This window comes from Burkholderia sp. KL41, from assembly GCF_057005415.2.
The window spans coordinates 2,888,550-3,000,128 of record NZ_CM174446.1 but is presented as its reverse complement, the minus strand read 5'-3'; the positions used below and the strand labels follow the sequence as shown (position 1 = coordinate 3,000,128).

Below are 111,579 nucleotides of genomic sequence, written 5' to 3'. Positions count from 1 at the left end.
CCAGCGGTTTTCGCTCTCTACCCAGAACCGGCGGTTTTGCAGGTTCGGCAGGAAGCGGCGCTTCGTCTTGTTGTTGGCGTGGGAAACGTTGTTGCCGCTCATCGGCGCTTTCCCAGTTACTTGGCATACGCGTGCCATGAGAGCACTCCTAATACGCTAAATTCGGGGTTCGATCGCCGATGAAGGTTCCATCGTACCGCCACGTGATCCATGGCTGCACTCAGAACGCCGAAGCCCTTACAGACAAGGCCCTTCGATGGCTAGAACTGGTTGGAAAAAAGACAGACGGCGATTCTAGCAGAAAAAGTTCAGAAAAATCAAACCTAATTTCGCATCGCCGTTGCGGCGCCCTCAGGCGGGCCGCAATCGCACAGTCTACAGCCAACCGGCCCGTGCGAACGAAAAAGTATCACTGGTGCCGATGACGACGTGATCGAGCAGCTGAACGTCGACGAGCGCGAGCGCGTCGTGCAGCACGCGGGTCAGGCGCCGATCCTCCGCGCTCGGCTGCACCGCGCCCGACGGATGGTTGTGCGCGACGATCAGCGCGGCGGCGTTGTGCGCCATCGCGCTGCGCACGATCTCGCGCGGGTAGACGGCCATGCGCGTCAGCGAGCCGCGCGTGATTTCCTCGGTGTCGATCAGGCCGTGGCGCGCGTCGAGGTAGACCGCGGCGAACACTTCGTACGGGCGCGCGCCGATCTTCATCCGCAGATAGTCCTCGACCGCGCCGGGCGAATCGATCAGCCTCTTCTCGCGCGCTTTCTCCTTCAGTACGCGCCGCGCGATCTCGGTGACCGCAACCAGCCGCGCGGAGCGCGCGGGGCCGATGCCGGGGTGCGCCTCGAAATCGTCGGTGGTTGCCTCGAGCAGCCCGCGCAACGTCTTGAACTGCCCGACCAGCGCGCGGGCCGTGACGAACACGTCGTGCCCCGGCTGGCCGGTGCCGAGCAACAGGGCGATCAGTTCGTCGTTGGTCAGCGCGGCCGGCCCGCGCTCCAGCAATCGCTCGCGCGGCCGCTCGGGCCGCCAGTCGCGCGGGCGGCGCTTGCGCCGGCGGATCGGGAGGCCGCGGCCGGGCGGATCGGCCGGCAGATCGGTGGTGTCGCGGCATTCGACAGGCGGCAGGGTGAGGCAGGGTGACAGCATGCTCGAAACTCCATTGGCGGCGGGCGGTGTGCGCGACGTCGTCGCACTTTCCGCCTTGCGCGCTCAGGTGACTTACAATATTGGCTTTGCGCCGGGCCTTTCGGCCGTATCGGGCGCCGACCGAACGAGTAATTCATGAGCCTCATCGATCTATCCGAAGTGAAGCCCGGTTCCCACGTCACGTTGCATTACCGGCTGGCACTGGCCGACGGCGCCGACATCGTCAACACCTTCACCGACAAGCCGGCCACGCTGCTGCTCGGCGCGGGGCAACTGGCGCCGTCGCTGGAACAGATTCTGATCGGGCTCAGGGTCGGCGACCATTCGACTTTTCAGCTAACGCCCGAACAGGGGTTCGGTCCCCGCAATCCCGACATGCTCCAGCGCGTCACGCTGTCGACGCTGCGCGAGAACGGGATGGTCGGCGACGATTTCACGCCGGGCGAACTGATCGAGTTCAATGCGCCGGACGGCGGCCGGTACGCGGGGGTGCTGAAGGAAGTCAGCGAGACCTCGGCACTGTTCGACTTCAATCATCCGCTCGCGGGCCAAGCGCTCACGTTCGAAGTGAAAATCATCGGAATCCTGTAATCATGAGCACCACCGATACGCTGTCCGGGCAGACCGTCGCAGCCGACGCCGAAATCCTGCTGGCCCAGCCGCGCGGTTTCTGCGCGGGCGTCGATCGCGCGATCGAGATCGTCGAGCGCGCAATCGCGATGCACGGTGCGCCGATCTACGTTCGTCACGAGATCGTCCACAACAAGTACGTGGTCGAGGATCTGAAGAAGAAAGGCGCGATCTTCGTCGAGGAACTCGAGGAAGTGCCGGCCGGCAATACCGTGATCTTCAGCGCGCACGGCGTGTCGAAGGCCGTGCGCGACGAGGCCGACGTGCGCGGGTTGCGCATTTACGACGCAACCTGCCCGCTCGTCACGAAGGTGCACGTCGAAGTGGCGAAGATGCGCCAGGACGGCGTCGATATCGTGATGATCGGCCACAAGGGCCATCCGGAAGTCGAAGGCACGATGGGTCAGGTCGAGCGCGGCATGCATCTCGTCGAGAGCGTCGAGGACGTGCAGAAGCTCGAGCTCGCCGATCCCGAGCGCATCGCGCTCGTCACGCAGACGACGCTGTCCGTCGACGATGCAGCCGAGATCATCGGCGCGTTGAAGGCCAAGTATCCGAAAATCCGCGAGCCGAAGAAGCAGGACATCTGCTACGCGACGCAGAACCGCCAGGACGCAGTGAAGTTCATGGCGCCGCAATGCGATGTCGTGATCGTCGTCGGCAGCCCGAACAGCTCGAATTCGAGCCGCCTGCGCGAAGTGGCCGAGAAGCGCGGCGTGGACGCCTACATGGTCGATGCACCCGACCAGATCGACCCGGCATGGGTCGCGGGCAAGCGCCGCATCGGCGTGACGGCCGGCGCGTCGGCACCTGAAGTGCTCGCCCAGGCCGTGATCGCGCGCCTGCGCGAGCTCGGCGTGCGCAACGTCCGCGCGCTCGAAGGCATCGAGGAAAACGTGTCGTTTCCGCTGCCGCGCGGGTTGAACCTGCCGCCCGCCGCCTGATTGACGCAGCGCACCTGCGGACACACCGAAGCGCGCCTCCCGGCGCGCTTTTTTTTACTCGTCGGAATTGCAATCGCAACCATTCTTTGCATTCATGGTGCAACCGGGTTGCTCCCATCGTTTTCAAGCGTCTCTCAAAATTGGTTGCAATGCAGGAAAACCCCATCGAATCAGGATTATTGGCGTCCTATAAATGGAGTTACAATGCGCCCGTTTTCAGGCCTGAATGGCTTTGAAATCGGGTTTTGGCAAGGCGCGGGAGACCATTCGATGCATGTGAAGTTGGCTTACGCCGTGTCCGTCGCCGCACCGGTTGCAATGCATGCCGGCTGCAGCAAAAAGAGCGACGGCGGGGCGGGGAGGGAGGCTGCGGTGTTCGCGGCACCGCCGGCCAGCGGCGTGCGCGTCGCCGGAACCGGTCGTGCGGCACCGTTCGCGTGCCGCATCGCGCAATTGGGCAAGGACAAGGAAAACGGGGCACGTTTGGCGATCGAGGAAATCAACGCGCTTGGCCTGGCGAACGGTCAGGCAGCGGGCACGCAGGTTGCAGCGCAGCAAGCCGCCGGTCGTGGCGTGACAGCGACCGTGCGCGCCGATCGACGCAGGCCGGCCATGGTGCCCGGCGCTGCGGGCAGCGTGCCGATGTCGCCGGCCCCCTTTCATTTCGATTCGACGAAACAGCGTGTTGCCGCGAGCCATGGTGTCGCGGCGCGCGGTCTGGTTCGTACGATGGATTCCGACGCAGTCCTGACGAATGTCGGGCGCGGCGTTCGCGGTGCCTTGCGGGGCGGCGCGACACGGAATCCGATCTGCCCGGATGCGGGGCTCGCCTCGCACCGGACGGGAAAAGGCACGGATGCCGGGCAACCGGACGATGGCCGTCTCGGCACGCTGCCCTACGACTTCAAGGAGGCCACGAACACCGTCCTCGATGTCGTGACGATTTAGCGACGGGACTCATGACGGCACCGGAACAGTGCGGTGCCGTTTCTGTATCCGCTCCGGCGGCAGGTCCGGCCGTACAGGCCGGGCGGCGCGCGCCGGGACGATCCACCCTTACCGGTATCGACTAGTACCCGCAGTGTCGCCGAGAAGGCGCGATTCCTCGCTTACCCGCGGGGCGTACCGTCCTCCGGCAGCACGGGCCAAGGAGCTTTAAATGGATATTTTCGTCCAGCAGGTTCTCAACGGGCTGGTGCTCGGCAGTGTCTACGCCATCATCGCGTTGGGCTACACGATGGTGTACGGCATTCTCGGCATCATCAACTTCGCGCACGGCGACGTGCTGATGATCGGCGCGATGGTCGCCTTGTCGGCCATCACCGTGCTGCAGAACCATTTTCCCGGACTCGGCAACGTCGCGACGCTGACGATCGGCCTGGGCATCGCTGCAATCGTCTGTGCGTTCGTGGGCTTCACGATCGAGCGCGTCGCATACCGGCCGCTGCGCCGCGCACCGCGCCTCGCCCCGCTGATCACCGCGATCGGCGTGTCGATCCTGCTGCAGACCGCCGCGATGATCATCTGGTCGCGCAACCCGCTGCCGTTCCCGCAATTGCTGCCGACCGATCCGATCAACGTGATCAAGGCGACCGACACGACGCCCGGCGCCGTGATCTCGGTCACTGAAATCGTGATCATCGCGGTGGCGTTCCTCGTGATGGGCGGCCTGCTGCTGCTCGTGCACAAGACCAAGCTCGGCCGCGCGATGCGCGCGATCGCCGAAAGCCCGAACACCGCGAGCCTGATGGGCGTGAACCCGAACTTCGTGATCTCGGCGACGTTCATGATCGGCTCCGCGCTTGCCGCGCTTGCCGGCGTGATGATCGCGTCCGAATACGGCAACGTGCACTTCTACATGGGCTTCATCCCCGGCATGAAGGCATTCACGGCCGCGGTGCTGGGCGGGATCGGCAACCTCGGCGGCGCAATGGTCGGCGGCGTGCTGCTCGGCCTGATCGAGCAGCTCGGGGCCGGCTACATCGGCAACCTCACGGGCGGTGTGTTCGGCAGTAACTACCAGGACGTGTTCGCCTTCGTCGTGCTGATCATCGTGCTGGTGTTCCGTCCGTCCGGCCTGTTGGGCGAACGTGTCGCGGATCGCGCGTAACGGAAGGGAGCAAACAACATGACATCCATTCAACCGATTGAATCCTCGACGTCGCTCGTCGAAGAGCGCAACACCACCAAGACCGTCATCATCGGCATCCTGACCGCTGCGTTCGTGATCGCCGCGCCGATCATCATCGGCTCGGCCGGCGGCAACTACTGGGTCCGCGTGCTCGACTTCGCGATGCTGTACGTGATGCTCGCGCTGGGCCTGAACGTGGTGGTCGGCTTTGCCGGCCTGCTCGACCTCGGCTACATCGCGTTCTACGCGGTGGGCGCGTACACGGCGGCATTGCTGAGCTCGCCGCACCTGACCTCGCAGTTCGAGTGGATCGCGGCGCTCGCGCCGAACGGCCTGCACATCCCGTTCCTGATCATCGTGCCGATCGCGATGGCGCTGGCGGCGACCTTCGGGATCCTGCTCGGCGCGCCGACGCTGCGCCTGCGCGGCGACTACCTGGCGATCGTGACGCTGGGCTTCGGTGAAATCGTCCGGATCTTCATGAACAACCTCGACCGTCCGGTGAACATCACCAACGGCCCGAAGGGGATCACGGGCATCGATCCGGTGCACGTCGGCGGCTTCAACCTGTCGCAGACGCACTCGCTGTTCGGCCTGCAGCTGCCGTCGGTCTACATGTACTACTACCTGTTCGTGCTGTGCTCGCTGCTGGTGATCTGGGTGTGTACGCGCCTGCAGCACTCGCGTATCGGCCGTGCCTGGGCAGCCATCCGCGAAGACGAAATCGCGGCGAAGGCGATGGGCATCAACACCCGCAACGTGAAGCTGCTCGCGTTCGCGATGGGCGCGTCGTTCGGCGGCCTGTCGGGCGCGATGTTCGGTGCGTTCCAGGGCTTCGTGTCGCCCGAGTCGTTCACGTTCTGGGAATCGATCGTCGTGCTCGCCTGCGTGGTGCTCGGCGGCATGGGCCACATCCCGGGCGTGATCCTGGGCGCGGTGCTGCTCGCGATCTTCCCGGAATTCCTGCGCTCGACGATGAGCCCGCTGCAGCATGCGCTGTTCGGTCATGACGTCGTCGATACGGAAGTGATCCGTCAGGCGCTGTACGGCCTCGCGATGGTGGTCATCATGCTGTACCGCTCGGAAGGCCTGTGGCCCGCGCCGAAGCATGAGGACAAGATCGCGAAACTGGCGAAGCGCAACAGCAAGAAGCCGGTGCGCGCTTAACCTACGGACACAGGGGATATACACATGAGCGACAAGCAAATCCGACTGTCCGTCAAGGGCGTGAACAAGCGCTTCGGTGGCCTGCAGGCGCTGTCCGACGTCGGCCTCGAGATCAAGGAAGGCGAGATCTACGGGCTGATCGGCCCGAACGGTGCCGGCAAGACGACGTTCTTCAACGTGATCACGGGCCTCTACACGCCGGACTCCGGCGAGTTCAAGCTCGACGGCTCGGAATACAAGCCGACCGCGGTGCACCAGGTCGCGAAGACGGGCATCGCGCGCACGTTTCAGAACATCCGCCTGTTCGGCGGGATGACGGCCCTCGAGAACGTGATGGTGGGCCGCCACGTGCGCACCAAGCACGGGCTGCTCGGCGCGGTGTTCCAGACGCCGGCCGAACGCCAGGAAGAGCGCGAGATCAAGGAACGCGCGATCGAGCTGCTCGAATACGTCGGTGTGCTGCAGTACGCCGACTACACGTCGCGCAACCTCTCGTACGGCCACCAGCGCCGTCTCGAGATCGCGCGCGCGCTGGCGACCGACCCGAAGCTGCTCGCGCTCGACGAGCCGGCGGCCGGGATGAACGCGACCGAAAAGGTCGAACTCACGCGCCTGCTCGACAAGATCCGCTCGGACGGCCGCACGATTCTGCTGATCGAGCACGACGTGAAGCTCGTGATGGGGTTGTGCAACCGGATGACGGTGCTCGATTACGGCAAGGTGATCGCCGAGGGTCTGCCGCAGGACGTGCAGAAGAATCCGAAGGTGATTGAGGCATATCTCGGCGCAGGGGTGCACTGATGGCAGCGGCAATGTTGAAAATCAAGGGCTTGCAGGTCAACTACGGCGGCATCCAGGCCGTCAAGGGCGTTGACATGGAAGTCCGCCAGGGCGAGCTCGTGACGCTGATCGGCGCGAACGGCGCAGGCAAGACCACGACGATGAAGGCGATCACGGGTCTCAAGCCGTATTCGGCGGGCGACATCGAGTACGACGGCAAGTCGATCAAGGGCGTGCCGACTCACGAGCTGCTCAAGCGCGGCCTCGCGATGGTGCCGGAAGGCCGCGGGATCTTCGCGCGGATGTCGATCGTCGAGAACATGCAGATGGGCGCGTACCTGCGCAACGACACCGAGCAGATCAAGAAGGACGTCGACCGCATGTTCGGCTTCTTCCCGCGTCTGAAGGAGCGTGCGACGCAGCTCGCGGGCACGCTGTCGGGCGGCGAGCAGCAGATGCTGGCGATGTCGCGCGCGATCCTGTCGAAGCCGAAGCTGCTGCTGCTCGACGAGCCGTCGATGGGCCTGTCGCCGATCATGGTCGAGAAGATCTTCGAAGTGGTGCGCGAGATCTCGAAGGAGGGCATCACGGTGCTGCTCGTCGAGCAGAACGCACGCCTCGCGCTGCAGGCGGCCGACCGTGGCTACGTGATGGATTCGGGCACGGTCACGATGGAAGGCGATGCGAAGCAGATGCTCGACGATCCGAAGGTGCGTGCCGCGTATCTCGGTGAATGAGTGAGTGAATGAGCGGGCCTGATGGCGCGCGACGGCAGGTGCCGGGCGCGTCGCACACGGGCTTTCGAAAGGCTGTCACGGGATGCCGTGACAGCCTTTTTTTTCGTGTCATGCGATCCAGGGCGAACTTGTGCGTGCGGGCGCGACTCCATTCGACTGTTGCGCCGCGCACGAGACGCGGGAACGATGGGGCAGGGCCGCCCGGAGCCGGTCGCCCGAAGCCGGTCGCCCGCAGCCGGTCGCCCGAAGCCGGTCGCCTGCAAACCGACACACGGGCCGTGTAGCATCGACGGCCCATCGGGACACGGAGAGCACGCATGAGTCTGGACTACGGTTTCGTGAAGGCGAAGGTGACATCGGTGGCGAAGCTGAAGGGCTCGCCGCACGGCAGCGAGATCCAGTATCACATCCACCTGACGCTGGCGTTGCCGGGCGGCAACTGGGACGTCGCGATCAACGTCGGCACCAGCGACGCGGACGACTTGCTGAACTACAAGCTCGTCTACGATTTCCACCACCCGATCACGCAGACGCTCGCGGCCGCGGCCGAAGGTTATACCGACCTGACGGGGCAGGCCGCATTGCCCGCGCTCGACTACTTGCGCAGCGACATCCTGAACGAAACGGGGGCGTGGCGCGCGAGCGCCGTGATGGACGGCACCGAGAATCCGGAGCCGATCCCGTCGCTGCTGCGGCTCGTGAACGCCGCGCAGTCGCAGGGGCTCGACGTCGTCGTGTTCGGCCGCTCGTATGCCGAAGGCAACGGCATCCACGACACGCACATGAACCAGGGTTCGACCGGCTCGAACTACGTGCACCGTGCGGGCGACGACCACAACGACCACAACGACATCTGGCAGGACGGCGCGCTGATCGTGCGCGTGAGCGACACGCAGTGGGCCGCCTATTTCGCCGCGTTCGAGCAGCAGGTCGTGCCGACCGACGCGCTCGGCAATCCGCTGCCGGGCGCGGGGCCGATCACGCGCTGAGATCGCCGGCGGCCGGCTGTCGCGTCATGCGGCCGGCAGCGTCTTGCCGAACGAGATGCGCTCCTCGACGCGGTAGCCGAGCGCCGCGTAGAAGCGGCACGCGTCGTCGTTGCCCGGCAGCACCTGCAGGTTGATCTTCAGGCAGCCGCGCGCGGCGAGCGCGCGTTCCGCATGCGCGATCAGCGCGCGGCCGATGCCGAGCCGCCGCGCGTCGTTCGATACGCCGAACGAGTAGAGCCAGCCGCGATGTCCGTCGAAACCCGCCATCAGCGTGCCGACGACGCGTGCGCCGCTGGTCGCGACGAAAAACAGCTCCGGCTGCGTCGCGAGCTTCAGCTCGATCGATCGCATCGGATCGCGGTGCGGCGGCGCATCGGCTTCGTCGTACTGCGGGAACGCATCGCGCCATACCGCGAGCACGGCATCGGTGTCGGCGCGTTCGAACGGGCGGATTGCGACAGCATCGGCGGCGGCATCCATCGGCGGGCTCTCCTCAGAGCGTGTCGAGAACCGACCGCAGCATCGCCATCATCTGGTCGATCTCTTCGGTCGTCACGTTCAGTGCGGGCATGAAGCGCAGCAGGTTCGGCCGCGCGGCGTTCAGCAGCAGGCCGTCGGGCTGCATGTCGCGCGCCTTCTCGACGATCTGCGGGCCGATGTCCTTGCCGAGCAGCAGCGCGCGCAGCAGGCCTTCGCCGCGTTCGCCTTCGAAACCGCGCTCTTCCGACAGTTCGAGCAGCTTGCGCTTCAGGTATTCGCTGCGCGCGCGCACGCCTTCGAGGAAGCCGGGCGCGACGAGCTGCGAGATCACCGAATAGCCGACCGCCGTCATCAGCGGGTTGCCGTTGTACGTGCCGCCCTGGTCGCCGGCCTCGAACACCGCGACCTCGGCCTTCGACAGCAGCGCGCCCAGCGGGGCGCCGCCGCCGATGCCTTTCGCGAGCGTCATGACGTCCGGCTCGATGCCGGACAGCTCGTATGCGAACAGCGTGCCCGCACGGCCGCAGCCGCTTTGCACCTCGTCGACGATCAGCAGCAGGTTGTGCTGCTTCGTCAGCGCGCGCAGCGCCTGCATGAATTCGCGCGTCGCCGGAATCACGCCGCCTTCACCCTGGATCGGCTCGAGCATCACCGCGACGGTCTTGTCGGTGATCAGCCTCTCGACCGAGTTGATGTCGTTGAGCTCGGCCTTCGGGAAACCCGGCACCTGCGGTGCGTAGATCGTGTCCCAGCCCGGCTTGCCGCTGGCCGACATCGTCGCGAGCGTGCGGCCGTGGAAGCTGTGGTCGAACGTGATGATCTCGTAGGCGCCGTTCTTGAACTTGCGGCCCCACTTGCGCGCGAGCTTGATCGCGCCTTCGTTTGCCTCCGCGCCGCTGTTCGTGAAGAACACCTTGTCGAACACGCTGTGCTGCGTGAGCAGGCCCGCGAGCTTCGCCATCGGTTCGTTGTAGAACGCGGGCGACGGGTTCAGCAGCTTTTCCGCCTGCGTCTTCAGCGCCTCGACGATGCCGTCGTTGCAGTGGCCGAGGCTGTTGACGGCCCAGCCCTGGATGAAGTCCAGGTAGCGCTTGCCCGTGTGATCGTAGAGCCACGAACCCTTGCCGTGCGTAAACACGATGTCGGGGCGGTTCGTGATGTACATCAGCGAGTCGATCGGATAATCGTTCAGGGGCATGGCAGCAGACTCCAGCGGGCGTTGAAAGGGAAACAGGCAATAAAAAAGCCACGGAAGGCCGTGGCTGGTGGGTCGAACAGCTTGTGCGTAACCGGTGAAGCGGTGTGGGGGTTACGCGCGAGTCCGTGACGAGCCTGCGGCATCCGGGCGGAGCGGCGAGCGGCGACGTCGAAGGGCGGACAGGTAGCAGTTCATGTGCGCAAGCATAAGGCATCCCGCGCCTCACTGTAAACCGCCGCGATGCCACGGATGTGACATCGCGGTGCGCAACGCGGGACGCGGGTGGTCAGACCGGATGTGCGAGATCGGCGGCGCTCGTGAACGAGTCGGCATAGAACTCGTCGGCCGGCAGCGCGTGATGCTGCGTGAAGTCGCGTTGCGCGGATTCGACCATCACCGGCGCGCCGCACGCGTAGACCTGGTAGCCCGACAGGTCGGGCAGATCCTCGATCACCGCGCGATGGACGAAGCCGGTGCGGCCCGTCCACTGGTCGCCGGCGTCCGGCTCGGAGAGCACCGGCACGTACTTGAAGTTCGGGATCTCGCGTGCCCACTGCTCGGCGAGCTCGTCGAGGTAGATGTCCTTCTTGCGGCGCGCGCCCCAGTAGAGCGTCATCGGGCGCGTGATGCCCGTGTGCTTCACGTGCTCGATGATCGCCTTGATCGGTGCGAAGCCCGTGCCCGATGCGAGCAGCACGATCGGCTTGTCGGAATCCTCGCGCAGGAAGAACGTGCCGAGCGGGCCTTCGAAGCGCAGGATGTCGCGCTCCTTCATCGCGCCGAACACGTGGTCGGTGAACTTGCCGCCCGGCATGTGGCGGATGTGCAGCTCGATCGGGCCTTCCTCGTGCGGCGCGTTCGCCATCGAGTAGCTGCGGCGCGAGCCGTCCTTCAGGATGAACTCGACGTACTGGCCCGCGAGATACTGCAGGCGTTCGTTGGCGGGCAACTGCAGCTTCACGACCATCACGTCGTCGGCCTTGCGCTCGAGCGCGGCGATCCGGCACGGCAGCTTCTTGACCTGCACGCCGTCGACGCCGGCGATTTCGCGCACGTCGATTTCGAGATCGCACTGCGCCTTCGAGCAGCACAGCAGCGCGAGGCCGCGCGTGCGCTCGTCGTTGGACAGCGCCGACGCGGCGTGCGGGCCCTGTTCGATCTGGCCCGACACGATCTGGCCCTTGCAGGAGCCGCACGCGCCGTTCTTGCAGCCGTACGGCAGATGGACGTTCTGGCGCAGCGCAGCCGCCAGCACGGTTTCGTCCGACTCGACCTGGAATTGCCGGCCGCTTTGCTTGAGAGTGACGTTGAATGCCATAGAACCAAACTAGAACAAAATGTGGGGACCGTGCATGTCGAGCACGGCAGCTACAATGCAAGCCCGTTGCGCGTCGCGCAACGGTGGCTACTGATTTCGCAACCAACATGATCGCGACTCGAATCCTGCGCCGGCCGCGCGCACTGATCGTCGGCTGCGGCGACGTCGGCATGCGCTGCGTCGCGCAATGGCGCGACACGCACCGCAACCTGCGGATCTTCGCGCTGACGAGCCACCCGGCCCGCCGCGACGAACTGCGTGCCGCGGGCGCGACGCCGATCGTCGGCGACCTCGATCGCCGGGCGACGCTCGGCCGCCTCGCGGGCCTGGCCCGCACGATCCTGCATCTCGCGCCGCCGCAATCCGACGGCCGCGACGACCGGCGCACGCGTGCGCTGATCGCCGCAACGACCGTGCCCGCGCGTCGTCCATCGACTCCGCCGGCACCGGCGGTCGGCCGGCTCCGAACGCTGCGCACCGCTGCACGGCAGGCCGGCGCACCCGTTCGGGGAGCGCGTATTGTACCCGACGGCCTTCGCGCGCCGAGGCTCGTCTACGCGAGCACGACGGGCGTATACGGCGACTGCGGCGGCGCGCGCATCGACGAGACGCGGCCCTTGCGCCCCGCGAATCCGCGCGCGTTCCGACGCGTGTCGGCCGAGCGGCAACTGCGCGCGGCGACGGTGCGCGGCGTGCTGTCCGCGCGCATCGTGCGCATTCCGGGCATCTACGCGGCGAACCGCCTGCCGGTCGCACGGCTCGAGCGCGGCACGCCGGCACTCGAACCGGCCGACGACGTCTACACGAACCACATCCACGCGGACGATCTCGCGGCGATCCTGCGCCGCGCGGCCGAACGCGGCAAGCCGGCGCGCGCCGTGCACGCGTCGGACGACAGCGAACTGCGGATGGGGGAATATTTCGACCGGGTCGCGCAGGCGCTCGGCCTGCCGAGGCCGCCACGCGTCAGCCGCGCGGACGCCGAGCGTCAGCTCGAGCCGACCCTGCTGTCGTTCATGCGCGAGTCGCGGCGCCTGTCCAACGCACGGCTCAAGGCCGAATTGTGCGTGACGTTGCGGTATCCGACCGTAGACGATTTCCTTCAAACGCTCGCGCCGGGCAGCGCATCAGGTCAGCGCCGGTAATGCCTCGATCAGCAGGAAGCACAGCAGCGCGCCGATCAGCGCGCCAATCAGGTTCGGATGATATTTGTGCTTCAGGTGCATCGCGGCCAGCAGGCCGCCGATCACGATGACACCGATGACCGCGAACGCGATCATCATGTACGACAGTTCGAAAGTATGGTTGATGTTCATGATGTCTCCCCTGCATCGCTGCTCGTACAGCTTGTCATTTCAGTATAGCGGGGGAACATGCGGCCGGGACGCGGCCGGACGTCGAACGGTCGTGCGGATTTTCCCTTACAGGGTTTCGACGGAATTGCGCAGCGCTGAAAGGTCGGCGTCATCGAGCCAGCGCCACGCACCCGGTGCGAGATTGCCCGGCAGCGCGAAGCCGCCGATGCTTTCGCGATGCAGCGCTTCGACGCGATTGCTCGCCGCCGCGACCATGCGCTTGACCTGGTGATACTTGCCTTCGAGGACGGTCAGCGCGAGCGCGTGCGGTGCGCGCGCGTCGGCGGCGACCGCCGCGATCGGTTTCGGCTCGCCGTGCAGCTGCACGCCGGTGCGCAGCGCATTCAGCTGCGCATCGTCGAGCGGGTGGCGCACGGTCGCCACGTAGGTCTTCGGCACCTTGCGCTTCGGCGACGTGTACGCGTGCACGAACTGGCCGTCGTCCGACAGCAGCAGCAGGCCCGTCGTGTCCTGGTCGAGACGTCCGACGCACTGCACGCCGCGCGCGACGAGCGGCGCGGGCAGCAGGCTGAACACGCTCGCGTGGTGTTGCGGGTCGCGCGAACACTCGTAGCCGGCCGGCTTGTTGAGTGCGAGATATGCGCGCGCGTGGAACGGCCACGCCGTATCGTCGACCGAGAACACAAGGCCGTCGGTATCGAACGCGGCGTCGGGGTCGGTCGCGCGGGCGCCCGCCACGCTGACGCGGCCCGCTTCGATCAGGCCGCGGCACTGGCGGCGCGAGCCGAAGCCCTGGGTGTAGAGAATGCTTTCGAGATCCATAGCGCGCGCATTCTATCAAGCGACGGCGCGCGGCCGGCGTGAACCCGCATGCGCTGGTAAGCTGCCGGTACGCCGCGCGGGGCGCGGCACCCGTTCATTCTTCACGGAAAGTCCATGCCTTTCGCTTCGTTCCCGTTCGGCCGCAAGGCTGCCGCCGTCATCCTCGCCGCAACCGTCTCGTCGGTTGCGTTCGCGCACGCGCATCTCGCGAAGAGCGACCCGGCGGCAGGCGCGGCGGTGGCCGCCGCACCGGCTGCCGTCACGATCGACTTCACCGAGCCGCTGGAGCCGGCGTTCAGCTCGATCGTCGTCGTCGACGGCAACGGCAAGACGGTGTCGGACGGCCGTGCGCGCATCGACGCGTCGAACCGCAAGCGGATGACGGTGCCGCTCACGGCGGCCGGCACGGGCGCCTATACGGTGAAATGGGTGGCCGTCGCGACCGACGGGCACCGCACGCAGGGCGCGTACGGCTTCAGCGTGAAGTGACGTGACGCAACGGCGGCGGCAGGCCCGTGCCAGGGCTGCCGTCGCTTCCATTCGACAGGGAGTCCCGCATGAATCCGACGACGCTCGACGCACTCGCCGATTTTCCCCGTCAGCTCGAAGCTCATTTCGCGGCCGTCCCAGACGGCTACGCGCGCTGGACGCCCGACGACTGGGCCGGAATCCCGAGCGAGCACTTCTCGCCGCTCGGACAGCTCTGCCACGTGCGCGACATCGAGACCGACGGTTATCACGTGCGGCTGCGGCGGATGCTCGAGGAAGACCGGCCGCTGCTCGTGTCGATCGATGGCGACGCGCTCGCGGTCGAGCGCCGCTACAACGACGCGTATGCGTCCGACGTGCTCGCGGCGATCCGCGAAGCACGGCGCGAGACGCTGGACCTCGTGTCGCGCCTCACGCCCGAGCAGCTCGCACGCACCGGGGAGTTCGACGGTTACGGCTCGCTGACCGTGCGCGGGCTCGTCCACTACCTGTGCAGCCACGACCAGCAGCATCTGGCCGGCATGCAATGGCTGCTCGGCAAGATCGACGCGGCGCTGTACGCGCGCTGAGCCGGCCGGCATCCGCGGCATCGATCGGCGATTCCGGAAATCCTGTCGGTGCGGCAGGCCACATTGCCTTGCGGCGATTGGACGGATTTTCTGGATAATCCATCCAGCCGCGACCGGCTGACCGGTGCGTCGCGCGTGCCTACACTCCAGGATTCGTTCATCGAGAAAAGGAGTCCACCGTGGCAATTCATACGCTCGCAGACAAGGTCGTCCTGATCGCAGGCGGCGCAAAGAATCTCGGCGGCCTGATCGCCCGGGATTTGGCGAGCCACGGCGCGAAGGCAGTGGCGATTCACTACAACAGCGCCGCATCGCAGGCACAGGCCGAGGAGACGGCCGCCGCGGTGCGCGCGGCCGGCGCGGAGGCTGCCACGTTCCAGGGCGACCTGACGACGGCCGCCGCGGTCGAGAAGCTGTTCGACGACGCGAAACAGCGCTTCGGCAAGATCGACATCGCGATCAACACGGTCGGCAAGGTGCTGAAGAAGCCGTTCACCGAGATCAGCGAGGCCGAGTACGACGAGATGTTCGCGGTCAACAGCAAGTCGGCGTTCTTCTTCATCAAGGAAGCGGGGCGGCACCTCGAGGATCACGGCAAGCTCGTCACGCTCGTGACGTCGCTGCTCGGCGCGTTCACGCCGTTCTATGCGGCGTACGAAGGATCGAAGGCGCCGGTCGAGCATTTCACGCGTGCGGCGTCGAAGGAATACGGCGCGCGCGGGATCTCGGTGACGGCCGTCGGGCCGGGTCCGATGGACACGCCGTTCTTCTATCCGGCCGAGGGCGCCGATGCGGTCGCGTATCACAAGACGGCGGCCGCGCTGTCGCCGTTCAGCAAGACGGGCCTGACCGACATCGAGGACGTCGTGCCGTTCATTCGCCATCTCGTCACCGACGGCTGGTGGATCACGGGCCAGACGATCCTGATCAACGGCGGCTATACGACCAAATAAGCGACCAAATAAGCGACCAAGTAACCGGCCGGGCAACGCGCCGCTTCGGCGGATGTCGCGGGGTGCGGCGTGCACCGCAATGGCGCGTTTGCGTGGACAATGGACGGGCGCGCGGCCTCGCGGCTGCGCGCCCGTTTTTCTGTGCCGCCGAACCTTGCCGCGACGCGCGACAGCCGGCGGCGACGCGTTTCCGAACCTACGTTCCCTGCCGATGGACAAGCTGGATCAGGTCAGAATCTTCCTGCAGGTTGCCGAGATGGGCAGCTTCATCAAGGCCGCGCACGCGCTCGACGTGCCGCGCGCGACCGTGTCGGCGGCCGTCCAGCAGCTCGAGACGGGGCTCGGCACGCGCCTCCTGCATCGCACGACGCGCCAGGTGCAGCTGACGGCCGACGGCGCGTTGCTGCTCGAACGCGGCCGGCGCCTGCTCGCGGAAGCCGACGAACTCGACCGCCTGTTCCGCCGCCGCGATCGCGACGTGATCGGCCGGCTGAACGTCGACGTGCCGAGCCGGATCGCGCGCCGCGTGGTGGCGCCCGCGCTGCCGTCGCTGTTTCGCCGTTACCCGAAGCTGCAACTGTCGCTCGGCTCGACGGATCGGTCGATCGACCTGGTGCAGGAGGGTGTCGACTGCGCGATCCGCGTCGGGCGGCTCGCGGACAGCAGTCTCGTCGTGCGGCCGCTCGGGCAGTTCACGCTGATCAACTGCGCGAGCCCCGACTACCTGCGCGAATGCGGCGTGCCCGAGCATCCGGACGCGCTCGCGCACGGACACTGGGCGATCGGCTATGCGTCGCCGACGACCGGGCGTGAACTCGACTGGGAATACTGCTCGGACGGCCAGCGGTACACGCTCACGCTGCCGAGCCGCGTGATCGTCAACAACGCCGAAACCTATATCGCCAGCTGCATCGCCGGGATGGGGCTGATCCAGATTCCGCGCTTCGACGTCGAGCATCTGCTCGACAGCGGGGCGCTGGTCGACGTGATGCCCGGCCATCGGGCCGCGCCGATGGACGTGTCGGCCGTGTATCCGCATCGCCGGCACCGGTCGAGACGGCTCAACGCGTTCATCGAATGGTTCGCGGAGTTGATGGCGGATGCGCTGAACGGCACGGGCGCGACCGCGACCGGCGACTGAGGACCGGCGACCGAAAGGGGCGTCGCGCCCGCACGCGCCGACCGCGATCGGCGGGGGCGCGCCGGCGGCATTCGACATCCATTGCGACCGGCGCGCGTTCAGTCGGCGTGTGCGGAGAACTGCCGCGTGCGCCCGGTGGCCCGCACCGCGTCGATCAGCGCGGCGCCGGCGCCGTCGGGCTTCGACGCGAACGCGTAAAAGCGCGCGGCCGGCAACGCCGGCAGACCGTCTTGCGGCCCGCATTCGCGCAAGCCGTCGCGCAGCTGGCTGCGCGCCAGCGCGGTGACCGCGAAGCCGGCGAGCGCGGCCGACACGCAGCCGGCCATGCTGCCGCTCTCGAACAGCACGCGAAACGGGCGCAGCGCGGCGGCGAGTGCCGCGACGGCGGCTTCGCGATAAACGCACGGCTGCGGAAACAGCGCGAGCGGCACGTCGCCGCCGGCGTCGAGCGTGCGATCCGACGCGAACGCCCACACGAGCGGCTCTTCCCACAGCAGTTCGCCCGGCGTGTCGACCTGCCGGCACTGCTTGCCGAACACGACGTCGAGCCGGCCGAGCGTCTGCTCGCGCAGCAGCGACGCGGTGATGCCGACCTTCAGTTCGATCGACGTGCGCGGGTGGCGGTCGCGAAACGTGCGCAGCACATGCGGCAGCCACGCGCCCGCGAAATCCTCCGACGCGCCGACCCGCAGCGGCCCGTGCGCCGGCGCGCCGCGCAGCCTCGCGCGCACTTCGCGCTCCATGTCGACGATGTTGCGCGCGTACGCGTACAGCGTGTCGCCGGCCGGCGTGAGCGCGATGCGGCGAGTCGTGCGCGCGAGCAGCACCGTGCCGGCCGCCTGTTCGAGCCGCTTGATGTGGCCGCTGACGGCGGACGGTGTCAACGCAAGCCGTTCCGCGGCCGGCGCGAACCCGCGGCTGTCGACGACTTCGAGGAAGGTGCGCAGCAGTGTGATGTCGAGCGCGGTCGACGCGGGATCGGTCAGCGGTTCCATGGTTTGATTCAACACAATATGCGAAGAGTGAACAATGATACTCCGCGAATCGTAATGAACGACCGGCCTACCATCGTGCACTCGGATCGACCCAACGGAGTGCACGATGACGACCTACGCGCATGCGACGACCGCGTCGCTCGATATTGCCTATCTCGAATGGAACCCGCGCGGCGAACGCGTGGCGGTACTGCTGCACGGCTGGCCGGACAGCCCGATCGGCTGGGGCGCCGTGGCGGCGACGCTTGCCGCGCGCGGCTACCGCGTGCTCGCGCCTGCGCTGCGCGGCTTTGCGCCGACGCGCTTTCGTGACGCATCCGTGCCGCGCAGCGGCCAGCTCGCGGCGCTCGGACGAGATGTGCTCGACTTCGTCGATGCGCTCGGTCTCGAGCGGCCCGTGCTGGTCGGGCACGACTGGGGCGCCCGGGCGGCCGCGAACGCGTGCGGGCTGCGCGATGACGCCGCATCGCATCTCGTGATGCTGTCGGTCGGATACGGCACCAACGATCCCGGGCAGCCGCTGTCGCTGCAGCAGGCGCGCAATTACTGGTATCACTGGTTCATGGCGACACCGCGCGGCGAGCAGGCGTTGCGCGACGATCGCCGCGCGTTTGCCCGTTTGATGTGGGACACGTGGTCGCCACCGGGCTGGTATCGCGACGGCGATTTCGAGGCGGCGGCAGACGCATTCGACGGCCCCGACTGGATCGACGTCGTCCTGCATTCGTACCGGCATCGGTGGGGATTCGCGCCGGGTACGCCGGCCCATGCCGGTGACGACGCGCGCTTGAATCCCGCGCCGGTGCTGGCATTGCCGACGCTGGTGCTGCACGGCGGCGCGGATACCTGCAATCATCCGGACAGCTCGGCCGGGCGTGAGCGCTTCTTCACGGGCCGCTACGCGCGGCAGGTGCTGGACGGTGTCGGCCACTTTCCGCAGCGCGAGGCGCCGGTGGCGGTTGCGGAAGCGATCCTCGGGTTCTGCGAGCCGCGCTGATGCGCGCCGGCGTGCCCGGCACCCGGCGCGCACCGGATCAACTGCCGACGCGGGCGGCCAGCAGGTCGGCGAGGCCGATGTTCCTGAACATCTCGCGGCGCACGCGATCGCCGACGCGGAACACTTCCTCCGCGCCGTCCTGCGACGGATCGACGAATACGCGGTACGGGCGCTTGCCGGCGGGTGCGGCGACGATGTCGGCAATCGCCGTCGCGACGGTGCCGGCATCGGCGTCTGCCGGTTCGAGTGCGGCGAGGCCCTGCAGCGCCTGCCCGGCGACGCCTGCATAGGGGCCGTCGTCGTAGGCGGCCTGCACGGCCGCATCGGCCGGCTTGCCCGCGTGGGCGAAGTGATTCGTGCCCTGGGTGAAGGCGCCCGGCACGACGATCGACGTCTCGATACCCCAGCGGGCGAGTTCGGCGGCATAGGACACCGCGATCGAATCCATCGCGGCCTTCGCGGCGAAGTAAGGGGCGAGGAACGGTGGCGTACCGCCGCGCGCGGAGGACGACGACACCCAGACGAGCAGGCCGCGGCCCTGACGGCGCAGGTGCGGCAGCGCCGCGCGGTTGACGCGCTGGGTCGACACGACGTTGATGTCGTAGAGCAGGGCGATCTGCTCGGGCGTGAACGCTTCGGCCGGACCGAACACCATGTGGCCGGCATTGTGGACGATGACGTCCAGGCGGCCGTTGTCCGCGATCACGCGATCGATGGCGGCACCGACGGACGCGTCGTCGCCGACGTCGAGCTCGACGGTGCGCAGGTCGACCCCGTGCTCCTGCGCGTAGGCGGCAATGGCGGCGACGCGCGGCGCGTTGCGGCCGGTGCTTTCGCGCATCGACGCGTAGACGGTGTGGCCGGCGCGGGCGAGCGCCTGGGCCGTCAGCAGGCCGAAGCCGCTGGACGCGCCCGTGACGAGAATGACTTCCTTCATGATCGGTCTCCGGTAAGCGGGGGGCGAGGCAGGCGGCCCGTCAGCACATGCCGCCGTTGGCGCGCAGGATCTGGCCGTTGACCCACGCGCCGTCGGGGCCGGCGAGGAATGCGACGACGCGCGCGATGTCGTCGGGCTGGCCGAGCCGCTCGAGCGGGTTCAGCTTCGCGAGCCGATCGACGAGTTCGGGGCTCTTGCCCTGCAGGAACAACTCGGTCGCGACCGGTCCCGGCGCGACGGCGTTCACGCGGACGCCGCGCCCGCGCATTTCCTGCGCGAGCACCTGCGTCAGGCTTTCGACTGCCGCCTTGCTGGCGACGTACACGCCGTAAGTCGGCATGCGCATGCCGATCACGCTGGTCGACAGGTTGATGATGCGTCCCCCGTCGCGCACCCGCCTGGCCGCTTCGCGGCATACGTTGAAGGTGCCTTTCACGTTGATGGCGATCGTTTCGTCGAAGAGCGCATCGTCGCAGTCGGCAATGGTCGCCAGCTTCATCACGCCCGCGGAATTGACCACGACATCCACGCCGCCGAATGCATCTTGCGCGGCGTCGAACAGCGCGGCCACGGCCGCCGGGTCGGCGACGTTCGCCTGCACCGCGACGGCATGGCCGCCGTCGGCGACGATCGCGTCGACCACTTCGCGGGCCGGGCCGGCGCTCCCTGCATAGTTGACGATGACCCGGAAGCCGTCCCGGGCGAGCTGGCGCGCGATTTCCGCGCCGATGCCGCGCGACGAACCCGTGACGAGGGCGACCTGTTCCGATGTGCTCATGTCCTGCTCCTTGGTTTGTGAGTGCCGTGCGATCCGGCGACAGGACTAATGTAGGCTTCCTCGGTCAATAAAAATAATGAATAATCGGAAGATCATGAATGACTGAAAGTATGTCTTATGGCATTCGACAGCAGGCTTTTGAGCGGTATCGGCGTGCTCTCCGCGGTGATCGAGGCCGGCACCTTCGCGCGCGCCGGCGAAGCGATGGGATTGACGCAGCCGGCGGTGAGCCGTGCCGTCGCCCGGCTGGAAGAGCGCGTCGGCATCCGGATCTTCAACCGCACGGCGCGCGCGATCACGCTGACCGACGAGGGCCGGCGTTTCTATGAGGCGGTCGCGCCGCTGCTGGCCGGCATCGAGGAGGCGGCGATCGACGCCGGCCAGTCGAAGGCGCGTGTCAGGGGGCGGCTGCGCGTCAATGTCGACGCGACCTTCGGCCATTACGTGCTGGCGCCGAAGATGGCCGGGTTTCTCGACCGCTTCCCCGACCTGTCCGTCGAGATCAGCGTGCGCGACCGGATGGGCGACCTCGTCGCCGACGGGTTCGACGTGGCCGTGCGATTCGGCATTCCGGAGCCGTCGTCGTATCGTGCGCGGCTGCTGCTGGAAACGCGCGTGCTCACCTGCGCGTCGACAGCCTATGTCGCGCGTCATGGCGAACCGCGGCATCCGCGGGACCTCGCGGACGGGCACCGTTGCGTGCTGATCCGCGACCCGGTGACGGGGCGGCCATTCGAATGGGAATTCCATCGCGGCCAGGAAGTGGTGCCGTTCGATGCCGCCGGCCGGCTGATGGTCAACGATACGGGCATGCTGCTCGGTGCGTGCCTGGGCGGCGCGGGGATTGCGCAATTACTGGAACTCTATGCGCGAGACATCCTGGCTGAAGGGCGGCTGGTGCTGCTGTTGCCGGAATGGGCGGACGAGACGTTTCCGCTTTACGCGTATCACCACGCGTCAAACCTCGTCTCGGCGAAGGTGAGGGTGTTTCTCGACTTCGTTCGCGAACTGATGGCCTGAGCGCGAGGCACGGCCAGCGCTTCATTCGGTGCGATGCGGGATGTTGTCCGGGAACGGATACGGTGCGTGCGGGCCCGGCCAGTCAGGCACCGGCGGCGCGGTCAGGACGTCGCATCCGCCCAGCACGAGCACGAGCGCCACGGCGAGCACGCGGCGGCGGAGCGGGGAAGAAATCGTGCGCATGGACATGGCGTGCCTCCGTGCCGCGCATCCTCATGATGCTTGGACTGTTGCGCGGGGGCGCGCGTTGCGGCGCGTGCGGCAAAAACAAAAAACCCGCGAAGCGGCGAGCTTGCGCGGGTTTCGACAGATGCAGCGCACGACGCTGCGAAATACTGGTGCCAGGGCCGGAATGAAATAATTCTATGTGAGGCCCGTAGTGTAAGGGTGTTGCTTGTGGAGCGTTGCTGAGTTGCCCCCAGAGTTGCCCCCCACGCTTCGGGCAGCCGCAGAATTCATATCGATCTGCTGCGTGTGCCGTTCGGGCGCGGTCGCTCGGAAGATTCCAACAGGCGTATCGGCGTAGGCTCGATCAGTCGAAGGCCGGTGCCATGCGGAACGTTGCTGTGCCGCCGGAAGCAAAAATATCTGGAGATTTGGAGATAGACGGTTGTATCGGCCCGTAAGCCTTGTCTGGTAAGGCTGTGGTTATCTCCAAGTCTATCTCCAAAGTACACATTTTCTTGGAGATAAAGTTGGAGACAGACTGCTGAGCTATGGCGTCCGCACGACGACGTTGAGAGTTGCCCTGCCTTCTGGAACGCTGCGCGCAAAGAATGCCCCGCGCGCCCACACCCCCGAGCCGGCGTTACGCTAGAAAGTTACTTTGCAACCGTCGCATCACGTCAGTGATTGGCACGAGGAAGCGCGGCATAATCGCGACAAGATCGATTCGGGAACTGGCCATGACAAACGCCGCAGTGCTATCGGCAGTGCTTGCCGCGCTCGCGTCCGGCTTATTCGCCCTAGTTGGCGTGGTGATTACGTCGATACTTGCTCAAAAGCGCGAACACACGCATCCGATTGGCGGCAAGTGAAGATAGATCGATACCAGGAATACATTGCCGCGCTGTCTGCGATTGTCTCAGGCCGATCAACACCCCGCTGCGCAGGACCGCTACGCCGACGCGGTGAATGCTTCGACATTGGTCGCATCTCCGACTGTCGTGGATGCCGTCCAAGCGTTTTCAGCGCGAGATCTCTTACCGCAACGCTGAGCGAAGCGATGAGATGTGCATGTCCAGACCTGATCTCTCAGTCGGAGGCAGATCAGGTCGGAGATTGCCTGGACGTCACCTCATCAAGGGCCGTAATCGACCCACTCCAACTCTTCGACGCTACCTGAATCAACGGCAGCTTGCGAGGTACAACGTCTATTCCCGCCATCGTCCACACCGGCGAAAGTTGGCTCCTTACCTGCGGTTCACGCCTTCGTGATAATCATCCAACTTCCGAGCCGAAGCCCGAAGTGAGATGAGCGAAACTGACCGAAAGGAAACCCTTGGTTTGCGGGCACCTTGGAAGGCCGCCTGACAGCAGACCGGTTGAGAACCGCTTGAAGTTTTTTGTAGTCGCCAGATCTGTCTGGGGTCTACGCGTCAATCGCCCCGCCTCTTGATACCGCCGGTCAACAATGAGATCGCGGTACGCAGTAGATCGTCAATGTGATCGACATCCAGTCGAAGGCTGTCGGGGCGCCACATCAGGCTGAAAATGCCATTCATCATTGCCCACAGCGCAGTCGACGCGTGTTCCGGATCGACATCTGCATCCACCCACCCTTCGTCGATACCTCGGCTGATCAATGCGGCCAATTTGGCGTTTTGCTGTCTGATCAGGGCAGCAATGCGCGCGAGCGCCTCCGGCTCATTCGGTGGTTCGACAAGGATACGGAACTGGTGCGGGCGCTCCTTGGCGAACCGCGCGTAAGCAGCTGCCACACAACGTAGTTTCGTCTCCACATCGCCATCAGATGCATAGGCCGCGTCCATGTACTCGCGGTTTTCTTCCAACGCGCGCTCTGCCACGGCAATGAGCAGCGCGGAACGGCCACCGACACGGTTATAGAGCGTCTGCACTGCGACATCCGCCCGGGTCGCAACCGATTCAGGCGTGACCGCGGCTAGTCCGCCCTCCGTCAGCAAAGTCTCGGCGGCTTGCAGGATCGCCAGGCGGGTCGCGGCAGCCCGACGCTGAGTTCTCGATTCCATACGGGGGTTTACCTCACTGGATGGATCGCATTACAAAGTTAGAATGCGTTACAACATTGGATCGAAATCTATTCTCGCACACCTTGGGGGACACATGGCCGGGCGAAAAAATGTCGAGTTCGTAGCAGGCGGCCGCGGAGAACATTGCCGTGGCTGGCTGTACGAGCCTCGCGGGACGGGCCCGTTTCCTGTCATCGTGATGGCGCACGGGCTGGGTGGAATCAAGGAAATGCGGCTCGATGCCTATGCGCAACGCTTTTGCGCGGAGGGCTACGCGTGCCTCGTGTTCGACTATCGACATTTCGGAGCGAGCGACGGCTCCCCTCGTCAATTGCTCGATATCGATCGGCAACTGGAGGACTGGTCGGGTGCGATCGCTTTTGCACGCGGGAACCGCAATCTCCGGCCGGATCAGGTGGTCCTGTGGGGGACCTCCTTCGGCGGCGGTCATGTGATTCTCTCCGCAGCACGCGACCGAACTATTGCCGCTGCCATCGCGCAATGCCCGTTCACGGACGGGGTCGCGTCGTTGTTCGCGTTGAACTGGCGTAGCGCGCTCAAGGTTACCGCGCTCGCGCTATTGGATGTGCTGCTATCCCTCGTCGGCAGGGCGCCGGTGATGGTGCCGACGGCGGGTCCGCCCGGTTCCGGCGCGTTGATGACCGCACCGGATGCCCTGGATGGCTATCTCGCGCTCGTACCTGACGGTACTGCATTTCGCAATCAGGTCGCAGCACGCTTCGGCCTGAACATCGTTCGGTACCGCCCCGGTCGCAAGGCAGCCGACATTTCCTGCCCGATTCTATTTTGCATTTGCGAAGCCGACTCCGTCGCTCCGGCGGAGCCGACGAAACGGTATGCCAGCCGCGCACCCAAAGGCGAAGTGCGCGCGTATCGGGCAGGCCACTTCGACATCTATGTGGGCAAGGACTTCGAACAGGTGATCGCCGACCAGCTGGCGTTTCTCCGCCGTCACGTTCCAACGAAGCAAGGAGGCGCGCATGTCGACTTATAAGCTGGCGAACAAGGTGGTGGCCATTACCGGTTCCACCGGAGGCCTGGGATCGGCCTTGGCCGAAGCGCTGCACGCACGGGGTGCGCGCCTCGCACTTTTCGACCTGGAGGCAGACAGGCTCGCGGCGCAAACTCGCAGCTTCGGCCGCCCTTCTGACGTTCTTGGCTGGACTGCCGACGTCCGCGATTTCGAAAGCCTCGAAGCCGCAATGGCCAATGCGGCGCATCACTTCGGTCAGGTTGACGTCGTCATCGCCAACGCGGGCATCGACACCATGGCCCCCATGGCCACCCTCGACCCGGCCGCGTTTGATCGTGTCATCGACATCAACCTCAACGGCGTGTGGCGTACGTTCCGTGCCGGCTTGCCATTCGTCCAGCAACAGCGCGGGTACATGCTGGCGATTTCGTCAATGGCCGCGTTTGTACATTCGCCGCTACAGGCGTCCTATACGGCCAGCAAGGCGGGCGTGTGGGCGATGTGCGACAGCATCCGTCTGGAGCTTCGTCATCTGGGTATCGGGGTCGGCAGCGCGCATCCGACGTTCTTCCCGACGCCGCTGATGGACGATGTCGTCGCCGATCCGGCCGGCCGTGCATTGTGGGGAGGCAACGATCGAGGCTTCTGGAAGATGATCCCGCGCGAGCAGGTCGTGCGGGACATCGTGGCAGGCATCGAGCGCCGCGCGGACATGATCGTCGTACCCAAGATCAACACGATCGTGGCCAAGGCGCCCGGCTTCTTCAGGCGCTTCGTCGAACGCGCCGGCTTTCGCGGCGGGGACATTGAACGCGCCATCAGTCTGGCATCGGCAACTGGCTGGAACGATTCGGCCGCGAACGCTCCGGCGAAATGAATGGCAATCGGTGGCCGCGGGAACCGATCGGCTTCGCATGATCTGCGGAGCCGATGACCCGGCATCCATCGCCCCTTGTTTGCGCAGCAATGGAAAACCAATAGCAGAGGAGCAGTACAAAGTGGCTTACGATCTTCAGGAAAAAGTCGTGCTTATCACGGGTGCTGCAGGCGGCATTGGCGCTGCGACCGCGCGTGCGTTGCATGCATGTGGAACACGACTTGTTCTAACCGATGTGACGCAGGCTTCAGTGGACCGCCTCGCCGCGGAGTTTGACTCCGAGCGCACGCTCGCCTTGGCGCTCGATGTCACCGATGCTGCCGCCACCAAGGCGGTCGTGCAACGCGCCGTCGATAGATTCGGTCGCCTCGACATTGCGTTCGCCAATGCTGGCATCTCGTGGCACGATCTACCCGCCACCATGTACAGCTGCGATGAACAGGAGTTCGAGCGAATCGTCGAGGTCGATCTGCTCGGGGTTTGGCGCACGGTCAAGGCCGCATTGCCGGAGATTCTGCGCAATCGAGGCCAGGTCCTGGTCACCTCATCGGCCTACGCATTCGTGAACGGCATGGTGAATGCGCCTTACGCAGCGTCCAAAGCCGCAGTCGAGATGCTCGGGCGTTCACTGCGCGCCGAACTGGGCGGCACCGGGTCCACGGCGAGCGTGCTTTATCCGGGATGGGTGGCGACAGCCATTGCCAAGGTCGGCTTTGGCGGAAATGCGCTAGCGACGAAATTGATTGAAAAAGGGTTTCCTGCACCGTTGCGACGACCGATACAACCGGATGACGTCGCTAAGGCCGTCATAAAAGGGCTGCGAGCCCGCCAACCGCGCATCGTCGTCCCGTTCCGGTGGGCACCGTTTTCGTGGACGCGAGGGTTGTTCAACATCGTGACCGACTGGCATCTCGGGCGACAACATGAAATGCATCAGTTGATGCGTGAGCTCGAGCGCTGTCGAGACCGACAAAGCTAGGGCAAGTTCTGAGCGGTATGTAGAGGGCGCCGGCGATCGGCTTTCCGTTTGAAAGGACGGCTCCTGCGCGCTAGCGAAGGACTCCCGGCGACTGAGACGATCGGATCGCCATCCAAATGGCCGCTTGCAAGTGAGGAACGGACGTCCACGCGTCCGAGTGACTGTACCGGCGACTGACGCCTCATGGCCGAACTCGGCTGGCCGCCGCCCGGCGCAGATCGACCCAGGGCGGCCACTCGTGACTCCACGAAGCGGCCATTCGGCAGCCGGCCCGTATACGTTTTTCAGACGATTTACTTCGCAGAGGCGAGCCAGTAGATTGGTGGTCACAACAATAAGCAAACCACTCTGGGGGACCGCATGAGAGAAACCAAGTGGCCGCTTCGGCTGGCAGTCGTGATATCTGTAGTGTGGGCAGTTGTCGCATACGCCCTTTCCTACGGAGACAGCAGCTTTTCGGGCGCGGCCTTCGCGGTGCTGGGGCTAATTCCGCTGTGTGTCTTTTGGGGCATTGGTTGGGTTCTGGCGGGAGTGTTTCGGCAGCGGGCAGGGCGGGTAGAGGCCGCAACCCCGATCGCAGCCCCGACAGGTCCAGAGCCCGCTGGAGCAATCGCGATGACCGTGATGAAGGGTGCTCCGGACGAGTTGGCGCAGGATTGGGCGCCTTCGACGGTTGCGTCGCCGCTTGCAGGTCCATGGCGTCGGTTTTTTGCCCGTACGCTAGACCTGTACATCTGGTCACTAGTGGTGGGGTTCGTGGTCGGAATCCTGAACGCAAGATTCGGGTGGTCTCTGCTCGCGTTCGCAGACATGCCGTCGTCGTCTCAGGACATGCTCAGTGGAATCCTGATTATCCCGATTGCCATCGTGTGCGACGTTCTGGTCTACGCCGCTTTTGGCAACTCGATAGGCAAGGGCTTGCTTGGCGTTAAGGTGCAGATGCTCGATTGTGCTCCGCTGCCTGCGCGCACGTACGCCGCGCGCAGCGTCGACGTCTGGATTCGAGGCATCGGATTGGGTATCCCAATCGTGGCACTTTTCACCGAACTCGCGAGCTATCGGGCCCTATTGGGCGGCAAGCGCACCAGTTGGGACATTAAGTACGGTTGCCGTGTTTCTCGGGCGCCTCGCAAGTTTGGCCACTATCTCACCGCTTTAGCGTTGTTTTTGGCTTTCATTGCGGCGTTGGGCTACGGGAGGATGGAAGAGCAGCGCCAGAAAGACACTCAGAACCTCCCGCCAGTCAGTTGGCAGAATCCCCTGACCCGTCAAACGGCAACCATTTTGCCAGCAGGCTGGCGGCTGTTGCCTCAGAGCAGCAACCTCCCACCGAACACATGGCTGTATGCCGACGCGACGAATCAGGTGGTTGTTGGCGTAGGCTTTGAGGCTGCGAACGTCGGTCTGGATGAGTATGCCGACGCACTGCTGAAGGGAAATCCCACGCTCGCAGTAATCCGGAACGGCAGCGTCGTTGCGGATGACGCTGGTCAGGTCTGGACTGGAAGCGGCGCAGGTGTGGCGTCAGATTCCACGGAAGCCATAACCGTTCGCGCGCATGTTCTCGCGGCAAACGGAGGATTTTGGCGTGTCTTCGCCGCCGCACCAGCAAGCCACGAGAGCGACATTGCGCTGGAGCCGGGCGTATTCCGTGCAGTCACCCGGACGCTTACGCCCTAAAAGCAGACGAGCTCTGCAATCAGGCGAACGAAAAAGCGGGCGTGCGCTCGCGGAGGCCGAGCTCGAAAGGCTTGGGATATGCCGAGCGCAATCTGCGCAGCATTTCCCTTGTCTCCAGAGGCGTCCACCAGGGTATCGCCCTTGTCGGTGATGCGATCGTCGGCGATCTTGGTGTCCGTGTCGAATGGCGGGTTCTGGCCGAACCGAGCCAGACAACCCGACACTGTTTGCTTGGTCTGGTCCAGTCTTATACAGATGAGAGACATGACGCATCTCTGAGTGCTGCCATTTGGGCAATGCGGACCGATATCCAACCCGGAACCGCGCATGCACCGCCTCGCGCCCTATAAGCTGCTCGCTCCACCACCCAGTGAGCCGGGCTCTAGCAGGGCGTGAGTTGAACGGCGCGCGCCGCTTAGACTGCGTCGCGTACCCGCATGATCGTCTGGCGGCTCGTGCCAAATCGCCGAGCAAGCGCGGCCACGCTTGTCCCCGCGTCCAACTCGCGCAGCACGTCCGCCCGCTGCTCGTCCGACAGGGCGGACGGCCGCCCCATCGCCTTGCCTTCCGCCTTCGCGCGAGCGATACCAGCGTGCGTGCGCTCAATCAACAGATCCCGCTCGAATTCGGCCACCGCGTTCAATACCTGCATCGTCATCCGGCCGGCCGCGCTCGTCAGATCTACGCCGCCCAGGGCGAGACAATGAACCCGGATACCGCGTTCGGCCAATCCCTCGACCGTGGCCCGCACGTCCATCGCATTGCGGCCGAGTCGATCGAGCTTCGTCACGATCAACACGTCGCCTTCTTCCATCTTGACGAGCAACTGCGCAAACCCCGGCCGCTGATCGGCGCTTACGCTCCCCGAAATGCTTTCCGACACAACGCGGCGCTTGTCGACCGAGAAGCCGGCCGCCTCGATCTCTCGTAACTGGTTCGCGGGGGTCTGGTCGGACGTACTGACGCGGGCATAGGCAAAGGTTCGGGACATATCGGGCACTCAATCTGTACGAAATAGATGTCCGAATGTAAGGCAATGTCCAAAACATTTCAACCCTTATTTCCGGACAGGGCAAAATGCCCCTGTCCGCAAGGGATCGGTTTTGGACAGGCTCATTGGATTGGAGGTCGATTGCCTTCTGGTCGGTCGCAGGGATTGACAGGAAGGTGCCACTATTCAAACGACAACAACCGACTCGTTGCGGTTCTTCGAGGTGTGACACCCATCAGCCGCTTTGCAGCGATCGCGGTCGGGAACTTCTTCACTGGACTTCCGATGCTGGCCAATGACCTGCCGTTCGAGCCTTTTGTTCCAACGACCTCCAAGGAGAAAGTCGGTCACGAATGCCGAGGGTTGACGGTATTGGTCCGGCATAGTCCCCTTCGTGCACTGCATTCATGGGGTATCAACCCCTATTTCTGACGTACCAGATTTGCCCCTAATTTCACCATTGGCCGAGTCGCTCGGGCTAGCATCCGATTGACGGAAGTATTTTTTAAGAGCAGATTGAACCGATCGCACGAGACCGTGTCTGCGCGTATACTTGCAGCGCAACAACCGGGGATTGACATGACGAAGAAACCCGCCACCACAATGGCTGGCAACGGTGGCTCGCTAGCCTTTCAGTATGCACATACGCTCGTGGCGCAACGCTTGAGTGGTAGCAATCAAGCACAGTCGACACATGGAAAGCGAACCGCGACAAGCGGAACGAAGCAAGCCGTGGCTGCGCAAACGAAAAAGAGCAAGCCTTTGCGCTAAGGATTAACCGACGTAGGAAGCCAAGCTATCGCTTGGCTTTTTTTATGCGAAAAAAACTATACAGCGACGGGGACTATATGCGCCTGAGTGGCGCCAATGGTATGGATTCCGAGAGGGAGCACGGCTGGAGCCCCTTTAGGAAAGACTATGCCCGCTTACTCCATGCTCCGTCGTTCCGGCGACTCCAGGGCAAAACCCAGCTCTTCCCTGGAATGGAGTCGGACTTTTTCCGGAATCGTCTGACTCACTCCTTGGAAGTCGCGCAGATCGCATGTGGAATCGCTGCAACAATCAACGCCAAGTTTGCCAATGAACTCGGTGGCGAAAAAATAGATACCGATTTAGTGCAGTTTGCTGCGATAGCACACGATCTCGGGCATCCGCCGTTTGGGCACAACGGCGAAAAGGCGCTAGATGTCCTGATGCTGAAGCATGGAGGCTTCGAAGGAAACGCCCAAACGCTGAGGATCCTTACGTCTGTCGAGAGAAAGCTCGTGCGCACCCCGGAAGGATTCAGCTCGGAATTCGGGCTGGACATCACGAATCGGGCATTGGCCGCAGTCATTAAGTACGATCACCCGATCGAGGCCCAACGTCCGAAGAACGATGAATTGCAAAAGGGCTACTATTACACGGAAGGAGACATAGTCAGGCGTGTCAAAGGAGCTGTTGCTCCCGGCTACAAGGGCCGCGACTTCAAAACCGTCGAATGCTCGATCATGGATTTAGCCGACGATATCGCATATTCGACTTACGACTTGGAAGATTCGCTTCACGCGAGTTTTGTTTCGCCGTTCAGCTTGCAATATGCGCTTCGGACCAATAATGCTCTTCAAGCTGAAGTGCTCCGAAAGTGCAACAAAGCACTAGAAAAATCAGGGTACGAAGAACTGGATGGAGCTGCTGAAGCAATTTCGACGCTAGAGCACATCTTCGAAGACCTCGCTAACACTGACTTGGCAACAGCCCAATCTGAGCAGCGAGAACTGCATTTTTGGGCGGCAAACCGCATGCTCAACGAGAGTGGTTTGATGCGCACCAGATTCACTGCTGAAAGAATAGGAAAGCTTCTCGACTCGGTTGAGCTGGTTCTGAATCAGGAGTATCCGCAATTGTCCTCAGTGCGATTAACGCGAGACGGATTGATCAAGGTTGAAATTCTCAAGCACTTGAACTACGAGTTGGTTATTCGCTCCTCTCGTCTTGCGGTAGTGGAACATCGCGGCCGCGATCTCGTAACGGATATATTTAACGCCCTATGGAAATCCAAAGGTGCTCTCCTCCCAGATGATTGGAAAGAAAGGTACGATTCCGTCGGTTCCAGCAAGCCCAATCGCGCGCGCTTGATTTGCGACTATGTCGCGTGCATGACCGATGCATATGCTGCGGAAGTGCACGATCGTCTATTCGGTCGAGGAGCATCGATGTTCAAACCGCTTTAGCTGGCCACTGAAATGCGTTTCAGGGTGATGTGCGTGCCCAATAGATATCTCCGCCCCGAAACGCGTAATTCCCGCGCGCTGCAAGACACATTGGATCTCGTCCCCAAGGGCCGGAGAGCTAGGGCCGCCATCGTCTATGTCGACTGGGTTGGCGGCAAAGAAACACGATGTCGTAAAATTCCCTAAAACAACGAGTGGAAGCGCGCAAATGAACCTTGAGACCAATGTGCCGGAGGATTTGTGGGAAGCGGTAAGGGCCAATTACGAGAGAGGAAATTTTACTGGGTCGATTTTAGATGCCTTCTATTTTCTCAGTGAATTGCTTCGTCAAAAGTCGGGCGCAGAGGGGGACGGTGCGTCGCTGGTGGGGCAGGCTCTGGGTGGGGCAGCACCTAAAATCAAGCTCAACAGGTTGCAAAGCGAATCCGAATGGAATGTACAGAAGGGTGTAGAGCAACTACTTCGTGGTTTCTATCAAGCATTCCGTAATCCTCGCAGTCATGAAAAAATATCTGACACTGAGAACGATGCGCGTATTTTGATTCTTTTTACCGGATATCTTGTCCGGCAGATCGACAAAGCTAAGTCGCAATTTTCGAGGCATGATTTTATTCGACGCGTCCTAGATCCTGATTTCGTTCCAAATTCGCGATATGCAGAACTCTTGGTGGAAGATGTACCAGTTGGGCAGCGCCTTGAGGTGTTTTTGGATGCGTATAGAGAAAAGGAGACGGTCAAAGGGGATCATTTGCGTCATTTTTTTAATGCATTGTTGCCCACGCTTACTGTCGATGAGCGGATCCAGGTCGATCAGATTATCTCTGATGAACTAAAGACAACCGACGATGATGCGACGGTTCGTGCGGTGATTGGTTCTTTGGGCGGTGATATCTGGCCACGACTCGCGGAGGTATCGCGTCTGAGAATAGAGCATAAACTTGTGCGATCTGTTCGGGAGGGGCGTTTCGACTCGAAACAAAAGGTCTGTCGCAGCGGTGGTCTAGGTACTTGGGCGAGAAATTTGTTCCCTCATTTCACTCTCAAGCGCGAGATGCTCGGTGCGATCACGGATAAACTTCGCTCTGGAAATCGGGCGGAGGAAGATTATGTGTTTCAGTATTTGTTCCCGGCCATAGGAGATTTGCATAGTTCGATTCCAGCTACGCTCGATATTGTTTTTAAGACGAGAATTCGAAATGGAAGCGAAAGATTCCATGCGGCACTCACCGTATATTCTCCATGGGAAAAGGGGGGGTGGAGTAAGGATCTTAGTAAGGCTGTTGATGAATTTAAAGCCTCGCCTGACTTCGACGAGATGGATGACGATATTCCGTTCTAGCGATAGGTGATTTTTTTCCTTCGGGCGGAGGGCGAAATTTCATGCGCCGTCTCTTGTGGATCGGTGAGCGACATCCACGGAAATCGACGTACATTCCCAAAAAAGTCGCCTGCACCGAAGTGACCGGCGACTCAGTTCCTGGCACCCTGCAAATAGTCAGGCAGCGTGAGGTGTGCCGGCGTCTATCGGTTTAACGTTCGCTCCACTCTGCTGGTCGAGGAAGTCCCCCCACCATTGCATCATGTGATGCCGCTCCGGCAGATGCTGCGCATGGTTGTACGCTGCCTGGATGTTGTTTTGCTCGGTGTGTGCGAGTTGCTACGCCGTTTCTCGGGAGGAGAGCCGCCATTCGAACTGCGGGTTTTAAAGTGACTGAACGACTCTTAATGGCCGAACAGTGACACCATGTATTGCGGTCTTAGATAATCCGAAACAAATCTTTTATGGGGGCAGACCTTTCGATATAATTGAGGTACTTGTTGGCACCTAATCGAACACGGCTCTAGGAATCTGTGGGCGATGCAAGGAAAAAGGCGGGCAATGCTCAGTCGTTGAGCATATTTCGTCGCGCTGACGAGAGGGTGCCGGGGGTGTGCTACCAACACATCCCACCGGCGATTTTTTGGCTTGGCTGCCTGTTCCATAACTGGAGGAACCACAAGAGCCACCGCGCCTAGGAAACGCATAGCTCTTGTTAGGACGGATGATACCGCGCGCGCCGCGCCGTGCAAAGTAACTTTGCAAAGTTACTTTGTGCGTCTCCCGCGAACTTCATTGCGCCCGTACTTTGATAGTACGGCGCGGTTTATTGCTGCCGCTTTCCTCTTTTTTGCGGAACAGGCCATTTCTAAACAGAAAATGGCTCTTAAGATTCTTCGACTTATTGGTGTGCTGGATTGCGTCGGCGTCAAGAAAACAACGCTGTATCGCTGGATTCGTGAAGGCAAGTTTCCAGCGCCGGTCCAGTTGGGTGCCAGGAGCGTCGGCTGGCGCGCCGCAGACGTCCAGCAATGGGTCGAATCCCGTCAGTCCACACGGGGGCAGGCATGAGCGCGCATGCCCCGCTGATCAGTCGCGGCGGCCCGTATGGTCGCGCAATGGGCGCGGCCGTCACGGCCCGCGACGCCGCGTTCGTGCGTTGCCGCGACGCCCGACTCCGCAAGCTCGCCGGAATCCTCGATGACATCGAGGGCTGCTTCTGGAACCGTGGCGACGACGCCGGGAAGCTCGTTGCGATCGCCGTCACGCTTGCCTCGACGCTCGCGCTCGAAGCCCCGCGTCTGACGACAAAGCAACTTGGCACCGCCTGCGAGAAGTTCGTCCAGGCGATCGCTGCTGCTGAACAGGATTCGGCGAACTATCGTCGTCGGCAGTATCGACAGCTGCGGACAGCCTATCGTGCGCTTTATAACGACGTCGATGCGCAGTGCACGGACAGGACGCGCCGCTTGCAAGTTAGCGCCCTGCTTCGGGGCGTCGCGCTCGGCCAATCACTGGCGCAGGGCAGCTCGCGACTGGATATCGAACAGCTCAAGCTGGCGACCGCTGTGCTCAAGGGGGAGGCCGCCTGATGCTCCCCCAAAGTCGCTTTGCACTAGGCAATATACGGCGAGGGGCGTCGCGATTTGCGTCGCCCAGCATCGCGCGGTATCCTGTGCGCGTCGCTGAGACAACAGTGACCCGGTTTGGCGACCGGAGATGCTCCAAGGCGGACAACCGCCTTCGCGCGGTTTTTTTACGTCCGTACACCTTGCGCCTTCTATGGTCGGGCCTTGGTGGGGGTGCGTTCGCGCACGCCGGTTCCCTTGGACGCCGGTTCGCCAACCCTGCCTTGTGCCCGGCCACCCCATTTGGCGATGGGGCCGGGTTCGTCAACCCGTCCAAGGAGGTCGCATTTAATGCGCCAGTCCACGCACGCCCATACCGGGCAGCAATCCCACCTCATTCAATCCATCGTCCGCGCAGCCTTGCGCGACGCGGCAACCGCCAATACGTATCAAGACGCGCTCGATGCGACCGGCGCGGCATTGGCCGCAATCGCGGCGCTCGTCCGTGCGGAGGTGCGTCATGGCTGAGCTGCGCTGCAAGATTGGCGATCTGGCGATCGTCACGAAGTGCGATGCGCGCTCGCGTATCGGCATGCTGGTTGAGGTGGCATCGGCTCGTCCGACGCCCGATCACGATTGGCGCGTGCGGATCTTGGGCGGCCCCGTCTCGGGGCGTAGCGTCTGCGGTCGCCGGTCTGGCGACTTCATGCACGCGGCCGTCTACGACTGGAACCTCACGCCGATTCGCGGCGAAGCGGAGCTGGATTGCACGATCGATGTCGGGCAACTCCTCGCGTCGATTCTGGAGGTCCGCCATGTCTAAATACCGCCTGCCGAACGAAGTCAAGATGATTGCCATGTGCGCGGCCCATCAGTTCGCCCAGCTCGAAGCGCTGTTCGATGCTGTGCGTTCGCATCTTGCGGAGGGCACCTACGAGCGCGCGCTCGTCGACATGGGGCAAAGCGTTGCGAGCCGGTATTCGGCCGAAATGCGCCGTACTGCGCAGCCGGAGGTGTGCCATGACTGATCAACGCATCCGGACCGCGGTTATCAATGGCTTCGACAACGCACCGCCACTCGATACCGGCGCTCCGATCGAGCTGCAATTCGCCGTCGACCTGGGCGCGATCTGCGCCGACGCATGGCTCGACCTGAAAGGCGACGTGCGCCTGCACGACTACGCGGCCCATCAAGCCGCCGCGTTCGCGCGCGGCATGGAAGCCTCCATGCAGGATGCCGGCGACGTCGATGCGCACCGCGTGACGATCAGCCGGCAAGCGTTCGCGGCCGGCTTGATGGGCCGAGTGCAACAGCACCTGTTCGCGGCGCTCGGCCTCGTCACGCGCGAACCGCGCACGACGCACTGAGAGGCGGCCATGGCAAAGACGAACAAGAATGCCGTGCGACCGCTCGCGTCACACTTCGTGGCTGAGGTGAACCGCCCCGATCGCAACCGCATCGGCACGCGCATCAGTGACGCGATGGAGCTGCTGGACAGCCTGCATTGGGCGGCTGACAAGGCCATGTCCGATGACGACTACTGGCTTGTGCTGAGCCTGTTCCGCGCGTCCCTTCCGTCGATCGGCGCGGCGCTGGAGGCGGCCAACGACGCCCTTGGCGAGTCGCGGCTCGGCCGCTACGTCTACAGCAACGACGTCACGGCCGGCGGTGCCGTTCTGTCGGTGCCGCGCGCGGCCGGCTGACGTTCCGCCGCTAGGCATCGTCGCATCATTCAATTCTTCGCGCGTCGGGTAGCTGCTTGCCCGATATGGACTACTAATCGGAAGCCTGCCGACGCGCGTCCAGTGGGAACCTATGAGTAACGCACCCATGTCCGAATTCGAGCGGGCGAGAGTCGCGCTCGGCTACGTCCCGCCTGACGACCGCGACACGTGGAGTCAGGTGGGGATGGCGCTCAAGGCCGAGTTTGGCGAGGAGGGCTTCGCCCTCTGGAACGAATGGAGCCAAGGCGCGCAGAACTACAAAAGCAAGGACACGCGCGATGTGTGGAAGTCGTTCAAGGGCGGCAAGATCACCATCAACACGCTGTTTCACCTCGCCAAACAAGGCGGTTTCGATCCGCGCGCGCATCGGGCGAAGCCGGTCGATCCAGCGGAGCGCGAGCGGCAGAAAGCCGAGCGCGCGGCACGCGAAGCGGCCGAGCTGGCCGAACTGACCGAGAAGCAGCAAGCCGCGTCGGCGCTCGCCGAGTCGGTCTGGTCGGCGGCCGAGCCCGCGCCGGCCGATCACCCGTATCTCGTTCGCAAGCGCATCCCGGTCGACGCGCTGCGCGTCTATCGCGGCGGCTTGTGCATCGGCACGGCCGCATGCGACGGCGCCCTCGTCATTCCGGCGCGCGATGCGGACGGCAAGCTGTGGACGCTGGAGTTCGTCCTGACGGACGGCCAGAAACGCTATCTGCCGAACGGCCGCAAGGCAGGCTGCTTCTCGATGATCGGCGGCCCGCTATCTTCCGCGCCGTCGACGGTACTGATTGGCGAGGGTTACGCCACGTGCGCGACGCTCGCGGCCGCGACGGGCTATCCGGCCGCCGTCGCGTTCGACGCAGGCAACCTGCACGCGGTCGCGACGGCGCTGCGCGGCCAGTATCCGGACGCCCGCATCGTCGTCTGCGCCGATGACGACCACGCGACGAAGGGCAATCCGGGCGTGACGAAGGCTCGCGCGGCGGCCGAAGCCGTCGCCGGCATCGTGGCCGTGCCCGACTTCGGTCCGAACCGCCCGGCAGCCGGCACGGACTTCAACGACCTGGCTGCGCACCTCGGCCCGGATGCGGTGGCCGCCGCCGTGCGCGCTGCGCTCGCGCCGGCCGGCTCGGCGGATGCCGGCAAGGCCAAGGCAGCACCGCCCGCCGCGAAGCCCGCCAAGCGCCCGAAAACAGCCCGCGCGCAGGACGGCAAGTCGCGATTCGTCGTCGACGACAAGGGCGTGTGGTTTCACGGCTTCAACAATCAAGGCGATCCGCTGCCGCCGCATTGGGTCAGCACGCGTATCGACGTGATCGCGGAGACGCGAAACGAGATGAACAGCGAGTGGGGCTACCTGCTCGAATTCACCGATCGCGACGGCATCCTGAAACGGTGGGCGGTGCCGGCTGGCCTCTTTGCCGGCGACGGTACGGAGCTGCGCCGCATGCTGCTCGACATGGGCGTGAAGCTTGGCGTGACGCAGATCGCCCGCACGCAGATCGCCAACTATGTGCAGATGGCGCAGCCCGACGAGCGCGTGCGCTGCGTGCCGCGCGTCGGCTGGCATCACGGCGCGTTCGTGCTGCCTGATCGTGTCATCGGCACCGGCAAAGAGGCGCTGATCTATCAGGCCGACACGCCGATCCAGAGCCAGTTCAAAGAGCGCGGCACGCTGGACGACTGGCAACGCGAAGTCGCGGCCTACTGCGTCGGCAATAGCCGGCTGCTGTTCTGCGTCGCTACCGCCTTCGCTGGTCCGCTGCTGCACTTCTCGGGGCTTCAGTCGGGCGGTTTCCACCTGCTCGGCACGACGTCGAAAGGCAAGTCGACAGGCGGCGTCATCGCCGCGTCCGTGTTCGGCTCGCCGGACTACGTGCGGAGCTGGAAGGCGACCGACAACGCGCTCGAAGCCGTCGCCACGCAGCATAGCGACGCGCTGCTGATCCTCGACGAAATCGGGCAGGTCGAGCCGCGCCTGGTCGGCGACGTGATCTACATGCTCGCGAACGAGTCGGGCAAGGCTCGCGCCTCGCGTAGCGGCTCGGCCAAACCCGTGCTCACGTGGCGGCTGCTGTTCCTGTCGAACGGCGAAAAGAGCGTGTCCGCGCTGATGGCCGAGGGCAACAAACCCATGAAAGGCGGTATCGAGGTGCGCTTGCCTGCGATCCCGGCCGAGGTCGGCGAAATGGGCGTCGTGGAGAAGCTGCACGGCTTCCCGACGCCGGCCGCGCTGATCGAACACCTAGAGCGGCACGCCGGTAGGCACTACGGCACGGCGGGGCCGGCCTTCATCGAATGGGCATCGTCGCAGGCCGACGAGCTGGCCGAGCATCTGCGCATGCGTGTCGACGAGCTGGTCGGGCAATGGGTGCCGGACGGATCGCATTCGCAGGTCGCGCGCGTCGCCAAGCGGTTCTGCCTCGTTGCGGTGGCCGGCGAGCTGGCGACGGCGCACGGGCTGACTGGCTGGCCGCAAGGCGAAGCGGTCGAGGCTGCGCGTCGCTGCTTCGAAGGCTGGCTCGAACTGCGCGGCGGCACGGGCAATTCGGACGAAGCGGATGCGGTGCGACAGGTGCTGCACTTCCTCGTCGCACACGGCGATAACCGTTTCGTGTGGATGAACCGGGCGCAGGACGACCATCGGCCGAACGCGCCGCACCGTGCGGGCTGGAAACGACTCGTGAAACACGACAAGAGCAGCATCGCCATCGAGTCGGATCAAGCGTATTACGCTGAGTTCGGCGAGAAGATGAGCGCCGAAGACGCGGAAAGCGTCGAGACGGAATACCTGATCGAGTCAACCGTGTTTCGCAAGGAAGTATGCGCCGGCTACGATCATCGGATCGTCGAGAAGGCTTTGATGAAGCGGGGTGTGCTGATGCCGCGTAGCGATGGGCGTCCGTATCGACAAGAACATATCCCCGGCATGACAAAGAGACTCATGGTCTATCGCGTCCTGCCGTCCATCTTCTCACTCGAAATCTAAGCTGCACCGCCGCCGTCCGGGAGGGCGGTGGCGGGCATCCCTTTGCGCGGCATTTTTCGCCTGAGCGTCAAAGTTACTTTGAGCGATACGCTCCAGATGGAACCGGGCCGGCGATTGCCGCAATTCTTGCTGCCACCGTAACAATCCGGGCTGGTTTATCTCCAGTATCTCCAGCGTTCTCCAAATCGTTTGGAGACACACGAAGCCTTACCTCACAAGGCTTTGCGGCCGATTCCGCCGTTTATCTCCAACTCTCCAACTCGTTTTGCACTCAGCGGACAGGCGTCGACCGACTGCATCAACCTTGAAGCAAAGCGGGGCGCGGCTCTCCGGGATTCCAAGGGCATCGACGACGTGTTTTCGAGGGGGGTGTCCGAGATACGCCCCGATCGGGCATTGTTGCGCCGGCCGCAAGTGTCGGGGCGGCCGGAAAGCGGGGGACCCTGCGTCTAGGGCAAAGACGCGGGGGCTCACACCCGCGTCTTTTCTCTACTGACGGCAAACATAGGGGGGGCACATAATAATAAGGGGCCAAATCATCGGCTTGCCCTATGCCTAGGCCGCTTGCGTTTTACTGGTGGGAAACGCGCGGAAGGGGGTCATACGCCTGGCGGCACGGACCTACCTCGCCATCGCGATTGGGATGATTTCCGCCCCGGCTTTGATCTTGTCGAGGTAGTCCGCCCACTGTTGCATCATCGAGCGTCGTGCCTTGATGAACTTTGTTCGGTTGTACGCCCGCCCAAGGCTGTCAGGGACCGTATGCGCTAGTTGGTGCTCGATCACTTCCGGCTTTTCCTCCAACTCTTCATGCAGGATCGTCCGTGCCATTGCCCGGAAGCCGTGACCGGTAATCTCGGTGCGAGTGTCGTAGCCGAGCCGACGAAGGGCTGCATTGATAGCGGCCTCGCTCATCGGCCGATTTCGGTCGCGAGCACCAGGGAACACGTAGACGCCTTCGCCAGTCAGGGCGTGAAGCTCGCGCAAAATCGTGACAGCCTGCGCGGCCAGCGGAACAAGGTGATCCGTTTTCGTTTTGTTGACGAAATAGCGCCATTCGCCTTTGTCGAGGTCGAATTGCGCCCATTCTGCCTTCCGCAACTCGCCCGGCCTAACGAACAGCATGGGGGCTAGCTTGAGCGCGCAGAGAACCGGGAACGTGCCCGTGAAGCCGTCGAATGCGCGAAGCATCTCGCCCACTTTCTCCGGCTCAGTGATTGAGGCAAAGTGTGTTGTCTGCGCGGGCGGGATTGCATCTACCAGATCGCGGGCCGGATCGGCCTTGCAGTGCCCCTCTTTGATGCCGTAGCGGAATACCCGGCTAATCTCGCTGCGGATGCGATGGGCGGTAAATCTGGCTCCACGCCCGTCTACGCGCTTCAGCACGGCCAGTATCTCCGGGGCGTCGATTTCAGCGATAGGGCGCTTGCCGAGCCATGGGAATACATCGTTCTCCATGCGGGCGAGCGTCTTGGCATGCTGCGCTGGCTCCACGGTCGTCTTGCGCTCGGCCATCCAGCCACGGGCGACAACCTCAAACGAATGGGCGGCCGCGAGCAGGCTGGCCCTTTTTTCCGCCTTCTTCGCTTCACCCGGATCGATGCCGGCAGCGAGCTTTTCACGGGCTTCGTCGCGCTTCTTCCGTGCGGTCGCCAATGTAACTTCCGGGTAGACGCCGAGCGAGTAGCGCTTTTCCTTGCCCCCAAATCGGTATTTGAGGCGCCACCACTTGCCCCCGCTCGGGGCGACTTCCAGATAGAGGCCGCCTCCGTCGAACAGGCGCACGGGCTTGTCGGCTGGCTTGGCGTTCCGGATGGCTGTATCGGTTAATGGCACGGGGGCAACTCCTGACGGGTAAGGCAACTTCGGATCGGTTGCCCCCAATGTTGCCCCCGCTTGCCCCCGGCTGTCTACGCACTACACGGCACTTTGCCGGAATGAAAAAACCCGCGAAGCCTTGTGCTGTCGCGGGTTTTGGGACTTTCGGGAATTTCCCGGAACTATGTCATGGTGCCCAGGGCCGGAATCGAACCGGCACGCCTTGCGGCGGGGGATTTTGAGTCCCCTGCGTCTACCAATTTCACCACCTGGGCTTGATCCTGGCCGCGCATGCGATTGTGCGCGGCGAAACGCGGATTATGTCTGAAATCCCGACGCCGGGCAAGTTGCCCCGGTGCCGGTCGCGCACGTCACTGGCTCAGGTAGACGAACCGGCCCTGCTTGACGATCCCCATCACGCTCGCGCGCTGATCGAGCCCCACATGATCCTTGTCGCTGGTAACGACGACGCCGTTCGGCACGACGAGCTCGTGCGCGCGTTCCAGTTCGCGCCGCAGCGCCGCACGGAACGCGGGCGTGCCGGGCTGAGCGGCCTTCAGCGCGCGGCCGACCGCATCGGCAAGGCGCGGGTAGACGCCCGCCGCGTCGCCCGCGAACTGCGTGACCGTGCCGGCGCCGTATTTCGCCTCGTACGCGTCGACGAACGCGAGCGCGGCCTTGCGGGCCGGATGATCGGCCGGCAGCGTGCGCGCGACGACCACCGGCTGGGTCGGGAACAGCGTCCCGTCGACGTCCTTGCCGCCGAGCTTGATGAATTCCGGCGTCGCGATCCCGTGCGTCTGGTAGACCGGGCCCTTGTAGCCGCGCTCGATCAGCGTGCGCTGCGGCAGCACGGCCGGCGTGCCCGAGCCCGCGATCAGGATCGCGTCGGGTTTCGCCGCGATCAGCTTCAATGCCTGGCCCGTGACGCTCGCGTCGGTGCGGTTGTAGCGCTCGGTCGCGACGACGCGGATCTTGCGCAGGTCGGCGAAGCGCGTGAACTCGTTCAGCCAGCTGTCGCCGTAGCTGTCCGCGAAGCCGATGAAACCGACCGTCTTCACGCCGTGGTTCGCCATGTAGCGCGTCATCACGTCGGCCATCGCGCGGTCGCTCTGCGCCATCTTGAACGCCCAGGTCCGCGCGCCTTCCTGCGGCTCGACGATCGCGCCGGAGCCGACCAGCGTGATCATCGGCGTCTGCCCGGCCGCGACCGCGTCGAGCGCCGCGAGCGCGGCCGGCGTGATGTTCGGCCCGACCACGACGTCGACGTGATCCTCGTCGACCAGCTTGCGGATGTTGCGCACGGCGGTGCCCGGGTCGGACGCGTCGTCGAGCACCGTCACCTGCACCGGCTGCCCGGCGATCGTCTTCGGCCACATCAGGATGGCGTTCTTGCTCGTGATGCCGATCGCGGCGGCCGGGCCGGTCGACGACAGGTCGACGCCGACCTTCAGGTCGGCATGGGCGGCGGCACAGGCGAGCGCGAGCGCGCCGGCGGCGGCGCGGCGCAACAGGGCGGGAAGCGTCATGCGGGATTCTCCGTCGGGCAACGAAAAGGGGCGCGGTTCGGATTCGCGCCCCTGTGTTTATACAGGCCGGTCAAAGCTCGTACGATTCGGATTCGCCCTTGAGCGCCTGTTCGATCAGCTTGCGGTTCAGCGTCGGCGACAGCAGTTCGACGAGCGTATACACATAGCTGCGCAGGTAGGCGCCCTGCTTGAGCGCGACACGCGTCACGTTGCTGCCGAACAGGTGGCCGACCGGGATCAGCCGCAGGTTGCGGTCGCGCTCGGGATTGAACGCGATGTCGGCCATGATCCCGACGCCGAGGCCGAGTTCGACGTAGGTCTTGATCACGTCGGCGTCGATCGCCTCGAGCACGATGTCCGGCGACAGCCCGCGCAGCGCGAACGCATGGTTGATCTTCTTGCGGCCCGCGAACGCGTCGTCGTACGTGATCAGCGGGTACTGGGCGAGATCGTCGAGCGTGACCGGCTTGCGTTCGAGCAACGGGTGGTCGGCCGGCACGACGGCCGCGTGATGCCACTGGAAGCAGGGCAGCGACACGAGCTCCTTGTAGTCGGAGATCGCCTCGGTCGCGATCGCGAGATCGGCCTGGTCGTGGATCACCATCTCGGCCACCTGCGTCGGGCTGCCTTGCAGGATCGACAGGTGCACCTTCGGAAAGCGCTTCTTGAATTCGGCGATCGCGGCCGGCAGCGAGTAGCGGGCCTGCGTGTGGGTCGCGGCGATGGTCAGGTTGCCCTGATCCTGTGCTGCGTAATCTTTCCCGACCCTTTTAAGGCTTTCAACCTCCTGAAGAATCCGCTCGACCGACGCGAGGATGATCCTGCCCGGCTCGGTGAGCGAGCGCACGCGCTTGCCGTGCCGCGTGAAGATCTCCACGCCGAGCTCGTCCTCGAGCTCGATGATCGCCTTCGATACCCCCGGTTGCGACGTGTAGAGCGCCTTGGCGGCCTCAGTGAGGTTGAAATTCTGCCGGACGGCCTCGCGCACGAAGCGAAATTGGTGCAGGTTCATTTATAACCCTTCCGCATATCAACAGAATTTTTTAGTCGTTTGAAATATAAGGCGAGTTTATTACGATTCACCGGAGTTTTTCAAATATGGATATCTGTTTTCGTCATTAGCAATCCATCCGCCAGCGGATGGGGGCGGTGACGGCGGAACGGAGATTCGGGCGCGACGTGGCTAGGACGTCGCGCGGTCACCACGAAAACCCTGGGGTCCCCGAATGTATCAGTACGACCAATACGACCAGACGATCGTCGACGAGCGTGTCGCGCAGTACCGCGATCAGGTGCGCCGCCGGCTGTCGGGCGAGTTGAGCGAAGAAGAATTCCGTCCGCTGCGCCTGCAGAACGGCCTGTACATGCAGCGCCACGCGTACATGCACCGCATCGCGATTCCGTACGGCAACCTGCGCAGCGACCAGCTCCGGATGCTGGCGCGCATCGCCCGCGAACACGACCGCGGCTACGGCCACTTCTCGACCCGCTCGAACATCCAGTTCAACTGGATCCAGCTCGAGGAAACGCCCGAGATCCTCGCGAAGCTCGCGTCGGTGCAGATGCACGGCATCCAGACGTCGGGCAACTGCATCCGCAACATCACGGCCGACCAGTTCGCCGGCGTCGCCCAGGACGAAGAGATCGATCCGCGCCCGTGGTCGGAAATCCTGCGCCAGTGGTCGACGTTCCATCCCGAATTCGCGTGGCTGCCGCGCAAGTTCAAGATCGCGGTGTCGGGCTCGAAGGACGACCGCGCGGCCGTGCAGATTCACGACCTCGGCGTGTACCTGAAGAAGAACGCGCAGGGCGAAGTGGTCGCGAGCATCCTCGCGGGCGGCGGCCTCGGCCGTACGCCGATCATCGGCGCGGTGATCAAGGAAGACCTGCCGTGGCAGCACCTGCTGACCTACTGCGAAGCCGTGCTGCGCGTGTACAACCGCTACGGCCGCCGCGACAACCTGTACAAGGCGCGCATCAAGATCCTCGTGAAGGCGCTGTCGCCCGCGAAGTTCGCGCAGCAGGTCGAGGAAGAGTGGCAGCACCTGAAGGACGGCCCGTCGACGCTCACGCAGGCGGAAGTCGATCGCGTGTCGCAGTACTTCCAGCCGCCCGTCTACGAGAAGCTGGCCGACACCGATGCATCGTTCGAACAGCACCTGCTCGAGAACAAGGCGTTCGCGCGCTGGGTCGAGCGTAACGTCGCACCGCACAAGGTGGCCGGCTATGCAGCCGTCACGCTGTCGCTGAAGGATCACCGCATCGCGCCGGGCGATGCGACCGACCAGCAGATGGACCTGGTGGCCGACTGGGCCGACGCCTACTCGTTCGGCGAGCTGCGCGTGTCGCACGAGCAGAACCTGATTCTCGCGAACGTGAAGAAGCGCGACCTGTTCGAGGTCTGGGAAAAGGCGAAGGCGGCCGGTTTCGCGACGCCGAACATCGGCCTGCTGACCGACATCATCGCGTGCCCGGGCGGCGACTTCTGTTCGCTCGCGAACGCGAAGTCGATCCCGATCGCGCTGGCGATCCAGCAGCGTTTCGACGATCTGGACTACGTGTACGACCTCGGCGACCTGTCGCTGAACATTTCCGGTTGCATGAACTCGTGCGGTCACCACCACGTCGGCAACATCGGCATCCTCGGCGTCGACAAGGACGGCGCCGAGTGGTACCAGGTGTCGCTCGGCGGCGAGCAGGGCACGGGCCGGAACGGCGCGCGCCTCGGCCGCGTGATCGGGCCGTCGTTCTCGGCGGAGGAAGTGCCCGACGTGATCGCGAAGCTGATCGACACGTTCGTCGAATCGCGCGTCGACGGCGAGCGCTTCGTCGACACGTACGACCGCATCGGCATCGCGCCGTTCAAGGAGCGCGTGTATGCGGCGCGCCAGGCAGTGAACGCGTAACCAACCGGGTAGAAGGAATTAGCAGATGGCTTCGATTATCAAGAACCGCGCAGTGATCGACGATGCATGGCAGGTCGTGCGCGCGGCGGAAGACGGTGCACTGCCCGCGGTCGACGCGTTGCCGGCCGGCAAGGTGCTGGTGCCGTTCGCGTTGTGGCAGGCCGAGCGCGCGGCGCTCGTCGCCGCGAAGACGAAGGACGAGCTCGGCGTGTGGCTCGCCCCGGACAGCGAGCCGGCCGATCTCGTGGCCGACTTCGGCGCGATTTCGCTGGTCGCCGTCGACTTCCCGCGCTTCGCGGACGGCCGCGGCTACAGCATCGCGCGCCTGCTGCGCGAGCGCCACGGCTGGACGGGCGAACTGCGCGCGATCGGCGACGTGCTGCGCGACCAGTTGCTGTACATGTCGCGTTGCGGCTTCGACGCATTCGCGGTGCGCGCCGACAAGGACATCCACGACGCGCTGAACGCGTTCACGGAATTCACGCAGCGTTATCAGGGCGCGTTCGACCAGCCCGAACCGCTGTTCCGCCGCCGCGCCGCGGCGGCCGGCGTGGCGCAAGCGAAGGTGGGCGCATGAGCACCGCCGCCGCCACCGCGCTGAGCCCGGAACTCGCCGCGAAGGTCGAGCGCCTCGACGCGCTGCTCGCGCAGATCGGCGCGCGTCACGAGAAGGTGAAGTTCGCGAGCAGTCTCGCGGCGGAAGACATGCTGCTGACGCACGCGATCCTGTCGAAGGGCGTCCGGATCGGCATCTTCTCGCTGAACACGGGCCGCCTGCACGCGGAAACGCTCGGCATGATCGACCGCGTGCGCGAGCGCTACGGCTACGAGATCGAGCAGTTTCACCCGCAGCAGGACGCGGTCGACCAGTACGTCGCCGAGCACGGCCTGAACGCGTTCTACGAAAGCGTCGAGCTGCGCAAGTCGTGCTGCCACATCCGCAAGGTCGAGCCGCTGAATCGTGCGCTGGCCGACGTCGGGGCATGGGTCACGGGCCAGCGCCGCGAGCAGTCGGTCACGCGTGCCGAGCTGCACGAGGAAGAGCAGGACGAAGCGCGCGGGATCGCGAAGTACAACCCGCTCGCCGACTGGACGGAAAGCGACGTGTGGGCGTACCTTAACGCGTTTGACGTGCCGGTGAACCCGCTGCATGCGCGCGGCTATCCGAGCATCGGCTGCGAGCCCTGTACGCGGGCGATCCGCCCCGGCGAGGACAGCCGCGCGGGCCGCTGGTGGTGGGAGTCGCGCGACACGAAGGAATGCGGCCTGCACATCACGATCACGCCGATTCCCGCGGACGCCGTTGCCGGCGCCACGCACTGAAAGCCTGACAAGAAACTGAATATTGCGCCGCCCGCGACAGCGGGCGGCACGAACCCAGAAGAGAAGGACTGAAATCATGAGCACGACGCTCGAGCAATCCGCCTTTGCCCCGCCCGCCGGTGCCGACAACCGCATGGGCCACCTCGACTGGCTCGAAGCCGAGTCGATCCACATCCTGCGCGAACTGGTCGCCGAATGCAGCAAGCCGGCGCTGTTGTTCTCGGGCGGCAAGGATTCGGTCGTCGTGCTGCACCTGGCGCTGAAGGCGTTCGGCCTCGGCGCGAACCGCAAGACGACGCTGCCGTTCCCGCTCGTGCACATCGACACGGGCCACAACTACGAGGAAGTGATCGACTTCCGCGACCGCCGCGCGAAAGAACTCGGCGCCGAGCTGGTCGTCGGTCACGTCGAGGATTCGATCAAGCGCGGCACGGTCGTGCTGCGCCGCGAAACCGATTCGCGCAACGCCGCACAGGCCGTCACGCTGCTCGAGACGATCGAACAGCACGGCTATACGGCGCTGATCGGCGGTGCGCGCCGCGACGAAGAGAAGGCACGCGCGAAGGAGCGGATCTTCTCGTTCCGCGACGAATTCGGCCAGTGGGATCCGAAAGCGCAGCGCCCGGAACTGTGGAGCCTGTACAACGCCCGCCTGCACAACGGCGAGCACCTGCGCGTGTTCCCGATCTCGAACTGGACGGAACTCGACGTGTGGCAGTACATCGCGCGCGAGAACCTCGAACTGCCGTCGATCTACTACGCGCACCAGCGCGAGATCGTGCGCCGCAACGGCCTGCTCGTGCCGGTCACGCCGCTCACGCCGATGCGTGACGGCGAGACGAGCGAGCTCGCGCAGGTGCGCTTCCGTACCGTGGGCGACATCAGCTGCACGTGCCCGGTCGAGAGCGACGCGGACGACGTCGAGAAGATCATCGCCGAGACGGCGGTGACCGAGATCACCGAGCGCGGCGCGACCCGGATGGACGACCAGGCCTCCGAAGCCGCGATGGAACAGCGCAAGAAGCAAGGTTATTTCTGAAGCACACGAGGACATTCACATCATGAGCATCATCGAGAACACCGAAGACCTCGGCGTGTTGCGCTTCATCACCGCAGGCAGCGTCGACGACGGCAAGAGCACGCTGATCGGCCGCCTGCTGTACGACAGCAAGGCCGTGCTGTCCGACCAGCTGTCCGCGCTGTCGCGCGCGAAGAACAAGCGCACGGTCGGCGACGAGCTCGACCTCGCGCTCCTGACCGACGGTCTCGAAGCCGAGCGCGAGCAGGGCATCACGATCGACGTCGCGTACCGCTACTTCGCGACCGCGAAGCGCAAGTTCATCATCGCCGATACGCCGGGCCACGAGCAGTACACGCGCAACATGGTGACGGGCGCATCGACCGCGCACGCGGCGATCATCCTGATCGACGCGACGCGCGTGACGGTCGAGAACGGTGTCGCCGACCTGCTGCCGCAGACCAAGCGTCACAGCGCGATCGTCAAGCTGCTCGCGCTGCAGCACGTGATCGTCGCGATCAACAAGATGGACCTCGTCGACTACAGCGAAGCGCGCTTCAACGAGATCCGCGACGCGTACGTCACGCTGGCGAAGCAGCTCGGCCTCACCGACGTGCGCTTCGTGCCGGTGTCGGCGCTGAAGGGCGACAACATCGTCGGCGCGAGCGAACGCATGCCGTGGTACGCGGGCGAACCGCTGCTCGACGTGCTCGAATCGCTGCCGGTCGAGACGCAGGCGCATGACGCGCTGCGCTTCCCGGTGCAGTGGGTTGCGCGCCAGGACGGCAGCTCGGCCGACGATTTCCGCGGCTACATGGGCCGTATCGAGTCGGGCGAAGTGAAGGTCGGCGACGAGATCGCCGTGTTGCCGTCGAACCGCACGGCAACGGTCGCCGAGATCGTCGCGCCGGTGCCGGGCGGCACCGCGTCGGTCGCGCACGCGTTCGCGGGCCAGACCGTGACGATCCGCCTCGCGGAAGATGTCGACGTGTCGCGCGGCGACATGTTCGTCACCTCCGGCGAGCCGGTTGCACCGGCGAAGAAGCTCGAAGCCGATCTGTGCTGGTTCGACGAGACGCCGCTGTCGCCGCAGCGCAAGTACCTGCTGAAGCAGACCACCAGCACGGTGTTCGCGAAGATCGGCGGCGTCAAGCAGGTGCTCGACGTGCACACGCTGTCGCATGCGACCGACCGTCACGACCTGAAGATGAACGACATCGGCCGTGTCGCGCTGACGCTGCAGAAGCCGATCGTCTGCGACACGTACGACGCGCATCCGGGTACCGGTGCGTTCGTGCTGATCGACGAGGCGACGCATCACACGGTCGCCGCGGGCATGATCCGGGCGTTCTCGGCGTAATCGTCAATCTGCGCGGCAAACCGCGCCGCCGCACGGCGGCGCGGGCCGTAGGCAAACGTCCGCACGGACGAAGCGAAGCGACAAACATGGGCAAGGTGTATCTGATCGGAGCAGGGCCGGGCGCGGCGGACCTCATCACGGTGCGCGGCGCGCGGCTGCTCGCGCAGGCGGACGTCGTGCTGCACGACGCGCTCGTCGAGCCCGCGATGCTCGACTACGCGCCGAACGCGCGCCGGATAGCGGTCGGCAAGCGCTGCGGGCAGCGCTCGACCGCGCAGCACTTCATCAACAAGCAGATCGTCGATGCGGCGCGCGAGCACGCGTGCGTCGTGCGGCTCAAGGGCGGTGACCCGATGCTGTTCGGTCGTGCCGAGGAGGAGATGCGCGCGCTGGAAGCAGCCGGCATCGACTACGAGGTCGTGCCGGGCATCACCGCGGCACTGGCCGGCGCGGCGACGCTGAAGCGTTCGCTGACGCTGCGCGGCGTGTCGCGCAGCGTCGCGTTCGCGACGCACAGCCGCGCGCCGGGCAGCGACGAGATTCGCGAAGCCGCGCGCGCCGATTCGATCGTGTACTACATGGGCCGCGACAGCGCGCCCGGCATCGCGCAGGAACTGATCGACGCAGGCCGTGCGCCGGCGACGCCCGTGGCGATCGTCGAGGCGTGCAGCACCGCGCGCGAGCGCACGCTGACGCTGACGCTCGCGCAGATGGCGGCGGGCGACGCGCAGGCGTGGCTCGATCCCGCGGAACCGAGCCTGCTGATGATCGGCGATGCGTTCGCCGAGCGGGCCGGACAGGCGAAAGAGGGCGATTCGCTGCGAAATGCGGCCTGAGCAGGGCGGCCTGAGCGGGATCCCGCCGCAGTCCGAAACAAAAAAGCGCCGGCTTCATCAAGCCGGCGCTTTTTCTTTGTGCACGCTAAACGCTAACCGCGCGGCTCACGCGTTGCTATCGATCTGGTCGATACAGTAGCGCGCGATCGCGTCGAGCACGCCGTCGTCTTCGCCGACGGCCGTCGCGCAGCGGATCTCGATGCCCGGATGCGCGGCGCGGCACGCATCGACGAGTTGCGGCAGATCGCGGCGGACATGGCCGCCCTGGCCGAAGAACACGGGCACCACGGTGATGTGCGAGCAGCCGGCCGCGACCTGCGCGGCGACCGCGTCACCGAGCGTCGGCGTCATCAGTTCGAGGAACGCGAGCGATACGTGGGCCGCGGGGGAGGCGGCGCCGCGCAGCCGCGCGGCGAGCCGCTCGAACGGCTCGGCCCAGCGCGGGTCGCGGGCGCCGTGGCCGAACAGGACGATGCCGTGCGAACTCATGTCGAAGCCTCCGTCATGACGCGGCGCTCAGTGCCGGTCGACCCACTTGAGCGCGAACAGGCCGAGCGCGAGATAGATCAGGCCCGGCGTCGCGGCAGTGAGCGGCGCGGGCCACGTGTTCAGCGTGCCGATGTGCGAGAACAGCGTGTTGAGGAGCTGGAAGCTCATGCCGAGCATGATGCCGCCGAACACCTTCACGCCGACCACGCCAGCCCGCGTGTGCAGGTAGGCGAACGGCAGCGACAGCACGAGCATCACGAACACGGCGAACGGATACAGCAGCTTGCGCCACAGTGCGATGTCGTAGCGCTGCGTGTCCTGCTGGTTCTCGCGCAAATGCTGGATGTAGCGGAACAGGTTGATGATCGACATGCGCTCCGGCGACACGAGCAGCACCGACAGGATCTGCGGCGTCAGGTCCGAACGCAGCCGGTATTCGGGCAGCGATACCTGCTGCGACCGGTACACCGGGTTGAGCGCGTCGGCCGGCTGGCCGCTGATCGGCTTGATCGGCGTCAGCTCGGTCTCGGAGACGCCCTTCAACAGCCAGTGGCCGGGCGGCTCGTAGCGTCCCGTCTGCGCGATCCGCACGTTCTGGAGCTGGAACTTCGAATCGAATTCGTAGATGCGCACGTTGCTGATCGTCGAGTCGGGCGACAGGCTGCCGACGTTGACGAAACGCGTGACCTGCTCGCCGTTTTCGCGGGCCGCGAGCGTGTCCTTCACCCACACGCCCGACTGGAAGTTCGACGACACCGATGCGCCGAGCGCCTGCAGTCGCACGCGCTCGGACAACTGATCGGCGTACGGGCCGACGAATTCGCCGATCAGGTAGGTGACGATCACGAGCGGAATGCCGATCTTCAGCAGCGAGCGCAGCGCCTGGTTGGTCGCGAGACCCGACACGCGGAAGATCGTGAATTCCGAGTTCGCGGCCATCTGCGCGAACACGTAGATCGCGCTGATCAGCGCGGCGACCGGGATGATCTCGTAGAAGCGCGACGGGGTCTGCAGCGCGACGCGCAACACCGCGTAGCCGAACTTGTAGTTGCCGTGCCCGACCGAGTTCAGTTCGCTGATCAGGTCGAAGAAGAAGAACAGGCCCGAGAACGCGAACAGGATGAAGACGAACGTGACGTAGATCTGTCGCGCGAAGTACTTTTCATAGAGCCGCATCGATCATGCTCCCGAGCGGCCGAACAGCGCGCGTGTAAACAGCGGACGATTGCGCACGCGCAACCAGAAGATGAACGCGACGATCGCGGCGACGACGAGGTGCAGGCCGACCAGGCCGACGCCGAACGACATCTTGCCCTGCTCGATCTGCGCCTGCACGACGTTCAGCAGGTTCGAGTACGTGAGGTAGATCAGCACGGCCATCACGAGGTTGATCGTGCGGCTGCGGCGCGGGTTCTGGTACGACAGCGGAATGCCGAGCACCAGCAGGTTGATCGCGATCAGCGGTAGCCCCGCGCGCCACGCGAATTCCGCGAGGTTGTCGCGCGTCGGGTTGCGCAGCAGGTCCGGCGTCGGCGTGCTGTTCGTGGTCGGCACGTTGGTGACCGGCGTGCTCGTGATCTTCACGCCGTAGCGCTCGAACTCCATGATCTTGAAGTTCGGCTGGCCGGGCGTGCCGTCGTAGCGGCGGCCGTCTTCCAGGACGACGAAGCGGCTGCCGTCGCGCGTTTCCGTGTGACCCGTCTGCGATACGACCACGTTGACCTTGCCGTTCTCGGTCGACGTGACGAACACGTTCTGCACCTTGCTCTGGTCGGGCGTCATCTTCTCGATGAAGAACACGCGGTGGTTCGTGGCCGACTCGCGGAACTGGCCCGGCGCGAGCAGCGAGATCTCGTCGCGCTGCTGGAAGCGTGCCTTGATCATCTTGCTTTGCTGGTTCGACCACGGCCAGCCGACGAACGCGAAGAAGGCGATCAGCAGGATGATCGGCGTGGCGAACACGCCGATCGGCTTGATGAGGCGCGTGAGGCTTACGCCCGACGCGAGCCACACGACCATTTCGGAGTCCCGGTACCACCGGGTCAGCACGAACAGGATCGACACGAACAGCGTGACGACGAGCATCACGGCGAGGTAGCCGATCACGGTGAGGCCGATCAGCACGAGGACGTCCCGCGGATCGATTTCACCGGACGCGGCGTAACCGACGATGCGGATCATCATCGTCGTGAGCATGATCGTGAGCAGCACCATGAACACGGCGCCAGCCGTATACGCAAGCTCGCGCTGGAGGGAGCGTTCGAAGATCATTCTTGAAGAGAAGAGGGCGGGAGGCTGCGCACGCGTAGCGGAGCGCTCGCGCCGCCACGGGAAAAATAGCGGATAATTGCGGCTTTCATCCTTAGCCCAGATTTTATCCGAGGACAAGCGCGATGGACTTTAGCATAAAAGGCTGTGATTGGAGCAAAGGCGAGGCGAAGGGGTTCCTGACCGGGAAGTCCGATTGCATCGTGCTCGGCATCTTCGAGGCGCAGACCCTCTCGGGCGCGGCGCTCGACATCGACACGGCCACCAAGGGACTGATTTCGCGCGTGGTGAAGGCCGGCGACATGGACGGCAAGCGCGGCAAGACGCTGTTCCTGCACGAAGTGTCGGGCATCGGCGCGTCGCGCGTGCTGCTCGTCGGCCTCGGCAAGCAGGATGCTTTCAACCAGAAAGCCTATAACGACGCAGCGACGGCCGCGTGGCGCGCACTGCTGGCGACCAAGGTCGTCCAGGTCACGTTCACGCTCGCGCAACTGCCGGTCGACGAGCGCAGCTCCGACTGGGGCGTGCGCGCGGCGATTCTCGCGCTGCGCAACGAGACCTACCGCTTCACGCAGATGAAGAGCAAGCCGGAACCGGCGTCGCACACGCTCAAGCGCGTCGTGTTCAGCGTCGATCCGTCCGACGAAAAGGCCGCGAAGGTCGCGGTCAAGCAGGCCGTCGCGCTCGCGAACGGGATGGATCTCACCCGCGACCTCGGCAACCTGCCGGGTAACGTCTGCACGCCGACCTACCTCGGCAACACCGCGAAGAAGATCGCGAAGGATTGGGGCCTGAAGGCGGAAGTGCTCGGGCTCAAGCAGATCCAGGCGCTGAAGATGGGCTCGTTCCTGTCGGTCGCGCGCGCGTCGGTCGAGCCGCCGCAGTTCATCGTGCTGCACTACCAGGGCGCCGCCGCGAAGGCCGCGCCGGTCGTGCTGGTCGGCAAGGGCATCACGTTCGACACGGGCGGCATCTCGCTGAAGCCGGGCGAGGGCATGGACGAGATGAAGTACGACATGTGCGGCGCCGGTTCGGTGCTCGGTACGATGCGTGCGGTCGCCGAGATGGGCCTGAAGATCAACGTCGTCGCGATCGTGCCGACCTGCGAGAACATGCCGGGCGGCAACGCGACGAAGCCGGGCGACATCGTCACCAGCATGAAGGGCCTGACGATCGAGGTGTTGAACACCGACGCCGAAGGGCGCCTGATCCTGTGCGACGCGCTGACGTATGCCGAGCGCTTCAAGCCGGCCGCCGTGATCGACGTCGCAACGCTGACGGGCGCGTGCGTGATCGCACTGGGCGGCCACAACAGCGGCCTGTTCTCGACGAACGACGCGCTTGCGGGCGAACTGCTCGACGCGTCGCGCGAGGCGAACGACCCGGCATGGCGCATGCCGCTCGACGACGAATACCAGGATCAGCTGAAGTCGAATTTCGCGGATCTCGCGAACATCGGCGGGCGCCCGGCCGGCGCCGTGACCGCCGCGTGCTTCCTGTCGCGCTTCACCGACAGCTATCCGTGGGCGCACCTCGACATCGCGGGCACCGCGTGGAAGGGCGGTGCGGCGAAGGGGGCGACGGGCCGTCCGGTGCCGCTGCTCGCGCAGTTCCTGATCGACCGCGCCGGCCAGTGATGGCGGTGCTGACGACGCTGCGGGTACGCGGGCAATGACGCGGATCGATTTCCACTCGAACGTCGGCGATTCGCTCGCGTACGCGTGCCGGCTGCTGCGCAAGGCCTACCAGGCCGGGCAGCCGGTCGTCGTGCTCGCCGAGCCCGCGCGCCTGCGCGCGCTCGACGAGCGGCTCTGGACGTTCTCGCCGCTCGATTTCATCCCGCATTGCGGTGTCGACAGCGAGCACGCAGCCGGCACGCCGATCGTGCTGGCCGCGGATCTCGACCGCGCACCGCATCATCACGTGCTGCTGAACCTCGGCGCGGCCGTGCCTGCGCAGTTCGCCCGCTTCGAGCGCCTGCTCGAAGTGGTCGGCAACGCGCCGGACGAGCTGGCCGCAGGCCGCGACCGCTACCGGTTCTACCGCGACCGCGGATACGCGCTGAACAACTACAAGCAGGGCAGCTAGCCGCAACCGTCGACGGAGTGTTCCCGTGACAGAAGCCGATTCATCCTCGATCCCGACGCTGACCGACGTGCTGGTGCCGGGCAAGCCGGTGCCGGCGCGCGGGCCCGCGCCCGACGCTCCGCGGCCGCCTGCCGGCGCGGCGATTCCGGTGCTGACCGACGTGGTCGCGCCACGCACCGCGGGTGCGGCGCCGGCCGATTCCATGCCCGACGCGTTCGACCCCGATTCCGTCGTGGTCGAACCCGTGCCGACGCCGCACGTGCAGGTGGTCGAACTGCCGGGCGACGAGGCGGTGGAGACGGCGACTGTCGCCGCCGCCGCGCTTGGCGAGACCGATGCGCCGGCGGAGCCCGGCGCCGCGGAGCACGTGGTTGCCGAAGACTCGGCGGCGATGAGTGCGCCGCTGCGCTCGTCGCTGGCCGACGACGATGTGCTGCCGCACGCGTTCGCCGCGGTGGCGCGTGAGGCGGTCGGGCACGCGCGTGAGGCGCACATGCCGGAGGCCGTCGCACCGGCCCCCGCAGCGGCCGCCGCGCCGCAGCAGGATGCGCAGGCAGTGGCCGGACTGACGCCGGAAGATGCCCAGCACATCGCCGAGCGCCTGCGCAATCGCCTGACGAACTATCTGACCGGGGAAGGGCGCGACGCCATCGAGGCCCGTTGTCGCGACGCGCTGCATGAGCATTCGGCCTGGCTGGTCGGCCAGATCACGCGCGAAGTGGCGCTGGCGCTGGAAACCGAGGTGATGGACTGGGTTCGCGACGCGGTCGACGAAGAAATCGCACGCCGCCGCACCGGTCATGCCGGTTGAGCGCGCGGCCTTCAGGTGAAAAACGGGGTGCGATTCCAGTAAGGGCCGGTGAAGCGGCCGGCGAGGTGCGGGTCAGCCGCGGCGGGCCTGCCTGCCGGCGGAACCCCGCGTGACGGCGGTTTCCGCCCGTTGAGCCCGGATCAGCGTACCGACAGCGCCCATTGCGCGAGCGTGTGGGCTTCGGTGCTCGTCAGTTGCGTATTGGCGGGCATCGGCACACTGCCCCATACGCCGACGCTCCCTTTAACGATCGATTGGGCGAGGTAATCGACGGCGTCGCCGCGCGCCGCATACTTGCCGGCGATGTCGCGGAACGACGGGCCCATCAGCGGTTTGCCGATCGCGTGGCAGGCCATGCAGTTCTTGCGCTGGGCAAGTGCGAGCCCGTCGGCCTGGTCGGCGCGCGCCGCCGCCCCGCTGCCGATCAGCAGCGTGGCGAGCAGGACGCGCAATATCGAGTGTTTCATGCGGTTCTCCGCCGGCGGGGACGGCCGGCTTCATGACCCGCGCATTATAAAAGCAAAGGGAAAGCGCGTTTTGCGCGTTCCCCCGGCGGCCGTGTTTAACGGGGTCGCATGCGCTGATGTACCCGTGTCAACCTGTGACGGCACCCTGGTTCGCGGGCCGGGCGAGTGCCGCGAATTTCGCGAGTACGCCACGCGTGTAGCGCGGTGCCGGCTGTTGCCACGCGGCGCGGCGGCGCGCGAGTTCCGCGTCGTCCACGTTCAACTGCAGCAGCAGCCGGTGCGCGTCGATCGTGATCGGGTCGCCTTCCTGCACGAGCGCGATCGTGCCGCCGACGAACGCCTCGGGTGCGACATGGCCGACCACCATGCCCCAGGTGCCGCCCGAGAAGCGGCCGTCAGTGATGAAGCCGACCGATTCGCCGAGCCCCTTGCCGATGATCGCGGACGTCGGCGCGAGCATTTCGGGCATGCCGGGGCCACCCTTCGGGCCGAGATAGCGCAGCACGAGGATGTCGCCTGCCTGGATCCGGTCGCCGAGAATCGCATCCATCGCGCTCTGCTCGTCGTCGAACACGCGCGCCGGGCCCGTGATCACGGGGTTCTTCAGGCCGGTGATCTTCGCGACCGCGCCGTCTTCCGCGAGATTGCCTTTCAGGATCGCAAGGTGGCCTTCCTTGTACAGCGCGCGGTCGATCGGGAAGATCACGTCCTGGTCCGCGCGCGGCACGGCGGGCACGTCCTTCAGTTCGTCGGCGATCGTGCGGCCGGTGATCGTCATGCAGTCGCCGTGCAGCAGCCCCGCGTCGAGCAGGATCTTCAGCACCTGCGGAATCCCGCCGGCCCGGTGCAGGTCGGTCGCGACGTACTTCCCCGACGGCTTGAGGTCGCAGATCACGGGCACGCGCTTGCGGATGCGCTCGAAGTCGTCGATCGTCCAGTCGACCTCGGCCGCGTGCGCGATCGCAAGATAGTGCAGCACGGCATTGGTCGAACCGCCCGTCGCCATGATCACCGACACCGCGTTTTCGATCGATTCCTTCGTGATGATGTCGCGCGGCTTCAGGTCGCGCTTCACGGCCTCGACGAGCACGCGCGCCGACTCGGCGGCCGAATCGACCTTCTCCTGGTCGGGGTTGGCCATCGTCGACGAGTACAGCAGCGACATCCCGAGCGCCTCGAACGACGAACTCATCGTGTTCGCGGTGTACATCCCGCCGCACGAACCCGACGTCGGGCATGCGTTCTGCTCGACCCCTTCGAAATCCTCCTGCGACATCCGGCCCGCGGTGAATTCGCCGACCGCCTCGAACGACGAGACGATCGTCAGGTCCCGGCCTTTCCAGTTGCCGGGGCGGATCGTGCCGCCGTACACGTAGATGCCCGGCACGTTCAGGCGCGCGAGCGCGATCATCCCGCCCGGCATGTTCTTGTCGCAGCCGCCGACGACGACCACGCCATCCATCCATTGCCCCTGCACGCAGGTCTCGATGCAGTCGGCGATCACCTCGCGCGACACGAGCGAGTACTTCATGCCTTCGGTGCCCATCGACATGCCGTCCGAAATCGTCGGCGTGCCGAAGATCTGCGGGTTCGCATCGGATGCCTTCACGGCCGCGACGGCTGCGTCCGACAGGCGCTGCAGGCCCGAATTGCACGGCGTGATCGTCGAATGGCCGTTCGCGATGCCGATCATCGGCTTGTCGAAATCGTCCTTCTGGTAACCGAGCGCGTAATACATCGAGCGATTCGGCGATCGGGCCACGCCTTGCGTGATGTGCTTCGAGCGGCGGTTGTAAGCCATGGGGGACTCCATCGTTGTCTGGGCAGCGCCGGTGAACGGCGCGCGCCGGTTCGGATCAGTCAAGCATGGAGTTTCCGGATTGGGATGTCCAATATATTATTTGTCGCCTATTAAGTCGTTTCCTGAATGAAAGACGCATGGTTGATCCGACTCCCGACCTGCGCCAGTGGCGCTATTTCGCGACCGTTGCGGACGAGCGCCATTTCGGCCGCGCGGCCGAACGCCTGTCGATGACGCAGCCGCCGCTGTCACAGGCGATCCGCGCGCTCGAGGACACGCTCGGCGTCGCGCTGTTCGTGCGCAGCAAGCGTTCGGTGGCGCTGACGGCGGTCGGGGCCGCGCTGTTGCCCGATGTGCGCCGGCTGCTTGCGTCGGCCGATGCGTTGCCGCCGCTGGCGCGACGGCTCGCGCGCGGCGAGGCCGGCTCGTTGTCGCTCGCGTTCGTGTCGACCGCCGATTACGGGCTGCTGCCCTCGTTGCTGCGTGCGTTCGGTGCACGTTATCCGCAGGTGCGCCTGCAACTCGCGGAGGCGACGAGCGACGTGCAGATCGACGAACTCGTCGCCGGCCGCATCGACGCGGGGCTCGTCATTCCGCCCGTGCCGCCGCGCCACGCGGCCGGGCTGTCGTACCTGCCCGTCCTGCGCGAGCCGCTGGTGATCGCGATGCCGGCGGCCGCGAGCGACGCGCCTGAAGACGAGCCCGTCCATCTCGCGGAAGTCGCCGCGTTGCCGCTCGTGATCTTTCCGCGTCGTTTGGCGCCCGGCTTTTATGACATCATTACGGGCTGCTACGGCGCGGCGGGGGAAACCCCGTGCATCGGCCAGGAGGCGATCCAGATGCAGACGATCGTCAGCCTCGTGTCGGCCGGCATGGGCGTCGCACTGGTGCCGCAATCGCTGCGTAACCTGCGGCGCACCGGCGTGGTCTACCGGCCGCTCGCCGGTCAGGCGCCGGTCGTCGAGACGGGCCTCGTGTGGCGTACCGGCGACGTGAGCCCCGTGCTGGCCGGCTTCCTCGACGTCGTGCGCGCGCAGGGGCTCGCCACGTGACGTGAACGATGGCGCGCCGGTGCCGTCCAACGCGCGGTGCTGCGCGTGTGCGACGGCCGCACCGCATTCGAAAACTTCTTCGCTAACCCATGATCATTCACCCGAATTTCGACCCCGTTGCGATCCATCTCGGGCCGCTGGCCGTGCGCTGGTACGGGCTCATGTATCTCGTCGGCTTCATCGCGGCGATCGTCGTCGGCCGGATCCGCCTGAAGCTGCCGCACGTCGCGGCGCAGGGCTGGACCGTGAAGGACATCGACGACATGATGTTCTACGGCGTGCTCGGCACCGTGCTCGGCGGCCGCCTCGGCTACGTGCTGTTCTACAAGGCCGATTTCTACTTCTCGCATCCGCTCGACGTGTTCAAGGTGTGGGAGGGCGGCATGTCGTTTCACGGCGGCTTCCTCGGCGTGACGCTCGCGATGATGCTGTTCGCGTGGCAGCGCAAGCGCCATTGGCTGCAGGTCACCGATTTCGTCGCGCCGATGGTGCCGACGGGGCTCGCGGCCGGGCGGCTCGGCAACTTCATCAACGGTGAACTGTGGGGCCGCGTGACCGATCCGTCCGCACCGTGGGCGATGCTGTTCCCGGGCGCGATGCGCGACGATGCGGCATGGTTGCCGAAGCATCCGGAACTCGTCGAGAAGTGGCATCTCGCCGACGTGTTCATGCAATACCAGATGCTGCCGCGTCATCCTTCGCAGCTCTATGAAATTGCGCTCGAAGGCATCGTGCTGTTCTTCGCGCTGTTCCTCTTCGCGCGCAAGTCGCGGCCGATGGGCGCCGTGTCCGCGCTGTTCCTGATCGGCTACGGCCTCGCGCGCTTCACGGTGGAGTTCGCGCGCGAGCCCGACGACTTCCTCGGCCTGCTCGCGCTCGGCCTGTCGATGGGGCAGTGGCTGTCGCTGCCGATGATCATCGCGGGCATCGCGTTGATGGTCTGGGCGTATCGCCGCCGCGCGGCGAATGCCGTTGCGTGAGGTGATGACGATGCACGCGCGATCGGCGCGTGCATCGTCCCACGCATTGAAATGAAAAACGCCGGCCTTCGGGCCGGCGTTTTTCATTTCGGACTGCCGCGCGCTGCGCGTTACTTCATCTGCACGGAACCGTTGACGGTGACCGACACGGTGGCCTTGCCGCCTTCGACCGCGATCGGTGCGCTCATCTTCGCGCTGTCCATCGGTGCCGCGGCCATCGCCATCATGCGCGGATACGGCTGCACGTTGCGGCCGCCGCCGACGTTCACGTCGCGGATCGTGTAGCTGCTGTAGCCGAATGCCTTCGCGGCTTCGTCCGCGCGGGCGCGGAACGACTTGATCGCCTCGGTCGTCAGCTTCTGCTCGGCTGCGCGCTGCGCTTCGGGCGACAGCGAGAACTCGACGTTCGCGACCTGCATCAGGTTCGACAACTGGCCGGCCAGCTTCGACGCCGCGGCGAAATCGCGCGATTCGAGCGCGACCTCGGTGCGGCCGCGCCATGCGGAAATCTTGCCGTCGCGATCGGTGCTCGGATAGACGGAGAATGCGCCCGTGTGTGCCGTGACGCCCGATACGCTTTTCGCTTGCGACAGGGCGGCGTCGGCGCGCTGGTTCAATTGCGCGGTGAGGCTGCCCGGATCCTTGGCCTGCTGCTCGTAGAACAGCGTGATGTGGATGATGTCCTGCGGCACGTCGGCGCTGGCCTGCGACGACAGCGACAGCACGCCTGCCGGCTCCGGAAAGTGCGGGTTCGCGGCCTGCGCGTGCGCGGCGGGTGACGCGAGCGTCAGCGCGACGGGAACGGCGGCGGCAAGGGCGAGCGACAGCGCGAGTGCGGATTTCTTGGTCATTGTTGGACTCCTTGTGCGAGGGCGCGCACGCGGATCACGCGTGCGCGACGCGGGCGTACCGCGCGACGAAAAAACGACGGCCGGCTTGATCGGCCGGCAGCGGTTGCTTAGGCCGCGCGAAAGTGCCGCGAGTTCCGTGGCGGCGGCGCGTACTGACCAGATTTGACGTTCGGCGTGCGCCTACTTCATCAGCTTTTCGGTGATGAACCGCCATTCGGCGCGCGTGACGGGCGTGATCGACAGCCGGTTGCCGCGTGCGAGCACGCGCATGTCGGCGAGTTCGTCGTGTTCGCGCAGCGCGGCGAGCGGCACGAGCGGCGATTTTTTCACGTAGCGCACGTCGACGAGCAGCCAGCGCGGCGCTTCCCGGGTCGACTTCGGATCGTAATAGGGGCTTTTCGGATCGAACTGCGTGGGGTCGGGGTAGGGTGTCGACGATACTTCGGCGAGGCCCGCGATGCCCGGCTCGGGGCAGCTCGAGTGATAGAACAGCACGCCGTCGCCGATCTTCATCGTGTCGCGCATGAAATTGCGCGCCTGATAATTGCGCACGCCCGTCCACGGCAGCGAGCGCTGCGGTGCGTTGGCGAGATCGTCGATGCTTGCTTCGTCCGGTTCGGACTTCATCAGCCAGTATTGCATGGATCGTGATCGACGCAGAAAGAGGCTGCTACAAAAGAAAACGGCACCGGGCTTCGCCCGATGCCGTTGGATAGGCCCCCGCCTTGGCCGCTAGGCCGGCATCCTGAACCTGAGGTTCAGAATTGGTCGCAGTTAGCAGCACTTCGGGTACATCAGACAGAGTGACGCGCGCGCCCGTGCTACAAATTTCCGCAACCGTGCACATGGCATTGGTTCAAGGAATATATGACCTTGGCGAACCAGGCAGGGAAGCTGACTGAACTGTGATTCGATGCGCCAATTTGACCACCGTTGATCGCCGAGATCAAGGGGAATCGACGCATCGATTAAAACGTTACTGCGTCTCGTGCTGTGCGAGCACCGCGCCGAGCTGTTCATTCATCTGGTGCATTGTACGACGGATTTCCTCCGCCGGAAATGCTTCACCGTGCCGCACGCTCGTTTGCAGCCGCAGCAATTCGGAAGCGAGCGACAGCGCCGCCATCACGGCGATGCGATCGGTGCCGCGTACCGAGCTGTTCGAGCGGATTTTCGACATTTCGGCGTCGACGCGCGCGACCGCTTCGAGCAGTGCCGCTTCGGTCTCGGCCGAGCAGGCGAGCCGATAGGCCTGACCGAGAATCGAGACTTCGATCTGCTTGGTGCTCATGCATGTTCTCCGTGGCTGGCCGCGTCATCGCCATCCGTACGCGCCTGCGCATCCAGCAGGTCGAGCTGGTTGTCGGCTTGCTCCGCACTTTTCGAGCGCGGCAGCTTTTCGAGAATCGCGTTCAGTTTCACCTGGGCGTCGTCGATCTTTGCCGACAGCGTGTCGCGCTCGGCCGCGAGCGCATTGCGTTCGTCGCGCAGTTGCGCGAGTTCCGCGCGGACCGTGTCCGCGTCCGCGCGCAATTGCGCGACCTGCTCCTCGAGCGCGAGCCGTTCCGAGTGATAGCGCTTGTTCAGCGAAATCAGACGGCCAATATTTTGAGATAGGGTTTCGAGTTCGTTGAGCATTTGCTGCGTCCTCTAAAGACCCAGCATTTTAGCGCGGAATAACGCGCAAACCGACATCTGTAACGTTTCCAGTCGTAACACCCCTGCTTCTTGCCGCGAATCGGCGCGTCACGTGCGTGCCCGGATGCTTCCTTGACGCTCGTGCGACCCGCTCCTAAACTGGCGCCGCCTCGGTGCTCGCGCGTGCAACGCGCGGTTAAACGGGAAGCAGGGCGCGGGCTCCGCCAGGACGCCGCCAACCTGCGCTGCCCCCGCAACGGTAAGCGGCCGCGTTGCATGACGCAGGCCGGCTCGGGCGCGTTCCGCATGCACGTTTCGCATGCGGACGCGGGCCACTGCGCGTCTTCGCGCGGGAAGGCGAGCCGGACCGCCGCCAGCCCGGATACCGGCCGAGGCGGGGAGCCCGCACGGGCTTCGTGACGCGCGGCCTGCGGGGAAGCGGGGCGTGCAGTGCTTCACGGGATTGATCTTCGATGCTGACCCCAATCGTCGGCGGCGCCGATTTCTGCCATCTTGATGACGTTCTCGAACCGGGCGACCACCGGAAGGTCGTCGCGCGCGTCGACCACCTGACCGCAAGGATCACGAGCTTGGGTATGCCTGCAACACGCTGCACTGCGCCGATGTCGCGCCCGGCCCGCAGCGGTAGCGCGCCGATGCGCGCAGTGTCGTCCGTCGCGCGGAGGGCCGCATGAGCGCCGTGCGCGCCACCGCGATCTGGGCCGCATTGGCCGCGGCGGTCGCATTGCTGTTCGTCGCGTCGCTGTCGATCGGCAGCGTACCGATGTCGCCGTGGCAGGCGCTCGCGTCGCTCGTGCCGCATGGCGGCGACGCGCTGTTCGCCGACATCGTCCGCACGCTGCGCCTGCCGCGCGCGCTCGCGGGCTTCGCGTGCGGTGCGCTGCTCGCGCTGGCCGGCTCTTTGTTGCAGGTGTTGCTGCGCAACCCGCTCGCCGATCCGTACGTGCTCGGCGTGTCCGGCGGCGCGGCCGGCTTCGCGCTCGTCGCGATGATCGCGGGCGGCGCATGGTGGCTCGTCGATGTGTCGGCGTTCGCCGGCTCGCTCGTGTCGGTCGTGCTCGTGCTCGGACTCGCGCGCCGCGAGCTGGGGCGCGGCGAGTCGCGCGATGCGTCGCCGCGGCTGCTGCTCACGGGCGTCGTGATCGCGGCGGGGTGGGGCGCGCTCGTCACGCTGCTGCTGTCGCTCGCGCCCGATGCGCGGCTGCGCGGCATCATCTTCTGGCTGACGGGCGACCTGAACGGCGTGAGCACACCGTGGTTCGCGTGGGGCGCGCTGCTGCTGGCCGCGTGCATCGCACTGCCGGCCGCGCCGCAACTGAACGTGCTGCTGCGCGGCGATGCGACGGCGCTCGCGCTCGGCGTGCCGGTCGCGCGCCTGCGTGTGCGGATCTATCTCGTCGCATCGCTGGCCGCCGCGGCCGCAGTGACGACCGCCGGCACGATCGGCTTCGTCGGCCTCGTCGTGCCGCACGCGCTGCGGCTCGCATTCGGCAACGACCAGCGGATGTTGCTGCCGGCCGCGATGCTCGCGGGCGGCGGTGGCGTGATGGCCGCCGACCTGCTCGCACGCACCGCGATCGCGCCCGCGCAACTGCCGGTCGGCGTGATGACCGCATTGATCGGCGTGCCGGTGTTCCTGTGGATGTTGCTCAGGAGGCCGATGCGATGACCCGTGCCGCATTGCGCGCCAGCGGCGACGAGATGAGCTGCGCGGCCGTCGGCCTGACGCTGAAGGCTGGCGCGCGCACGCTGCTCGATAGCTTCACGCAGGCGTTCCGTCCGGGCGAGATCTGGTGCATCGCCGGGCCGAACGGCGCAGGCAAGACGACGCTGCTTGCGACCCTCGCGGGGCTTCAGCCGCCGGCCGGCGGACACGTCGAGATCGACGGCCGGCCGCTTTCCGCATGGCCGCCCGCGCAGCTCGCGCAGCGCCGCGCACTGATGCCGCAGCAACTGCACGACGCATTCAGCGCGACCGTGTTCGATACGGTGTTGCTCAACCGCTTTCCGTATCTCGGCGGCTGGGGCTGGGAGCGCGACGGCGACCGCGCGGCCGCGCGCGACGCGCTGGCGACCTTCGACCTGACCGCGCTTGCGTCGCGCGACGTGCTGTCGCTGTCGGGCGGCGAGCGGCAGCGCGTCGCGCTGGCCGCGACGCTGTGCCAGGACGCGCCGTTGATGCTGCTCGACGAACCGCTCGCGCATCTCGACCTGCATCACCAGATCGATTGCCTGACCGCGCTGGCCGCCTGGCTCGACGCGGGCCCGCGCGCGGTGCTGTTCTCGTGCCATGATCTGAACCTCGCGCGGCGTTTCGCGACGCATGCGCTGTTGCTCGACGGCCGTGGCCACGCGTGGGCCGGCCCCGTGCACGACGTGCTGACACCCGAGCGCGCGAGCGACGCGTTCGGTTATCCGCTCGTGCTGATCCGCGAGAACGGCCGCGACGCGCTGCTGCCGGCGTGGCCCGAGCGACAATGACGTTTCCTTTTCCGATGCGCGGTGCACGCCGCGCCCACGACACGGCTTCCCGATGACGACCCCGACCCACTTCCCGCCCGCGATCGCACCGCTCGACGACGTGCTGCGCAAGCGCCTGCAGCATGTGATCGACCACAAGACCAAGCCGCCCGGCAGCCTCGGCCAGCTCGAGGCAGTCGCGCTGCAGGTCGGCCTGATCCAGCACACCGAGCGGCCGGTCGTGCAGCGTCCCGTGATGATCGTGTTCGCCGGCGATCACGGGATTGCCGCCGAAGGCGTGAGCCCCTATCCGCAAGCGGTGACCGCACAGATGGTCGCGAATTTCCTCGCCGGCGGCGCGGCGATCAATGCGTTCTCGGGCGTCGCGCAGAGCACGCTCGAGATCGTCGATGCGGGCGTCGCGTCGCCGCTGCCGCTGTCCGACCGCCTGGTGTCGCTGCCGGTCGCGCGCGGCACGCGCAACTTCGCGACGGAACCTGCGATGACGCGCGACGAGGCGATGACGGCGCTCGCAGCCGGTGCGGCGCGCGTGCGCCTGCACGCGTCGCTCGGCACGAACGTGATCGGCTTCGGCGAGATGGGGATCGCGAACACGTCGTCGGCCGCGTGCCTGATGAGCCGCTTGCTCAGCGTGCCGATCGACGCGTGCGTCGGGCGCGGCACGGGCCTCGACGACCAGGGCCTCGCGCACAAGCGCGCGGTGCTCGGCCGTGCGCTCGTCAAGCACTCGCACGCGATTGCGCCGCTCGACGTGCTCGCGACGTTCGGCGGCTTCGAGATCGCGATGATGACGGGCGCGTATCTCGCGGCCGCGAGCGAACGGATGACGATCCTCGTCGACGGCTTCATCGCGACGGCCGCATTGCTCGTCGCCGAGCGCATCGCGCCCGGCGTGCGCGACTACTGCGTGTTCTCGCATACGTCGCACGAGGCCGGGCACCGGCGCATGCTCGAGCATTTCGGCGCGAAGCCGCTGCTCGCGCTCGACCTGCGGCTCGGCGAAGGCACGGGCGCGGCGCTCGCGCTGCCGCTCGTGCGTGCGGCTGCCGCGTTCCTCACGGAAATGGCGAGCTTCGAATCCGCCGGTGTCGACGATCGTGACGCCTGATCGCGCGCGCGGCGTGCGGGCCGAACTGCGCTACTTCTTCGTCGCGCTCGGCTACTTCACGCGCGTGCCCGTGCCGCGCGCGATCGGTTACGCGGCCGGCGATCTCGACCAGGCCGCGCGATATTTCCCGCTCGTCGGCGCATGCGTCGGCGCGTGGGGCGCGCTCGTGTATCTGGTCGCGCTGCGCGCGCTGCCCGTGTCGATCGCGGTCGGGCTGTCGATGGCCGCCACGCTGCTCGCCACGGGGGCCTTCCACGAGGACGGCCTCGCCGACAGCTGCGATGCGTTCGGCGGCGGCTATACGCGCGACGACGTGCTGCGCATCATGCACGACTCGCGGATCGGCACGTTCGGTGCGGTCGCGCTCGTGATCGCGCTCGGCGTGAAATGGCAGGCGCTTGCGTCGATGCTGCCGTTGCGTGCCGCATGGACGATGATCGCCGCGCACGCGGCGAGCCGCGCGGCGGCCGTGAGCCTGCTGATGACGCTCGACTACGTGCGGCCCGAAGGCAAGGCGAAACCGGTCGCGCAACGGATGGGGGCACGCGCGGCGTGTGTCGCCGCGCTGTTCGGATTACCGTGGCTGTTCTGGCCCGACTGGCGCATGGGCGTCGCCGCCTGCGTGGCGCTCGTGCTCGTGCGCGCGTGGGCAGCCCGCTATTTCGTGAAGCGGATCGGCGGTTATACCGGCGACTGTCTCGGCTTCACGCAACAACTGTGCGAACTGGCGATCTATCTCGTGGTGCTCGGATGGACGTCGTCCTGATCCGTCATCCGGCCGTCGGTGTCGAGCCGGGCATCTGCTACGGACGCAGCGACGTGCCGCTCGCCGCGCCGGCCGACGCCGGCGCGCAGGCCGTGCGCGCGCATCTGTCGGTACTCGGCGCGCCGTTTCCCGAACAGGTCTGGACGAGCCCGCTGACGCGCTGCGTGTCCGTTGCCGAGCGGATCGCGCAGGCATGCGGCGTGCCGCTGCAACGCAATGCGGACTGGCAGGAAATGGATTTCGGCGCGTGGGAGATGCGGCGCTGGGACGATATCGACCGCGCGGCACTCGATGCGTGGGCGGCCGACCTGATGCATGCGTGCGCGCATGGCGGCGAAAGCGTCGCGCGGTTCGCTACCCGGGTCGCCCGGCGGGCCGATGCCGTCGCGCAGTTCGACCGGCCGCAATGGGCGGTCACGCATGCGGGCGTGATCCGCGTGTTCGCGGCGCATGTACTGCGCGTGCCGCTCGATACGCTGTTGTCGCGGCCGGTGCCGACCGGTGGTGTCGTCTGGCTGCGCGCGGATGCCGCCACGGGAACGTGGGAAGTGGTGCACTGGGACGAATAGGCGCACCGGCGTCCGCATCTGAACGACGCGGCGCGCGGTCGATCTGTCTCAAACACCGACGCATCGGGTTCAGATGCGCGACGGGCGCGCAAGCCGCCGGAACTCAGCGCGCCGGCCGCCGCCCACGCGCGGCTTCGAGATCCTCGCACAGCGCGGCCGCGCCCTGCGCGATCCGCGGCGACGGTCGCGTCAGCAGATCGCCGTCGATCGCGAACAGGTTGTTGCGCGCCACGGCCGTCAGCGCGGGCCACGTGCGCCAGCGCGCCAGGCTCGGCAACGGTTCGTCCGTACGCGACGCCCCCGCGCTCGTCGTCACGATCGCCTCCGGATTGGCCGCGAGCACGGCCTCGTCGGTGACGGTCGGCACGAGCGGCCGGAGCGATGTGAACACGTTGCGGCCGCCGCACAGCTCGATCACGTCGTTGATCAGGTGCGCGCCATTGAGCGTCATCAGCGGCCGGTCCCAGACCTGGAAGAACATCGTGACGGGCGCCCGCGCGGCATAACGTGCGCGTAGCGCCGCGATGTCGCGCGTATAGGCGGCCGCGGCCGCATCGGCAGCCGGTTGCGTGCCGAGCAGCGTGCCGAGCCGGCGCAGCGACGACGATACGTCGTCGAGGTGCTTCGGTTCGCTGAAGAACAGCGGGATATGCAATGCGCGCAATGCGTCGGTCTGCCGCTCGGCGTTGCCGTGCCGCCAGACGACGATCAGGTCGGGCTTCAGCGCGGCGATCCGCTCGAGGTCGAGCGCCTTGTTGTCGCCGACGCGCGGTATCGCTTGCGCGGCGGGCGGATAGTCGCTGTACGTGACCGTGCCGACGAGCTTCGCGCCGCCGCCGGCCGCGTAGACGAGCTCGGTCGCGTGCGGCGCGAGGCTGATCACGCGCTGCGCGGGTGCAGGCAGCGTGACGGTATTGCCGGCGTCGTCGCGCGTCGTGATGTCGGCGTGGACGAGCGGTGCGTGAGCGAGTGCGGTCAGCATCGCGACCGGTGTCAGCCGGCGCAACAGGCGCGCAATCATGCGGATTCCCGTTGCAGCAGCGGCACGCAGTGCGCGAGTGCGTCGCCGAGGCGCTGCCATTCGGCTTCGCTGCCCGGCAGGCCGACGCGTACGCTCGACGGTGTCGGGAAGTATCGCGTCCAGATTCCGCGTGCCGCGAGTACCGCATGCAGTGCCGCTGCCCGCGGGTCGTCGGTCCAGCTGAAGAGCGGCGTCGCGCGGGCAGCGAAGCCGTGCGCGCGCAGCAGTGCGGCGAGCCGCTCGCCGTCGGCCGCGAGCCGCTCGCGGGCGGCGGCCTGCCATGCGCGATCGGCGAACGCCGCGGCGACCGCATGGCGTGCGGGCCCGCCGACCGTCCAGGCGCCCAGCATGTCGCGCAGCGCGACGATCTGGCCGGGGCACGCGAGCACGAAGCCTGCGCGGATGCCGGCGAGCCCGAAGAACTTGCCGACCGAACGCAGCACGACGAGCCCCGGGCGATCGACCTGCGGCGCGAGCGACTGCGTCGCGCCCGTATCGGCGAACGCCTCGTCGACGATCAGCGTGCCGCCGCGCGCCGCCAGCTGCGCATGCCAGCCGAGCAGGCGTTCGGCCGGCACGAATTCGGCGGTCGGATTATTAGGATTCCCGACGATGACGTGGCGCAGCGTCGCAGGCAACGTATCGGTGCCGACGTCGAGTGCGACGACGCGATGGCCGTGTCGCGCGAAAGCGGGCGCGTATTCGCCGTACGCGAGCGTCGCGACGCCGGCGTCGCCGGCCGGCAGCAGCGCGGGTAATGCGCGGATCGCAGCCTGGCTGCCGGCCACCGGCAGCACGTGCGCGGGATCGGGCGCGTGGTAGTACTGCGCGGCGCGGGCCGCGAGGCCGTCGCCGTCGTCGGGCAGCCGGCGCCACGCGTCGGCCGGGACGGGCGGCACCGGATAGCCGGCCGGATTGATGCCGGTCGACAGGTCGAGCCACGTGTCGTACGGAATGCCGTGGCGGCGTGCGGCTTCATGCAGGTTGCCGCCGTGCGTGATGCGGGTGTCAGACATGATGGGTGGCCATGACGAGTGCGCCGCTCGCGACCAGCAGCGCGAGCCACAGGGCAAGCGTGCGCGTGACGAGCGACAACGCGGCGACGATATGGACTGCGCTCGCCGTCGCGCCGGTGCCGAGCGCGGGACGATCCTCGATCTCGCCGTGATAGACGGCCGGGCCGCCCAGCTGCACGTTCAGGCTGCCGGCGCCGGCGGCCATCACCGGGCCCGCGTTCGGGCTGTCCCAGTGGCGTGCCTGCGTGCGCCAGCAGCGCCATGCGGCGGCCGTGTCGCCGAGCAGCGCGTAGCTCGCGGCCGTCAGGCGCGCGGGAATCCAGTTGAGCGCGTCGTCGAGGCGCGCGGCGGCCCAGCCGAAGGTCAGGAAGCGCGGCGTGCGGTAGCCCCACATCGCGTCGAGCGTGTTCGCGAGCCGGAACAGCAGCGCGCCGGGGCCGCCTGCGACGACGAACCAGAACAGCGCGCCGAAGATCGCGTCGTTGCCGTTCTCGAGCGCGGATTCGACGGCCGCACGCGACAGCGTGCCTTCGTCCGCGTCGCTCGTGTCGCGCGACACGATGCGCGCGGTGAGCGTGCGGGCGGCGCCGAGGTCGCGCCGCAGCAGCGCCGCGGCGATCGGCGCGACGTGGTCGGCGAGGCTTTTCGCGCCGAGTGCGAACCACAGCAGGGCGATGTGCAGCGCGGCCGCGAGCGGCCATGGCAGCACGGCCGCGAGCCATGCCGCGACGGCGACCGGCGGCACGACCGCCGCGATCCATGCGGCGACGCCGATCACGCGGCCGCGCCGGCCCGTGTTCAGCGCGCCTTCGATGCGCGCGGCGAGGCGGCCGAACGCGACGAGCGGATGCCAGCCGGCCGGTTCGCCGATCGCGCGGTCGATGATCGCGGCCGCAACCGCGAACATCGCGACTACGGGCAGCGACAGCATCAGCATGACGGCGCTCCCGTCTTGAGGTCGAGCGTCAGCCCGGCGACGAGCAGCGTCACGCGCGTCGCGAGCGCGGCGACACGCTGGTTCAGGCGCCCGAGTTCGTCGACGTAGCGGCGCGTGACCGACCCGAGCGGCACGACGCCGAGCCCGATCTCGTTGCTGACGACGATCACCTTCGCGCGCGCGCCGCGCAACGCGTGCTCGAGCCGGTCGACCTGCGCCGCGTACTGCGCATCGTCGAGCGGTTCGCCGTCGGCCGGGCACAGCAGGTTCGTGAGCCACAGCGTCAGGCAGTCGACGAGCAGGCACGCGTGCGGATCGTCGAGCCGCGCGAGCGTGCCGGCGAGGTCGACGGGTGCGTCGGCGAAGCCCCAGGCGGCCGGCCGGCGCGCGCGATGGTGCGCGATGCGCTGCGCGAATTCGGCGTCGGCGGCGGTTGCGGTGGCGATGTAGGTGACGGGGCGGCCGCTGTCGGCGGCGAGGCGCTCGGCGTGCGCGCTCTTGCCCGAGCGTGCGCCGCCGAGGACGAAGGTGAGGTCGTGCGGAATCATCGCGTGATTGTAACGGCGCGGGCACGCCGGCGCGGGAGATAATGCGGCCTTTGCTTCGCGACGACCTTTACACGATGAATGCACCCGAGCCGCGGCCGCGCGGCACGCTGATGATCCAGGGCACGACGTCCGACGCGGGCAAGAGCACGCTGGTCGCGGGCCTGTGCCGGCTCGCGCGCCGCGGCGGCGCGCGCGTTGCGCCGTTCAAGCCGCAGAACATGGCGCTCAACAGCGCGGTGACGGCCGACGGCGGCGAAATCGGCCGCGCGCAGGCACTGCAGGCGCTGGCCGCGGGCGTTGCGCCGCATACGGATTTCAACCCCGTGCTGCTGAAGCCGACGAGCGACCGCGGCGCGCAGGTGATCATTCACGGCAAGGCGCGCATGAACCTCGATGCACGCGCGTATCACGGCTACAAGCCGGTCGCGTTCGAAGCGGTGCTCGAGTCGTACGCGCGCCTGCGCGCCGGCTACGACACGGTGATCGTCGAGGGCGCGGGGAGCCCGGCCGAGATCAACCTGCGCGAAGGCGACATCGCGAACATGGGGTTTGCCGAACGCGTCGACTGCCCGGTCGTGCTCGTCGCCGACATCGATCGCGGCGGCGTGTTCGCGCACCTCGTCGGCACGCTCGCGTGCCTGTCGGACAGCGAGCGCGCACGCGTGCGCGGTTTCGTGATCAACCGCTTCCGCGGCGACGTCAAGCTGCTCGAACCGGGGCTCGACTGGCTGCGTGCGCAGACGGGCAAGCCCGTGTTCGGCGTGCTGCCGTACCTGCACGGCCTGCTGCTCGACGCCGAGGACATGCTGCCCGCACAGGCGCGCAGCGCCGCCGCACGCGGCGATGCCGGCCTGCTGCGCGTCGTCGTGCCGGCGCTGCCGCGCATCAGCAACCACACCGATTTCGACCCGCTGCGCGCGCATCCGCAGGTCGAATTCACGTACTGGAAGAGCGGCCCCGTCCCGGATGCCGACCTCCTGATCCTGCCCGGTTCGAAGAGCGTGCAGCGCGATCTCGCATGGCTGCGCGACGCGGGCTGGGACACGCTGATCCGTCGCCATCTGCGCTACGGCGGCAAGGTGATCGGCATCTGCGGCGGGATGCAGATGCTCGGCCGCACGCTCGACGATCCGCTCGGCCTCGAAGGGGCGCCCGGCAGCGTGCCGGGGCTCGGGCTGCTCGATTTCGACACGACCCTGCAGCGCGACAAGACGCTGAAGAACGTGACCGGGCATCTCGCGCTGCCGGGCGGGGCGGCCGTGCGCGGCTACGAGATCCACATGGGCGACACGCACGGGCCCGCGCTCGGGTCGCCTGCGCTGACGCTGGCAGCCGATGCCGCACCCGCCGACGCCACACGCCCGGACGGCGCGGTGTCCGCCGATGGCCAGATTCTCGCGACCTACGTGCACGGGCTGTTCGACTCGCCCGACGCATGCGCGGCGCTGCTCGCGTGGGCCGGGCTCGACGGCGCGGAGCGCATCGACTATCCGGCATTGCGCGAGGCATCGCTCGAGCGGCTGGCCGACTCGTTCGCCGACCATCTCGATCTCGACGCGCTGTACGCCGAGTTTCGTTGACGCGGGCCGGGCCGTGCTCGCTTTTTCCGCCGGATCGCATACAACACAGGAGGGCGGATGTCCGCCTGGAGGAGTGCGACGATGAAGGCTCGATGGTGGTGGAGCGTGCTGCTCGCGGCGCTGCTGGGCGTGTCGGCGGTTGCGCACGCGTGCGATTCGTACGCACCGGGCGGCGGCCAGTCCGGTTCCGGCGACGCCACACAAGGCAAGAGCGGTTACTGAAGCAGGTCGCGGGGCATGATCGGTCATGCCCCTTTTTATGTCTCGATTGATTCCATTCGGGAATCAGTTAAAGCGAATTGGCGCGTTTATCGGTCGAATCGATTCGAATAGAGTGCGATCCATTCACACCACTCACGAAGGAATTCGCCATGAACCCCAATCGCCTCAACGATTTCGCCGCGACCCTGCTGCGCGTCGCGCTCGGCGTGCTGTACCTCGCGCACGTCGCGCAGAAGGTGTTCGTCTTCACGCTGCCCGGCACCGCGCAGTTCTTCGCATCGATCGGCCTGCCGGGCTGGCTCGCGTACCTGACGACGTTCGTCGAACTGGCCGGCGGCGTGGCGCTGCTCGCGGGCTTCCGCGTGCGCGTCGCCGCGCTGGTGCTGCTGCCGTTCATGCTCGGCGCGACCGCCGCGCATCTGCCGAACGGCTGGAGCTTCGCGTCGCCGAACGGCGGCTGGGAATACCCGGCGTTCTGGGCCGTCACGCTCGCCGTGCAGGCGCTGCTGGGCGGCGGCGCGTTCGCGCTCGGCGCACGGGAAGCCGCGGTTCAGCGTGCGTAATGGGGTAAGTGGGTAAGTCGGCGGGGTAAGCCGGCATACACGGCGCGGCGCAACCCGTTCCGGTGACACCCCGTTTGCCGATATCATCGCTCCCTGTATCCGCAATCGAGCGGCGCCTGCCCCGCGGCAGGCGCCGCGCGGCTTTTTCGGGGGAATTCATGACGGTGATCGTGGTGGCGAATCCGAAGGGCGGCGTGGGGAAGAGCACGCTGTCCACCAATCTTGCCGGCTATTTCGCGGCGCAGGGCGCGTGGGTCGCGCTCGCCGACCTGGACCGGCAGCAGTCCGCGCATGCGTGGCTCGACCTGCGGCCGGCCGGACTGCCGGCAATCGAGGCATGGGAACTCGATCCGGACGCGCCGACGAAGCCGCCGCGCGGCCTCGAATATGCGGTGATCGATACGCCGGCCGGGCTGCACGGCAACCGGCTCAACGTCGCGCTGCAACTGGCCGACAAGGTGATCGTGCCGCTGCAGCCGTCGATGTTCGATATTCTGGCCACGCAGCAGTTTCTGGAGCGCCTCGCCGGCGAGAAGGCCGTGCGCAAGGGCAGCGTCGAGGTCGGGATCGTCGGGATGCGGGTCGATGCGCGCACGCGCTCGTCGGACCAGCTTCACCGGTTCGTCGAAGGGCTCGGCCTGCCGGTGCTCGGCTACGTGCGCGACACGCAGAACTACGTGCAGATCGCCGCGCACGGCCTCACGCTGTGGGACGTCGCGAAGAGCCGGGTCGAGAAGGATCTCGAACAGTGGCGGCCGATCGTCGAATGGGCCGAACGCCGCGCGCCGAAGGCCGAGAAGACGGAGAGGGCCGCCAAGGCGTCCTGATCGCGCGGCCGCCGGGCCGGTACGCGATGAAATGAGAAAGGGCCGGATCCCGTGATATACGGCATCCGGCCCTTCGATCTTTCGACCGCAAGCGGCACAGCCGCTCCGCGCGCCGCGGCACGCGGGCGGCCGGTCAGGTCAGGTCCAGTTCTGCGTCGGCACGTGATCGCGGTGGCCCTTGATCTTGTTGCCGTCGTCGATGAACACGAGCTTCGGCTTCCAGCCGGCCTGAATCTCGGCTTCATCGACCATCGCGAATGCCGCGATGATCACGAGGTCGCCGAGCTGCGCGCGACGCGCGGCCGAGCCGTTCAGCGAGATCATCCCGCTGCCGCGCTCGCCCTTGATCGCGTACGTCGAGAAACGCTCGCCGTTGTTGATGTTCCAGATGTCGATCCGTTCGTTTTCGATGAGGCCCGCCGCTTCGAGCAGGTCTTCGTCGATCGCGCACGAGCCTTCGTAGTGCAGCTCGCAGTGTGTGACGGCCGCGCGGTGGATCTTCGATTTGAGCATGTGGCGCTGCATGGTGTCTCCGTGATGCGTCGTGAGAGGCGCGGGCGGGCGGCCCGTCAGATTTCCAGGTTGTCGATGAGGCGCGTCGCGCCGAGCTTCGCGGCCGCGAGCACGACGAGCGGCTCGCCGGCTTCGAGTTCGGCGGCGCTCGGTGCGATCAGGTTCGCGCGGCGGCGGATCGCGATGTAGTCGGGCGCCCAGCCGCGCTCGGCCAGATGCGTGCGCGCGTGATGCTCGAGCTTGCCGAGGTCGCGCTCGCCGCCGAGCACGCTGTCGCGCACGCGCTGCAGCGTTTTCGCGAGCTCGGGCGCTTCCTTGCGCTCGTCGGTCGTCAGGTAGCGGTTGCGCGACGACAGCGCGAGGCCGTCCTCGTCGCGCACGGTTTCGGCCGCGATGATCTCGACCGGCAGCGCGAGCTGCTGGCACATCCGGCGCACGATCATCAGCTGCTGGTAATCCTTCTTGCCGAACACGGCGACGCGCGGCTGCACGCAGGACATCAGCTTCGTGACGACCGTGCACACGCCGGCGAAGAAGCCGGGCCGGAATTCACCTTCGAGAATCCCGCCGAGGTCGTCCGGCGGCAGCACGCGGTATTCCTGCGGTTCCGGGTACATGTCGCGCTCGGTCGGCGCGAACAGCACGTAGACGTTTTCCTGCTGCAGCTTCTCGATATCGTCCTGGAGCGTGCGCGGATACTTGTCGAAATCCTCGTTCGGGCCGAATTGCAGCCGGTTGACGAAGATGCTCGCCACGACCGGGTCGCCGTGCTGGCGCGCGAGGCGCATCAGCGACAGGTGCCCTTCGTGCAGGTTGCCCATCGTCGGCACGAACGCCGTGCGGTTCTGTCCACGCAACTGGTCGCGCAGTTCCTGGATCGAGCTGATGACTTTCATGATCGGGTAGCGGTTTCCTCGCGCATGCGCGCGTTGGCGCCGCAGCAGCGGCGTCGGGGTCGAAGCGGAGAACGCCGGCGCGCGGGCGGCGCATCGGGCGTCGGCGGATTGTAGAGGATTTGGCCGCCAAACGCATCGAAAAAAGTACGGTCGTTCACTTTTTAAGAGGGCGTGCCGGCAACGGCCCGCGCAGTCGCGTCGGGCTGCGGCGAGGCGGCATGTGTGCCGGAATGAATCGGGAGGGCGGGAAGGGCGGGCGCGGGCGTTGCGCGGGCGCCTGGCCGGTTACGCGGGCAGGTACGCGAGACGCACGTAGATCGGCGCGAACGGCTCGGCCTGCGTGATCTCGAGGAGCGATTCGCGCGCGAGTTCGAGCATCGCGATGAAATTCACGACGACGACCGGCACGCCGCGCGACGTGTCGAACAGCTCGGCGAATTCCATGAAGCGCGCGTTCTGCAGCCGGCGCAGGATCAGGCTCATGTGCTCCCGCACCGACAGCTCCTCGCGGGAGATCTTGTGGTGCTGGACGAGCTTCGCGCGCTTGAGCACGTCGGCCCATGCAGCGCGCAGGTCGTCCGAATTCACGTCGGGGAAGCGCGGCGTGACGCTCTGCTCGATGTAGACCTCGGCGCGCAGGAAGTCGCGGCCGAGCTGCGGCAACTGGTCGAGCCGCTGCGCGGCGAGCTTCATCTGCTCGTATTCGAGCAGGCGGCGCACGAGTTCGGCGCGCGGATCCTCGGCTTCCTCGCCGGTGTCGGCCTTCTTGACCGGCAGCAGCATCCGCGACTTGATCTCGATCAGCATCGCGGCCATCAGCAGGTACTCGGCCGCGAGCTCGAGGTTCGACGTGCGGATCTGGTCGACGTAGCCCAGATATTGCGCGGTGACCTGCGCCATCGGGATGTCGAGCACGTTGAAGTTCTGCTTGCGGATCAGGTAGAGCAGCAGGTCGAGCGGGCCTTCGAAGGTCTCGAGGAACACCTCGAGCGCATCGGGCGGGATGTAGAGATCCTGCGGCAGCTTGAACAGCGGCTCGCCGTACAGGCGAGCGAATGCCGCGACACCGTCGACCGTGTCGGGCGTCGAATCGGCGCCCGCGGGCGCGGCGATCGCGTCGTCCTGGCGGGCGGCGCTGGCCTCGTCGGCGGCGCTCACGTCGTCAGAAGTTCTGGTAGTAGACGTACGACGTTTGCTTCACGCGCGATTCCTGCTGCTCGGCGCGCTCTTCGAGGTCGATCGGCTGCTTGTCCCACAGCAGGGAACGGCCCTTGCGCTGCTCTTCCTCGAGCGTCGGCTTCTGTTGCTTGAGCTGGTTCAGGAACTGCGTGACATCGGACTGGTACGGCATGGCTGGATTTTCCGTTTCGGGCGGCGCACGATGCGCCGGATTCACGATGGCGGGATTTTACCGCATCGCGGGAACGGCCGGCGGCAATCGCGCGTCGAATCCGCGGGCTGGCGCGCAGCCGGTGGCCGCAAGCGCGCCGCCGGGCATGACGCAGCGGCCACGGGCGCTCGCGCGGCGGTTTACAAACATTAAGCTTTGACGCCGGCACGCTGTGGTCAAATACAGGGTTTCCACAAAACCGTGACAACCGAGGGCGAGGTCATATTTGGCGGGGCAGTCGAACCAGCAAGCACATCCGGCACATGACGCGGGCCCGCGCGTGGAACGCAATCGCGCCGGCGCCGCGGCCCGTGCCGCGCGGGCGACCCTCGCGGGTTGCCTGGCCGCATGCTTCGCGCTGCCGGCCCACGCGAAGTACGACGTCGACATCGACGCGCCGCGCTCGGTTCGCAAGCTGCTCAAGACGCACCTCGACATCGCGCGCTTCGCGAAGCGCGACGACATCAGCGACGACCAGTTCGACTTCCTCGTGACGGCCACCCCGCAGCAGGTGCGCGACCTGACCGCGACGGCCGGGTATTTCTCGCCGGTCGTGCGCACCGACGTGCGCACGCGCGACGGCAAGCGCGACGTGCGCATCGCGGTCGATCCGGGCAAGCAGACCGTCGTGTCGAGCGTCGACCTGACCTTCAAGGGGCCCGTCGACACCGAGGACCCGAAGCAGGAAGCCGCGACCCGTTTCGCGTTTTCGCTGAAGCCGGGCGACCCGTTCACGCAGTCCGACTGGGACGGCGCGAAGGGCGCGGCGCTCAGGCAATTGCAGTCGCGCCGTTATCTCGGCGCGAAGATCGCGTCGTCGGAGGCGCGCATTGACCCGCGCACGCAGCGCGCGACGCTCGCGGTCACGTTCGACAGCGGTCCGACGTTCACGATCGGCAAGGTCGACGTCGACGGTGTGCGGCGCTATCCGGAGAAGATCGTCACGAACGTCAATCCGCTGTCGGAAGGCGAGATCTACGACGTGCAGCGGATCACCGAACTGCAGCGGCAGTTGCAGAACACGCCGTACTACGCGAGCGTCGCGATCGACGTCGGCGACGATACGGCGAAGCCCGAGCGCACGCCCGTGCACGTGAAGGTCAGCGAGTTCCCGTACAACAACATCCGCGGCGGCGTCGGCTTCGCGACCGACACCGGGCCGCATGTGCAGGGCTCCTACACGTATCTCGACACGTTCGGCGCCGCGTGGCCGCTGACCGTGTCGGGCCGGCTCGACCAGATCCAGCAATACGGGCAGGTCCAGCTGTCGATGCCGCCGGGCGAGAAGGGGTGGACCAACAGCGTGCTCGCGTCGTACACGAACACCAACGTGTCGGATACGCGCATCTACAGCGCGCGGGTCGGCGTGCAGCGCACGCGCACGGGCCAGTTCATCGACTATTCGTATTCGCTGATGTACTACCAGGACCGGCTCGACCAGAACAGCGCGGGGCCGACCACGAGCCGCGCGCTCGTGCCGCAATGGGCATGGACGCGCCGCAACGTCGACGATCCGCTGTTCCCGCGTTCGGGCAACCTGATCCACGCGGAGGCCGGCTTCGCGGTCAAGGGCGTGCTGACCGACCAGACCTTCATCCGCGGCTACGCGCGCGGCCAGCAGTACCTGCCGGTCGGCAAGCGCGACCTGTTCGTGTTCCGCGCGGAGCTCGGCGGCGTGTTCACGGGCGGCAGCTCGACCGGCGTGCCGGCGTCGCTGCTGTTCCGCGCGGGCGGCTCGAACTCGGTGCGCGGCTACGGTTACCAGAGCATCGGCAACAGCGTCGACGGTTCCGTCCTGCCGACCAAGTACCTGATGACGGGCACCGCCGAATACCAGCACTGGTTCAACCGCGACTGGGGCGCCGCGACGTTCTTCGATATCGGCACGGCCACCGATGCGTGGGGCGAACGCGTGTTCTACCCGGGTGTCGGCGTCGGCGCGCGCTGGCGCAGCCCCGTCGGCCCGATCAACGTCGACGTCGCGTACGGGTTGCGCAACCATAGCGTGCGCCCGTACCTGACGCTCGGCATCGCTTTCTGAACGTACCGCTTCATCGACGAACCGCATGACGAAGGACCCGAACGATACGAACGACACGCCGCCGCCTGGCGATCCGGACACGCCCGACGGCGCGCCCGGCGCGCCGCCGCGCGCGCCGCGCCGCGGGGCCGTCGCGCGCATCGGGCGGTTCGTCGCATGGACACTCGCGCCGGTCGTGCTGCTCGTCGTGCTGGCCGTCGGGCTCGTGCTGGCCGCGGTGACGACCGAGCACGGCACGCGGCTCGCGTGGCAGGTGGCGGAGCGCGTGCTCGGCGCGCGGCTCGCGGGCACGCTCGACGGCGGCTCGCTCGCGACCGGCGTGCGGTTGCGCGGGTTCGCCTGGACGAGCCCCGACGGCACCGGTACCGAAATCCGCATCGACCGGCTCGACGGCCGCTGGGCATTGACCCGCGCGCCGTGGCGTCTGTCCATCGCGTATCTTCGCGCCGGCACGATCGACGTGCGGATCCCGCCGGGGCCGTCGACGCCGAGTACGACGCCGCAGGACCTGAGCCTGCCGCTGCAGTTGCGGATCGACGACCTGCGCGTCGATCGCCTGGCGATCCACGACGGCGGCTCGACGACGCAGCTCGACCATCTCGCGCTGAACGGCCGCAGCGACGGCCGTCACCATGAACTCGTGCTCGACGGCGTCGATACGCCATACGGTGCGCTGACCGCGCGCGCGAAACTCGACGGCGTGAAGCCGTTTGCGCTGACGGGGGAGGCCACTTACTCAGGCAAGCTGTCCGACGAGCCGGTCGATGCGCGCGCTCGCGTGTCGGGCTCGCTCGAGGCGCTCGTCGCCGAAGTCGACGCGAGCGGGATGAAGCTGAACGGGCGCGCGCACGTCGAGGCCGCACCGTTCGGCGCGGTGCCGCTCACGCGCGCGTCGCTCGCGTTCGATCACGTGAACCCGCAGGCGCTCGCGCCCGGCGCGCCGGCCGCCGATCTCGCGGTGCGCGCGGAACTCGCACCCGTGACGGCGCCGGCCGGCTCGGCACCCGCAAAGGGGTTCGCGGTGACGGGCCCGGTGTCGATCGTCAACGCGAAGCCCGGCACGCTCGGCGATCACCTGTTGCCGGTGATCGACGCGCACGCGAACGTGCATCTCGACGCGCACGCGCAGCGGATCGACGCGCTCGCGCTGAAGCTGATCCGCGACGGCAGCGTGACGGGCAACGGCACGCTGACGGGCGGCAAGGGCCGCTTCGACCTGAAGGTCGCGAACCTCGACCTGAACGCCTTCGTCGCCGAGCTGCGGCCGATGCGCCTGGGCGGCCCGCTCGACGTGACGCTCGCGGGCGACGTGACGACCGTCGACTTCAACCTGAACGATCCGAAGCTCGCGCTCGGCGCACGCGCGAAGGTTGCGCTGACGTCGCAGCAGACCGTGCTGACCGACGCGCGCGTGACGGCGGGCAAGGGCCGCATCGACCTGACGGGCGTGTTCCGCCACGATGCGCATTCGAGCTACGACGCGAAGGCGACGCTGACCGGATTCGATCCGCTGCTGCTCGCCGCGCAGAGCGCGCCGAAGGCCGGCAGCGGCAAGGCACCTGTCAAGGTCGCGAAGGCGCCACCGAGGCGCGGCGAGACGCGCGTGTCGGGCACGCTGACGGCGTCGGGCGCGTTCGCGCCGCAGGTGTCGACGAAGGCGACCTTCAAGCTCGGCGACAGCCTGTACGACGGCGTGCCGCTGACCGGCGCCGGCGTCGTGCAGCTCGCCGGCTCGCGGATCCTGCCGAGCAACGCGAACCTGTCGATCGCGGGCAATCATGTCGACCTGCGCGGCAGCTTCGGGGCACCCGGCGACCGGCTGCGCTTCGTCGTCGACGCGCCGCAGCTCGACCGGCTCGGCTTCGGCGTGGAAGGGCTCGTGCAGGCGCAGGGCGACCTGACCGGCAGCTTCGCGCACCCGAACGTGACGGCCACCTACAAGGCCGAGCACGTCGTCGTCGGCTCGAACCGGATCGGTGCCGCGCAGGGCCGCGCGGACATCCGCGACGGCGCGCACGGCGCCCTCGTGTTCACGGCCGACGCGACCGACCTCGCGCTCGGCTCGCTGAAGCTGAAATCGCTGCGCGCGAACCTCGACGGCACGCGCGCGAAGCACACGTTCGACGCGTCGGCGCTCGGGACGGCCGGCGGCCGCGTGATCGACATGGCGCTCGCGGCGAACGGCGGCGTGGTCGAGAGCCGCGACGGGATGCGCTGGGACGGTACCGTGACGCGGCTCGCGAACCGCGGCACGCCGGCCGTCGCGCTGCAGGCGCCGCTGACCGTATCGGCCGGTGCCGGCCGCGTGACGCTCGGCGCGACGCGGCTCACGCTCGAGGGCGCGGCGATCGACCTGAAGTCGTTCGTGTTCGATCACGGCCAGATGCGCTCGGCGGGCTCCGTGAGCGGCGTGTCGGTCGCGCGTTTCCTCGAGGTCCGCCAGGAGCTGACGGGCCAGCGGCCGCCGGTGCGAACCGACGTCGTGCTCGACGCCGACTGGGATTTCTCGCTCGGCGCGAACTCGACCGGCCATGTGCAGGTGAAGCGGCGCGGCGGCGACGTGACGATCGAGAGCGGGCGCGGCATCGCGTCGCTGGGGCTGACCGACCTGTCCGCACGCGCGAACTTCACGCCCGGCAACCGGCTCAACGTGACGGCGCTCGCGAAGGCGAACCGGATCGGCACGCTCGATGCGAACGTCACCGTGCCGTTCGCGCTGCGCGACGGCATGTTCGGCGTGGTCGACGACGGCCCGCTGTCGGGCCGCATCGACGTCGACGTCCCGGCGCTGAAGACGACCGGCAACCTGTTCGGGCCAAGCTACCTGCTCGGCGGGCGCGCGGCGCTGAAGCTGACCGTCGCGGGCACGCCGGTGAAGCCGAACCTGTCGGGGACGCTGACGGGCGACGACCTGTCCGCGACGCTCGTCGACCAGGGCGTGCAGCTGAAGGACGGCATCGTGCGCATCAAGCTGTCGGAAAACCTCGTCGAATTCCAGCAGGTCGAGTTCCACGGCGGCGACGGCACGCTGCGCGCACTTGGCCGCGTGCGTCTCGACGGCGAGGCGCCCGACCTGACCGCGAGCATCGTCGCGGACAAGCTCGAGCTGTTCGCGGCGCCGGACCGGAAGCTGTCGCTGTCGGGCAAGGCGACGGTCGCGAACGACGGGCCGCGCGGCGCGTTGTCGATCGACGGCAAGTTCGTCGTCGATCGAGCGTTGTTCGACCTGCCCGAGGAGTCGGCGCCGCACCTGTCGGACGACGTGGTGATCGTGCAACCCGACGGCACGGTGCGCGGCGAGACGCCGACCGGCACCGCCGTCGCCAAGCCGAAGCCGGCCGCGGACAAGCCGGCGCCGTCGCTCGCGCCGCGCGCGAACATCGACATCGGCCTCGGCAACAACTTCCGCTTCAAGGGGCACGGCGCGGATCTCGGGCTGCGCGGCACGATCACCGTGATGAGCGCGCCGGGCGTGCCGCTGCGCGCGGTCGGCAACGTGCGCGTGACCGAAGGGTCGACGTACACGTCGTTCGGCCGCAAGCTCGCGATCGAGAACGGCTTCTTCACGTTCAACGGCCCCGTGTCGAACCCGGGCGTCAACATCCTCGCGATGCGGCGCAACCAGGAAGTCGAGGCCGGCGTGCAGGTCACGGGCACGATCCAGTCGCTGACGGTCAAGCTGGTGTCGGAACCGAACGTCACGGACAACGAAAAGCTGTCGTGGCTGCTGTTCGGGCACGGCACCGACCAGGGCAACAACGTCGGCCAGCAGGGCACGATGACGGCGGCGCTCGGGCTGCTCGGCAGCGTGACCGGCAAGCGCGTCGCGCAGACCTTCGGTCTCGACGAGGTCTCGGTCGGCCGCAGCGAAGTGGGCCTGACCGACCCGCAGGTCGTGCTGGTGTCGAAGGCGATCAACGAGCGGTTCGTGCTCGGCTTCGAGCAGGGGCTGCAATCGGCGAGCAACGCGTTCAAGGCGACGATCAACCTGACGCGCTTCTGGTCCGTGTCCGCGTACGGCGGCACGTTCCAGGGCGTCGACCTGAACTACACGCGGCGTTTCGACCGGTGGTTCGGCAGCGACGCGGCGCGGGCGCGGCGTGCCGAGCAGCCGTGAATGAAAAAGCCCCGCACGAAACGAATCGTGCGGGGCTTTGTTTCGCGCCAGCGGCAGCGCGTTCGGCTTACTTCACGCGCATGCCGGGCTTCGCGCCGCTGTGCGGCTCGAGGATGTAGAGGCCCGGTTCCGCCTTCTCGTCGGTGGCCGACGCGGCGAGCACCATCCCTTCGGACAGGCCGAACTTCATCTTGCGCGGCGCGAGGTTCGCGACCATCACCGTCAGCTTGCCCACGAGCTGCTCGGGCTGGTACGCGGACTTGATGCCCGAGAACACGTTGCGGGTCTTTTCCTCGCCGACGTCGAGCGTGAGCTGCAGCAGCTTGTCCGAACCCTCGACGGCCTGGCACGCGACGATCTTCGCGATGCGCAGGTCGATCTTCGCGAAATCGTCGATCGAGATGGGGGCATCGTCGGCGCCGTTCACGGCGGCCGGCTTCGCGTTCGCCTTGGCGTTCTTCTCCTCCTTGGCGGCGTTCGCGCTCGCGGCGGCCGCGCCGGTGGCCTCGGCCTGCAGCGAATCGCGGTTCGCGGCGAGCAGTGCCTCGATCTGCTTCGGGTCGACGCGCGTCATCAGGTGCTGGTACGCCTTGATCGGCTGTTCCGACGACAGCGGCTTCGCGGCATCGGCCCATGCGAGCGGCGCGATCCCGAAGAACGACTCGACGGCCTCGGCCACGCGCGGCATCACCGGCTTCAGCGCGAGCGACAGCAGGCGGAAGGACTCGAGGCTCACGCTGCAGGTTTCGTGCAGCGCGACCGCGTTGGCCGGATCCTTCGCGAGATCCCACGGTTTGGCGCCGTCGACGTACGCGTTCACTTCGTCCGCGAGCTCCATCGTGTGGCGCAGCGCGCGGCCGTACTCGCGTGCTTCGTAGTGCGCGGCGATCCCCGGAATCGCATCGCGCAGCTTCACGACGAGCGGATGGTTCATCGCGCTGTCCTGCACGCGGCCGTCGAAGCGCTTGATCAGGAAGCCTGCCGCGCGGCTTGCGATGTTCACGTACTTGCCGACGAGATCGCTGTTCACGCGCGCCTGGAAATCGTCGAGGTTCAGGTCGATGTCTTCCATCGTCGCGTTCAGCTTCGCGGCGAAGTAGTAGCGCAGCCATTCGGGGTTCAGGCCCGTGTCGATGTAGCTCTGCGCGGTGATGAACGTGCCGCGCGACTTCGACATCTTCGCGCCGTCGACCGTCAGGAAGCCGTGCGCGAACACGTTGGTCGGCGTGCGGTGGCCCGAGAACTCGAGCATCGCGGGCCAGAACAGCGTGTGGAAGTACAGGATGTCCTTGCCGATGAAGTGATACTGCTCGGTGGTCGAGCCCGGGCGGATCCACGCGTCGAAGTCGACGCCGTTGCGGTCGCACAGGTTCTTGAAGCTCGCGTAGTAGCCGACCGGTGCGTCGAGCCACACGTAGAAATACTTGCCGGGCGCGCCCGGGATCTCGAAGCCGAAGTACGGCGCGTCACGCGAGATGTCCCAGTCGGCGAGCTTGGCCTCGCCGGCGTCGCCGAGCCATTCGCGCATCTTGTTGGTCGCTTCGGGCTGCGCGAGGCCGCTCACCCATTCGCGCAGGAACGTTTCGCAGCGCGGATCGGACAGGCGGAAGAAGTAGTGCTTCGACGTCTTGCGTACCGGCGTCGCGCCCGACACGACCGAATACGGGTTCAGCAGTTCGGTCGGCAGGTAGGTCGAGCCGCACACTTCGCAGTTGTCGCCGTACTGGTCCTTCGCGTGGCACTTCGGACACTCGCCCTTGATGAAGCGGTCGGGCAGGAACATTTCCTTGACGGGATCGTACGCCTGCTCGATCTCGCGCTCGGCGATGAAACCGGCTTCCTGCAGCGCGACGTAGATCTTCTCGCTCAGCACGCGGTTCTCGTCCGAATCGGTCGAGTAGAAATTGTCGAACGACACGCCGAAGCTGTCGAAGTCGCGCTTGTGCTCGGTCCACACGCGGTCGATCAGCTGCTTCGGGGTCAGGCCTTCCTTCTCCGCACGCAGCATGATCGGCGTGCCGTGCGTGTCGTCGGCGCCGATGTAGTAGACCTCATGGCCATGCATTCGCAGCGTCCGCACCCAGATGTCGGTCTGGATGTACTCGACCAGGTGGCCGATGTGGATCTGCCCGTTGGCATAGGGCAGTGCGGACGTAACGAGGATCTGGCGGTCACCTTGCGGCGCCGCAGCCTGCACGGAAGTGAGGTCGGATGCGGACATAGGGTCTGTAGAGGAACGGCGGAAAACGACGGGAAACTGCGATTCTAGCAGGGGCGCGCGCCAGCGACGCGGGCAGGGCGCCGCTGACCGGGCGCCGGAACGGGCGGGGCCGCGCAAGCGGCGTGCCCGGTGACAGCGTGCTGCGGCGCAGCACGAATTCCGCGGGCAAAAAAAACCGGGGCGGATACGGCCCCGGAGCAACAACGACAAGAGGAGAATGGTGACGCGCCGGCAACACCAGCCGCGTACCGTAAATACTGACCACGGCCTGCGACAGAAGTTCGAAAATTTTTTCGATTTGTTACCGGCTCCGCCGGAAGTCTTGTCCGGCGGGGCTGTGCGGGCGGCGGGCCCGCGCCTTCCCCTCGTCGTGCGCTTACTGCGCCTGTGCTGCGCGCAGGTAGATTTCGACGCGGCGGTTCTGTGCGCGGCCGGCTTCCGTCGCGTTGTCCGCGATCGGGTTCGACGGGCCCATGCCCTGTGCCGACAGGCGGCCGCCGGCGACGCCGCGCTGCACGAGCGCGTTGACGACGCTCTGCGCACGGTTCTGCGACAGCGTCTGGTTCAGCTGCTGCGAACCCGTGCTGTCCGTGTAGCCGACGATCGATGCCGTCACTTGCGGGTTCTGGTTCAGCGTCGTCGCCAGGTCGTTCAGCAGCGGCGTGAAGGCCGGCGTGATCGCGTACTGGTTCGTCGCGAACGTCACCGAGCTCGGCACGTTCAGCTTCAGCGAGCCGTCCGGCTGCTCGGTCACCTGCGTACCCGTCTTGGCTGCCGACGGCGCGAGCTTGTTCTTGATCGCCTGCCAGTTGTAACCCGTCACGCCGCCGACCAGTGCGCCGACGCCCGCGCCGATCGCCGCGCCCTTGCCGCCGCCCGCCAGCGCGCCGATGCCTGCGCCCAGCGCCGCACCCGTGCCGGTACCGACGGCCGTATTGTTGCCTTGCTGCGTGGCGCAGCCTGCCAGCAGTGCGCCGGCCAATGCGAAGACGGACAGACGGGTCGCGATTTTCATGTTCATCTTGGATTCCTCTCTTGGTTGAACGAGTCGACAACGACGACAACAACAGTTACGGCTCCACGCGCGGGCCGCCCGAAAAAGGAGGGCAGGCCTGCGCCAGCGGCAGCCGCCGAGGTGGCCGCATGCCCTGTCCGTCAGCGTGGCTGTTCGGGCAGGGCGACGCGTCAGCCTCTACAATATAGGCGGTTGGTGGCCGATTTGGCCCCATAGCATGCCGCAGGCGAAGATTGCGCCGGGTCGCGCGTTCGCGCAATGGCGTGCAACAGATTCTTTCACTTTTCCCGATTTTCGCAGCGTAATTTGATATTTTTTGACGTTTGCGCGCGAGAAAAACGTTTTCACGGAGTTTCGATGAGCATTGACCGGGCACAAGTCGACGCCGCTTTGGCGGCTGTCGTCGACCCCAATACCGACCGTCCGTATGCGGCGAACAAGGGCGTGCGCAACGTCGCGATCGACGGCGACGTCGTGGCGCTCGACGTAGTGCTCGGTTATCCCGCGCGCAGCCAGCACGACGACGTGCGCGCACGCGTCACCGCGGCGCTCCAGGCCGTGCCCGGCGTGCGCGACGCGCGCATCGCCGTGTCGCAGGAGATCGTCGCGCACACGGTGCAGCGCGGCGTGAAACTGCTGCCGAACGTGAAGAACATCGTGGCGGTCGCATCGGGCAAGGGCGGCGTCGGCAAGAGCACGACGGCCGTCAACCTCGCGCTCGCGCTCGCCGCCGAAGGCGCGTCGGTCGGCATCCTCGACGCCGACATCTACGGGCCGTCGCTGCCGACGATGCTCGGCATCCACGGCCAGCGCCCCGAGTCGCCCGACAACCAGTCGATGAACCCGCTCGTCGGCCACGGGCTGCAGGCGAACTCGATCGGCTTCCTGATCGAGGAAGACAACCCGATGGTATGGCGCGGCCCGATGGCGACCTCCGCGCTCGAGCAGCTGCTGCGCCAGACCAACTGGCGCGAGCTCGACTACCTGATCGTCGACATGCCGCCCGGCACGGGCGACATCCAGCTCACGCTCGCGCAGCGCGTGCCCGTCACGGGCGCGGTGATCGTCACGACGCCGCAGGACATCGCGCTGCTCGACGCGAAGAAGGGCCTGAAGATGTTCGAGAAGGTCGGGATTCCGATCCTCGGCATCGTCGAGAACATGAGCATCCACATCTGTTCGAACTGCGGCCACGAAGAACACATCTTCGGCGCTGGCGGGGCCGAGCGGATGGCGAAGGATTACGACGTGAACGTGCTCGGCAGCCTGCCGCTCGACATCGCGATCCGCGAGCGGGCCGACAGCGGCACGCCGACGGTCGCGGCCGATCCCGAAGGCGCGCTGGCCCGTCGTTACCGCGACATCGCGCGCGGCGTCGCACTGGCGATTGCCGAGCGTTCGCGCGACATGACGTCGAAGTTCCCGTCGATCGTTGTTCAAAATACGTAAAACCCTTGCGGGGCGGGGCCTCACGCTGTTTACGGCGCCGCGAGGCGCGGTATCATGGCGACTTTTCCCGGGTCCCTTTACCCGCCCGGCGCGGCCGTCGTGTCAAACGGCCGCCAGCCGGCATGAGGATCGAATGAAACAACGACATCACGGCGTGCGTGCCGGCCGCGTGCGGTACGCGCTGCTGGCCGCCGCCGCGCTGGGCCTGCTGGCCGGCTGCACTTCCTTTTCCTCGTCGCACGAAAAACGGGCCGACGCACAACTGCAGCCGACGGTCGGCTCGCAGGCGCGCGGCGCGGTGACGTTCGTCGAGCGTCCGGACGGCGTTCAGGTCACGTACAACCTGGCCGGCCTTCCGCCCAACAGCGATCACGCGCTACAGGTGCACGAACGCGGCGACTGCAACGCGGGCGACGGCTCGAGCGCCGGCCAGGTGTTCGCGCCGGCCGCCGACCGGTTGCGCGCGGGCGCCCGCGTCGCCGGCGATCTCGGCAACATCCATGCGGACGCGAACGGCGTCGCGGCCGGCTTCATCGTCGCGCCCGATCTGGCCCTCGATGGCGTGCGCTCGGCGATGAACCGCGCGGCGCTGGTGCACCGCGACCCGAGCGATCCCGCGTTTCCGCAGCATGGCGCGGGGCCCGCGCTCGCCTGCGGCGTGATCCGTTGACGGCCGCCGCGTGCGCGCGCCGATGATCGCGTAAAATGTCCGCCTTTCCCGGCCGCCGTCTCGCGCGAGCGGCCCTCCCTGACCGTCACGCAGCGTTTCCAGGCGCCCCGATATGAGTATCAAGTCCGACAAATGGATTCGGCGCATGGCCGAAGAGCACAAGATGATCGAGCCGTTCGTGCCCGATCAGGTCCGCGCGTCCGAGGACGGCCGCCGGATCGTCAGCTACGGCACGTCGAGCTACGGCTACGACATCCGCTGCGCGGACGAATTCAAGATCTTCACGAACATCAACTCGACGATCGTCGATCCGAAGAACTTCGACGAGGGTTCGTTTGTCGATTTCAAGGGCGACGTGTGCATCATCCCGCCGAACTCGTTCGCGCTGGCCCGCACCGTCGAATATTTCCGCATCCCGCGCACCGTGCTCACCGTCTGCCTCGGCAAGTCGACCTATGCGCGCTGCGGGATCATCGTCAACGTGACGCCGTTCGAACCCGAGTGGGAAGGCTACGTCACGCTGGAATTCTCGAACACCACGCCGTTGCCCGCGAAGATCTACGCGAACGAAGGCGTCGCGCAGGTGCTCTTCTTCGAAAGCGACGAAGTGTGCGACGTGTCGTACGCGGATCGCGGCGGCAAGTATCAGGGGCAGCGCGGTGTCACGCTGCCGAAAACCTGATCTGGTTGCATAACGTCTCACCAGTTTCCGGGTGACCGCTGCGCGTGACGCGCCGCGGTCGTTCTTTTTGGAGAATCGCCCATGAAGTTTCGTTTCCCCGTCGTCATCATCGACGAAGATTTCCGCTCCGAGAACATCTCGGGCTCCGGCATCCGGGCGTTGGCCGAAGCGATCGAGAAGGAGGGCGTCGAAGTCCTCGGCCTCACGAGCTACGGCGATCTGACGTCGTTCGCGCAGCAGTCGAGCCGCGCGTCGTGCTTCATCCTGTCGATCGACGACGACGAACTCATGCTCGGCGAAACCGGCCCGGACGGCGAACTGCCCGAACTCGCGACCGCGATCATCGAGCTGCGCGCGTTCGTCACTGAAGTACGCCGCCGCAACGCGGACATCCCGATCTTCCTGTACGGCGAGACGCGCACGTCGCGCCACCTGCCGAACGACATCCTGCGCGAGCTGCACGGCTTCATCCACATGTTCGAGGACACGCCGGAGTTCGTCGCGCGCCACATCATCCGCGAGGCGAAGGTCTATCTCGACTCGCTCGCGCCGCCGTTCTTCAAGGAACTGGTGAAGTACGCGGACGAAGGCTCGTACTCGTGGCACTGCCCGGGCCACTCGGGCGGCGTCGCGTTCCTGAAGAACCCGCTCGGCCAGATGTTCCACCAGTTCTTCGGCGAGAACATGCTGCGCGCCGACGTCTGCAACGCGGTGGACGAACTCGGCCAGCTGCTCGACCACACGGGCCCGGTCGCGGCGTCCGAGCGCAATGCGGCGCGCATCTTCAGCGCGGACCACCTGTTCTTCGTGACGAACGGCACGTCGACGTCGAACAAGATCGTCTGGCACGCGACGGTCGCGCCCGGCGACATCGTGCTGGTCGACCGCAACTGCCACAAGTCGATCCTGCACGCGATCACGATGACGGGCGCGATTCCGGTGTTCCTGACGCCGACGCGCAACCACTTCGGCATCATCGGGCCGATCCCGCGCGACGAGTTCAAGCCGGAGAACATCCGCAAGAAGATCGAGGCGAACCCGTTCGCGCGCGAGGCGATGCGCCAGAACCCGGACATGAAGCCGCGCATCCTGACGATCACGCAGAGCACGTACGACGGCGTCGTCTACAACGTCGAGATGATCAAGGACCTGCTCGGCGACCTGCTCGACACGCTGCACTTCGACGAAGCGTGGCTGCCGCACGCGACGTTCCACGATTTCTACCGCGACATGCACGCGATCGGCGACGGTCGTCCGCGCACGGGCGCGCTCGTGTTCGCGACGCACTCGACGCACAAGCTGCTCGCGGGCATCTCGCAGGCGTCGCAGATCGTCGTGCAGGATTCGGAGAACCGCACGTTCGACAAGCACCGCTTCAACGAGGCGTACCTGATGCACACGTCGACGAGCCCGCAGTACGCGATCATCGCGTCGTGCGACGTCGCGGCCGCGATGATGGAGCCGCCGGGCGGCACCGCGCTCGTCGAGGAATCGATCGCCGAGGCGATCGATTTCCGCCGCGCGATGCGCAAGGTCGACGCCGAATACGGCGACGACTGGTTCTTCAGCGTGTGGGGCCCGGACGAGCTGTCGGCAGAAGGCATCGGCTCGCGCGACGACTGGATGCTGAAGCCGAACGACCACTGGCACGGCTTCGGCCCGCTGGCGGAAGGCTTCAACATGCTCGACCCGATCAAGGCGACGATCATCACGCCGGGGCTCGACGTCGACGGCGAGTTCGGCGAGACGGGCATCCCCGCCGCGATCGTCACGAAGTACCTGGCCGAGCACGGGATCATCGTCGAGAAGACCGGCCTGTACTCGTTCTTCATCATGTTCACGATCGGCATCACGAAGGGTCGCTGGAACTCGATGGTGACCGAGCTGCAGCAGTTCAAGGACGACTACGACAACAACCAGCCGCTGTGGCGCGTGCTGCCGGAATTCGTCGCGCAGCATCCGCGCTACGAGCGCGTCGGCCTGCGCGACCTGTGCACGCAGATCCACGACGTGTACCGCGCGAACGACATCGCCCGCCTGACGACCGAGATGTACCTGTCGGACATGGAACCGGCGATGAAGCCGTCGGACGCGTTCGCGAAGCTCGCGCACCGCAAGATCGACCGCGTGCCGCTCGACGAGCTCGAAGGCCGCGTGACGAGCATCCTGCTCACGCCGTACCCGCCGGGCATTCCGCTGCTGATTCCGGGCGAGCGCTTCAACAAGACGATCGTGAACTACCTGCGGTTCGCGCGCGACTTCAACGAACGCTTCCCGGGCTTCCACACCGACATCCACGGCCTCGTCGCGGAAGAGGTGAACGGCCGCGTCGAGTACTTCGTCGACTGCGTGCGCGACTGATGGCGACGCACGGACGAATCCAGGCGATGCGTGCGGCGGTGGCCGCGCTCGTCGTCTGGGCGGCAGGCGTGTCGGGGCTGGCGGGCATGGGTGTCGCGCACGCCGAAGTCGCGGCGGCCGACCCGATCGACGTCGCGATGCGGCAATGCCTCGCGCGGCGCGACCGGTCTTCGCCGGCCGGCCAGATCCAGTGCATGGGCGAAGCGCAGCAGCAGTGGCAGGCCGTGATGGACGGCGCATACCAGCGCCTGTTGAAGGATGCGCCGGCCGACGCGAAGCGCGGCTGGCAGGACAGCCAGCGCCGCTGGCTCACGTGGCGCAAGGATGAAGTGCATCTGCTGAAGGCGGTGTACGACACCACGCGCGGCACGTCGTATGCGATGTCGAGTGCCGACCTGCAGCTGCAGCCCGTGCGCGATCGCGCGCTGGCGCTGCGCGGCGCGGCCGATCGCTATGCACCGCCGCCCGCCGCCGTGCCGGTGGCGGCCACGAGCGGCGCGCAGGGCGGCACGAGCGCGGCCCAGGGTGGGGCCCGGCCGAACGGCAAGCCGGCGAACGCGCCGCGCGATCCGGCCGTGCGCCGGGTGCGCCCGTGCGAACAGGACGCCGCGTGCGAGCACGCGCTGTTCGACCTGAACCGCTATTACCAGAAGCTGCGCCGCAAGATGCCCGCGCATTCGGCCGCGACGCTCGTACGCGCGCAGCGCGCGTGGGTCGGGTTCCGCGATGCGACGGCGCCGCTCGTCGGCGAGGACGGCCGCGTCGACCTGATCGGCGCGCGCATCGCGACGATGAAACGGCTGTCGGAGACGGCCGGCAACAAGTAAGCGCAACCGCGATGCCGGTTGTTCGGCGAGATGGCAAAACGGGCACCTCGGGTGCCCGTTTTGCATCGGGGTGGCACGCGATCTACGCGGGCCGTCGCGTATCGTGCCCGCCGAACCACGACGGCACGAGCGCGAGCGCATCGTCGAGCGACGCGAGCACATGCAGGCTCAGCGCGATGATCTCGGGCGTCGGCGCCTTCAGGTCGGGCACGGTGACGACCGCGGCGCCCGCGCCGGCGGCCGACTGCGCACCGAAATCGCTGTCCTCGAACGCGACGCATGCGTGTGCCGGCACGCCGAGGCGTTCGGCCGCGAGCCGGTAGACGGCCGGGTCGGGCTTGCCGCGTGCGACTTCGTCGCCGCCCGCGATCGCGCGGAAGAACGGCAGCACGCCGACCGCGTCGAGCCGCGCGCGGATCACCTCGCTCGCGGACGACGACGCGACCGCGCACGGAATGCCGGCTTGCGCGAGCGTGTCGAGCAGCGCGAACGCGCCGGGCTTCAGCGGAAACTTCGGATGCGGTTCGGGCGCCGCGAGCTGCTCGCGCACGCGGGTGCGCACCGCGTCGAACGTGTCGGGGTTGCCGATCAGCCGCGCCAGGATCACCTGGCCTTCGGCGAACGAGCGGCCGACGATCTGCAGGTAGTCGGCGGTGGTCAGCGTGACGCCGTGCGCATTCGACACGTCGATCCACGTGTTCATGATGGTCCGCTCGGAATCGACGAGCAGGCCGTCCATGTCGAAGAGCGCGGCGGAAAAGGTCATCGGCGGCATTCGGGAAGCGGGGAAGGCGATGGGCGGCGCGACGGCCGCCCGAATGAAAAACGGACGCCGATGGCGTCCGTCCGGAACAGCGGGCTTACCGGCCGAGCGCGGCGCGGGCTGCCTTGACCGCCGCACGCACCTGGTCGGGCGCGGTGCCGCCAGGGTGATTGCGGCTGGCGACCGAACCTTCGAGCGTCAGGTAGCCGAACACGTCTTCGCCGATCAGGTGCGCGACGTTCGGCAGTTCCTGCTTCATCTCGTCGAGCGTCAGGTCGGCCAGGTCGATGCCACGGTCGTCGCAGATCTTCACGGCGTGCGCGACGGCTTCGTGCGCATCGCGGAACGGCAGGCCGCGCTTCACCAGGTAGTCGGCGAGGTCGGTGGCGGTCGAGAAGCCCTGCAGGGCGGCCGCGCGCATCGCGTCCGGCTTCACGGTGATGCCGGCCACCATCTCGGCGAAGATCCGCAGCGTGTCGGCGACGGTGTCGACCGTGTCGAACAGCGGTTCCTTGTCTTCCTGGTTGTCCTTGTTGTACGCGAGCGGCTGGCCTTTCATCAGCGTCAGCAGCGCCATCAGGTGGCCGTTCACGCGGCCCGTCTTGCCGCGCGCGAGCTCGGGCACGTCCGGGTTCTTCTTCTGCGGCATGATCGAGCTGCCGGTGCAGAAGCGGTCGGCGATGTCGATGAAGCCGACGCGCGGGCTCATCCACAGCACGAGTTCTTCGGAGAAGCGCGACACGTGCGTCATCACGAGCGCGGACGCCGCCGTAAATTCGATCGCGAAGTCGCGATCCGACACCGCGTCGAGCGAGTTCGCGCAGATGCCGTCGAAGCCGAGCGTCTTCGCCACTGCATGGCGGTCGATCGGGTAGCTGGTGCCGGCGAGCGCGGCCGCGCCGAGCGGCAGGCGGTTCACGCGGGTGCGGCAGTCGCGCATGCGCTCCGCGTCGCGCGAGAACATCTCGACGTATGCGAGCAGGTGGTGGCCGAACGTGACCGGCTGTGCGACCTGCAGGTGCGTGAAGCCCGGCATGATCGTGTCGGCGTTCTGTTCCGCGAGGTCGAGCAGCGCGCCGCGCAGGTCGTTCAGCAGGCCGCCGATGCGGTCGATCTCGCCGCGCAGCCACAGGCGGATGTCGGTGGCGACCTGGTCGTTGCGCGAGCGGCCCGTGTGCAGGCGCTTGCCGGCATCGCCGATCAGCGCGGTCAGGCGCGCCTCGATGTTCAGGTGGACGTCTTCCAGGTCGAGCTGCCATTCGAATTCGCCGCGCTCGATTTCTCCCTTGATCTGCGCCATCCCGCGTTCGATCGCGGCCAGGTCGTCGGCGCTGATGATCTTCTGCGCGGCGAGCATGTTCGCGTGCGCGAGCGAGCCGGCGATGTCGACGAGCGCGAGGCGCTTGTCGAAAAACACCGACGACGTGTAGCGCTTGACCAGCTCCGACATCGGTTCCGAGAAGCGGGCCGACCAGGCCTCGCCCTTTTTGTGCAGTTGGGACGTCATGGCGATTCTTCGAAGGGGATGTTGGGCGGCGTGCGCCGCCGAGGGAATCCCGCGATTCTAACATTCGCGGGCCTGCCCGCCGTGGCGCGCAGCCGTTCGCGGCGGCCCGCCGGCCGTGGCCCGCGCGGGCCGGCCCGTTCAGTCGCGCACGAGCACGACCAGCTTCAGGTCTTCGCGGTGCGCGGGCTTCAGCGTGATCTGCTGGTACACGAGGCGGCCGTCGGCCGGATGGTCGAATTCGCGCAGGCCGCCTTCGCGTTCGAACACGTCCTGCGATGCCCAGTACTGCGCGAAGGCATCGCTGCCGGCGGTCAGTGCGTCGATCAGCGCACGCGTGGGCGCGTCGGTCAGGTGCCGGATCGAATCGGCGCGGAATTCGGCCGCGAGCCGCCGCGCGCGGGTTTCCCAGTCGACGATCAGCGTGCGCGCGGCCGGCGACATGAAGGTGAAGCGCAGCAGGTTGCGGTCGTGCTCGCCGTCGAGCCAGCCGGAAAAGAGCGCGGCGGCCGGTGCGTTCCACGCGAGTGCGTTCCATTGCCGGTCGAGCACGTAGGCGGGCGTCGCGATGGCCGCGACGGTCGCGGCGAGCGTCGGCGGCAGGTCGCCGCCCGCGACGTCGGGCTCGGCCGGGTCGCGCTGCGCGGCCAGCTCGAACAGGTACGCGCGCTCGGCCTTCGACAGTTGCAGCGCGACGGCGATCCGCGCGAGTGCGTCGGCCGACGCGGACACGGGGCGGCCCTGTTCGATCCACGTGTACCAGGTGGGGCTGACGCCGCAGAGCTGCGCGACTTCCTCGCGCCGCAGCCCCGGCGTGCGGCGGCGCGGGCCGGGCGGCAGGCCGACGGCCTGCGGCGACAGCCGCTCGCGGTGGGCGCGGATGAATTCGCCGAGCGCACGGGCGGGCGTGGCGTCGAGCGGCGGGACGGGGACGGAGGACGGCTGGTTCATGCGGAAACGGCGAAGTGGAAGCGGGGATGCGGCAATGATCAGACAGGTGTATCGAATACCAGAATAACTGCTTAACTTGTACTGGTACAAGCGCAGGCCTATTGTAGCGGCTCGCGCGCTGCCAGGGGAGCGGGCGTCCCACAAAACGTGTTGCATGGGGCCGGAAAGCGCACTGACGCATCCACGCCGGCCGATTGCGCAAGAGAAAGGAGAGAACGATGAAACACCACGACCAGGTCGCCGACGCATTCGGCACGACGGCCGCCGCCTACCTGACGAGCACGGTCCACGCGACGGGCGCCGACCTGCAGACGCTCGCCGACGCGGTGCGTGCGACGCCCGATGCCGCGGTGCTCGATCTCGGCTGCGGCGCCGGCCATGCGAGCTTCGCGGTCGCGCCGCACGTGCGCGACGTGGTTGCCTACGATCTCGCCGCGCAGATGCTCGCGACCGTCGACGCCGCGGCGCGCGAGCGCGGGCTCGCGAACATCCGTACGCAGCAGGGCCCGGCCGAGAAACTGCCGTTCGAGACGGCGACGTTCGACTGGGTCGTGAGCCGGATGAGCGCGCACCACTGGCACGACATGCGCGCGGCGCTCGCCGAAGTGCGCCGCGTGCTGAAGCCGGGCGGCCGCGTGCTGATGATCGACATCGCCGGCAACGACCATCCGCTCCTCGATACGTACCTGCAGGCTGCGGAAGTGCTGCGCGACGCGTCGCACGTGCGCGACTACCGCGCGGACGAATGGCTCGCGATGTTCCGCGATGCCGGCTTCGACGCGCACGTGCACAGCCGCTGGCGGCTGCCGATCGATTTCGATACGTGGGTTGCGCGCATCCGCACGCCGGCCGACAGCGTGACCGGCATTCGTGCGCTGTGGGCGCATGCGCCCGACGAGGTGCGCGGCTATTACGCGGTGCAGCCCGACGGATCGTTCGAGCACGACGCGCTGCTGATCGACGCGCACTGAGCGTGCGGTGCGCCGGCGCGGTTTCGTCGACGCCCGCGAGCATGAAAAAAGCCGCGATACGCCACCGTGCAGACGGTGGGTATCGCGGCTTTCACGTCGCCGGCCGGCGCGGCATCGCGCCGCGCCGCATGCGGATCAGCCCGTGTTGCGCAGGCCGGCCGCGATCCCGTTGATCGTCAGGTGAATCCCGCGGCGCAGCCGCGCGTTCGTGTCGCCCGCGCGGTGGCGCTTGATCAGCTCGACCTGCAGGTGGTTCAGCGGATCGAGATACGGGAAACGGTTCTTGATCGAGCGTGCGAGCAGCGGGTTGGTCGCGAGGCGGCCTTCGTGCCCGGTGATTTCCGCCAGCGCCTGCGACGTGCGCTCCCATTCCGCGACGATCCGCTCGAACACGTGCTTGCGCAGCTTGCGGTCGGAGACGAGCTGCGCGTAGCGCGACGCGACCGCGAGGTCGGTCTTCGCCAGCACCATGTCCATGTTCGACATCAGGTTCGAGAAGAACGGCCAGGTCTTGTTCATCTTCTTCAGCAGCGCGACGCGCTTCGTGCGCTCGGCTTCATCCTGCGCGCCGTCGAGATATGCGCTCACCGCGCTGCCGAAGCCGTACCAGCCCGTCAGCAGCAGCCGGCACTGGCCCCACGAGAAGCCCCACGGAATCGCGCGCAGGTCCTCGATCTTGCGCTGCTTCGGATCCTGCAGCTTGCGCGAGGCCGGGCGGCTGCCGATGTTCAGCTCGGCGATCTCGGTGATCGGCGTCGACGAGAAGAAATAGTCGGTGAAGCCCGGGGTTTCGTAGACGAGCGCGCGGTACGCGGCCATCGCCGAATCGGACAGCGTCTGCATCGCGGCCTCGAACGCCGGCAGCTGCGCGGGCGCGTTGTTCTGCGGCAGGAGCGTCGCCTCGAGCGTCGCGGCGACGACCGTCTCGAGGTTCCGGCGGCCGATCTCCGGGTTCGCGAACTTGCTTGCGATCACCTCGCCCTGTTCGGTCAGGCGGATCTGCCCGTTCACGGTGCCCGGCGGCTGCGACAGGATCGCCTGGTAGGTCGGGCCGCCGCCGCGGCCGACCGTGCCGCCGCGGCCGTGGAACAGGCGCAGCGTGATCTTGCGGTCGCGGAACAGGTCGACGAGCGCGAGTTCCGCGCGATACAGCTCCCAGTTGGACGTGAGGAAGCCGCCGTCCTTGTTGCTGTCCGAATAGCCGAGCATCACTTCCTGCTCGGCGCCCTGGTGCGCGACCAGCGCGTCGATGCCCGGCAGTGCGAAGTATTCGCGCATGATGCGCGCGGCGTCGCGCAGGTCGGGAATCGTCTCGAACAGCGGGATCACCATCAGGCTGTTGCGCGCGTTGCCGCCGGGCATGCCGAGCGCGCCTTCGAGCAGGCCCGTTTCCTTCTGGAGCAGCAGCACCTCGACGAGGTCGCTGACGGTTTCCGTATGCGAAATGATGTAGTTGCGCACCGCGCGCGCGCCGAATTGGGCGCGCACGTCGCGCGCCTTCTCGAACACGCCGAGTTCGCTCTGGGCGAGCGCGGAGTATTCGAGGTACGGCGAGCGCAGCGGACGCGGATCGGCGAGCGCGGCGAGCAGCACGCGCAGCTTGTCTTCCTCGGCGAGCGCCGCGTAGTCGGCCTCGACGCCCGCGCGCGCGAACAGCTCGGCGACCACGGCTTCGTGGATGTCGGAGCTCTGGCGCAGGTCGATGCTCGCGAGATGGAAGCCGAACACTTCGGCCGCGCGCACGAGCGGCGCGAGGCGCGGCGCGGCGAGCGACGTGCCGTGGTGTTCGTCGAGCGACGCGGTCAGCACCTTCAGGTCGGCGACGAACGCTTCGGAATCCGCATACGGGATCGCGCGCACGGGCGGCGCGCCGCGGCCCGCGCTGCGCACGGGCACCGTGCCTTCGCCGAGACGCACGCGCGCGCTTGCGGCGAGCCGCGTGTAGATGCCGATCAGCGCGCGACGATACGGCTCGTCGACGCGGTGCGGCGACTGGTCGGGCGACGCGGCCGCGAGCGCCTTCACGGCGTCGTTCGCGCCGACGAGCAGGTTCGACACGGACAGTTCGGCGCCGAGCTTGTGCACCTGTTCCAGATAGTGCTCGAGGATCACCGCGGCCTGGCGGTTGATCGCTTCGTCGAGCGTCGACGCGGTCACGTTCGGGTTGCCGTCGCGGTCGCCGCCGATCCAGCTGCCCATCTGGAAGAACGCGGGTACGCGCGCGGACAGGCCGTGCTCGGCGAGCGCGGCCTCGATGTCGCCGTACAGCGCCGGCAGTTCGTCGAGGAACGTCGCGCGGTAGTACGACAGCGCGTTCTCGATTTCGTCGCCGACCGTCAGGCGCGCGTCGCGCAGCATGCGCGTCTGCCACAGCGTGGTGACGCGTGCGCGCAGCATCGATTCGTTGTACTGGCGCTCGCGGCTGGTCAGCTCCTGGTCGCGCTCGGCGAGCAGGCGCGCGATGTCGTGCTGTGCGTCGAGGATGCTCTTGCGCTGCACTTCGGTCGGGTGCGCGGTCAGCACCGGCACGATCAGCGCATCGTCGAAGAAGCGCTGCAGCAGTCGCTTCGACGCATTGCCGGTCGTTTTCAGTTGCTCGAGTGCGTACGCGACCGTGCCGGGCTGCGACGCGGAGCCGGCCAGCGCGTGGATGCGGCGGCGGCGGTTGTGGTGGCGGTCTTCCGCGATGTTCGCGAGGTGCGAGAAATAGCTGAATGCGCGCACGACGCTCACCGTCTGCTCCGGCGTCAGCTTGCGCAGCTTCTTCTCGAGCGTCTGCGCGGCTTCGCTGTCGTCCTCGCGGCGGAACTTGACGGCGGTCTGACGGATCGTCTCGACGACGTCGAACACGGTGTCGCCTTCCTGCTCGCGCACGACGTCGCCGAGCAGGCGGCCGAGAAAGCGGATGTCGTCGAACAGCGGGCCGTCCTTGTCGTCGCGCGTGCGGGTGCCGGCCTTCGTCGCACCGGCCGTGCGGGTCGCGGTGCGGGCGGCCGGGCCGGCGGCCTTCGCCGTGCGTTTTGTCTGACGTATCGGGTCTTTCGGTTTCGTTGCCGTTTTCGCACGGCCGTTCGCGGCGGTGGCGACGGTGTCCGTCGAGGCGTCGGAGGAGGACAGGGCAGCATTGCGGCGCGCCGTACGCGCCGATCCGGAAGACTTCACGATGGGTTTCCTTGGGAAAGCTCGAGTCAAAAGGAACTGCGGAAACTGCGAAACTGCGGTCAAGCAACCAGCTACGTGCGGCACATCCGCACATCGGCGCCGCGACCCGCCCGGCGGCAGGCCGGACGCAGGCTCCGGGCCCGGGCGGGCGGGGGCGTGCGTGCTACCATTGTTCGATCTTCAATCCCGTCCTTCGATGTTCCAGCAATGAATTCCGAGACTCCTGCGGCCGGGCCGCAACAGGCACAGCCGCCCGCGACGTTGACGATTGCTTCGCGCGAGAGCCGCCTGGCGATGTGGCAAGCCGAACATGTGCGTGATGCGCTGCGCAAATTATATCCAGCTTGTGACGTGAAAATCCTCGGAATGACGACGCGCGGCGACCAGATTCTCGATCGCACGCTGTCGAAGGTCGGCGGCAAGGGCCTGTTCGTGAAGGAACTGGAGGCCGCGCTGGCCGACGGCCGCGCCGATCTCGCCGTGCATTCGCTGAAGGACGTGCCGATGGCGCTGCCGGAAGGCTTCTCGCTTGCCGCGATCATGGAGCGCGAGGACCCGCGCGATGCCTTCGTGTCGAACGACTACGCGTCGCTCGACGCGCTGCCGGCCGGCGCCGTGGTCGGCACGTCGAGCCTGCGCCGCGAGGCGATGCTGCGCTCGCGCTACCCGCACCTGGACGTGCTGCCGCTGCGCGGCAACCTCGACACGCGCCTGTCGAAGCTCGATCGCGGCGATTACGCGGCGATCATCCTGGCGGCCGCCGGCCTGAAGCGCCTCGGCCTGGAAGCGCGGATCCGCGCGCTGCTCGACGTCGAAGCGAGCCCGCCCGCCGCGGGCCAGGGCGCGCTCGGCATCGAGATCGCGTCGCACCGCGACGACGTCGCCGAGTGGCTCGCACCGCTGCACGACCCGCAGACCGCGCTCGCGGTCGAGGCCGAGCGGATGGTGTCGCGCGCGCTCGGCGGCAGCTGCGAGGTGCCGCTCGCCGCGCATGCGGTGTGGCGCGCGGGCGAGCTGTACCTGACGGGCCGCGTGTCGACGACCGACGGCAAGCGCGTGCTGACCGCCGAGGAGTGCGGGGCCGTCATGAGCGTCGCCGATGCGCTCGCGCTCGGCCGGGCCGTGTCCGACGAACTCGAGGCGCAAGGCGCGCTCGAGATCGTCCAGGCGCTGCTCGCGGGCTCGCAGGCCGCCGGCAAGGGCGACGCCTGATGGCGGGCGGCGCGCGCGCGTTCACCGCTGTCCTGACGCGCCCGGACGGCCAGTCCGGCGCGCTCGCGTCGCAACTGGCCGAGGCCGGTTGCGACGTGCTCGAATTCCCGTTGATCGATATTGCGCCCGTCGACGATCCGGCGCCGCTCGACGCCGCGTTCGCGGCGCTCGCCGATTACGCGCTGGTGATTTTCGTGTCGCCGAACGCGATCGACCGCGCGCTCGCGCAGTACGGCGCGATCTGGCCGAACGCGCTCCCGGTCGGCGTGGTCGGGCCCGGCAGCGTCGCGGCGCTCGAGCGTCACGGCATCGCGGCGCCCGCGCATCGCGTGATCGCGCCGCGGGCGCCGGCCGACGGCGGCGTACCCCATTACGATTCGGAAAGCCTGTTCGCGTGCCTCGAGGCCGAATTCGGCGGCGCGCCCGCGCTGGCGGGCAAGCGCGTGCTGATCGTACGCGGCGACGGCGGGCGCGAATGGCTCGCCGACCGGCTGCGCGAGGCCGGCGCGGACGTCACGCTCGTCGCCGCGTACCGGCGCGTCGTGCCCGAGCCGCGCGTCGGCGCGTGGGAGCGCGTGCATGCGCTGCTCGACGGCGAACCGCATGCGTGGCTCGTCACGAGCTCGGAAGGCGTGCGCAACCTGCACGAACTCGCGCGGGCGCATCTGAACGATGCCGAGATCGCCGCGCTGAAGCATGCGCCGCTCGTCACGCCGCATCCGCGAATCGAGCAGACCGCGCGCGCATTGGGTTTTGATAGGATTACGCTGACCGGCGCGGGCGATGAGCGCATCGTCCGCGCGTTTCGAACGATGGCCGACGAGGCCGTCCAACCGGCGACAGCCGCACCGGTGACTAAACGCATGACAGATACCAACGATTCCAAAAGCGTCGCTTCCCAGCCGGCCGCTGCATCCGCACCGCCGTCCCGTCCCGCCTATATGGCGTCCGAACCGCCCGCGCGCCGCGGCGGCAGCGCGGTGCTGTGGTTCGTCGTCGTCGTGCTCGGCTGCGCGGCGGGCGTCGGCGGCTACGCGCTGAACCGCAAGATCGACCGGCTCGACGGCACGTTCGTCACGCGCCAGAAGGCGCTCGACGCACAGACGGCCGAAACGCGGATGAAGACCGAGCAGGCGCTGGCGAGCACGCACCAGGTCGACACGCAGCTCGCGCAGCTCGACGGCAAGCTCGCCGACGCGCAGAGCGCGCAGCAGGCGCTGCAGCAGCAATACCAGGACCTGTCGCGCAACCGCGATGCGTGGATGCTCGAGGAAGTCGACCAGATGCTGTCGAGCGCGAGCCAGCAGCTTCAGCTGACCGGCAACACGCAGCTCGCGCTGATCGCGCTGCAGAATGCCGACGCGCGCCTCGCCACCTCGCAGAGCGCGCAGGCCGTCACGGTGCGCAAGGCGCTCGCGCTGGACATCGAGAAGCTGAAGGCCGCACCGGCGGCCGACCTCACGGGCCTCGCGATCAAGCTCGACGACGCGATCGCGAAGATCGACGCGCTGCCGCTGTCCGGCGAGGCGATCGTCCCGCACGAAGCGCCGAAGGCCGCGCCGGCCGATGCCGCATCGTCGGCCGTGGCCGGCGAGCCGCGCTGGAAGGTGTGGTGGCACGACTTCTCGGCCGGCCTCGGCCAGCAGCTGAAGGGGCTCGTGCAGGTGCGCCGGATCGACAACGCGGACGCGATGCTCGCGTCGCCCGACCAGGGCTACTTCGTGCGCGAGAACGTGAAGCTGCGCCTGCTGACCGCGCGCCTGTCGCTGCTCGCGCGCAACGATGGCGCGATGAAGGCCGACCTGCACGCCGCGCAGGCGTCGCTCGGGAAGTATTTCGACCAGGCATCGAAGGACACGCAGACCGTCGAGGATCTGCTCAAGCAGGTTGACGGCGCATCGCTGACGGTCGCGGTGCCGAACCTGAATACGAGCCTGAACGCCGTTCAGCAGTTCAAGAGCCGGGGGTAACGATGACGCTTCGAGGAATCGTCTGGCTCGCCGTCCTGTTCGCGATCGCCGCTGCGCTCGCCACCGTCGGCCGTTTCGACGCGGGGCAGGTGCTGCTCGTCTATCCGCCGTACCGGATCGACGTGTCGCTGAACCTGTTCGTGATCGCCATCGTCGTGCTGTTCATCGTCGTGTATGCGCTGCTGCGCATCGTGCGCAACATCTGGCGCATGCCGCAGCGGGTCGCCGCGTATCGCGCGCGTTCGCGCAACGAGAAGGCGCAGGCATCGCTGCGCGACGCGATCGCGAACCTGTACGCGGGCCGCTTCTCGCGCGCGGAGAAGGCCGCGCGTGAAGCGCTGTCGGTCGACGCCAACCAGGGCGCGGCGAGTCTCGTCGCGGCGACTGCCGCGCACCGGATGCACGAGTACACGCGTCGCGACGACTGGCTGTCGAGGGTCGACGCACCCGAATGGCAGGACGCACGGCTGCTCGCCGCGGCCGACATGCGCGCGGACGCGCGCGATGCCGACGGCGCGCTCGCCGCGCTGGCCGACCTGCAGGCGGGCGGCAAGCGTATCCATGCGCAGCAGGTTGCGCTGCGCGCGCAGCAGCAGTTGAAGAACTGGGCCGAGGTGCTGAAGCTCGCGAAGGCGCTCGAGAAGCGCGAGGCACTGCATCCGGCCGCGGCCGTGCGGCTGCGCCAGCAGGCTGCGGAAAACCTGCTGCGCGAACGCCGGCACGACCCGGACGCGCTGCTCGAGGTGTGGCAGTCGCTGTCGCCGGTCGAGCGCCAGTCGCCGCGTCTCGCCGATCTCGCGGCCGATCTTCTCGTTTCGCTCGAGCGCCGCAACGAAGCGCGTCGCATCGTCGAGGACGCGCTTGCCCACAACTGGGATGCGCGCCTGCTGCGCCGTTACCCGGATACGGCCGGCGCCGATGCGCTGCCGTTGATCCAGAAGGCCGAAGGGTGGAAGAAGGATCACCCGGAGGATGCCGACCTGCTGTTCGCGCTCGGCCGCCTGTGCCAGCAGCAGCAGCTGTGGGGCAAGGCGCAGTCGTTCCTCGAATCGGCGCTGAAGCTCGCCGACAACGAGGCGCTGAAGGTGCGTGCGCATCGTGCGCTCGCGCGCCTGTTCGAGCATCTCGGCGAAACCGACAAGGCCGCGAAGCACTACCGCGAAAGCGCGCTCGCGATCACCGTGGTCTGACGCGGGCGGCGTGGCCGCCTGCCGCAGGTGGCCCGCGCAACCCGCGCAAGAAAGCCCCGAATGCCGGAAGGCCTTCGGGGCTTTTTTTCGTCCAGGGTGACCTTGGACGACACGTCATGCGCCGAGCTTGCGCAGCAGGTCGTCCTCGCTGGCGACGAACCACACCGATTGCCCGCGATTCGATTCGCGCACGAGTGCGCGGAACGCTTCGCTGCGCGTGAGCCAGCGCTCGATGTCGCCGACCACGCAGAGCCTGACGCCGTAGTTGACGAGCTTCTGCAGGACGGCGCCCGCGAGGCCGCTTTCGAGCCGGTAGAAGTCGTCGTGCAGTGCATCCGCGGGCACCGCGATCCAGTCGGCTTCGTGCTCGTGCGCGAGGGCGACGAGGTCGAGCGCATCGCTTTCCCGCTGCACGACGGCGGCGGAAGGATCACGAAACAGCACGCGGCGGCCGGCTGCCTGAACGATTCGGTGGGGCATGTCGATGGTTTCCGTCGACGCGAGAAACGCGAGTACGGTGTCGCGTTGCCCGCGGATGAAGTGGGGCTGCTCGGGAAGAAACAGGATCTGCGCGTGCGGCACGAGACGCGTCAGGCGCTCACGCGTGTCTCGCGAGTCGAGCATCACGTCGCGGCCGCCGAGGATCGCCAGCGTGGGCACCGACAGCGTGCGCAGCACGTTGTCGGCGAACACCGGAATCGGTTCGATGCGCGGGCGAAACCCGCGATCGACGGCGTGCATCAGCGCGAGCGTGTCACGTTCGGCCGCCGTCGACGCGGGCGGCAGGCGGCCGAGCACGCGCCGTCGCACGCATGCGCGCCCGGCATCGCCGAGCAGCAACAACGGCAGCGCCCACCACAGAAACCGCTTCTGCCGGCCGATGCCGGACGGGCAGAGCAGCGCGAGCCGCGTCACGCGTGCCGGCCGCCGCAACGTGAAGTCGAGCGCCGTTCGCGCCCCGAGCGAGATGCCGACGAACGCGGCACGTGACACCTGCAGGCCGTCCAGCACGTCGTCGAGCCACTGCGCATGTGCGTCGCCCGCAAGCGGCAGTCGCGACGGCGCGCTCGGTCCTGCTTCGCCGATCACGTCGATCGCATGGAGCCGGAAGTGTGTCGACCATTGCGCCGCGTAATGCTGCCAGCTCGCCGCCGTCGTCTGCGCGCCGTGGATCAGCACGACCGGCGGCGCGTGCTCGGGGCCGCAGGTGATCACGTGCGTCGCACCATGGCGCGTCTGCACCGTGACGCGCCGATGCCCGGCCGGCCAGTGCGACAGCGCAGCGTCGTAAGCCGCGCGAATGGCGCGTGCATGGCGCGGCGACCTGAAGATCGCGCTCATGTCCCGCTTTGCTGCAGCAGCGCCTCGAGCGACGACATCAGCACGGCCGTATCGGCTGGCGTCGCGGCGACGATGATCTTGACCTGGCTCGCGGCGGGATCGAACGTGACGTCGATCCGCACGGGGTCGACGTACGACGTGCGGCCGGACGCCATCGCATGCAGCGATCGCGACAGGTACTGGTGCAGCGACTGCGACGCGTCCGGAATGTCGACGATGCTGGTGACGCGCACCGCACGCGGCACGGGCGCGGGCGCGGCCGGCTCGGTTTGCGCGAACGCGGCGAGGTCGGTGTCGAGGATGCGGTAGGCGCGGCCGACCCGCGTCGCATGCAGCTTGCCCTCGCGGATGAAGCGCAGGACGGTCTTCGGGTGGAGGCGCAGGCGGGCGGCGGACTCGTCGACGGTATGGAACATGATCGGCTCGTGATGCTCAATATGTTCCCTATTGTTCCATGAAATAAGGATCAATAGGGAGTATTGCAGGAATCATGGCATCAGAGCTGGCTGGATGCCGAGCCGGCATCGTCCGGTCGGCACGCAGGTGGAAGCAGAAACGCCCCGCTGGCCGGAGCGGTTCCGGCCAGCGGGGCGTTTCCGGGGCGGATCGTCCGCCGGCAGGGGGGGCGCCGATGCGCCCCGCGTCATTTGTCGACCAGCCGCTTCGGCACCGACAGCGCGAGCAGCCCGCCGAGCACGAGGAACCCGGCGAGCATGTACATGCCCGAATCGTTGGCGCCCGTCGCCTGCTTGAGCCAGCCCATCAGGTACGGGCTCAGGAAGCCGGCGAGGTTGCCGATCGAGTTGATCATCGCGATGCCGGCCGCGGCCGCCGTGCCGCCGAGGAACGCGGTCGGCAGGCTCCAGAACAGCGGCAGCGTGGTCAGGATGCCGATCGTCGCGAGCGTGAGGCCGAGCATCGCGAGCGCGGTCTGGTGTGCCCAGACCACCGACAGCACGAGCCCGAGCGCGCCGATCGCGGCCGGAATCGCGACGTGCCAGCGGCGTTCGCGGTGCCGGTCCGCGCTGCGCGCGATCAGGATCATCGCGACCACCGCGGCCGCATACGGAATCGCCGACAGCAGGCCGATCATGAACGTGTCGGTCACGCCGGTGGCCTTGATGATCGTCGGCAGCCAGAAGCCGACGCCGTAGAGCCCCATCACGAACGAGAAATAGATCAGCGCCATCAGCCACACGCGCGGGCTCGACATCACGGTGCCGAGCGGCAGGTCTTCCTTGGTCGCTTCCTCCGCGTCGACGTTGCGGGTGAGCAGCGCCTTTTCCTCGTCGGTCAGCCACTTCGCCTTCGAGATCCGCTCGTCGAGCGAGAAGAACACGAGCACGCCGGCGAGCACCGAGGGGATGCCTTCGAGCAGGAACAGCCATTGCCAGCCGTGCCAGCCGCTCACGCCGTCGAACGATTTCAGGATGAAGCCCGAGATCGGCCCGCCGATCACGCCGGACAACGCGACCGCCGTCATGAAGAACGTCGTCATCCGGCCGCGCCGGTGCGCGGGATACCAGTAGGTGAGGTAGAGGATCACGCCGGGGAAGAAGCCGGCCTCGGCGACGCCGAGCAGGAAGCGCATCACGTAGAACATCGCGGGTGTCGTGACGAACATCGTCAGGATCGAGATCACGCCCCACGTCGCCATGATGCGGGCGATCCACACGCGCGCGCCGACCTTGTGCAGGATGATGTTGCTCGGCACTTCGAAGAGGAAATAGCCGAAGAAGAAGATCCCGGCGCCGAGCCCGTAGACGGTGTCGCTGAGATTCAGGTCGCTCGCCATCTGCAGCTTCGCGAAGCCGACGTTCACGCGGTCGAGATACGCGACCACGTAGCACAGCAGCAGGAGCGGCACGAGCCGCCACGACACCTTGCGATAGGTTGCTTCCTCGAATGCGCCGGACGAGCCCGGCAGCGACTGCGTCGATGTTGCCATGTTGTCTCCTGTCCTTGTAATTGGCCGGAGAAGGCGTAGCGGTGCCTGGTCCGGAGTCGTGCGAAGCCATGCGCGTGTGTCGCGGCGGTTGCCGGCCGCGGCACGCTGCGGCAAGGGGGATACGGCTAGATGCAGCGCCCGCCGTCGACTTCGAGACAGACGCCCGTGATGAACTCGGCCTCGTCGGATGCCAGGTACAGCGCCGCGTTCGCGATGTCCTGCGGCGTCGAGAAGCGGCCGAGCGGGATCGTCGCGAGGAAGCGGCTGCGGTTCTCGGGGGTATCCTCGCAGCCCATGAATTCCGTCATCAACGCGGTTTCGCCGAGCACGGGGTTGATGCAGTTCACGCGGATGCGGTCGGCGCCGAGTTCGGCCGCGAGCGACTTGCTCGCGGTGATCATCGCGCCCTTCGTGCTGTTGTACCAGACGAGGCCCGGCCGCGGCCGCACGCCGGCCGTCGACGCGACGTTCACGAACACGCCGCCGCCCCGCTCGCGGAAGTACGGAACGAAGGTCTGCACGCACCAGAACAGGCTTTTCATGTTGACCGCGTACACGCGGTCGAATTCGGCTTCCGACACGTCGAGCACCGGCTTGTTGCGGTGCGTGGTGCCCGCGTTGTTCACGACGATCTGCACCGCGTGGAAATCGTCGAGCGTCGCCTGCAGCAGCGCGTGCCAGTCGTCCTGCCGCGACACGTCGCCGGCCACCGCGATTGCCTTGCCGCCCGCGAGCGCAATCTCGCTCGCGACACGCTCGGCCGCCGCGCCGTTCAGGTCGTTGACGACGACGTTCGCGCCTTCGCGCGCATACGTCTTCGCGATGCCTTCGCCGAACCCCGAGCCGCCGCCCGTGACGATTGCCGTCTTGCCGCTCAACCGCATGGTGTGTCTCCTGTGCTGGATTTAGTGTCGTCGTGCTTCGGCATGCGGCCGCATGCTGCCGGCCGCATGCCGCGTCCTGCTTGCCGCGTGTTCAGCCGTGCCGGATCGCGATCGTTTTCAGCGCGGTGAAGCCGTACAGTGCCTCGAAGCCTTTCTCGCGGCCATGCCCCGAATGGCCGACACCGCCGAACGGCAGCTCGACGCCGCCGCCCGCGCCATAGTTGTTGATGAACACCTGGCCCGCCCGCAGGCGCCGCGCGATACGCATCTGGCGTGCGCCGTCGCGCGTCCAGATGCCCGCGACGAGGCCGTACGGCGTGCCGTTCGCCAGCGCGACGGCTTCGTCTTCGTCGACGAAACGCATCGCGGCGAGCACGGGGCCGAACACTTCCTCCTGCGCGAGCCGGTGCGACGGCGGCACGTCGCGCAACAGCGCGGGGGCCTGATAGAAGCCGCTTTCGGGTGCCTCGGCGACGACCTGCCCATGCGCGGCCATCGGAATGCCGTCGTGCTGCGCGTCGGACAGGAAATCCCACACGCGCTGCTGCTGCTTCGCGTTGATCAGCGGGCCGCAGTCGAGGTCGGCGCGGCTCGGGCCGACGCGCAGGCCGTTGAACGCGGTGGCGAGCCGCTCGACGAGCGGCTCGTACACCGCGCGCTCGATCAGCACGCGGCTGCCGGCCGAGCAGGTCTGCCCGCCGTTCTGCACGATCGCCGACACGAGCACGGGCAGCGCCGCGTCGAGGTCGGCATCGGCGAACACGATCTGCGGCGACTTGCCGCCGAGTTCGAGCGTGACGGGTACGTGGTTCTCGGCCGCCATCTGCGTGACCAGCTTGCCGGTGGCCGGGGAGCCCGTGAACGAGATGTGGTCGATGCCGGGATGGCGCGCGAGCGCGGCGCCGGCCTCATGGCCGTAGCCGGTGACGATGTTGAGCGCGCCGGCCGGCAGCCCGGCCTCGGCGGCCAGCTCGGCCACGCGCAGCAACGACAGGCATGCATCCTCGGCCGGCTTGACGACGCAAGCGTTGCCGGCCGCGAGCGCGGCGCCGACGCTGCGCCCGAAAATCTGCATCGGGTAGTTCCACGGCACGATGTGGCCCGTGACGCCGTGCGGCTCGCGCACCGTCAGCACGGTGTAGCCGGCTTGGTAGGGAAGGGTTTCGCCGTGCAGCTTGTCGGCCGCGCCCGCGTAGAACTCGAAGTAGCGCGCGAGCGCGGCGGCATCCGCGCGTGCCTGCTTGAGCGGCTTGCCGGTGTCGCGTGCCTCGATCGTGGCGAGTTCCTCGAGGGAATCGGCCACGCGCGCCGACAGCCGCATCAGCACGCGGCCGCGCTCGGCGGCGCTTTTGGCGCCCCATGGGCCCGCGAACGCGTCGCGGGCCGCGGCGACCGCACGCTCGATGTCGGGCGCCGTGCCGCGGGCAATGGCTGCGAACGGCTGGCCGTCGGACGGATCGACGACCGCGATGGTTTCCAGTTGCGCAGGCAACGTCCATTCGCCTGCGATGAAGTGCTTCGCCTCTTCCATGCGTGCTCCTGTCTTCGCGTCGACCGCCGACGGTGCTCTGGCGCCGACGCCGGTTCCATGCAACGCGGCCGGTGGTTCGACGGCCGGACATCGGGAACGATTATCGCGCCGATCGTCATCCGGACGCCACCGGTCGATTGGCTATAATGGCGCATTCCGTTGGGGGACGCCTGCGGCGATGCATCGGCCGCGGCGCCCTGTCCCGAATTCCCATCGACCTACAGAGAGTGCTCATGAGCTTCAACCATGTTCCGGCCGGCAAGGACCTGCCGCAAGATTTCAACGTGATCATCGAGATTCCCGCGCAAAGCGACCCGGTGAAGTACGAGGCGGACAAGGAACTGGGCCTCCTCGTCGTCGACCGTTTCATCGGCACGGGCATGCGCTATCCGGTGAACTACGGCTACATCCCGCAGACGCTGTCGGGCGACGGCGATCCGGTCGACGTGCTGGTGATCACGCCGTTCCCGCTGCTGGCCGGCTCGATCGTGCGTTCGCGCGTGCTCGGCATGCTGCAGATGACCGACGAGTCGGGCGTCGACGCGAAGCTGGTCGCGGTGCCGCACGACAAGGTCTGCCCGATGACGGCCAACCTGAAGTCGATCGACGACGTGCCCGAGTACCTGAAGGACCAGATCAAGCACTTCTTCGAGCAATACAAGGCGCTCGAGAAGGGCAAGTGGGTGAAGGTCGAAGGCTGGGCCGGCATCGAAGCCGCGCACAAGGAAATCGCCGACGGCGCAGCGAACTACAAGAAGTAAGCCGGCTGGCCGGCCTCTCGGCCGGTTTGTTCGGAACGCAAACCGCGCGTGTCTCGTCAGGAGGCCGCGCGGTTTTGTTTTGTGCGCGGGCCGGCGCCCGGGGTGGTCTTCTTTCGGGCGCGCGCGGGGGCCGGCGCAGGCAGGGCGGCGGCGTTCGATGCGCTTCTCGCACGATTCGCGCGCGTGGCGCGGCGGGTGGCGGTGACGGAATTCGCCGGGGTTTCGACCGTGTCGGTGGTGGTCCTTGTTGCCGATGCACGGCTGCGCGCCGGCGCGGAAGCAACGTCGGTGCGTGGTTTTGCGACGGACTTGCCGCCGGCTGCCGGCGCTTTCTGCTTCGATGTGGCTTTCGTGGCTTTCGTGGCTTTCATGGCCGACTTGCCGCGAGGCGAGCCCTTTTTCACTTCGGCCGCGTCGTCGGTCTTCGCACGCTTCGTGGCGGGCGTGGCCTTGGTCTTCTTGGGCGCCTGCGCGGCTTGTCCGCGCGTCACGGTTTTTGCGGGCGTGGACGCTTTCCCGTCATTCCTGGCCTTCGCGGCTTTCTTGACGGGCTTGTCCGTTTCAGCGGCCTGCGTCGTGATGTCGGCCGACTGCGCCTTTGCCTTCTTCCGCTCGCGCTTACCGGCCTTCAACCCGGCCTTCAACCCGGCCGCATCGACGTTCCCGTCGATCGACATCCCGGCCGGCAACACCGACTCGAGCGTCCGGATCCCGGCCGCCAGTTCGCGTTTCTGCGCGGCCGTGAGCCGCTTCACCCAGTACTCGGCACGCGATGCGATCGACCGGTCGGGCAGCGGGAACGACGCGAGCACCGCGCGCGGCTTGCGCGAGCGCGTGTAGCGCGCGCCCTTGCCGGACGCGTGCTCGTCGAAGCGCGCGGCGACATCGGTCGTGATGCCCGTGTAGACGCTGTCGTCGGCGCATTCGATCAGGTACAGAAACCAGGACATGGCAGGGCGGCGGGATGCGAAGCCGCCAGTGTCTCAGAAAAGGCGCGCATCAACGCCATCGATCGCCGTGCCCGTCGCGAAAACGGCTCGGTGCCGCGCCGAGTTCGCGCGTGAAGAAGCGCGTGAACGTGCTCGTCGAACGGAAGCCGACGCGCACGCCGATCTCGCCGATCGGCAGTTGCGTATTCAGCAGCAGGTCGCGTGCCTCGCCGAGCCGCGCCTGCGCGACGAGCGCATGAAAGCCGACCGCCTCGCGATGCAGCCGCCGGCGCAGCGTCCAGCGTGACATCGCGAAGCGC

Annotated in this window: 109 protein-coding genes, 1 tRNA gene, 1 other RNA gene and 1 riboswitch (2 of these 112 running past the window's edge); of the genes, 62 read left to right on the top strand and 49 right to left on the bottom strand. The window is 66.8% G+C overall.

All coding sequences use genetic code 11. The features are described 5' to 3' along the window. Nucleotides 1–138 carry the 5' portion of a 50S ribosomal protein L28 gene (rpmB, locus tag PQB87_RS14155; protein ID WP_004186391.1) on the bottom strand. 96 nt of this gene lie to the left of the window's left edge, so only the first 138 of its 234 coding nucleotides appear in the window; its start codon is at nt 136–138; the stop codon falls past the left edge of the window. A gap of 237 nt (nt 139–375) precedes the next feature. Next, on the bottom strand, nt 376–1,149 hold the full coding sequence (gene radC, locus PQB87_RS14150) for a RadC family protein (RefSeq protein WP_489242193.1): 774 nt from the start codon (nt 1,147–1,149) through the stop codon (nt 376–378). Between the two features lie 135 nt (nt 1,150–1,284). On the opposite strand from radC, the gene PQB87_RS14145 reads away from it, so the two are divergent. From PQB87_RS14145 to PQB87_RS14110, 8 genes are all read left to right on the top strand, one after another. After that, complete coding sequence (locus tag PQB87_RS14145) at nt 1,285–1,740, top strand: FKBP-type peptidyl-prolyl cis-trans isomerase (RefSeq protein ID WP_027786673.1); 456 nt, start codon at nt 1,285–1,287, stop codon at nt 1,738–1,740. Between the two features lie 2 nt (nt 1,741–1,742). Then, on the top strand, nt 1,743–2,723 hold the full coding sequence (ispH, locus tag PQB87_RS14140) for a 4-hydroxy-3-methylbut-2-enyl diphosphate reductase (RefSeq protein WP_021160756.1): 981 nt from the start codon (nt 1,743–1,745) through the stop codon (nt 2,721–2,723). Nucleotides 2,724–2,927: 204 nt separating this feature from the next. Next, nucleotides 2,928–3,671: an amino acid-binding protein gene (locus tag PQB87_RS14135; RefSeq protein ID WP_233345285.1), complete on the top strand. Its 744-nt coding sequence runs from the start codon at nt 2,928–2,930 to the stop codon at nt 3,669–3,671. 211 nt (nt 3,672–3,882) lie between these two features. After that, complete coding sequence (locus PQB87_RS14130) at nt 3,883–4,833, top strand: branched-chain amino acid ABC transporter permease (RefSeq protein ID WP_059686582.1); 951 nt, start codon at nt 3,883–3,885, stop codon at nt 4,831–4,833. Between the two features lie 18 nt (nt 4,834–4,851). After that, nucleotides 4,852–6,021 (top strand): ABC transporter permease subunit, encoded by a 1,170-nt coding sequence (locus tag PQB87_RS14125; RefSeq protein WP_021160759.1) that lies wholly within the window; start codon nt 4,852–4,854, stop codon nt 6,019–6,021. Between the two features lie 24 nt (nt 6,022–6,045). Then, nucleotides 6,046–6,822 (top strand): ABC transporter ATP-binding protein, encoded by a 777-nt coding sequence (locus PQB87_RS14120; RefSeq protein ID WP_021160760.1) that lies wholly within the window; start codon nt 6,046–6,048, stop codon nt 6,820–6,822. Then, nucleotides 6,822–7,538, top strand: coding sequence for an ABC transporter ATP-binding protein (locus tag PQB87_RS14115; protein WP_027786676.1), 717 nt, complete (start codon nt 6,822–6,824; stop codon nt 7,536–7,538). Before PQB87_RS14120 ends, PQB87_RS14115 begins: the two co-directional genes overlap by 1 nt. Nucleotides 7,539–7,855: 317 nt before the next feature. Beyond that, nucleotides 7,856–8,527 (top strand): DUF2278 family protein, encoded by a 672-nt coding sequence (locus PQB87_RS14110; protein ID WP_489242188.1) that lies wholly within the window; start codon nt 7,856–7,858, stop codon nt 8,525–8,527. A gap of 24 nt (nt 8,528–8,551) precedes the next feature. On the opposite strand, the gene PQB87_RS14105 is transcribed toward PQB87_RS14110, so the two are convergent. From PQB87_RS14105 to PQB87_RS14095, 3 genes are all read right to left on the bottom strand, one after another. Beyond that, nucleotides 8,552–9,007, bottom strand: coding sequence for a GNAT family acetyltransferase (locus PQB87_RS14105; protein ID WP_489242186.1), 456 nt, complete (start codon nt 9,005–9,007; stop codon nt 8,552–8,554). A gap of 13 nt (nt 9,008–9,020) precedes the next feature. Continuing rightward, on the bottom strand, nt 9,021–10,205 hold the full coding sequence (locus PQB87_RS14100; protein WP_027786679.1) for an acetylornithine transaminase: 1,185 nt from the start codon (nt 10,203–10,205) through the stop codon (nt 9,021–9,023). Nucleotides 10,206–10,491: 286 nt separating this feature from the next. Continuing rightward, a complete protein-coding gene (locus PQB87_RS14095) occupies nt 10,492–11,523 on the bottom strand; it encodes a CDP-6-deoxy-delta-3,4-glucoseen reductase (RefSeq protein ID WP_021160764.1) in 1,032 nt (343 codons plus the stop codon). A 107-nt stretch (nt 11,524–11,630) separates the two neighbouring features. Between PQB87_RS14095 and PQB87_RS14090 the strand changes: the two genes are divergently transcribed. Beyond that, nucleotides 11,631–12,668, top strand: a complete 1,038-nt coding sequence (locus PQB87_RS14090; RefSeq protein ID WP_222155151.1) for an NAD-dependent epimerase/dehydratase family protein — start codon at nt 11,631–11,633, stop codon at nt 12,666–12,668. On the opposite strand, the gene PQB87_RS14085 is transcribed toward PQB87_RS14090, so the two are convergent. Together PQB87_RS14085 and PQB87_RS14080 are read right to left on the bottom strand one after the other, a co-directional pair. Then, nucleotides 12,651–12,839, bottom strand: a complete 189-nt coding sequence (locus tag PQB87_RS14085) for a hypothetical protein (RefSeq protein WP_027786681.1) — start codon at nt 12,837–12,839, stop codon at nt 12,651–12,653. The two genes, PQB87_RS14090 and PQB87_RS14085, sit on opposite strands and share 18 nt — an antisense overlap. Before the next feature lie 105 nt (nt 12,840–12,944). Further along, nucleotides 12,945–13,661, bottom strand: coding sequence for a pseudouridine synthase (locus PQB87_RS14080; RefSeq protein WP_489242182.1), 717 nt, complete (start codon nt 13,659–13,661; stop codon nt 12,945–12,947). 114 nt (nt 13,662–13,775) lie between these two features. Here PQB87_RS14080 and copC point away from each other — a divergent pair, with 114 nt between their 5' ends. From copC to PQB87_RS14060, 4 genes are all read left to right on the top strand, one after another. Then, nucleotides 13,776–14,150, top strand: a complete 375-nt coding sequence (copC, locus tag PQB87_RS14075; RefSeq protein ID WP_021160768.1) for a copper homeostasis periplasmic binding protein CopC — start codon at nt 13,776–13,778, stop codon at nt 14,148–14,150. Between the two features lie 68 nt (nt 14,151–14,218). After that, entirely contained in the window at nt 14,219–14,719 is a 501-nt protein-coding gene (locus PQB87_RS14070) for a DinB family protein (protein WP_175829575.1), read from the top strand. A 179-nt stretch (nt 14,720–14,898) separates the two neighbouring features. Continuing rightward, nucleotides 14,899–15,672, top strand: a complete 774-nt coding sequence (locus PQB87_RS14065) for an SDR family oxidoreductase (RefSeq protein ID WP_021160770.1) — start codon at nt 14,899–14,901, stop codon at nt 15,670–15,672. Between the two features lie 211 nt (nt 15,673–15,883). Next, entirely contained in the window at nt 15,884–16,813 is a 930-nt protein-coding gene (locus tag PQB87_RS14060) for a LysR family transcriptional regulator (protein WP_489242179.1), read from the top strand. A gap of 98 nt (nt 16,814–16,911) precedes the next feature. Here PQB87_RS14060 and PQB87_RS14055 read toward each other — a convergent pair whose 3' ends face one another. Then, the gene (locus PQB87_RS14055; RefSeq protein WP_113045519.1) at nt 16,912–17,808 is read right to left on the bottom strand and encodes a LysR family transcriptional regulator; all 897 of its coding nucleotides are present in this window, start codon (nt 17,806–17,808) and stop codon (nt 16,912–16,914) included. A 106-nt stretch (nt 17,809–17,914) separates the two neighbouring features. Between PQB87_RS14055 and PQB87_RS14050 the strand changes: the two genes are divergently transcribed. After that, nucleotides 17,915–18,805, top strand: a complete 891-nt coding sequence (locus PQB87_RS14050; protein ID WP_431206969.1) for an alpha/beta fold hydrolase — start codon at nt 17,915–17,917, stop codon at nt 18,803–18,805. A 37-nt stretch (nt 18,806–18,842) separates the two neighbouring features. Here PQB87_RS14050 and PQB87_RS14045 read toward each other — a convergent pair whose 3' ends face one another. Together PQB87_RS14045 and PQB87_RS14040 are read right to left on the bottom strand one after the other, a co-directional pair. After that, nucleotides 18,843–19,742: an SDR family oxidoreductase gene (locus PQB87_RS14045; protein WP_489242176.1), complete on the bottom strand. Its 900-nt coding sequence runs from the start codon at nt 19,740–19,742 to the stop codon at nt 18,843–18,845. A gap of 40 nt (nt 19,743–19,782) precedes the next feature. Further along, on the bottom strand, nt 19,783–20,520 hold the full coding sequence (locus PQB87_RS14040) for an SDR family oxidoreductase (protein WP_489242174.1): 738 nt from the start codon (nt 20,518–20,520) through the stop codon (nt 19,783–19,785). A 117-nt stretch (nt 20,521–20,637) separates the two neighbouring features. Between PQB87_RS14040 and PQB87_RS14035 the strand changes: the two genes are divergently transcribed. Next, entirely contained in the window at nt 20,638–21,540 is a 903-nt protein-coding gene (locus PQB87_RS14035; protein ID WP_233345289.1) for a LysR family transcriptional regulator, read from the top strand. A gap of 21 nt (nt 21,541–21,561) precedes the next feature. Here the strand turns inward: PQB87_RS14035 and PQB87_RS14030 are convergent, their stop codons facing one another. Both PQB87_RS14030 and PQB87_RS14025 read right to left on the bottom strand, forming a co-directional pair. Then, on the bottom strand, nt 21,562–21,729 hold the full coding sequence (locus PQB87_RS14030; protein WP_021160775.1) for a hypothetical protein: 168 nt from the start codon (nt 21,727–21,729) through the stop codon (nt 21,562–21,564). 1,409 nt (nt 21,730–23,138) lie between these two features. Then, nucleotides 23,139–23,750: a TetR/AcrR family transcriptional regulator gene (locus PQB87_RS14025; protein ID WP_011695111.1), complete on the bottom strand. Its 612-nt coding sequence runs from the start codon at nt 23,748–23,750 to the stop codon at nt 23,139–23,141. A gap of 43 nt (nt 23,751–23,793) precedes the next feature. On the opposite strand from PQB87_RS14025, the gene PQB87_RS14020 reads away from it, so the two are divergent. The 4 genes from PQB87_RS14020 to PQB87_RS14005 all read left to right on the top strand — a co-directional run bounded on the left by PQB87_RS14020 (nt 23,794) and on the right by PQB87_RS14005 (nt 28,280). After that, nucleotides 23,794–24,765, top strand: a complete 972-nt coding sequence (locus PQB87_RS14020; protein ID WP_226153283.1) for an alpha/beta hydrolase — start codon at nt 23,794–23,796, stop codon at nt 24,763–24,765. Further along, a complete protein-coding gene (locus PQB87_RS14015; RefSeq protein WP_027786693.1) occupies nt 24,752–25,621 on the top strand; it encodes an SDR family NAD(P)-dependent oxidoreductase in 870 nt (289 codons plus the stop codon). The genes PQB87_RS14020 and PQB87_RS14015 overlap by 14 nt, the downstream gene beginning before the upstream one ends. 121 nt (nt 25,622–25,742) lie before the next feature. Further along, the gene (locus tag PQB87_RS14010) at nt 25,743–26,600 is read left to right on the top strand and encodes an SDR family NAD(P)-dependent oxidoreductase (protein WP_027786694.1); all 858 of its coding nucleotides are present in this window, start codon (nt 25,743–25,745) and stop codon (nt 26,598–26,600) included. Between the two features lie 615 nt (nt 26,601–27,215). After that, nucleotides 27,216–28,280, top strand: coding sequence for an RDD family protein (locus tag PQB87_RS14005; protein WP_027786695.1), 1,065 nt, complete (start codon nt 27,216–27,218; stop codon nt 28,278–28,280). Here PQB87_RS14005 and PQB87_RS14000 read toward each other — a convergent pair. Further along, nucleotides 28,277–28,546 carry a hypothetical protein gene (locus PQB87_RS14000; protein ID WP_027786696.1) on the bottom strand — a complete coding sequence of 90 codons (270 nt, stop codon included), beginning with the start codon at nt 28,544–28,546 and terminating at the stop codon, nt 28,277–28,279. The genes PQB87_RS14005 and PQB87_RS14000 overlap by 4 nt on opposite strands. 149 nt (nt 28,547–28,695) lie before the next feature. Continuing rightward, nucleotides 28,696–29,271, bottom strand: coding sequence for a recombinase family protein (locus PQB87_RS13995; protein WP_027786697.1), 576 nt, complete (start codon nt 29,269–29,271; stop codon nt 28,696–28,698). An 815-nt stretch (nt 29,272–30,086) separates the two neighbouring features. On the opposite strand from PQB87_RS13995, the gene dgt reads away from it, so the two are divergent. From dgt to PQB87_RS13945, 10 genes are all read left to right on the top strand, one after another. Beyond that, nucleotides 30,087–31,484 (top strand): dGTP triphosphohydrolase, encoded by a 1,398-nt coding sequence (gene dgt / locus PQB87_RS13990; RefSeq protein ID WP_489242168.1) that lies wholly within the window; start codon nt 30,087–30,089, stop codon nt 31,482–31,484. 208 nt (nt 31,485–31,692) lie between these two features. Continuing rightward, a complete protein-coding gene (locus PQB87_RS13985; protein WP_489242166.1) occupies nt 31,693–32,823 on the top strand; it encodes a TIGR02391 family protein in 1,131 nt (376 codons plus the stop codon). 774 nt (nt 32,824–33,597) lie between these two features. Continuing rightward, entirely contained in the window at nt 33,598–33,873 is a 276-nt protein-coding gene (locus PQB87_RS13980) for a helix-turn-helix transcriptional regulator (RefSeq protein ID WP_489242164.1), read from the top strand. Further along, a complete protein-coding gene (locus tag PQB87_RS13975) occupies nt 33,870–34,394 on the top strand; it encodes a hypothetical protein (protein WP_301765668.1) in 525 nt (174 codons plus the stop codon). Before PQB87_RS13980 ends, PQB87_RS13975 begins: the two co-directional genes overlap by 4 nt. A gap of 327 nt (nt 34,395–34,721) precedes the next feature. Then, nucleotides 34,722–34,898, top strand: a complete 177-nt coding sequence (locus PQB87_RS13970) for a hypothetical protein (protein WP_038798397.1) — start codon at nt 34,722–34,724, stop codon at nt 34,896–34,898. Next, entirely contained in the window at nt 34,891–35,193 is a 303-nt protein-coding gene (locus tag PQB87_RS13965; protein WP_226117734.1) for a hypothetical protein, read from the top strand. The genes PQB87_RS13970 and PQB87_RS13965 overlap by 8 nt, the downstream gene beginning before the upstream one ends. Continuing rightward, nucleotides 35,186–35,398 carry a hypothetical protein gene (locus PQB87_RS13960; protein WP_059859877.1) on the top strand — a complete coding sequence of 71 codons (213 nt, stop codon included), beginning with the start codon at nt 35,186–35,188 and terminating at the stop codon, nt 35,396–35,398. Before PQB87_RS13965 ends, PQB87_RS13960 begins: the two co-directional genes overlap by 8 nt. Beyond that, nucleotides 35,391–35,738: a hypothetical protein gene (locus PQB87_RS13955; RefSeq protein ID WP_041189722.1), complete on the top strand. Its 348-nt coding sequence runs from the start codon at nt 35,391–35,393 to the stop codon at nt 35,736–35,738. Before PQB87_RS13960 ends, PQB87_RS13955 begins: the two co-directional genes overlap by 8 nt. 9 nt (nt 35,739–35,747) lie before the next feature. Beyond that, nucleotides 35,748–36,074: a hypothetical protein gene (locus PQB87_RS13950; protein WP_069229808.1), complete on the top strand. Its 327-nt coding sequence runs from the start codon at nt 35,748–35,750 to the stop codon at nt 36,072–36,074. A 127-nt stretch (nt 36,075–36,201) separates the two neighbouring features. Further along, nucleotides 36,202–39,066, top strand: coding sequence for a DUF927 domain-containing protein (locus PQB87_RS13945; RefSeq protein WP_489242160.1), 2,865 nt, complete (start codon nt 36,202–36,204; stop codon nt 39,064–39,066). 621 nt (nt 39,067–39,687) lie between these two features. On the opposite strand, the gene PQB87_RS13940 is transcribed toward PQB87_RS13945, so the two are convergent. The 4 genes from PQB87_RS13940 to PQB87_RS13925 form a co-directional block, all read right to left on the bottom strand. Continuing rightward, nucleotides 39,688–40,902 (bottom strand): tyrosine-type recombinase/integrase, encoded by a 1,215-nt coding sequence (locus tag PQB87_RS13940; protein ID WP_120183478.1) that lies wholly within the window; start codon nt 40,900–40,902, stop codon nt 39,688–39,690. 172 nt (nt 40,903–41,074) lie between these two features. Then, a tRNA-Leu gene (locus PQB87_RS13935) sits at nt 41,075–41,159 on the bottom strand. 96 nt (nt 41,160–41,255) lie between these two features. Beyond that, entirely contained in the window at nt 41,256–42,413 is a 1,158-nt protein-coding gene (locus tag PQB87_RS13930; protein ID WP_489242158.1) for an ABC transporter substrate-binding protein, read from the bottom strand. A 70-nt stretch (nt 42,414–42,483) separates the two neighbouring features. Next, on the bottom strand, nt 42,484–43,425 hold the full coding sequence (locus PQB87_RS13925) for a CysB family HTH-type transcriptional regulator (protein WP_014896306.1): 942 nt from the start codon (nt 43,423–43,425) through the stop codon (nt 42,484–42,486). Nucleotides 43,426–43,639: 214 nt separating this feature from the next. Here PQB87_RS13925 and PQB87_RS13920 point away from each other — a divergent pair, with 214 nt between their 5' ends. The 6 genes from PQB87_RS13920 to cobA all read left to right on the top strand — a co-directional run bounded on the left by PQB87_RS13920 (nt 43,640) and on the right by cobA (nt 49,856). Beyond that, a complete protein-coding gene (locus PQB87_RS13920) occupies nt 43,640–45,319 on the top strand; it encodes a nitrite/sulfite reductase (RefSeq protein WP_027786705.1) in 1,680 nt (559 codons plus the stop codon). 25 nt (nt 45,320–45,344) lie between these two features. Then, nucleotides 45,345–45,896: a DUF934 domain-containing protein gene (locus tag PQB87_RS13915; RefSeq protein WP_027786706.1), complete on the top strand. Its 552-nt coding sequence runs from the start codon at nt 45,345–45,347 to the stop codon at nt 45,894–45,896. After that, a complete protein-coding gene (locus tag PQB87_RS13910; RefSeq protein WP_027786707.1) occupies nt 45,893–46,642 on the top strand; it encodes a phosphoadenylyl-sulfate reductase in 750 nt (249 codons plus the stop codon). Before PQB87_RS13915 ends, PQB87_RS13910 begins: the two co-directional genes overlap by 4 nt. Before the next feature lie 76 nt (nt 46,643–46,718). Then, complete coding sequence (gene cysD / locus PQB87_RS13905) at nt 46,719–47,681, top strand: sulfate adenylyltransferase subunit CysD (RefSeq protein ID WP_059496676.1); 963 nt, start codon at nt 46,719–46,721, stop codon at nt 47,679–47,681. A gap of 22 nt (nt 47,682–47,703) precedes the next feature. Further along, nucleotides 47,704–49,020: a sulfate adenylyltransferase subunit 1 gene (locus PQB87_RS13900; protein WP_021160781.1), complete on the top strand. Its 1,317-nt coding sequence runs from the start codon at nt 47,704–47,706 to the stop codon at nt 49,018–49,020. An 86-nt stretch (nt 49,021–49,106) separates the two neighbouring features. Further along, on the top strand, nt 49,107–49,856 hold the full coding sequence (gene cobA / locus PQB87_RS13895; RefSeq protein ID WP_048022585.1) for a uroporphyrinogen-III C-methyltransferase: 750 nt from the start codon (nt 49,107–49,109) through the stop codon (nt 49,854–49,856). Between the two features lie 105 nt (nt 49,857–49,961). Here cobA and PQB87_RS13890 read toward each other — a convergent pair whose 3' ends face one another. From PQB87_RS13890 to lptF, 3 genes are read right to left on the bottom strand one after another with little or no spacing between them, the layout of a single operon-like run. Then, nucleotides 49,962–50,345: a sirohydrochlorin chelatase gene (locus PQB87_RS13890; protein WP_059590488.1), complete on the bottom strand. Its 384-nt coding sequence runs from the start codon at nt 50,343–50,345 to the stop codon at nt 49,962–49,964. Between the two features lie 27 nt (nt 50,346–50,372). Beyond that, nucleotides 50,373–51,521, bottom strand: coding sequence for an LPS export ABC transporter permease LptG (gene lptG / locus PQB87_RS13885; RefSeq protein WP_021160784.1), 1,149 nt, complete (start codon nt 51,519–51,521; stop codon nt 50,373–50,375). 3 nt (nt 51,522–51,524) lie between these two features. Then, complete coding sequence (gene lptF / locus PQB87_RS13880) at nt 51,525–52,616, bottom strand: LPS export ABC transporter permease LptF (protein WP_021160785.1); 1,092 nt, start codon at nt 52,614–52,616, stop codon at nt 51,525–51,527. A 122-nt stretch (nt 52,617–52,738) separates the two neighbouring features. On the opposite strand from lptF, the gene PQB87_RS13875 reads away from it, so the two are divergent. From PQB87_RS13875 to PQB87_RS13865, 3 genes are read left to right on the top strand one after another with little or no spacing between them, the layout of a single operon-like run. Then, a complete protein-coding gene (locus PQB87_RS13875; RefSeq protein WP_021160786.1) occupies nt 52,739–54,250 on the top strand; it encodes a leucyl aminopeptidase in 1,512 nt (503 codons plus the stop codon). Nucleotides 54,251–54,284: 34 nt separating this feature from the next. Next, nucleotides 54,285–54,701: a DNA polymerase III subunit chi gene (locus PQB87_RS13870; RefSeq protein WP_021160787.1), complete on the top strand. Its 417-nt coding sequence runs from the start codon at nt 54,285–54,287 to the stop codon at nt 54,699–54,701. Nucleotides 54,702–54,726: 25 nt separating this feature from the next. Next, nucleotides 54,727–55,512, top strand: coding sequence for a DUF2486 family protein (locus PQB87_RS13865; RefSeq protein WP_489242151.1), 786 nt, complete (start codon nt 54,727–54,729; stop codon nt 55,510–55,512). A gap of 140 nt (nt 55,513–55,652) precedes the next feature. Here the strand turns inward: PQB87_RS13865 and PQB87_RS13860 are convergent, their stop codons facing one another. Beyond that, nucleotides 55,653–55,979 carry a c-type cytochrome gene (locus PQB87_RS13860; RefSeq protein WP_021160789.1) on the bottom strand — a complete coding sequence of 109 codons (327 nt, stop codon included), beginning with the start codon at nt 55,977–55,979 and terminating at the stop codon, nt 55,653–55,655. Between the two features lie 127 nt (nt 55,980–56,106). Continuing rightward, nucleotides 56,107–57,780 carry a dihydroxy-acid dehydratase gene (gene ilvD / locus PQB87_RS13855; RefSeq protein ID WP_060062643.1) on the bottom strand — a complete coding sequence of 558 codons (1,674 nt, stop codon included), beginning with the start codon at nt 57,778–57,780 and terminating at the stop codon, nt 56,107–56,109. 137 nt (nt 57,781–57,917) lie between these two features. Between ilvD and PQB87_RS13850 the strand changes: the two genes are divergently transcribed. After that, on the top strand, nt 57,918–58,832 hold the full coding sequence (locus PQB87_RS13850; protein WP_489242148.1) for a LysR family transcriptional regulator: 915 nt from the start codon (nt 57,918–57,920) through the stop codon (nt 58,830–58,832). A gap of 89 nt (nt 58,833–58,921) precedes the next feature. Beyond that, entirely contained in the window at nt 58,922–59,812 is an 891-nt protein-coding gene (gene lgt, locus PQB87_RS13845; protein WP_048022580.1) for a prolipoprotein diacylglyceryl transferase, read from the top strand. Nucleotides 59,813–59,922: 110 nt separating this feature from the next. Here lgt and PQB87_RS13840 read toward each other — a convergent pair whose 3' ends face one another. The 5 genes from PQB87_RS13840 to PQB87_RS13820 all read right to left on the bottom strand — a co-directional run bounded on the left by PQB87_RS13840 (nt 59,923) and on the right by PQB87_RS13820 (nt 62,301). Continuing rightward, the gene (locus PQB87_RS13840; RefSeq protein ID WP_048022579.1) at nt 59,923–60,663 is read right to left on the bottom strand and encodes an SIMPL domain-containing protein; all 741 of its coding nucleotides are present in this window, start codon (nt 60,661–60,663) and stop codon (nt 59,923–59,925) included. A 180-nt stretch (nt 60,664–60,843) separates the two neighbouring features. After that, nucleotides 60,844–61,305 (bottom strand): EVE domain-containing protein, encoded by a 462-nt coding sequence (locus PQB87_RS13835; RefSeq protein ID WP_021160795.1) that lies wholly within the window; start codon nt 61,303–61,305, stop codon nt 60,844–60,846. Nucleotides 61,306–61,376: 71 nt separating this feature from the next. Continuing rightward, a non-coding RNA gene (ssrS, locus tag PQB87_RS13830) (6S RNA) lies at nt 61,377–61,558 on the bottom strand. A gap of 81 nt (nt 61,559–61,639) precedes the next feature. Further along, nucleotides 61,640–61,954: a cell division protein ZapA gene (locus PQB87_RS13825; RefSeq protein ID WP_011352906.1), complete on the bottom strand. Its 315-nt coding sequence runs from the start codon at nt 61,952–61,954 to the stop codon at nt 61,640–61,642. After that, nucleotides 61,951–62,301 (bottom strand): hypothetical protein, encoded by a 351-nt coding sequence (locus PQB87_RS13820; RefSeq protein ID WP_021160796.1) that lies wholly within the window; start codon nt 62,299–62,301, stop codon nt 61,951–61,953. Before PQB87_RS13820 ends, PQB87_RS13825 begins: the two co-directional genes overlap by 4 nt. 154 nt (nt 62,302–62,455) lie before the next feature. Next, nucleotides 62,456–62,709, top strand: a riboswitch (cobalamin riboswitch). Between the two features lie 65 nt (nt 62,710–62,774). Here PQB87_RS13820 and PQB87_RS13815 point away from each other — a divergent pair. Genes PQB87_RS13815 through cobC form a run of 6 tightly spaced genes read left to right on the top strand, consistent with a single transcriptional unit; the run spans nt 62,775 to nt 67,246 of the window. After that, nucleotides 62,775–62,996, top strand: a complete 222-nt coding sequence (locus tag PQB87_RS13815) for a hypothetical protein (RefSeq protein ID WP_060062641.1) — start codon at nt 62,775–62,777, stop codon at nt 62,994–62,996. Further along, nucleotides 62,993–63,991 (top strand): FecCD family ABC transporter permease, encoded by a 999-nt coding sequence (locus PQB87_RS13810; protein WP_489242144.1) that lies wholly within the window; start codon nt 62,993–62,995, stop codon nt 63,989–63,991. The genes PQB87_RS13815 and PQB87_RS13810 overlap by 4 nt, the downstream gene beginning before the upstream one ends. Beyond that, nucleotides 63,988–64,803, top strand: a complete 816-nt coding sequence (locus PQB87_RS13805) for an ABC transporter ATP-binding protein (protein WP_489242142.1) — start codon at nt 63,988–63,990, stop codon at nt 64,801–64,803. Before PQB87_RS13810 ends, PQB87_RS13805 begins: the two co-directional genes overlap by 4 nt. Nucleotides 64,804–64,855: 52 nt before the next feature. Then, entirely contained in the window at nt 64,856–65,911 is a 1,056-nt protein-coding gene (gene cobT, locus PQB87_RS13800) for a nicotinate-nucleotide--dimethylbenzimidazole phosphoribosyltransferase (RefSeq protein WP_111938769.1), read from the top strand. Beyond that, nucleotides 65,901–66,677 (top strand): adenosylcobinamide-GDP ribazoletransferase, encoded by a 777-nt coding sequence (locus PQB87_RS13795; protein WP_042975792.1) that lies wholly within the window; start codon nt 65,901–65,903, stop codon nt 66,675–66,677. Before cobT ends, PQB87_RS13795 begins: the two co-directional genes overlap by 11 nt. Beyond that, nucleotides 66,662–67,246 (top strand): alpha-ribazole phosphatase, encoded by a 585-nt coding sequence (cobC, locus tag PQB87_RS13790; protein ID WP_489242140.1) that lies wholly within the window; start codon nt 66,662–66,664, stop codon nt 67,244–67,246. The genes PQB87_RS13795 and cobC overlap by 16 nt, the downstream gene beginning before the upstream one ends. A gap of 103 nt (nt 67,247–67,349) precedes the next feature. On the opposite strand, the gene PQB87_RS13785 is transcribed toward cobC, so the two are convergent. The 4 genes from PQB87_RS13785 to cobU are packed head-to-tail and all read right to left on the bottom strand — an operon-like array spanning nt 67,350 to nt 70,768. After that, nucleotides 67,350–68,267 carry a cobalamin-binding protein gene (locus PQB87_RS13785; RefSeq protein WP_489242138.1) on the bottom strand — a complete coding sequence of 306 codons (918 nt, stop codon included), beginning with the start codon at nt 68,265–68,267 and terminating at the stop codon, nt 67,350–67,352. Further along, complete coding sequence (cobD, locus tag PQB87_RS13780; RefSeq protein ID WP_489242136.1) at nt 68,264–69,283, bottom strand: threonine-phosphate decarboxylase CobD; 1,020 nt, start codon at nt 69,281–69,283, stop codon at nt 68,264–68,266. The genes PQB87_RS13785 and cobD overlap by 4 nt, the downstream gene beginning before the upstream one ends. Further along, entirely contained in the window at nt 69,276–70,220 is a 945-nt protein-coding gene (gene cbiB / locus PQB87_RS13775) for an adenosylcobinamide-phosphate synthase CbiB (protein WP_489242134.1), read from the bottom strand. The genes cobD and cbiB overlap by 8 nt, the downstream gene beginning before the upstream one ends. Then, complete coding sequence (cobU, locus tag PQB87_RS13770) at nt 70,214–70,768, bottom strand: bifunctional adenosylcobinamide kinase/adenosylcobinamide-phosphate guanylyltransferase (RefSeq protein WP_048022573.1); 555 nt, start codon at nt 70,766–70,768, stop codon at nt 70,214–70,216. Before cobU ends, cbiB begins: the two co-directional genes overlap by 7 nt. Before the next feature lie 74 nt (nt 70,769–70,842). On the opposite strand from cobU, the gene PQB87_RS13765 reads away from it, so the two are divergent. From PQB87_RS13765 to PQB87_RS13750, 4 genes are all read left to right on the top strand, one after another. Further along, entirely contained in the window at nt 70,843–72,348 is a 1,506-nt protein-coding gene (locus PQB87_RS13765) for a cobyric acid synthase (RefSeq protein ID WP_489242132.1), read from the top strand. 81 nt (nt 72,349–72,429) lie between these two features. Continuing rightward, the gene (locus PQB87_RS13760) at nt 72,430–72,570 is read left to right on the top strand and encodes a hypothetical protein (RefSeq protein ID WP_166741928.1); all 141 of its coding nucleotides are present in this window, start codon (nt 72,430–72,432) and stop codon (nt 72,568–72,570) included. A gap of 149 nt (nt 72,571–72,719) precedes the next feature. Beyond that, nucleotides 72,720–73,133 carry a DoxX family protein gene (locus PQB87_RS13755; protein WP_059618822.1) on the top strand — a complete coding sequence of 138 codons (414 nt, stop codon included), beginning with the start codon at nt 72,720–72,722 and terminating at the stop codon, nt 73,131–73,133. A 158-nt stretch (nt 73,134–73,291) separates the two neighbouring features. Further along, the gene (locus tag PQB87_RS13750) at nt 73,292–73,960 is read left to right on the top strand and encodes a ParA family protein (RefSeq protein WP_059496656.1); all 669 of its coding nucleotides are present in this window, start codon (nt 73,292–73,294) and stop codon (nt 73,958–73,960) included. A gap of 138 nt (nt 73,961–74,098) precedes the next feature. Here PQB87_RS13750 and panD read toward each other — a convergent pair whose 3' ends face one another. The 4 genes from panD to PQB87_RS13730 all read right to left on the bottom strand — a co-directional run bounded on the left by panD (nt 74,099) and on the right by PQB87_RS13730 (nt 76,720). Beyond that, nucleotides 74,099–74,485 carry an aspartate 1-decarboxylase gene (panD, locus tag PQB87_RS13745; RefSeq protein ID WP_021164250.1) on the bottom strand — a complete coding sequence of 129 codons (387 nt, stop codon included), beginning with the start codon at nt 74,483–74,485 and terminating at the stop codon, nt 74,099–74,101. A 44-nt stretch (nt 74,486–74,529) separates the two neighbouring features. Next, nucleotides 74,530–75,369, bottom strand: coding sequence for a pantoate--beta-alanine ligase (panC, locus tag PQB87_RS13740; protein WP_027786732.1), 840 nt, complete (start codon nt 75,367–75,369; stop codon nt 74,530–74,532). 285 nt (nt 75,370–75,654) lie between these two features. Beyond that, on the bottom strand, nt 75,655–76,527 hold the full coding sequence (locus PQB87_RS13735) for a segregation and condensation protein A (RefSeq protein WP_021164248.1): 873 nt from the start codon (nt 76,525–76,527) through the stop codon (nt 75,655–75,657). Nucleotides 76,528–76,531: 4 nt separating this feature from the next. Next, the gene (locus PQB87_RS13730; RefSeq protein WP_006478107.1) at nt 76,532–76,720 is read right to left on the bottom strand and encodes a DUF3460 family protein; all 189 of its coding nucleotides are present in this window, start codon (nt 76,718–76,720) and stop codon (nt 76,532–76,534) included. Between the two features lie 265 nt (nt 76,721–76,985). On the opposite strand from PQB87_RS13730, the gene PQB87_RS13725 reads away from it, so the two are divergent. Both PQB87_RS13725 and PQB87_RS13720 read left to right on the top strand, forming a co-directional pair. Beyond that, nucleotides 76,986–78,800, top strand: coding sequence for an autotransporter assembly complex protein TamA (locus PQB87_RS13725; RefSeq protein WP_060062629.1), 1,815 nt, complete (start codon nt 76,986–76,988; stop codon nt 78,798–78,800). A gap of 25 nt (nt 78,801–78,825) precedes the next feature. Then, complete coding sequence (locus PQB87_RS13720; RefSeq protein WP_489242126.1) at nt 78,826–82,917, top strand: translocation/assembly module TamB domain-containing protein; 4,092 nt, start codon at nt 78,826–78,828, stop codon at nt 82,915–82,917. Nucleotides 82,918–82,984: 67 nt separating this feature from the next. On the opposite strand, the gene metG is transcribed toward PQB87_RS13720, so the two are convergent. Beyond that, nucleotides 82,985–85,138, bottom strand: a complete 2,154-nt coding sequence (gene metG, locus PQB87_RS13715; protein ID WP_301861074.1) for a methionine--tRNA ligase — start codon at nt 85,136–85,138, stop codon at nt 82,985–82,987. A 376-nt stretch (nt 85,139–85,514) separates the two neighbouring features. Continuing rightward, nucleotides 85,515–86,159, bottom strand: coding sequence for a YiaD family glycine zipper/OmpA-like lipoprotein (locus PQB87_RS13710; protein ID WP_021163796.1), 645 nt, complete (start codon nt 86,157–86,159; stop codon nt 85,515–85,517). Nucleotides 86,160–86,510: 351 nt separating this feature from the next. On the opposite strand from PQB87_RS13710, the gene apbC reads away from it, so the two are divergent. From apbC to PQB87_RS13685, 5 genes are all read left to right on the top strand, one after another. Further along, complete coding sequence (gene apbC / locus PQB87_RS13705) at nt 86,511–87,602, top strand: iron-sulfur cluster carrier protein ApbC (RefSeq protein WP_301861076.1); 1,092 nt, start codon at nt 86,511–86,513, stop codon at nt 87,600–87,602. Nucleotides 87,603–87,735: 133 nt separating this feature from the next. Then, nucleotides 87,736–88,272 carry a superoxide dismutase [Cu-Zn] gene (gene sodC / locus PQB87_RS13700; RefSeq protein WP_059686616.1) on the top strand — a complete coding sequence of 179 codons (537 nt, stop codon included), beginning with the start codon at nt 87,736–87,738 and terminating at the stop codon, nt 88,270–88,272. Between the two features lie 112 nt (nt 88,273–88,384). Then, a complete protein-coding gene (gene dcd / locus PQB87_RS13695; RefSeq protein WP_006398615.1) occupies nt 88,385–88,954 on the top strand; it encodes a dCTP deaminase in 570 nt (189 codons plus the stop codon). Between the two features lie 81 nt (nt 88,955–89,035). Next, nucleotides 89,036–91,315, top strand: a complete 2,280-nt coding sequence (locus PQB87_RS13690; protein ID WP_021163792.1) for an arginine/lysine/ornithine decarboxylase — start codon at nt 89,036–89,038, stop codon at nt 91,313–91,315. After that, entirely contained in the window at nt 91,315–92,142 is an 828-nt protein-coding gene (locus PQB87_RS13685; protein ID WP_059590462.1) for a lysozyme inhibitor LprI family protein, read from the top strand. Before PQB87_RS13690 ends, PQB87_RS13685 begins: the two co-directional genes overlap by 1 nt. Before the next feature lie 82 nt (nt 92,143–92,224). On the opposite strand, the gene PQB87_RS13680 is transcribed toward PQB87_RS13685, so the two are convergent. The 3 genes from PQB87_RS13680 to PQB87_RS13670 all read right to left on the bottom strand — a co-directional run bounded on the left by PQB87_RS13680 (nt 92,225) and on the right by PQB87_RS13670 (nt 95,360). After that, on the bottom strand, nt 92,225–92,908 hold the full coding sequence (locus PQB87_RS13680) for an HAD family hydrolase (protein WP_059618859.1): 684 nt from the start codon (nt 92,906–92,908) through the stop codon (nt 92,225–92,227). Nucleotides 92,909–93,002: 94 nt separating this feature from the next. Continuing rightward, on the bottom strand, nt 93,003–94,412 hold the full coding sequence (gene argH / locus PQB87_RS13675; protein ID WP_027786739.1) for an argininosuccinate lyase: 1,410 nt from the start codon (nt 94,410–94,412) through the stop codon (nt 93,003–93,005). 138 nt (nt 94,413–94,550) lie between these two features. Beyond that, nucleotides 94,551–95,360 carry a helix-turn-helix transcriptional regulator gene (locus tag PQB87_RS13670; protein ID WP_059486192.1) on the bottom strand — a complete coding sequence of 270 codons (810 nt, stop codon included), beginning with the start codon at nt 95,358–95,360 and terminating at the stop codon, nt 94,551–94,553. Between the two features lie 218 nt (nt 95,361–95,578). Here PQB87_RS13670 and PQB87_RS13665 point away from each other — a divergent pair, with 218 nt between their 5' ends. After that, entirely contained in the window at nt 95,579–96,331 is a 753-nt protein-coding gene (locus tag PQB87_RS13665) for a class I SAM-dependent methyltransferase (protein WP_027786741.1), read from the top strand. Nucleotides 96,332–96,466: 135 nt separating this feature from the next. Here the strand turns inward: PQB87_RS13665 and ppc are convergent, their stop codons facing one another. Further along, nucleotides 96,467–99,493, bottom strand: a complete 3,027-nt coding sequence (ppc, locus tag PQB87_RS13660; RefSeq protein ID WP_489242119.1) for a phosphoenolpyruvate carboxylase — start codon at nt 99,491–99,493, stop codon at nt 96,467–96,469. 207 nt (nt 99,494–99,700) lie between these two features. On the opposite strand from ppc, the gene hemC reads away from it, so the two are divergent. Genes hemC through PQB87_RS13645 form a run of 3 tightly spaced genes read left to right on the top strand, consistent with a single transcriptional unit; the run spans nt 99,701 to nt 103,865 of the window. Further along, nucleotides 99,701–100,705: a hydroxymethylbilane synthase gene (hemC, locus tag PQB87_RS13655; protein WP_489242117.1), complete on the top strand. Its 1,005-nt coding sequence runs from the start codon at nt 99,701–99,703 to the stop codon at nt 100,703–100,705. After that, nucleotides 100,705–102,675, top strand: a complete 1,971-nt coding sequence (gene hemDX, locus PQB87_RS13650; protein WP_489242115.1) for a fused uroporphyrinogen-III synthase HemD/membrane protein HemX — start codon at nt 100,705–100,707, stop codon at nt 102,673–102,675. Before hemC ends, hemDX begins: the two co-directional genes overlap by 1 nt. A gap of 2 nt (nt 102,676–102,677) precedes the next feature. After that, entirely contained in the window at nt 102,678–103,865 is a 1,188-nt protein-coding gene (locus PQB87_RS13645; RefSeq protein WP_059686622.1) for a heme biosynthesis protein HemY, read from the top strand. A gap of 114 nt (nt 103,866–103,979) precedes the next feature. Here PQB87_RS13645 and PQB87_RS13640 read toward each other — a convergent pair whose 3' ends face one another. The 5 genes from PQB87_RS13640 to PQB87_RS13620 form a co-directional block, all read right to left on the bottom strand. Then, complete coding sequence (locus PQB87_RS13640) at nt 103,980–105,206, bottom strand: alpha/beta fold hydrolase (protein WP_489242113.1); 1,227 nt, start codon at nt 105,204–105,206, stop codon at nt 103,980–103,982. Then, nucleotides 105,203–105,622, bottom strand: coding sequence for a helix-turn-helix domain-containing protein (locus PQB87_RS13635; protein ID WP_059686624.1), 420 nt, complete (start codon nt 105,620–105,622; stop codon nt 105,203–105,205). Before PQB87_RS13635 ends, PQB87_RS13640 begins: the two co-directional genes overlap by 4 nt. 227 nt (nt 105,623–105,849) lie before the next feature. Further along, nucleotides 105,850–107,154 carry an MFS transporter gene (locus tag PQB87_RS13630; protein ID WP_111942518.1) on the bottom strand — a complete coding sequence of 435 codons (1,305 nt, stop codon included), beginning with the start codon at nt 107,152–107,154 and terminating at the stop codon, nt 105,850–105,852. 125 nt (nt 107,155–107,279) lie between these two features. Next, nucleotides 107,280–108,038, bottom strand: coding sequence for an SDR family oxidoreductase (locus tag PQB87_RS13625; protein ID WP_027786749.1), 759 nt, complete (start codon nt 108,036–108,038; stop codon nt 107,280–107,282). Nucleotides 108,039–108,129: 91 nt separating this feature from the next. After that, nucleotides 108,130–109,569, bottom strand: a complete 1,440-nt coding sequence (locus tag PQB87_RS13620) for an aldehyde dehydrogenase family protein (RefSeq protein ID WP_021158433.1) — start codon at nt 109,567–109,569, stop codon at nt 108,130–108,132. A gap of 233 nt (nt 109,570–109,802) precedes the next feature. Between PQB87_RS13620 and ppa the strand changes: the two genes are divergently transcribed. Continuing rightward, nucleotides 109,803–110,330, top strand: a complete 528-nt coding sequence (gene ppa / locus PQB87_RS13615; RefSeq protein WP_027786751.1) for an inorganic diphosphatase — start codon at nt 109,803–109,805, stop codon at nt 110,328–110,330. A 56-nt stretch (nt 110,331–110,386) separates the two neighbouring features. Here the strand turns inward: ppa and PQB87_RS13610 are convergent, their stop codons facing one another. Together PQB87_RS13610 and PQB87_RS13605 are read right to left on the bottom strand one after the other, a co-directional pair. Beyond that, a complete protein-coding gene (locus PQB87_RS13610) occupies nt 110,387–111,280 on the bottom strand; it encodes a GIY-YIG nuclease family protein (protein WP_301861088.1) in 894 nt (297 codons plus the stop codon). Nucleotides 111,281–111,329: 49 nt separating this feature from the next. Then, on the bottom strand, nt 111,330–111,579 hold the final stretch of the coding sequence (locus PQB87_RS13605; protein ID WP_233345299.1) for a helix-turn-helix transcriptional regulator. Its footprint extends 785 nt past the window's final position; only the last 250 of its 1,035 coding nucleotides appear in the window; its start codon lies beyond the right edge, outside the window — the gene reads right to left on this strand; it ends in the stop codon at nt 111,330–111,332.

Excerpts from the sequence above, each read along its gene's own strand:
- radC (WP_489242193.1), bottom strand. The coding sequence starts at position 1,149 with ATGCTGTCACCCTGCCTCACCCTGCCGCCTGTCGAATGCCGCGACACC.
- PQB87_RS14145 (WP_027786673.1), top strand. The coding sequence starts at position 1,285 with ATGAGCCTCATCGATCTATCCGAAGTGAAGCCCGGTTCCCACGTCACG.
- ispH (WP_021160756.1), top strand. The coding sequence starts at position 1,743 with ATGAGCACCACCGATACGCTGTCCGGGCAGACCGTCGCAGCCGACGCC.
- PQB87_RS14135 (WP_233345285.1), top strand. The coding sequence starts at position 2,928 with ATGCGCCCGTTTTCAGGCCTGAATGGCTTTGAAATCGGGTTTTGGCAA.
- PQB87_RS14130 (WP_059686582.1), top strand. The coding sequence starts at position 3,883 with ATGGATATTTTCGTCCAGCAGGTTCTCAACGGGCTGGTGCTCGGCAGT.
- PQB87_RS14125 (WP_021160759.1), top strand. The coding sequence starts at position 4,852 with ATGACATCCATTCAACCGATTGAATCCTCGACGTCGCTCGTCGAAGAG.
- PQB87_RS14120 (WP_021160760.1), top strand. The coding sequence starts at position 6,046 with ATGAGCGACAAGCAAATCCGACTGTCCGTCAAGGGCGTGAACAAGCGC.
- PQB87_RS14115 (WP_027786676.1), top strand. The coding sequence starts at position 6,822 with ATGGCAGCGGCAATGTTGAAAATCAAGGGCTTGCAGGTCAACTACGGC.
- PQB87_RS14110 (WP_489242188.1), top strand. The coding sequence starts at position 7,856 with ATGAGTCTGGACTACGGTTTCGTGAAGGCGAAGGTGACATCGGTGGCG.
- PQB87_RS14105 (WP_489242186.1), bottom strand. The coding sequence starts at position 9,007 with ATGGATGCCGCCGCCGATGCTGTCGCAATCCGCCCGTTCGAACGCGCC.
- PQB87_RS14100 (WP_027786679.1), bottom strand. The coding sequence starts at position 10,205 with ATGCCCCTGAACGATTATCCGATCGACTCGCTGATGTACATCACGAAC.
- PQB87_RS14095 (WP_021160764.1), bottom strand. The coding sequence starts at position 11,523 with ATGGCATTCAACGTCACTCTCAAGCAAAGCGGCCGGCAATTCCAGGTC.
- PQB87_RS14090 (WP_222155151.1), top strand. The coding sequence starts at position 11,631 with ATGATCGCGACTCGAATCCTGCGCCGGCCGCGCGCACTGATCGTCGGC.
- PQB87_RS14085 (WP_027786681.1), bottom strand. The coding sequence starts at position 12,839 with ATGAACATCAACCATACTTTCGAACTGTCGTACATGATGATCGCGTTC.
- PQB87_RS14080 (WP_489242182.1), bottom strand. The coding sequence starts at position 13,661 with ATGGATCTCGAAAGCATTCTCTACACCCAGGGCTTCGGCTCGCGCCGC.
- copC (WP_021160768.1), top strand. The coding sequence starts at position 13,776 with ATGCCTTTCGCTTCGTTCCCGTTCGGCCGCAAGGCTGCCGCCGTCATC.
- PQB87_RS14070 (WP_175829575.1), top strand. The coding sequence starts at position 14,219 with ATGAATCCGACGACGCTCGACGCACTCGCCGATTTTCCCCGTCAGCTC.
- PQB87_RS14060 (WP_489242179.1), top strand. The coding sequence starts at position 15,884 with ATGGACAAGCTGGATCAGGTCAGAATCTTCCTGCAGGTTGCCGAGATG.
- PQB87_RS14055 (WP_113045519.1), bottom strand. The coding sequence starts at position 17,808 with ATGGAACCGCTGACCGATCCCGCGTCGACCGCGCTCGACATCACACTG.
- PQB87_RS14050 (WP_431206969.1), top strand. The coding sequence starts at position 17,915 with ATGACGACCTACGCGCATGCGACGACCGCGTCGCTCGATATTGCCTAT.
- PQB87_RS14045 (WP_489242176.1), bottom strand. The coding sequence starts at position 19,742 with ATGAAGGAAGTCATTCTCGTCACGGGCGCGTCCAGCGGCTTCGGCCTG.
- PQB87_RS14040 (WP_489242174.1), bottom strand. The coding sequence starts at position 20,520 with ATGAGCACATCGGAACAGGTCGCCCTCGTCACGGGTTCGTCGCGCGGC.
- PQB87_RS14035 (WP_233345289.1), top strand. The coding sequence starts at position 20,638 with ATGGCATTCGACAGCAGGCTTTTGAGCGGTATCGGCGTGCTCTCCGCG.
- PQB87_RS14030 (WP_021160775.1), bottom strand. The coding sequence starts at position 21,729 with ATGTCCATGCGCACGATTTCTTCCCCGCTCCGCCGCCGCGTGCTCGCC.
- PQB87_RS14025 (WP_011695111.1), bottom strand. The coding sequence starts at position 23,750 with ATGGAATCGAGAACTCAGCGTCGGGCTGCCGCGACCCGCCTGGCGATC.
- PQB87_RS14020 (WP_226153283.1), top strand. The coding sequence starts at position 23,794 with ATGCGTTACAACATTGGATCGAAATCTATTCTCGCACACCTTGGGGGA.
- PQB87_RS14015 (WP_027786693.1), top strand. The coding sequence starts at position 24,752 with ATGTCGACTTATAAGCTGGCGAACAAGGTGGTGGCCATTACCGGTTCC.
- PQB87_RS14005 (WP_027786695.1), top strand. The coding sequence starts at position 27,216 with ATGACCGTGATGAAGGGTGCTCCGGACGAGTTGGCGCAGGATTGGGCG.
- PQB87_RS14000 (WP_027786696.1), bottom strand. The coding sequence starts at position 28,546 with ATGTCTCTCATCTGTATAAGACTGGACCAGACCAAGCAAACAGTGTCG.
- PQB87_RS13995 (WP_027786697.1), bottom strand. The coding sequence starts at position 29,271 with ATGTCCCGAACCTTTGCCTATGCCCGCGTCAGTACGTCCGACCAGACC.
- dgt (WP_489242168.1), top strand. The coding sequence starts at position 30,087 with ATGCGAAAAAAACTATACAGCGACGGGGACTATATGCGCCTGAGTGGC.
- PQB87_RS13985 (WP_489242166.1), top strand. The coding sequence starts at position 31,693 with ATGAACCTTGAGACCAATGTGCCGGAGGATTTGTGGGAAGCGGTAAGG.
- PQB87_RS13975 (WP_301765668.1), top strand. The coding sequence starts at position 33,870 with ATGAGCGCGCATGCCCCGCTGATCAGTCGCGGCGGCCCGTATGGTCGC.
- PQB87_RS13970 (WP_038798397.1), top strand. The coding sequence starts at position 34,722 with ATGCGCCAGTCCACGCACGCCCATACCGGGCAGCAATCCCACCTCATT.
- PQB87_RS13965 (WP_226117734.1), top strand. The coding sequence starts at position 34,891 with ATGGCTGAGCTGCGCTGCAAGATTGGCGATCTGGCGATCGTCACGAAG.
- PQB87_RS13960 (WP_059859877.1), top strand. The coding sequence starts at position 35,186 with ATGTCTAAATACCGCCTGCCGAACGAAGTCAAGATGATTGCCATGTGC.
- PQB87_RS13955 (WP_041189722.1), top strand. The coding sequence starts at position 35,391 with ATGACTGATCAACGCATCCGGACCGCGGTTATCAATGGCTTCGACAAC.
- PQB87_RS13950 (WP_069229808.1), top strand. The coding sequence starts at position 35,748 with ATGGCAAAGACGAACAAGAATGCCGTGCGACCGCTCGCGTCACACTTC.
- PQB87_RS13945 (WP_489242160.1), top strand. The coding sequence starts at position 36,202 with ATGTCCGAATTCGAGCGGGCGAGAGTCGCGCTCGGCTACGTCCCGCCT.
- PQB87_RS13930 (WP_489242158.1), bottom strand. The coding sequence starts at position 42,413 with ATGACGCTTCCCGCCCTGTTGCGCCGCGCCGCCGCCGGCGCGCTCGCG.
- PQB87_RS13925 (WP_014896306.1), bottom strand. The coding sequence starts at position 43,425 with ATGAACCTGCACCAATTTCGCTTCGTGCGCGAGGCCGTCCGGCAGAAT.
- PQB87_RS13920 (WP_027786705.1), top strand. The coding sequence starts at position 43,640 with ATGTATCAGTACGACCAATACGACCAGACGATCGTCGACGAGCGTGTC.
- PQB87_RS13915 (WP_027786706.1), top strand. The coding sequence starts at position 45,345 with ATGGCTTCGATTATCAAGAACCGCGCAGTGATCGACGATGCATGGCAG.
- PQB87_RS13910 (WP_027786707.1), top strand. The coding sequence starts at position 45,893 with ATGAGCACCGCCGCCGCCACCGCGCTGAGCCCGGAACTCGCCGCGAAG.
- cysD (WP_059496676.1), top strand. The coding sequence starts at position 46,719 with ATGAGCACGACGCTCGAGCAATCCGCCTTTGCCCCGCCCGCCGGTGCC.
- PQB87_RS13900 (WP_021160781.1), top strand. The coding sequence starts at position 47,704 with ATGAGCATCATCGAGAACACCGAAGACCTCGGCGTGTTGCGCTTCATC.
- cobA (WP_048022585.1), top strand. The coding sequence starts at position 49,107 with ATGGGCAAGGTGTATCTGATCGGAGCAGGGCCGGGCGCGGCGGACCTC.
- PQB87_RS13890 (WP_059590488.1), bottom strand. The coding sequence starts at position 50,345 with ATGAGTTCGCACGGCATCGTCCTGTTCGGCCACGGCGCCCGCGACCCG.
- lptG (WP_021160784.1), bottom strand. The coding sequence starts at position 51,521 with ATGCGGCTCTATGAAAAGTACTTCGCGCGACAGATCTACGTCACGTTC.
- lptF (WP_021160785.1), bottom strand. The coding sequence starts at position 52,616 with ATGATCTTCGAACGCTCCCTCCAGCGCGAGCTTGCGTATACGGCTGGC.
- PQB87_RS13875 (WP_021160786.1), top strand. The coding sequence starts at position 52,739 with ATGGACTTTAGCATAAAAGGCTGTGATTGGAGCAAAGGCGAGGCGAAG.
- PQB87_RS13870 (WP_021160787.1), top strand. The coding sequence starts at position 54,285 with ATGACGCGGATCGATTTCCACTCGAACGTCGGCGATTCGCTCGCGTAC.
- PQB87_RS13860 (WP_021160789.1), bottom strand. The coding sequence starts at position 55,979 with ATGAAACACTCGATATTGCGCGTCCTGCTCGCCACGCTGCTGATCGGC.
- ilvD (WP_060062643.1), bottom strand. The coding sequence starts at position 57,780 with ATGGCTTACAACCGCCGCTCGAAGCACATCACGCAAGGCGTGGCCCGA.
- PQB87_RS13850 (WP_489242148.1), top strand. The coding sequence starts at position 57,918 with ATGGTTGATCCGACTCCCGACCTGCGCCAGTGGCGCTATTTCGCGACC.
- lgt (WP_048022580.1), top strand. The coding sequence starts at position 58,922 with ATGATCATTCACCCGAATTTCGACCCCGTTGCGATCCATCTCGGGCCG.
- PQB87_RS13840 (WP_048022579.1), bottom strand. The coding sequence starts at position 60,663 with ATGACCAAGAAATCCGCACTCGCGCTGTCGCTCGCCCTTGCCGCCGCC.
- PQB87_RS13835 (WP_021160795.1), bottom strand. The coding sequence starts at position 61,305 with ATGCAATACTGGCTGATGAAGTCCGAACCGGACGAAGCAAGCATCGAC.
- PQB87_RS13825 (WP_011352906.1), bottom strand. The coding sequence starts at position 61,954 with ATGAGCACCAAGCAGATCGAAGTCTCGATTCTCGGTCAGGCCTATCGG.
- PQB87_RS13820 (WP_021160796.1), bottom strand. The coding sequence starts at position 62,301 with ATGCTCAACGAACTCGAAACCCTATCTCAAAATATTGGCCGTCTGATT.
- PQB87_RS13815 (WP_060062641.1), top strand. The coding sequence starts at position 62,775 with ATGCTGACCCCAATCGTCGGCGGCGCCGATTTCTGCCATCTTGATGAC.
- PQB87_RS13810 (WP_489242144.1), top strand. The coding sequence starts at position 62,993 with ATGAGCGCCGTGCGCGCCACCGCGATCTGGGCCGCATTGGCCGCGGCG.
- PQB87_RS13805 (WP_489242142.1), top strand. The coding sequence starts at position 63,988 with ATGACCCGTGCCGCATTGCGCGCCAGCGGCGACGAGATGAGCTGCGCG.
- cobT (WP_111938769.1), top strand. The coding sequence starts at position 64,856 with ATGACGACCCCGACCCACTTCCCGCCCGCGATCGCACCGCTCGACGAC.
- cobC (WP_489242140.1), top strand. The coding sequence starts at position 66,662 with ATGGACGTCGTCCTGATCCGTCATCCGGCCGTCGGTGTCGAGCCGGGC.
- PQB87_RS13785 (WP_489242138.1), bottom strand. The coding sequence starts at position 68,267 with ATGATTGCGCGCCTGTTGCGCCGGCTGACACCGGTCGCGATGCTGACC.
- cobD (WP_489242136.1), bottom strand. The coding sequence starts at position 69,283 with ATGTCTGACACCCGCATCACGCACGGCGGCAACCTGCATGAAGCCGCA.
- cbiB (WP_489242134.1), bottom strand. The coding sequence starts at position 70,220 with ATGCTGATGCTGTCGCTGCCCGTAGTCGCGATGTTCGCGGTTGCGGCC.
- cobU (WP_048022573.1), bottom strand. The coding sequence starts at position 70,768 with ATGATTCCGCACGACCTCACCTTCGTCCTCGGCGGCGCACGCTCGGGC.
- PQB87_RS13765 (WP_489242132.1), top strand. The coding sequence starts at position 70,843 with ATGAATGCACCCGAGCCGCGGCCGCGCGGCACGCTGATGATCCAGGGC.
- PQB87_RS13760 (WP_166741928.1), top strand. The coding sequence starts at position 72,430 with ATGAAGGCTCGATGGTGGTGGAGCGTGCTGCTCGCGGCGCTGCTGGGC.
- PQB87_RS13755 (WP_059618822.1), top strand. The coding sequence starts at position 72,720 with ATGAACCCCAATCGCCTCAACGATTTCGCCGCGACCCTGCTGCGCGTC.
- PQB87_RS13750 (WP_059496656.1), top strand. The coding sequence starts at position 73,292 with ATGACGGTGATCGTGGTGGCGAATCCGAAGGGCGGCGTGGGGAAGAGC.
- panD (WP_021164250.1), bottom strand. The coding sequence starts at position 74,485 with ATGCAGCGCCACATGCTCAAATCGAAGATCCACCGCGCGGCCGTCACA.
- panC (WP_027786732.1), bottom strand. The coding sequence starts at position 75,369 with ATGAAAGTCATCAGCTCGATCCAGGAACTGCGCGACCAGTTGCGTGGA.
- PQB87_RS13730 (WP_006478107.1), bottom strand. The coding sequence starts at position 76,720 with ATGCCGTACCAGTCCGATGTCACGCAGTTCCTGAACCAGCTCAAGCAA.
- PQB87_RS13720 (WP_489242126.1), top strand. The coding sequence starts at position 78,826 with ATGACGAAGGACCCGAACGATACGAACGACACGCCGCCGCCTGGCGAT.
- metG (WP_301861074.1), bottom strand. The coding sequence starts at position 85,138 with ATGTCCGCATCCGACCTCACTTCCGTGCAGGCTGCGGCGCCGCAAGGT.
- PQB87_RS13710 (WP_021163796.1), bottom strand. The coding sequence starts at position 86,159 with ATGAACATGAAAATCGCGACCCGTCTGTCCGTCTTCGCATTGGCCGGC.
- apbC (WP_301861076.1), top strand. The coding sequence starts at position 86,511 with ATGAGCATTGACCGGGCACAAGTCGACGCCGCTTTGGCGGCTGTCGTC.
- sodC (WP_059686616.1), top strand. The coding sequence starts at position 87,736 with ATGAAACAACGACATCACGGCGTGCGTGCCGGCCGCGTGCGGTACGCG.
- dcd (WP_006398615.1), top strand. The coding sequence starts at position 88,385 with ATGAGTATCAAGTCCGACAAATGGATTCGGCGCATGGCCGAAGAGCAC.
- PQB87_RS13690 (WP_021163792.1), top strand. The coding sequence starts at position 89,036 with ATGAAGTTTCGTTTCCCCGTCGTCATCATCGACGAAGATTTCCGCTCC.
- PQB87_RS13685 (WP_059590462.1), top strand. The coding sequence starts at position 91,315 with ATGGCGACGCACGGACGAATCCAGGCGATGCGTGCGGCGGTGGCCGCG.
- PQB87_RS13680 (WP_059618859.1), bottom strand. The coding sequence starts at position 92,908 with ATGACCTTTTCCGCCGCGCTCTTCGACATGGACGGCCTGCTCGTCGAT.
- argH (WP_027786739.1), bottom strand. The coding sequence starts at position 94,412 with ATGACGTCCCAACTGCACAAAAAGGGCGAGGCCTGGTCGGCCCGCTTC.
- PQB87_RS13670 (WP_059486192.1), bottom strand. The coding sequence starts at position 95,360 with ATGAACCAGCCGTCCTCCGTCCCCGTCCCGCCGCTCGACGCCACGCCC.
- PQB87_RS13665 (WP_027786741.1), top strand. The coding sequence starts at position 95,579 with ATGAAACACCACGACCAGGTCGCCGACGCATTCGGCACGACGGCCGCC.
- hemC (WP_489242117.1), top strand. The coding sequence starts at position 99,701 with ATGAATTCCGAGACTCCTGCGGCCGGGCCGCAACAGGCACAGCCGCCC.
- hemDX (WP_489242115.1), top strand. The coding sequence starts at position 100,705 with ATGGCGGGCGGCGCGCGCGCGTTCACCGCTGTCCTGACGCGCCCGGAC.
- PQB87_RS13645 (WP_059686622.1), top strand. The coding sequence starts at position 102,678 with ATGACGCTTCGAGGAATCGTCTGGCTCGCCGTCCTGTTCGCGATCGCC.
- PQB87_RS13640 (WP_489242113.1), bottom strand. The coding sequence starts at position 105,206 with ATGAGCGCGATCTTCAGGTCGCCGCGCCATGCACGCGCCATTCGCGCG.
- PQB87_RS13635 (WP_059686624.1), bottom strand. The coding sequence starts at position 105,622 with ATGTTCCATACCGTCGACGAGTCCGCCGCCCGCCTGCGCCTCCACCCG.
- PQB87_RS13630 (WP_111942518.1), bottom strand. The coding sequence starts at position 107,154 with ATGGCAACATCGACGCAGTCGCTGCCGGGCTCGTCCGGCGCATTCGAG.
- PQB87_RS13625 (WP_027786749.1), bottom strand. The coding sequence starts at position 108,038 with ATGCGGTTGAGCGGCAAGACGGCAATCGTCACGGGCGGCGGCTCGGGG.
- PQB87_RS13620 (WP_021158433.1), bottom strand. The coding sequence starts at position 109,569 with ATGGAAGAGGCGAAGCACTTCATCGCAGGCGAATGGACGTTGCCTGCG.
- ppa (WP_027786751.1), top strand. The coding sequence starts at position 109,803 with ATGAGCTTCAACCATGTTCCGGCCGGCAAGGACCTGCCGCAAGATTTC.
- PQB87_RS13610 (WP_301861088.1), bottom strand. The coding sequence starts at position 111,280 with ATGTCCTGGTTTCTGTACCTGATCGAATGCGCCGACGACAGCGTCTAC.